Raw genomic sequence first — 82,888 nt, forward strand, 5'->3', positions numbered from 1 at the left:
AGTTTTTGGTTGGCCTGCTTGCCGCCGTTGGCCTCGTCATCACCGACGCTGCGGTGCACCGGATCGACTGGGCGGCGACCGGGACGTTGTGCTGGCTCGCTCTTTTCGGCTGGATCGGCATCAGCGGCGTCTTCAAACTCTACGCCGCCTCCCGGTATTTTAGCTCGCAATCGGCATCATAGCTTGCAGACACGGCTGGATTTCCAGGTGAGGTCCGGTGCATCGTGCCGGACCGATTGCCTTCGCCGGGAACGTCATGACCAGCACGACCTCGCCATCGTCCGAGAAGATCCGGCCACAGCTCCGACCCATCCGGTCAAGCGATGCGGAGGCGCTTTGCGCTATCTTCAACATGCCGGGTTTCCGCTGGGGCACGTTCAGGATGCCTTTCGAGAGGGTGGAGCAGGTGGAGCGGCGTATCGCCAAGTCCGGCCAGGAAACCACCTGGATCGTTGCGGAGGTGGACGGCAAGATCGTCGGCCATGGCAGCCTGATCGTACAGGGCTCGCCGCGCCGTTCGCATATCGGCGAGATCAACATCGGCCTTCACGACGCCTTTGTCGGCAAGGGGATCGGCTCCGCCATACTTGGCGCGCTGCTTGACGTGGCCGACAACTGGCGGGCCCTGAAGCGGGTCGAATTGACCGTCTATGCCGACAACGAACCGGCTATCCGTCTTTACACGAGCCACGGCTTCGAGATCGAAGGTCGGCATGTGAAGGCCGGTTTTACCGACGGGCGGTACCACGACCTCCTGAGCATGGCCCGGCTGCGGTTCTGAGATCCGCTGTTGGCCTTGGCCGTGCAGCCGATCTGACATTTTGTGCCGAGTCGGCGAACGGGTGATTGCTGATGGAGAACTCCGTGGGATACGGTCAATTTCGTCTTACACCATTTGATCGCGTTGCGTGGGCCGAGCGCGTCCAGCAAGTCTGGTTCCCTTGGCCTCTGCACCGCAAGCGGCTGACGGGAACCAATGACCGCCGTCTTTGACCCGACCCCTACGCCTCCGGTGGAAATTCTGGCTTTGCTGTCGCCACTCTGCCCGGAAGTCGTGCGTGACATCGAGCAGAACTGGAATGCACCGGTTTCCGACTACGCCCGCCATCTGTGGCGGCCGGTGGCAAGGCCCACATCCGGCCCCGCGATCGCTGCCCGCTCGATCCTGCGCGAAGTCCTGCATCAGCGCCTCGGTGTGATTATGCAGCCTGAGGAGATCGGCAAGGCCCTCGAAGAGTTCGAGCACAGACCGGTGATTCAGTCCGGCCTGCACTGCCTGCTTCTGATGGACCGGATCACCTTCGATGCCCTCCTGATTGCTTGGCTCGGCGCGGTCGAAAACGGGCTGTCGGCCTTCTTCGGCTTCATGGGAACGACGATGACCATGGAAACAATTAGCCGGGAGGGGCCGGGATGGCTCGATGTCGGCGACGACAAGATCAACCTGTTCGGCATGGGGCGCCACAAACTGTGCCGCAAAAGTGTCTGCGTGGCCGGTCCCGTCTCCCTCAACAAGCGCGCGCTCGAAGCGGTGGGCGATGAAACGGATGCCAGCCGCTGGCTGGGCACACTGCTTGCCAGTCAAGACAAGGTGTTTGGAACCGCTGCCGATGCGCTGACAGCCTTCAACCAGGATCTGGTCGCCAATTGGGATCGATCCGGCATGGCCCTGCCGGTTTTCATCGATGATCGGCTCGCCGCGGCTGCCATGGCTCGGCATCTGGAACATGACGACAGCCTTCTGTCCAGGCTGCTCGTTGAGCCCGCAAGGCGCCAGCGTCTCGAACGTGCCTTGCAAGAGGCCGCATCGAGCCCATTTGGCAGATTCCTGCCCAATACCACGGCCTATTTCTGGGGCATCCGCGAGGAGCGCGTGCGCAAGCTCGTCCTCGAGAACGGGCACCTGATCGAGCCCGACAGGCCGCATGGTCTTTCCGTCCCGTTCGAGCGGCCGTATCTCAAGCAGGCGCTGCTGGACGGCGTGCTGCTGCCGAACTTGTTCCTGATGTTCCTCGTTCTTGCCATATTGCCGCGCGTGCGGGTTGTGGGCGGATTGAGACAGATTGGCTATGTAGCGCTTTTCCACTCGATCCTGCTGGCTGCGCTAGACGAAAACGCGCCGGAAGAGCGCGATCTGGCTGCGGAGCTGCAGGTTCGGGAAAATGCCTGGGGAATGCGGGTCATCGATGAAAAGATCTCGGTCCGCGAGCAGCTTGCCGGCCTACCCGAGGGGGCGCTCTTCCCGGAACTGCTCCGGCAATATCGTTTGCGGACATTTGCCGAGACGACCGACGACCTGAAACTCGTTCGCGAAGACGCCCGGTGGCGCAAGGTCGGCCAGGCAGAGATCAAGGCGACCTGAGCCTCACTTCAGCCCTTATCTCAGGCTGTTTTTCTAGGGTGCAACCGCAAGCGACGGCGGTTTATCGGTGAGCCTCTGGCGTCTGATCCGGCCGCTTCCTTGAGGGTTAGCAGCAGTCAAACGGAAACAAAACGGTTACGGAGGCTCCATCGCGATCGGCTGCAGTTCAAGGCCAGACCTGACTTGGCCTCACCTGTCATTGCACGATACCGGCCTTGCGGAGCCCGTCCACGACGAGTTCGAAATCGGCAGGGTTCTTGTAGGGCAAGACTTTGCGTCGGTAGTCCAGCGAATAGTCCGGATTGACGCGCAGCACCTCCTGCCATGCCCCACGGGCCTCGTCGAAACGGCCCAGATGGCCGTAGCTGGCGGCCAGAAGCGCGCGCGAGACATCGGTGGCAGCGTTGCGAGCCAGCCGTTGCAGCAAGAGGTCAACGGCCTCTTCGTACCTTCCGAGTTGAAACGATGCCAAAGCCTGGAAATGCAGAAGCACATCCGGAAAGTATGGATTCAAGGTCTTGCCCCGGGCGAAACTCTCGAGCGCCTCTTCGGACCTGCCCGAATAGTGCAGCGCCTCGCCGAGGATCACGTGCCCTTCGGCGAAGTTCGGATTGAGGGCTATCGCGTGCTCGGCTTCGTTGATGGCCTTATCGTGCCGTCGTGTATACAGCTTGACGATAGCCAACGCCCAGTGCGCCCAGGGATCGCTCTCATCCAGCGTTACCGCTCGCGTCGCAGCCTCTTCCGCTTGCGCTATCGATTCCGGCGGCGACCCACTCCACCTGTTCAGGTAATCGAGCCCGTGCGTCAGGGCGAGGAAGGCGTGGGCAGCGGCAAACTTCGGGTCCTGCTCGATGGCGCCTTGCAAGAGGTCGCGGGCTGCGACGTTGGTCTCTTTCGTCAGCCGGTACCACAGCTCCCGGCCCCGCATGAAACGATCATACGCCTCCATGTCGCGCGGGTGCTCGGGCGCCAGCCGCTGACGGTCACCCTCGGTCAGATTGAGCGCCAGCGCACCGACGATCTGCTGCGTCACGTCGTCCTGCACGGCGAATATGTCGGTCAGGTCGCGATCGAACCGCTCCGCCCAAAGATGGCCGCCCGAGGTCGCATCGATGAGCTGCGCCGTGATGCGCACCCTGTTCCCCGACTTGCGTACGCTGCCCTCGAGTACATGCCGCACGCCGAGCTTCGCGCCCACCTCCTGCACATGGACATTCTGGCCCTTGAAGGTGAATGACGAATTGCGTGCGATGACGAAAAGCTGCGACAGCTTGGACAGCGCCGTGATGATGTCTTCAGAGATGCCGTCGGCGAAGTAGTCCTGTTCGGCGTCACCGCTCATGTTGGCGAACGGCAGGACGGCGATCGACAGTCTCGGCGGCGCTGTCGTCGCCGGCCGGCTCGTCGCGGCTTCCAAGGTCGCGGCCGCCTTGGTCCCGGCGCTGCCGACTTGCAGCGAATAGACCCGGATCGGCTCGGCGATGTTCTTGAGCTGCGTGCTGCCGAGATCGCTGACCGAGAGGTCGAGCCTGGCCTTGACCTGGCGATAGGCATCCTCGGACAGACAGATGGTGCCGGGCGCCGCGACACCCTCCAAACGCGAGGCGATGTTGACGCCGTCGCCCATCAGGTCGCCGTCGCTCTCTTCGACCACATCCCCCAGATGGATGCCGATCCTGAACTCGATGCGGCGGTCCTGCGGCACGCCGGCATTGCGCTCGACCATACCATTCTGAACCTCAACGGCGCAGCGCACGGCATCCACCACACTGCGGAACTCAACCAGCGCCCCATCCCCGGTGCGTTTGATCACCCGCCCGTGGTGCACTTCGATGGTCGGATCGATCAGGTCGCTGCGCAGCGCCCGCAACCTCGCCAAAGTACGATCTTCGTCCGCGCTCGCGAGCCGGCTGTATCCGACCACATCGGCAGCCAGGATTGCCGCTAGCTTACGATTCTCGCTCATGGGTCGTCTCCTCATCTCCAGGATAGCAGGAAGACGGAGGGTAAGAGGGAACTTTCGCAAGGGACGGCCAGGCAGCCGCCCGAATCGACAGCGCTCTGCCACAGAACCCACACTAATCGCTCGATGCCCATTTGCGTTGCCGCTTGCTGGTCGACGGCTATCGGTTCATCCTTGTGTGAATACCCGGCCGTGAAGTGCGTAGCTAGATCACGCCGTCACGGCCCCTGGGGAGGTCTTGTTCGATGGACTGCGCGGGCTGCGGTTTCGAGGTTGAGGACGGTTACGCTTTCTGTCCGAGGTGTGGCAGGCGCCAGCCCGTGCCATGCTCCAGTTGTGGCTACGTCTGCGCACCTGATTTCGAGTTCTGTCCGAAATGTGGGACAAGCGTCGGTGCGCCGGCAAAAGCCGTCGAACGGCCTGATCCGACACCAAGCCGGACCATTGTGCCGCCTTCTCGAACTCCGTCGCTGCTTGCAAACATCGAAAGCGAAGACGGGCTGCATCCCGTCTCTGACGCCGATCGCAGGACGGTAACGGTCTTGTTCGCCGACCTTTGCGGCTTCACCACACTCAGCGAGCAGCTCGACCCAGAGGTCATGCAAACGCTGCAGAACGAACTGTTCAAGGAATTGACAGCGGCAGTGCGAAACTTTGGCGGTTTCGTCGACAAGTTCATCGGCGATGCACTGCTTGCCTTGTTCGGTGCACCGGTCGCGCATGAGGACGATCCGGAACGTGCGCTTCGCGCCGCTCTCGACATGATGGCCCGGACGGCACGGCTCGGCGAAAGCACCTTCCACTCCGGCTCGCCTCTGTTGCTTCACATCGGCATAAACACTGGTCCGGTCGTTACTGGGGGATTGGGCATCGGTACCGCCAAATCCTATTCGGTGACCGGCGATACGGTGAACACGGCGCAACGCCTGCAATCAATGGCCGCACCGGGTGAGGTGCTGGTTGGCGAGCTCACTCACAGGCTGACCCGGCATGCCTTTGCTTACGAGTCGCTGGGTGATGTCGTGCTTCGCGGCAAGGCTGGCAGCGTGCTCGTCCACCGACTGGATGGACCGCTTGCGGCGCCGCGTGCAGCGCGCGGGCTCGAGGCGCTCGGCCTCAGCGCGCCGATAATAGGCCGCGGTGCGGAGCTCAATAGAATGCTGGCCAGCCTTGATCAGGCGTGCGGCGGCTCGGCCCAGCTTGTCCGCCTCGTCGGAGAAGCCGGTATCGGGAAATCGCGGCTGGTGAGGGAGTTCGTCGCCCGCGTCGGCGACGAGGATCGTTTTCGCAACGTCGCCGTGCGGCAGGCCACGTGCTCGCCGCTTGGCGAACAATCATTCGGCGCTTTGGGTGCAGTGGTGCGCAGCGCTGCCGGGATGATGCAAAACGACAATGGGGAGGAAATGCGGGGCAAGCTCGCAGACTTGCTTACCGATCTCGGCCTGCAGGGCGAGGAGGTGAAGCGGCTGATGCCTTTGCTCTACCATGTGCTTGGGCTTGGCGACCCCGACGCCACCTTGCAGTATGTCGAGCCCGAGCAACTGCGGCGGCAAATTCTCTACGCGATCCGCACGATCATCGAACGGCGGCTTGCGTTGTCGCCGCTGTTGATTGTCGTCGAAGACCTCCACTGGGCCGACGCCGTGTCGCTCGAGGCACTGCGTTTCGTGATGGACAGGTTGGAACGCACGCGGTTGATGTTGCTGGTCACGCATCGTCCGGCGCCGCACAACGACCAGCTCGACTCAAGTCGAGTCAGTCACACGGCGCTCAGGCTTTCGCCGCTCAACGGTGATGACGGTCGTAGCCTGCTGGCGGCGCTTTTCGGCGAGAGCTGGGTAAACACCGCAGGAGGGCTTCCCGACCAGATCCTCGAGCGCGCGGGCGGCAACCCGCTTTTCATAGAGGAGATTGTTCGTGGCCTTATCGATCGCGGTATTCTGGTGCGCGAGGGCCAGCGATGGCGGACTGTGGCAGGCGAAGTCGCAACCGGCATTCCCGCCACTATCCAGGCAATGTTGCTTGCCCGCGTCGACCGGCTGCCCCAAGAGGTGCGGCGGTTGGCCCAGGAAGCCGCGGTAATCGGCCCACGCTTCGATGCCACACTTCTAAAAGCCGTGACAGCCGACCCAGGCCGCCTGGAAGCCGGCTGCGAACTGCTTTGCGATGCGGAAATCATCGAGGAAGTTGCCGGATCAGGTTCGGTCTCATCGCAAAGCTACCGCTTTACGCAAACATTGCTGCAGGACGTGATCTATCAGAATCTGCTCCTGCAACGCCGGACCGACATCCACGGGCGGATCGGTGCCGCCTTGGAGCAACTGTGCGGCGACAAGCCGGAGCGGCTCGAGGATTTGACCGTGCTCGGCCATCATTTCGCACAGAGCGCCGAGCGGGAAAGGGGCGCGCAATACCTGCAGGCGGCGGGCGATCGCGCTCGCATGATATATGCCAACGACGACGCCCTTCGTTTCTACGAGCGAGCCATGACTGCGTTGGGCGCGGTCGGGCAAACACCGCTCAAACTGGCAATTGCAGAGCGCATTGCCGATTTGAGCGGTCCGCTAGGCCGCCGCGAGATCGCGCACCAGCACTACGAGACGGTCTTGCGGGCATATCGCGAGTCCGCCGATCGCGTCGCTTCGGCGCGAGTTTTGCGCAAGATCGGTCGGCTGTTCTGGGACGTCGGCAAGCGGGACCACGCAGAATCCCGTTATGCCGAAGCGGCAGCGCTTCTCGATGGCGCGGATGCCCCGGTCGAGCAGGCGCATCTCTGGCAAGAACGTGGCCGACAGGCGTTTCGTGGCGGAGATCACGCTCTTGCGGCAAAATGGGCAGACGCGGCGCTGGATTGCGTACGCACTCTGACAGCCGAGCATGTCTCAGAGATGGGGCGTGATGCCACTCTTGTGACCGCCGAGGCACTCAATACCAAGGCTGTTGCGCTGGCTCGCCTTGGGCGAGACCATGAAGCCGTGCGTCAGATTGAGCGCAGCATCGAATTGGCCGAAGCCGCCAGTCTGCTGGGCGCGGCCTGCCGCGGCTACACCAATCTCGGCGTGCTCTACACGACCATCGATCCGGCACAGGCCATAAAGGTCTGTCGCCGCGGTCTTGAAGTGGCGCGCCATATTGGTGATTTGGGCTTCCAGGCGCGCCTCCTCGCCAACCTGGCGGTTGCTTGTTGCACTTTCACGGATCGCTGCCCAACGGAGGGCGTGCCTGCTGCCGAGAAGGCCATCGAGATCGACCGGGCGCTCGACCAGCGCGAGCACCTGCCGGTGCCGTTGATCGTGCTTGGGCAGATCCACCAGTGCAACGGTCGTCCGGAACTGGCGGTTGGCTTGTTCCAAGAAGCACTGGACGTAGCGCGCGAAACGAGTGAGCCCCAACTGCTGTTTCCGTGCTATGATGGCCTTGCAACGCTTAACCTCGACCTCGACAATCTGGCCGAGGCTGAACGCTACTTTTCCCTGGCGCAGGGAATATGCGCCCAGCACGGGCTCGACCCGGAAGCGCTTGTGGTGCTGCCTTTTCTCGATTAGCCGGGTGGGAGGTTGAAAAATGTCCGCGCGTATTGACTTGGTACCGCTTCAACCGGGCGATCGTGCGCCGAACGTGGTGCTCGACGCCATCACCCAGGAAGGCAAGATCGCGCTTGACGACTTCCGCGGACAAAAACCGGTGCTGGTCGGCCTGTTTCGAGGTCTCCATTGTGCGTTCTGCCGGCGCCATATCGCAGCCCAGGCGCGGCTTGATCCGGAACTGCGCGAAAAGGGGGTGGAAAGCCTGACGGTGGTCAACACGCCGATTGAGCGGGCGCGTCTCTATTTCCGCTACCACCCGATGCCGAATCTGCTTGCGGCTTCCGACCCCGAACGCGCTTCACATCGTGCCTTTGGACTGCCCAACCTCGAATTCACCCAAGACGAAACGAACTGGCCGTACAAGGTCTCGATGACAGCGGCAAAGGATATGCGGGTCGACATACCAGGCGAGTTGCCCGCTCCCATGGATCCTTTTGCGGCCAGCGAATTCCTCGACAAGAAGGACCATTACGAAGTGACCGAGGCCGACGAGCAGATGATGGCAACGGGACACGGACAACTGATCGGTCAATTCCTGCTGGACCGGCAGGGGGTCGTCCGCTGGAGCTTCACGGAGGTGCCAGAGGGTGGGCGACATATGTTTGGGGCGCCGAACCCGCAGGAGCTGATGTCAGCCGTGTCCCAGGTCGCCCAATAGACTTGCGACCAAGGTAGTCGGCGGACACCGACAAAAAAGCAGAAGAGGTTTGTTCACCGTTCATTCGAGCACGGCCTCGACAGTGGCAACAAAGTCGTCGAGCGAGCGATCCCCGCGAACCTCGATGCGCGGAAGGTCGATGGGGTCGCAATCGAGGTCCGCCGGCCCGTGTTTGCCGCCGAAGCCGATCCGATAGCCGCACTCTTTGGCCAGCCGGCCAAGCCGTCGGTCGGTGACAGAGAAGGGTGCCGCGAACGTCGTGGTTGGACGACCGGTCCACCGTTCGATGAACATACGAGAACGCAGGAGCTCGGCGGCCAAGTCAAAACTCGACAGACCATCGATCGCGCGATGCGTCGCCAGATGGCTTCCGAAGAACGCACCTTCGCCGGCGAGGCGTCGCACCATCCCGGCGTCCATAAGCTGCGTCGGCGGACCACTGTGGGCGTCCCACTGGGCACTTTTGCCCACCAAGTCCGTCACCAGGAATACTTCCGCGGTCAGGTCGTTCTTGCGCAAGGTCGGCCAGGCATGGTCGGCAAAGTTCTGGAAGCCGTCATCGAAAGTGATGAGCACTGGGCGGCCAACGAAAGGGTGGCGGTTGGCAATGGACCATTCCAGCTGCTCGGACATAATCGCGTGAAAGCCATTGGAACGCAGCCATGCCATCTGGCCTTCGAATGCGGCGGGCGTGCACCGAAAACGGGCGAGCGCGGCCGGACCATCATCGGCGACGCTGTGATACATAAGGACAGGGATACGCTGCCGCCGCTCGCTACGTGCGACGTCGCGGCGCAAGGCCCGTGCCCCGCCCCAAACGATATTTCGCGCGACCCCAATACCGATGGGTGCGCGGATCGGCACATGATCAATCATCGGTTCCGTCGCCACGTCGTCTGGTGACAGGCGGTGGAAGCGGTCTATGCGATAGAGCTCGGTCTGGATCGATTGCTCGAGGACGAGGCCTTCAGTCGCTGCCAGCGTCTCTGAGATCGCTTGTGCGCCGAAAGTGTTCCAGTCGAAGCCCGTCCTTTCAACATTGTCACGGAGTACGAATGCGTGTGCGCTGATGAAACTGCCGCCAGGCGCCAACGCCTCAACAAATTTCTTGGCGATACGCCGCAACTCGGCGAGATCATCCAGGTAGTAGAGCACTTCCGAACAGACGATCAGATCCATCCCACCTGGCAGCGTGTCCGCCGAGAAATCCAGCACACCGAATTCAACATTCGGCTGATCGCTGCATCGCGCGCGCGCGCGCCCGATGGCTATGGCGGAGATGTCGGTTGCGGTCAAATGGCCCACTCGCGGCGCCAGCTGCCGCGTGAAGTGGCCCTCCGCGCAGGCCAGCTCAAGCGCCCGTCCGATAGGACCGGCAGGCAGAATTTCGAGCTGCCGCTCATATTTTTCCTGCTCATAGGGTGAACTGTAGTTCCAGGGGTCCTCCGTCGCGAAATAACGATTCCAGAAAGACGTGCGATCATTGTCGTGGTCATCCGCGGCCCGTGGACGGCGCGGCACTGCAAGAGGCTCTGTAATTTCGGCGCTCGACCGAACCAGCCCCTGCGCTTCAGCGACCAATCGGGCGAGTTCGCCGAAGTGGCTGTCCGGATCAGACGGATGCTCCGCCATGGGCAACGAAGCCTCGGCTGCAGACAGGTTTGAATCGTCGGCAACGCCGCTCTGCGAGGCCAGCTTAATCCAATGGCTCCTTGTCACTTTCCCGAGCGCGCCGAACTGCACGCGGGCCCCGATCCGGCCGTCCACCATCAGATAGGCATAAATTTGGTCGATTCCTTCCGGCAATTCTATCGAGATCGGATTTCGAGCGTCGGCGCGAATTCCCAGTGTCCGTGCCAGCCTGCGCGGCGCGGCGAGATCGTCGAAGTCGAGAAGCATTTGCTCAAGGTGATACTGGACGCGGCGACCCGCAGCGGGATCGTCCCAGATCTTGCCGAGTTCGATGATCAGCTCGGTGAGAGAGCCGCCGAACCTCTCCCATCTGGCAGCCAGTTGCGTTGGCACCGATAGGCTTCCTACCAAAAGGCCATCGAAGACCACCTTGGCGACCTCACGCGCCCACTTACGTCCTGCCGGGAGCGCGCGCAGGGACTGCGGGTTGATCGAGTGCGAGCCGCCGCCGCAATCCGACGCGGCGTTCCACAGTGCGAACCACGCGAGTGCCTGGGAAGCGGTGCGGCCGTTCGCCTCGATCGCTCCATTGGCGTGAGCCGATGCTGGGTGTTTGACCCTGGGATCAGGAGAAAAGCCGCGGGCGATCACGATTTCCGCATCTGCCAGCATCTGCGTCGAATTGCGGGAGAGCGAGTTGGGGCTGACGCTATAGAAAGCGAGCGGCTCGTCGACCATCACCCAATTTTTGCCTAGACGTGCGAGGCGCTGCCACAGATCCCAGTCCTCGCAGGTGCGCAGCGACACATCGAAACCGCCCAACTCGACAATTGTCTCCCGGTCGACCAGCAACGCGTGAGTGCGAATGGCACACCGGCGGGCGAAAGTTTCGAAGGGCTGGATCGCAACCTCAGTTGAGATGCTCGACGGGGTGAGTTCGCCATCGGGCATCACGCGCCGAGAACCGCAATAGGCGGCCACTGCATCGGGCGTGGTTTTCAATGCGGCCAGCATTTTCGCAAGGAAGCTGGCATCCACCCAATCGTCCGCGTCCAGAAACATGAGCCATTGGCCGCGCGCTGTCGAAATCCCGCTATTGCGCGCGCCGGCGGCGCTATACGCGCAAGACCTCAACGCCCGAAATCGGGCATCGTGCTCCACATAACCGGCAATGATAGCGAGGGTGCGGTCCGTGGAGGCGTCGTCGACGATGATCGCCTCCCAATCCACTATTTCCTGATCGAGAAGGCAATCGAGCGCGCGCGCCAGCGTTACCTCCGCGTTGTGCGCAGGAACCACGATTGAAACCAAGGGATTAGACGCCACGCCGTCCTACCCGCGCCTGGTTCGAAGGTGGAACAGGATGCGTTGGTCTTTCTCGGCGCAGGCCGTCACAATCGACGCCGATCCGTCCGTCGACCCGTCATCCATCACGACTATATCCAGTACCTGGTAGGTCTTCCGGCGGATGCCGGCAAGCGTTGCGCCGATGGTTTTCTTGGCATCGAACATCGGTATCACACCGCCTGCGGTAGCATTGTCCTGGATCATCGAGCTTTCGTTTTCTTCGGCAAGAGTCGGCGAATGTCAAAAACGTGCCCGGCGCAACGGTCTAGCTCGGAACGATGAAGTCTTGCACCACAACTTCGGCTTCTTCAAGGTAGGAGTAATGGCGGACATAGACGTCGTTGCCTGCCGATTTGAGGGAAGGTTAAACCACGATGCCACTCATGAATCGACGATTGGGAGCCGGGTATCTGGCGCGCCCGGTACGACATTTCGGAGATCTGACGGCACTGCTGGCGGTGATTGCCGGGCCGCTCGTCCTTGGGATCGCCCTCTTGTTGGCCGGTCCGGTACAGGCACAGGCGCCGGCGGCCGTCCCGCCTGAAAAGGTCAAACAGCTGTTCGAGCTTCTCGACGATCCGTCAGTGAAGGCCTGGGTGGCCGAACAGCGAAAGCAGGGCTCCGGGCCGACGGGAGCGCCTGCCGAGGCGGGAGCTTCGCCGGCCGACATATCGTCCGACCCCGCGGCCGCACCGGGCCAGATGAATACGATGGCATCCTCGACGCTCGATCGGATCAAGCATCATATCGAAAGAATTGCGCGAACCGTGCCCTTGCTGCCAGGTCAGTTCGCGCGCGTTCGCACGGAGACCATGGACGACATGTCAAGCAAGGGCTCTGCCGGCGTATTCATGCTGATTGCGATCTTCATCGCCGCCGGCGTGGCGCTCACCTGGGCAATGTACAGGCTCACCCGTCCGTTTCGTCTCTGGATCATCGCGCAGTCGAAGGATACGCCGATTGGGCGAGCCAAGAAGATTGGCGGCCGCACGCTTTATTCCAGCCTGCTGATCGTATCGTTCGCGCTGGGCAGCGCCGGCGCGTTCATGTTGTTCGACTGGCCAATGCTTATCCGCGAGATCGTGCTGACATTTCTGATGGCTGCGGTCGTTACGGCGGGTGTGCGCATGTACCTCGCAGCCATGCTCGTCCCTTCCTTCATGAAAGTCGAGAACGCCGTCGAGGTTCGTGCTTTGCCGATCACCAACGAAACGGCCGACCATTGGTTCTATTGGCTACCCCGGATCGTCGGCGTCTTAGCCTTCTTCGGCGCGGCGTTTATCCTCTTGCCGGGTCTCGGCATCGATCGGGACGGAATGCTGGTCCTGTCAACGGGCGCCGATTTCGTACTGCTGTTGCTCTTGCTGCTTGCGGTTTGGCGTCGACCAAGAACACAGCGAGACGGTGCGCACCAAAGCGGCCACACGGCAGCGACATGGCTATTGACTGCTTATTTCGTCGTTCTGTTCCTGCTGCGCATCGCCGGCCTCAATATATTATTCTGGTTTACCTTCGCCGCATTCTTCCTGCCTTTGGCGGTCGTGCTGACGCAGCGCGGGGTCAATTTCGTCCTGCGGCCGGGTTCGGAGGATGCTGGCCGGCCTACGATCCCGGCGGTGACGATCGCTGTCATCGACCGCGGAGTCCGGATGATCTTGATCCTGGCGGCGGCTTATTTTCTCGCGCGTGTCTGGGGCCTGGACATGCAGTCGATGCGGGACAGCGATACGACGACCACGGTCGTATTGCGCGGCCTGATCAATGTCGTGGTCATTGCCCTCGCAGCCGATTTCGGCTGGTCGATCATCAAAGCTTTGATCGAACGAAAGCTGGGCATCGAAACACCGCACCCTGTGATCGGCGACGAGGACGTCCCGATCCTCGATCCGCAGCAGGCGCGGCTGCACACGCTCTTGCCTATCCTCCAGAACATTCTGCTCGCATCGATCATAGTGATGGCGGTGCTTATGATGCTCGCCTCGCTGGGTATCCAGATTGGCCCGCTGATCGCTGGCGCTGGCGTCGTCGGCGTCGCGGTGGGCTTTGGGGCACAAACCATCGTCAAGGACATCATTTCGGGCGTGTTTTTTCTGCTCGATGATGCGTTTCGTGTCGGCGAATATATTTCCTCGGGCAATTACAAGGGTACTGTGGAAAGCTTTTCGCTGCGCTCGGTGAAGTTGCGCCACCATCGTGGTCCGCTGTTCACGATACCTTTCGGTGAACTCGGGGCAGTTCAGAACCAGAGCCGTGACTGGGTTATCGACAAATTCAATATCACCGTCGGCTATGACACCGATATCGACTTCGCCCGCAAGCTAATCAAGCGGATCGGGCTCGAACTGGCGGAAGATCCCGAGTTCAAACACTGGGTGCTCGAACCGATCAAAATGCAGGGCGTACAGGAGTTCGGCGAGTACGGCATCGTATTGAGGGTCAAGGCCACAACCAGACCGGGAGGCGCCTTCAACATGAAACGCAAATTCTATGTACGTCTCCGCCAGGTCTTCAAGGAGCAGGGCATCGAACTCCCATTCCCGACCGTCCACGTCGAGGGGCTCCAGAACCCACATGGGAACGCGCCGTTGGAGATCACACCCGAGTTGAAAGTGGCCGTCGCGCAGTCGCACACCAATCGGCGCAGAAAAAAAGCCAGCACAACGGAGTAGGAAAGCTGTGACACCTGCGAGTCACAGTACAGCTTTCCGCGTATCGCCCGTGGCAGGGATACTCTTTCTTTCCGTGTCCCTCGGACCGATCATTGCCGCATTCGGTGATGTTTCGAAAGAGGCTGGAGGAGAAATGAGCCCAGTTCAAGCAGGTCGACGGCAAGTTCGTCCTGCCGGCCGCTTCAGCACCTCATGCACCCAGTTCCGGATCGAGCGCCGAGGTTGGTTCGTCGTGGACGCGGTGGGTCATGTGGACCTTGGCGAGCATCTCCAGCGCCAGCTCCTTCGCTTCCCTGGCGGGAAGCCCGCGCACCTTGCGCACGGCGATCGCGACGTTCTCCGTCACCGAAAGATGCGGCCAGAGATTGGACAGCTGGAAGACCATTCGCATTTCGGCGCGTTGCGGGGCGAAGGGCGATCGTTCATCGGCCGGCCGCGGTTGACGCCGATCCGTTCGCCATCGAGATGGATTTCCCGGCGCTCGGCTCCTCAGGCAGCGCAGGCAGGTGGCCTTGCCCGAGCCCGAGGGGCCGATCAGCGCGATCTCTGGCCGGCGGCCATCTCGAAGTCGATGCCTTTCAACACTTCCATCTGCTCGTAGCTCTTGCGCAGGCCCGTCGCCAGATCGGGACGATCGACCGTATGTGTGAAGAAGAAGCGCAGCGCCGACACGATGCTGTTCATCCTCGGCACGGGAACACCGTCGTCCTGCTGCTCGATCTGGAACCGGCGCAGGTCGTCGGTGGTCGCTGTGTCTGGTGAACGCCCGAGGAACGTCGCCAGGCGTCCGATGTCGCCCAGATAGTTGCGCTGCGTCTCCCGTGAGAAACGCCGCATGTTCATGTCGTCGATCAGCCGCTGACGAAGTGGACTGATAGGTGCATCAAGAACAGGATAGGGCATGGTCAGGCTCCTTGTTGAAGAAGCCCGTGATGCTCTGCCGCTGCCGAACCACCCTCAATGCGAGCGCGACGTCCGGCTCGTGATCTCTACCTCACCCCACGCGCCCATCCCGCGCAGCGGGTTCGTTCTTCGGGCTTCAATTCGATCATCTCGAACATTCATTGGGAGGGCAGTCCCTTGAGGCTAGCGGACGACGATTGGTGAAGCTCGGAATGCGGCGATAACGCGGTAAGCACTCGTTTTGGTCTGCCGAAATGACAAACAAGGAAGCGGTGACTTCTTCCGAATATCTGCGCCATTTCAGACTTCACAGCCACGATCAAAACCTGACGACCAGCGAATGTCGGTTTCAGTGGCTGGCCGTCCCCGCAAACACTTTCATCATAAATCAATAACCGTCCCGGACTAACCGGGGCGGCCTTATTGTTTGATCGATACGCGATCGAGCAAGTTAGGACGCCCAGGCGCGATGTATCGCGCCTTAGGCAGCGGCAAAATCGGATTCCTGTGTCGGATGGCTCCTGCGCCAAGCCCCGGGTGAGTAGCCAGTGATCGTTCTGAAGGCACGCGTAAAATGGCTCTGATCGGCAAATCCGTTGGCAAGTGCCACTTGAGCCAGCGCGTCGCTTGTTTGAAGCAGCGCTTTTTGTGCTTCTCGTATCTTCGCGGCAAGATACCAGCGATGCGGCGACATTCCTGTAGAAGCCTTGAAAGCACGAGCAAAATAGCCCTCGGAAAGTCCGATCATATCGGCCAAGTCCTTTAAAGGGATGGCTCTGGGTAGACTCTGCTCCATGAGCACGGTCACTCGGCGGAGCCGTGCGGGGGCAAGTCCACCCCGTTTTTCCTCCTGCCCTCTCAAGCCGAACAGATTGTACGATATCGCCAGGGCGAGGCTATCTCCATAGAGGCGATCATCTGGGTGGGTGTGAATGCAGGCATCGGCCAGCAATTCAACCAGAGCCAGGAGGCGGTTGTCGTGGAACATTACACGCGGCGTAAGGCGGGATGTAAACTCGAAGGCTTCACCGAAGTGTACCGCCAGTTCAGGAAGATCGAAATCGACGACCAGCCGGCGGATGTAGTGGCACTGTCGGGTAAACTGCCAGAGAGGTACCCCGGCTGGCACGAAGGTGAGATGTCTGACAGCCCCTCCCGCGGAGGGAGGCATGGACTGGGTCGGGCAGAAGGGCGTCAGAAGCATTTCCGCGCGGCCGCCGATCTGCTCCAGGATCGCGGTCAGTCGCGGCCGGTTTGACCCTAGGTCCTCCAGATGCCTACCGGGACCATGCAGGTGGGCGACTTCGACACTAACGCCGGTCAAGCATAGCATCTGTCTGTGCGCAACCCTTTTCTCGGCGGCTGCCATGAAGCCCGTCGTCGTTTCGCCTAAACGATCGGTCGTTTGACTGTTCACCGGTTGTCCCTCGCGGCAGCACAACGTCTCTGCAATGCCGATAGGATGCACTTCGCGGAGGTCTCGCGAAATTGGTGAAGCGGTGGAATTTCCGATACTTCCAATGGCCCGGCGTCGACTCATACTTTCGAACGAAGCCCGCAAGCGCAGCCGGGACGCCGACAGAAGCGCGAGAAGACCTTGAGCCTGTGATCTGCTAAAGCTGAACCAGACCCCGCCGGCTGGCGACGGAGATCGCTTCGGTCCGGCTTAGAACATTGAGCTTGTTGAAGATGCTGCGTAAATGCGACTTCACAGTCGTTTCGCTGATGTGCAGATTTAGGCCGATCTCCTTGTTCCCCTTGCCTTGCGCCAGCAGCGTCAGCACGTGCATCTCGCGGCCGCTGAGTTCTTCGCTGCTGACGGCAGCTGCAAGCTTTGCGACCAGCAGCGACGGGATACAGATTTCGCCTGCATGAACCTTGCGAATGCAGTCGAGTAGATCTTCCCGCTGAGCGTCCTTCAACAGGTAGCCACGGGCACCGGCTTTGATGGCGCGGGAAATCTCATGGTCCGTGTCGAAGGTCGTCAAAACGACAACGCGCGCGGAAGGATCCTGCTGCCGGATTTCGCCCATAGCCGCGACACCGTCGAGAACCGGCATACGCAGGTCGAGCAGCACGACGTCAGGATGCTGCTGCCGCCAGAAATCGACGGCATCACGGCCGGTTGCGGCTTCCGCGACGACCAGCATGTCCGGCTGACGGCCGATGATTGCGGCCAAGCCTTCGCGCACCGTTACGTGGTCGTCGGCAATTAGAACCCTGATCTTGGCCTTTGGCATTTTTTCGGGCGCAACGCTCATGACGTTCAAGCCTCGTGCGAGGGCAAGGTGATCCGCACGGCCGTGCCCTTTGCTGGCGAGCTTTGAACAACGAGCCGACCGCCTATTCTTTCGACCCGCTCCCTGATTCCAAGCAAACCGTATCCATCATTCTTGCTCGAAGGATCAAAGCCACGTCCGTCATCGGTCAGATCAAGGCAGACTTCTCCCGGTAGAAAGATCAGCTTGGCGACAACCAGTTTCGCCCGTGCATGACGCAAGGCGTTCGTAAGGATCTCCTGGCCGATACGAAACAGATTCTCTTCCGAATCGGGAGGCAGTGATCGTGGTGCGCCAAGCACCGCGAAATCCAGTTTCAGGCTCGTTCCTGCCGTCATCTTCGTGAATAACTCCGCCAGCGCTCCGCTGAGATTGCTGTCGGCCAATGCCTGCGGACGCAACGCGTGTACTGAACGCCGGGCTTCGTTAAGACTTTCGCGAGCCAGGCGGCGGGCGCGGTCCAGATGCTCTCCAGCTTCCGCAGAAAGCCCCCGCAGGTTTGCGTCCTCGGCGGCTTCCAACTGCACGATCACGCCCGTCAGCCCTTGGGCAAGAGTGTCGTGTATGTCGCGAGCGATGCGATTGCGTTCCGCGATCACGGCCGTTTCGCGGGTCTGAGTGGAAAGGCGCGCGAACTGGATCATCAGCATCACTTGGTTGGCCAAAGCCTGAGCAAGGTCCATCTCCTCCGTGCCAAACACCCGTTTCTCGACAAAGCGAAGACCGATCGCCCCTTCAAGATGGCCAGCGACGAACATTGGCACCAGCAACACAGTGATAATGCCCATCGGCAGCAGACGATCGCGCAGAGAAAATGCCGGGACCGTGCGGATGTCTTCAATGAGGCTGGGCTTACCCGTACGAAAGACCTCCGGCCAAGGCCAGCGCTCTTCCATCGGCAGCCACTTGTCCATTCCGGCGAACCGCGGATCGGCGCTGGTTACCACCCGGCCCTCTTCGAAGGCCATCTCGATGCCTATCATTCCAGTCGCGGGATCCCGTCGCCAGACGCTGATGCTATGAGCTCCGAATTGCTCGGTGATGATGCGCAGCACGTGTTCCACCAACTTGTCGGCGACGGGTTCCATCGCCAGTGCATCGAGCGTGCTCTTGAGTGCCTCGGCCTGGCCACGCGATACATTTTCTGAAGCACTGAGCGCCTGCTCTACGCGTTTACGCTCTTCGATGTCCGTATTCGTGCCGTACCATCGAATCACGGCGCCCGACTCGTCGAGTAGCGGCGCGCAGCGCAATAAAAACCATCGATACGCGCCGTCGAACCGGCGCATCCGCGCTTCATGCTCGTCTGGACGTGCCGACTTGATGATCTCGCCCCAATGTTCGATCAGGCCGGGGAGATCCTCCGGATGGATGACGCTTACCCAGTTCCAGCCCAACCCCTCCTCCATGCTGAGCCCGGTGTAGGCACACCATTGGCTGTTCAGAAATTCGACCGAACCGTCCGCTCGGCCGAACCAGATCAATCCGGGTGTCGTATCAGTCGCCAGCCGGAAGCCCGCCTCCCACTGCCGCCGGTCCGCATGGATACGAAGTGCCTCCTTCTCTTCGGTGAGCTGAGCTGAAATCTTCCGGCTGGCATCGAGCTCGCTCCTCGCATGGGCAAGTTCTTGCTCGAGCAGTTTCAGCTTCGCGCCAGCATCGTCAACCATTCCCCCACTTCTGTCCATGACGCGCCCTCGACCGTGGGACAACAGCCTATCACCCTTGGTTTCGCTCGGAACGAAAAAATCGTCCGCGCGCAAGGGCGGCGCGAGAAAAGGGCTGCTTCCTTCAATCCAGGTCAGATTCGAGCAATCCAATAGGAGCACGGAAACCTATTGTTCCCGAGGCCAGGTCGTCAGCCGGGCCGACACAGCTCGATTCACATGCTCAAAGCTTCGGGAGAACAACATGCTCAAGATAGTGATAGCGGCGTTAGGCGTGATGCTTCTTACGTTGCCGGCGTCGGCTCGGATTGTCCCCTTTCCGTCTGAATTTAAGGCGCAGTCGATCGACACCAACGGCACCAGCCTTTACGTCCGAGTTGGCGGCAAGGGGCCTGCGGTGCTCTTGCTGCACGGCTTTGGCGACAGCGGCGACATGTGGGCGCCGCTCGCCGCCAGGCTGATGAAGGACCATACCGTAATCGTGCCGGACCTGCGCGGCATGGGGCTCTCGGCCCATCCAGATACCGGCTACACCAAGAAAAACCAGGCGCTCGACATTGCCGGCATCCTGGATCATCTGAAGATCGACAAGGTGGATCTCGTCACCCACGACATCGGCAACATGGTCGGCTATGCCTTCGTCGCCCAGTATCGCGACCGCGTCACACGCTGGGCCGTCATCGATGCGCCGCTGCCAGGCATCGGCGATTGGGAAAACATCATCCGCTTGCCGCTCTTGTGGCACTTCAACTTCCGCGGCCCCGACATGGAGCGATTGGTTGCGGGCAGAGAGCGCATCTATCTCGATCGCTTCTGGAATGAGCTGTCGGCGAACCCCAAGGCCATCGATGAAGCGACCCGTAAGCATTATTCGAAGCTCTACGCCCGACCGCGTGCCATGCACGATGCCTTCGAGCAGTTCGCCGCGTTCAACCAGGATGCGGCCGACAACAAGGAATTCGTCGAAAAGGGCGGCAAGGTTGCCATGCCGGTGCTGGCGCTGGGTGCCGAAAAATCCTTCGGCGCGGGTCAGGCGGATGTTCTGCGCTTTGTCGCAACCGATGTGACCGCCGGGATCATACCCGGCTCCGGACATTGGATCATGGAGGAGAATCCCGACGCCACGATAAAGCTGGTCACGGATTTTCTCGCCAGATAGCTGCCCGGCAACATGGCCAAGTACAGCACCTGAAGGCACAGACCCATGGCAAGCCGACCCACGCGCAATCAAGTCGAGGACCACCTCTTAACACCCAGCAACTGCGCCGTCGTGATCATCGACTATCAACCGGTCCAGGTAACCTCCGTAGCGTCAATGGACCGGCGGACCCTTGTCAGCAACATTGTAGCGCTGGCGAAGACGGCGAAACTCTATGATGTACCTGTCGTGTTGACGACAGTGAACGTCAATACCGGTCGCAACCAGCCTCTCATTCACCAACTGCGCGACATCTTCCCGGCCGTTGAAGCGATCGACCGCACCGCGATTAATGCATGGGAAGACAAGGACTTTGCCGACGCTGTCAGGGCAACCGGCCGAAAGAAGCTCGTTATGGCCGCTCTCTGGACCGAGGTCTGCCTGGCCTTTCCCGCGCTCGATGCATTGCGCGACGGTTTCGAGGTTTATGCAGTGGTCGATGCCGTCGGGGGCACCTCCATGGAGGCACACCGGGCCGGGCTCGAACGCATTCTGCAAGCAGGGGCGGTGCCCGTCAGCTGGGTTCAGTTCGCCTGCGAACTGCAGCGCGACTGGCTCCGCGAAAAGACGGTTCCGGCCTTCGCGGAAATCGTCTTCGCGGTCGAAGGACATTGAGCCGATATCTCCGAAAGCCTCAGCTTCGCGCTCGACGGGAGAAGAAAATGAACCAGGAAGTCCTCAACCCCGTCGATGATCGCTTCGAGAGCCGCGGCGGTTTGAAGATAGCTTTTCGGTCGTGGCGCCCATTCGCCAATCCGAACGGCGTCGTCGTTATCGTCCCCGGGTTCAATTCGCACAGCGGCTACTATGGTTGGGTGGCCGAGCAGTTCATAGGCGACGGGCTGGCCGTCTATGCCGTTGACCTGCGCGGACGCGGCAGGTCGGATGGCGAGCGCTTCTATGTCGACAGTTTCGACGACTATGTGAGCGACGTCGCGGGTGTCGTGGAGATCGCCAAGTCGCGGGAGCCCGGTCTGCCGGTGTTTCTGCTCGGACACAGTGCAGGCGGTGTGGTCGCCTGCCTCTACGCGCTGGAAAACCAAGCTGGGCTGGCGGGGCTGATCTGCGAGAGCTTCGCGTTCCAGGTGCCGGCGCCCGACTTCGCCCTTGCGGTGCTCAAGGGGCTTAGCCACATCGCGCCACACGCGCATGTCTTGCACCTCAAGACCGAGGATTTTTCTCGCGATCCGGCCGTCGTCGAGGCTATGAATGCCGATCCACTCATCGCCCATGAAACCCAGCCGACCAAAACAATTGCCGAGATGGTTCGCGCCGATGAGAAGCTCAAGGAGCAGTTCCCACTGATTAAGCTGCCCTTGCTCATCCTCCACGGCACGGCCGACAAGGCGACGAAACCGAGCGGCAGCCAACTCTTCTATGACACCGCCGGCGCCGTCGACAGGACGCTGAAGCTGTATGACGGCCATTTCCATGACCTCCTCAATGACAAGGATAAAGAGGTGGTCATGGCCGACATCAAAGGTTGGGTCGACGAACGTCTTTGAAATCGATGATCAACCTCAGGCGCCGGCGATCAGCGCCCGACTGTCCGGACATGGAGATTCGTCCCTCACTCCCAAACAGCTCGGCCTGCGACAGCAGAAGTTCGAAAACCGTCACTCCCTTCCGGTCGCCGCTAACAAGGAGATCATGCGAGCGTGACAGAGCCATGATCCGCTCACGAACCTGCCGCTCGAAAGCTGTGGGATTGTGCGCCGCTTGTTGGTTTCCCTGATCATCGAGGAATGACGCAATATTGGTTTTTTGACCCGGTGGTTGACTTCGCGCATCAACATTCGAATGCGATGCTCGTGCTCCTTCGTTGCCGTGATATCCCGGGCGACTTTCGATGCGCCGATAATCTGCCCGGCATTTTGCGCACGGGCGATAAAGGATCGAGGCCGCCTGCTCTTCCGAATATCGCCCATTCCAAATCGAAAATCCGCCACTCGACCCGCGGCTGGCTCAATGTCACGCGGCTTGCTGGGATTTCACAAATGTGAATTGGATGGGAACCGGGCACTCGCAACTAACGTTGGGTTTTGACGTGGGATTAGGCGAATACATTTTAGGTGAAGCTAAAGGATGACTTGTGTTACAGGCTAAAATAGCATGACTTCTTCGGAATGCGGTCTAGATGCTGGTCCTCCTTCCGCCGATGCTGATCTGGAATCCGTACTTTCGAGGGCCGACGGCTTGGCGATAGCGACCAGGCGGGGAACAGCCGCGTATTCACTCTCGCCGCCAGGACCATACACCTTTCCGGCCAGTCACCATGTCGTATATGTTGGCCTCGACTCCGCGCCGGGCACCTGCGCGAGACTGGGTGACGGCAAGACCGAGCGCTATGACGCGCCGGCAGGAGCCATCATCGTGAAGCCGGCACATCTTAAAGCTCGCCTGCATTTGTCGGAGGCGCGCGAAAGTTCGATCATCGTCTACCCTGACAACAGCCTGAAGGAACTTGCGAGACAACAGTTCGGCATTGAACAGGTCGAGTTGAAGCCTCCGCCCCTCGGCACGCTCGATCACACCGCCCTGCGCATTGGGCAGTTGCTCAAAGCCGAACTTACCAAAAAGCAGGGCGCGGCCGAGTTTTACGTCGAGCGCCTCATAGATATCCTCGGAGTTCATATCCTTCATGCCTACACATCGCGGGACAGGGAACCCCAGCAGCTCAAAGGCGGGCTGACGCGAAAAGCGGCGCGCAATCTGGAGCACTTCCTGAGGGCTAACCTTGCCCGGAAAATCTCTGTGGGCGAGTTGGCGACGCTTGCCAATCTTTCGCCAAATCATTTCATCCAGGCCTTCAGCCGGACCTTTGGGAAGTCGCCGCATCGCTATCTTTTGGATCTGCGGCTGGATCACGCAACGCGGCTGCTTTCTGAGGGAGACGCGACCATTACTGATGTCGCCTATCTCAGCGGGTTCTCCAGTCAGAGCCATTTGACGGCTGCGATGAAGAAATATCGGGGGACAACCCCGACGCGCTTCCGCTCCTCGATCTGAAATCGTCGAACCGAGGGTCGTTCATTAAAGCTATATTAGCCTTACGGAATAACAACTTGTGCTATTCGAGTAACACTTTTGTCTAAGTTGCGCTTCACGCACCGATCGTCCGGAAGTTTTTACAAAACACCGGGCTTTTCTGAAATACGCAACGTACAGTTCATGCATTCCTCTTGCGTTGCACCCTGATTCCGTCAGGTAATATTACGGTTTGCTAATGCAAGGGGGGATATATGGCTGGGTTGGCCTGCGGCGAGACGATCCCCGACTATGTGGAATCCGGCGATAGCGCCGGGGACCGAAGGTTGAAAGCTGACACCCCGCATCCCGGACGCGCATCCTCCCAGGCGCGGTCGGGCCGCGCGGGGCAGCCCAAGGCGAAAGACGCCATTCTCTCGCGGTTGCTGCGCGGCGGCCGCATGACCAAATGGAAAGGCGAGGCGGCGAGCTATGCGCCAAGCCTTACCAATCTGGCTTCGAAGGCAGCTCCGATCTTGCGTGGTGCGCTTGTATCCGGCGCGCTCTTGACCGGACTTGGCGCCGTCCCGGCAGGGGCGGCCGATCTCTATTGGGACGTCAACGGCACGGCTGTGGGACTCGGAGGTACCGGAGCCTGGAACACCTCGTCGCTGTTTTGGAATCCGAGCAGTGACGGCGTCACCGGGCCGATGGCCATCTGGAACAATGCCGCCGTGGGCGGCGACAATGCTATCTTCAACGGCACCGCCGGAACGGTGACGCTCGCGGGGCCGATGACGGCCCACAATCTGACCTTCGGTGTCGCGGGCTATACAATCGCCGGCAGCACGCTGACGCTCACCGGCACGACGCCGACGATTTCCACTGCCGGAAACACCACAATCAGTTCGGTGATCGCCGGATCGGGCTTCACCAAAGTCGGCGCGGGCGGGCTGACGCTCACGGGTGCGAATACTTTCACGGGTGACATCACCGTCTCGGCCGGAGGACTCGGGCTCGCCAGCGATGCGTCGCTCGGCGCTGCCGGCAATGGCATATCGCTTGCGAATGGAACCTCGATCAGCTCGACCAGCGCACTTGCCGCCAACCGGGTTATTACGATTGTTAGTGGGCGTGCGTTCGCAGCTAGCGGAGCGCTCACAGCGCACTTCACCGGGGCTGGCGGGCTACAGGTTTCAGGCACAATCAGCAATGACGCCAATGACTATACGGGGGCAACGGTTTTTGGCCAGAGCACCAATGGCTTCACTTCGGTAGCAGACCTTGGCGTGGCAAGCTCGCTCGGCGCGCCAACGGATGCGGCATCGGGTACCATCACTGTAAGCGCCGGCGGCGGATTGAGCGGCAATCTGGTCTATTTCGGTGACGGCGACAGCTCCAACCGCAACTGGCGTTTCAACAACACATCCAGCGGCGGAAACACCTTCCAGAACGCCGGAACAGGCAAGCTGACGCTGACCGGCGACATTCTGGCCGGCGGTGGGTTCGGGCTCACCATGAATTTCTCCGCGGCGGCCGCCGACATGGACCTGCTGGGTGTCATCAGTTCCTCGGTCGCTCGTAACATTCAGTTCAGCGGCAACGCGGGCCATACCATCACGCTTGGCGACGCGAACACCTATACTGGACCGACCTTCATCACCACCATCACGGTCAAAGCCGCGACACTGGCGAACAGCGGCACCAGCGGCTCGTTCGGCACCGGCAATACCATTAATTTTCAAAGCGGCACGCTGAGCTATACCGGAGCAGGCTCGGCGACCGACCGCACGCTGACGATCTCAGGTCCCAGCACCATCAGCAATGACGGCACCGGCGCGCTCACATTCAGCGGCCCAGCGAGCTTCGTCGCCGGCGGCGTCGCCGACACGCTGACGCTCGGCGGCAGCTTCGCGGGGACGAGCACATTGTCAGGCGTGATCTCCGGCGCCGGCAACCTCACCATGAACGGCGCCGGCACCTGGGTGGTGAGCGGCAGCAACACCTTCACCGGCACCACCACGGTCCAGAGCGGAACGCTCACCGCCGGAAGTTCTGCTGCATTCGGGCCTTCCAATCCGCTTGTCGTCAATGGCGGCACACTGAACCTGGGCGGTTTCGACATGACCGCTCGCTCGTTGGCGGGCACCGGCGGGACTATGGATCTCGGCAGCAATAACCTGACGCTGAACGGCACATCAGGTAGCACCGCCTATGCCGGCGTCATCACCGGAGCCGGCGGCCTCACCAAGCTCGGCGCCAGCACGCAGACGCTGACCGGCGCCAACACCTATTCCGGCGCAACTACCATCGGCGGCGGCACGCTGGCGCTCGATTTCACAGCGCCCGGCGCGCCCACGAACAACATCATTTCCGCATCGTCTGCGCTGAATATGAACGGCGGCACGCTCACCGTGAAAGGAGGCACGGGGGCGAACAGCCAAAGTTTCAGCGGCCTGAACGTCACGGCGGGCAACAACAGGATCATCGGGACTGCGGGCGCGGGCGGCGCGCTGACGGTCAATCTGGGCGCCGTCAGCCGTACCGGCGGACTTGTCGATTTCGGCATCGGCGCGGGAACGTCCATGGCCACCAGCAACGCCGACGGCGCGCTCGGCGGCTGGGCAACCGTCAACGGCACCGACTATGCGCAAGTCTCTGGCGGCTTTATCACCGCATTCACCGCCTATGTTAATCAGGACAATGCGGCCCTGTGGGCGAACGGCAACATTCTAAGCGATGAAGGCGGCAGCGCCAATACGCCTTATTTCGGCACGGTGAACGGCAATGTGGCGCTCGGTGGCCTCAAATACACGGCCGCCGCCACTTCCACCGTCACCGTTGGCGCCGGCAATACGCTCGGCGTGGACGGCACTATCATCGTCTCTCCCTTAGTCGGCACCGCTAACCAGACCATCCAGGGCGGCTCCTTGACCGGAGGCGCCGGTGGCAGCGCGCTCGGTGTGCAGCAGAATAGTGGCGGCACCTTCACGGTCGCCTCCAACATTGTCGACAACGGTGGCCCGACGTCCTTCACCGTGGGCGGCACGGGAGGCTCGACCGGCACTGGTGTCGTCGCGCTGACGGGCAGCAACAGTTATACCGGTGCCACGACGGTGAGCGGTGCCACGCTCGCCGTCAACAGCATCGCCAATGGCGGCGTGGCGAGTGGTATCGGAGCCTCGTCCAACGCGTCCTCGAACCTGGTGATCGAAAACGGCACGTTGCGCTACACCGGCGCAACGGCCTCGACTGATCGCGGCTTCACTCTCGTCAACGGTGGTCCATCGCGCACCTTCGAGGTCACCAATGCCGCCACCAACCTAACCTTCTCCGGCCAAGTGACCAGCCCGGACGATGCCGGCTTCACCAAGACCGGCGCCGGCACGCTGACGCTTACCAACGCGAGCAACGATTACGTCGGCGCCACCACCATCGCCGGCGGCACTCTGGCCGTAAGCGCGCTCGCCAATGGCGGGCAGGCAAGCGGGATCGGCGCTGCGACCAACGCTTCATCCAACCTTGTGCTGCAAAACGGTGGGACGCTCAGCTATATCGGCGGAACCACCAGCAGCGATCGCGGCTTCACGCTCGGCACTGGCGGCGGCGCTATCGATGTAGTCGCCGGCACCACGCTGACGATGAGCGGCGTAGGCACCGGGACAGGCGGTCTCACCAAGGGCGGCGCCGGTACCTTGGTGCTGTCAGGGACCAACAATTACACCGGTGCTACCACGGTGAGTGCCGGAATCTTGCGGGCGGGCTCGACGCGCGCCTTCGGCGGCACGGACGCGAACGGAACGGGCGCGGGGCAGATGAACGTGCTCGCCGGCGCAACGCTCGATCTCGCCGGTAACAACAATACCGTCGGCGGTCTCATCGGCGCGGGCAATGTGACGCTGGGCTCCGCCACACTCAGGATCAATAACAGCGGCAACGCCTTTTCAGGCACGATCAGCGGCACGGGCGGCGTCACGCTCGCTGCCGGTGCGCAGACTTTCAGCGGCTGCACAAACAGCTATACGGGTGCAACCACCATCAGCGGCGTGCTGAGCGTCGGTTGCCTACGCAACGGCGGCCAGGCGAGCGACATCGGCGCATCGATCAACGCATCGGCAAATCTGCAGCTCACAGGCGGCACACTGATTTACACCGGTGGTAGTGTTGCCACGGATCGGGGTTTCACGCTTAACGCAGGCACCATCAATGTAGCCAATGCCGGGACCACGCTCGAGTTCAGTGGTGTGGCGACCGGGACGCAGCTTCAAAAGACCGGTCCGGGCACCTTGGTGCTCTCCGGCGCCAACACGTATAATGGCGCCACCCTCGTCAATGGCGGCATCCTGCGCGCGGGATCGACCAGTGCCTTTGGCTCGAGCGGCCTGCGGATGGACACAACCGGCGCAACGCTGGACCTCAACAATCTTAACAACACAGTTCTTTATATCAGTCAGGCCAATCTGGGGATTACCGGCGGCAACATCACGCTCGGAAGCGCCAACCTGACGATCAGCGACGGGTCCAACGGCAATTACAACGGCGCCATCAGCGGCACTGGCGGGCTGGTGAAGAACGGCGCCGGTGCGCAGTCGTTGTCCGGCAGCGCCAGCAGCTACACCGGCGCGACTGTCATCAATGGCGGTATCCTCGCCGTGGCCAGCCTTGCCAATGGGGGCACCAACAGCTCGATCGGAGCATCGAGTTCCGTGCCGAGCAATCTCATCATCAATGGCGGCGTGCTGCGTTACAACGGTACCGGTGACAGCACCGACCGGCAGTTCACGCTCGGCCCCAATGGCGGCGGTCTCGACGCGTACGCCTCCGGCCCCGGCCCGCTCAATTTTACCAACACGGCGCCTATCACCATGTCAGGCAGTGGGAACCGAACGCTGCAGCTCGCTGGCCTGAGCACGGCCAACAACTCGCTATCGGCGCGTATCGACAACCCGACGGGTGGTATCACAGCTCTCACCAAGAGCGGGACAGGCACTTGGGTGCTAAAGAACGCGACAAGCAATTATACAGGCATAACGACGATCACCGGCGGCGGCGTGCTGGCCGTCGATAAGCTTGCCAATGGCAGCCAAGCGAGCAGCATCGGCGCCTCGACCAATGCCGCAACCAATCTCGTGATCGGCAGCGGTTCGACGCTTCGCTATACGGGCACCGGCGATGCCACGGACCGACTGTTTACTTTGCAGACAGGCGTCAGCTACATCGAATCGTCGGGTACAGGGGCAATCCAGTTCACCAATACGGGCTCCGCGCTATATAGCGGCGCCGGACCGCGCACGCTGGCGCTGGGCGGCACGAACACCGGCCTCAACACGATGGGCGGTACGATCGTTGACCAGAATGCAACGACAGGGAAAACAACGCTGGCCAAGAACGATGCCGGCACCTGGGTGCTGACCGGAAACAACAGCTACTCAGGCAACACCGTCATCAATGACGGCAACCTGATCATCGGCAACGGCGGCACGTCGGGCAATGCCGGGACCGGCAACGTCGTTGTCGTCAACTCGACATCGACGCTGTCGTTCAATCGCTCTGACAGCTTCAGCTTCGCGGGCACGCTGAGCGGTCTCGGCAACATCGCCCAGATCGGCACCGGCACGACAATCCTCACCTCGGCAACCAACGCGATCGGAGGCAACACGCGCATCGACGCCGGCACGCTGCAGGTGAATGGCGGCCTGACGAGCGGCGGGGGGATCACGATCAACGCTGGCACGCTGCAGAGCAACGGAGGCGGCGCCTCCATAGCCACCCCGACGATCACGATGAACGCCGGCTCGAAGCTCAACGTCGGCGGCGGCACGGTCCAGGCAGCCGGTGGCACGCAGACGCTGTTCACGGGCGGGACCGGCGGCGCCACGATCAACTTCACTGGCGGCACGTTGCTCGGCAACGGCACGCTGGGCGGAGGCGGCAACATTGTCAATCTCGCCGCCGGTTCGCTCAATACCGGCGCAGCCGCATTGAATCTCGGCAGCGGCAACGACACTTTCCTGTTGAGCGGTCTTGCGACGATCGCCGGAGTCGGGGTGGACGGCGGCGGCGGCTCCGACACGCTGCAGGTGACCACAACCTTCAGCCGTACGCTCAATGGCGCTCAGATTACCGGTTTCGAAAGCTTGAACAAGCAAGGCGCCGCCACCCTCACGCTGACGGGCGATCACAGCTACACGTCCGGTACGACGATTTCGGCCGGCACGCTGCAGATCGGCAATGGCGGGGTGGCCGGCGCGCTGGCGACGCCGAATGTGACCAACAACGGCACGCTCGCCTTCAATCTGAATAACAATTATACATTCGACAGCGCCATCTCCGGCAGTGGCGTGGTCAACAAGCTCGGCACCGGCACCACCACGCTAACCGGAACCAACACCTATATCGGCGCGACGAACGTCAATGCCGGGACATTGCTGATCAACGGCAACCAGTCGGGTGCTATCGGCCAGACTACTGTCGCGAGCGGGGCGACGCTCGGCGGCACCGGCACGATCGGCGGCAGCGTCACCGTGGCCGACGGCGGCACGCTCGCTCCCGGCGGCGCGGGCAATGCGCCCGGCACGCTCACCATCGGCGGCAACCTGACGCTCAACAACACGTCGGCCGTCAACGTCAATTTCGGCCAGGCGAACGTGCCGGGCGGACCGCTCAACGATATCATCAATGTCGGCGGCAACCTGACGCTCGACGGCACGCTCAACATCACGCAGACGCCGGGCGGCACCTTCGGGCCAGGCGTCTATCGCGTCCTCAACTATGGCGGTTCGCTGACGAATAACGGACTGAACGTCACGTCGCCCGACTATTTCGTGCAGACCGCGGTCGCCAACCAGGTCAACCTCGTCAATTCCGCGGGGCTGACGCTCAGCTTTTGGGACGGCAATGCCGGCCCCCACTCCAATGATGCGGTGGATGGCGGCAGCGGCACTTGGCGGGCGGCCGGCGACCAGAACTGGACCGATGCCAGCGGCACCTTCGCCGCGCCCTTCGCCAACGCCAGCTTCGCCGTCTTCCAGGGTGCCGCCGGGACCGTCACGGTCGACAACACCAATGGGCAGGTGCAGGCGGCGGGCATGCAGTTTGCCACCGGCGGCTATCTCATCCAGGGCGGCGACGTGGCTTTGGTCGGGCCGCAATCGACCATCCGCGTCGGCGACGGCACTGCAGCCGGTGCGGCCTATGTGGCGACGATCACCTCGAACCTCACCGGAAGCAGCCAGCTGCTGAAGACGGAGCTCGGCACGCTGGTGCTGTCCGGCACCAACAGCTACAGCGGCGGCACCGCGATCAATGGCGGCACGGTCCAGGTCGAGTCGGACACCAATCTCGGCGATGCGTCCGGCGGGCTTTCGCTGAACGGAGGCACGCTGCACACGACGGCCGATATTACTTCTGCCCGCGCCGTGACCCTCAATGCCGGCGGCGGCACCTTCGATACCGACAGCGCGACCAAGCTGACGCTGACCAACACCGTGAGCGGCGCCGGAACCTTGACCAAGGAGGGTGGCGGCACGCTGGTTCTCAGCGGCGCCAACAGCTACCAGGGCGGCACCGTCATCAATGGCGGCACGGTCCAGATCACCGCCGATGCCAATCTCGGCGACGCAGCCGGCAAGGTCACCTTCGACGGCGGCACGCTCTACCAGCAGGGCCCGGCCAGCATCGTCACAGGCCACACTGCGACGCTTCAGGCGGGCGGCGGAACGTTCCAGATCGACAGCACAGTGCAGTGGGAAGGCGCTATCGACGGCGCGGGGGCGCTCACCAAGACCGGCGCTGGCGCGCTGATCCTCGGCGCCGACAACAGCTATGCCGGTGGCACGACCATTGCGAGCGGCATCCTGATGCTGGGCACCGGCGGCACGACCGGGTCGATCCTCGGCGATGTGGTCGACAACGGCACGCTCAGCTTCAACCGCTCCGACCTCTATACCTTCGGCGGCACGATCTCCGGCAGCGGCGGCGTCACCCAGGACGGCACGGGCAACACCGTGCTCACGGCCGACAACAGCTACGCCGGCACCACGCTGATTGTCGGCGGCGGCGGGCTCTACATCAACGGCAACCAGAGCGCAGCGACCGGGCTGACCAACGTCAACAACGGCACACTGGGCGGCAATGGTATCATCGGCGGCGATGTGTTCGTCGATGTCGCGGGGACATTGGCTCCTGGTGCGCTTAGCCCGACGCCCGGCACGCTCACCATCAACGGCAACCTCGAACTGGCCGACGGCTCGAACCTTGATTACTCGTTCGGCCAAGCCGGCGTGGTCGGCGGCGCCTACAACGACCTCACGGTCGTCCACGGCAATCTGGCGCTCGACGGCACGATCAACGTGACGGAAGCGCCCGGCGGCAATTTCGGACCGGGCATCTATCGCGTCATCAGCTATGACGGCGCTCTGACTGACAACGGGCTTGATACCACGTCGAGCGATCACGTGGTGCAGACCTCGGTCGCAGGCCAGGTGAACCTGGTCGACATCAGCGCGATGACCCTCAACTTCTGGGACGGCGATGCCGGGCCGAAGGCCAATGATGGCGTTGACGGCGGCAACGGCACCTGGCGGGCGGCCGGCGACGACAACTGGACCGGCTCCGACGGCGACATAAACGCCGCCTTCTCGAACGGCAGCTTCGCAATCTTCGCAGGTGCCGCTGGCACGGTGACGGTCGACAACACCAACGGCCAGGTGCAGGCCGCGGGCATGCAGTTCGCTACCGACGGCTACTTGGTCCAGGGACAGGACATCGAGCTGGTTGGATCGCAGGCGACGATCCGCGTCGGCGACGGCACCCTGCCGGGTGCAGACTACACGGCAACTATCAATTCGAACCTCACCGGTGTGAGCCAACTGGTGAAAACTGATCTCGGCACGCTGGTGCTTGGCGGCACCAACAGCTACAGCGGCGGCACCGCCATCCATAGCGGCACGTTGCAGGTTTCGGCTGACGCCAATCTCGGCGATGCGGCGGGCGTATTGTCATTCGACAATGGCGCGACCCTGCGAAACACCGCCGCGTTCGGCTCGGCGCGTAACGTCACGCTCAATGCCGGCGGCGGCACGTTCCAGACCGATGCCGATCTCACGCTTTCCGGCGTGGTCGGCGGCACGGGCGGCTTCACCAAGCGGGGCGGGGCGGCGCTGACGCTGACCGGCGCCAGCGCCTATGCCGGGCCGACCACGGTGACGGCAGGCGGGATCTATATCGACGGCGACAACAGCCTGGCCACAGGGATTACTTCGGTTGAGTTCGGCGCCACGCTGGGCGGCAAGGGCACCATCGGCGGCAATGTGATGGTCGCCAATGGCGCGACGCTCTCGCCAGGGTCGGCCGATGGCACGCCGGGAACGCTGGCGATCGCCGGCGATCTGACGCTCTCCGGCGGCTCGATCCTCAACTACAGCTTCGGCCAGGCGAATGTCGCCGGCGGGGCTCTCAACGATCTGACCACCGTCGGCGGCAATCTCGTGCTCGACGGCACGCTCAATGTCACTGTCTCGCCGGGTGGAACCTTCGGCCCCGGTATCTACCGCGTGTTCGATTACAGCGGGACCTTGACCAATAACGGGCTGTCCGTCGGCTCCATCCCGTCCTCGAACTACTTCGTGCAGACGTCCGTCGATCATCAGGTGAACCTGGTCAACGCAAACGGACTGAACCTGAACTATTGGGACGGCGATGCCGGTCCGAAGTTCGACGGCACGATCAATGGCGGCAACGGCACCTGGCAGAGCTCTTCGGGCAACGACAACTGGACCGAAGACACCGGGTCGATCAACGCAGCCTATTCGGACAGCGCCTTCGCCATCTTCGCCGGCCAGGCCGGCACGGTGACGGTGGACAACGGGCTCGGCCAGGTAACGGCCGCCGGCATGCAGTTCTCGACCGACGGTTATGTCATCCAGGGCGGCGATATCGGCCTTCTCGGGCCGCAGTCGACGATCCGGGTCGGCGACGGCACCAACGCGGGTGCGGGCTATACGGCAACGATCGCCTCGGCGTTCACCGGCAGTGCCCAGCTGGTGAAGACGGATGCCGGAACGCTGGTGCTGACCGGCACCAATAGCTACACCGGCGGCACGGCGATCAATGGCGGCACGCTGCGGATCTCGGCCGATGCCAACCTCGGCGATGCGGCGGGCGGGCTCTCCTTCAATGGCGGCACGCTCAACTCCACCGCCAGCTTCGCCAGCGACCGCGCCATCGACGTTCTCGGCCAAGGCACTATCTCGACCGACGCCGGTACTACCTTGACCCTGAACGGGGCATTGACGGGGTCGGGTGCCTTCAACAAAGCGGGAGATGGAACGCTTGTCCTGACGTCCGCTGGCTCGACCTTCTCGGGATCCACCTCCGTCCAGCAGGGCACGCTTGCGGCGGGCGCTGCGGACGTGCTGAGCCCCTTGTCCGCCTTCACCGTCGACTCCAGTGGCACGCTTGACCTTGCCAGCTTCGACCAGACGGTGGCCTCGCTCAACAACAGCGGCGCGGTGCGGCTTGGCGCTGCGGCACCCGGAACAGTGCTCACGGTGAGCGGCGACTATGTCGGCAATGGCGGCAAAATCCTCATCAATGCCGCGCTGGACGGCGATGGCTCGACCACCGACAGGCTGGTGGTACATGGCAACACCGCCGGCGCCGGCATCCTTGCGGTCACCAATGTCGGCGGCGCGGGCGCGCAGACCAGCGAAGGCATCAAGATCGTCGACATCGACGGCAGCTCGGCCGGCACCTTCATGCTCGCCGGCGACTATGTCTTCGAGGGCGACCAGGCCGTGGTCGGCGGCGCCTATGCCTATCGGCTCTACAAGAACGGCGTCAGCACGCCGGCCGACGGCGACTGGTATCTGCGCTCCACGCTGATCAACCAGACCGGTCCGCTCTATGCGCCTAGCACGCCGCTCTATGAGGCCTATGAAGGCGTGCTGCGGAGCTTCAATGAACCGGGCACGCTGCAGCAGCGCATCGGCAACCGGGCCTGGGGCGAGGGCGCGACGCCGCAGGGCGCGGACGTGCCCGGCCAGGGTCCGGTCGACGGCAACGCCATCTGGGCGCGTATCGATGCCGCGCATGGCAAGTTCGAGCCAAAGACCTCGACCACCGGCACCGACTACGACGTGACGACCTGGAAGCTCAATGCCGGCGTCGACGGCCTGCTGCATGAGAGCGAGGCCGGCATCCTGCTGGGCGGCATCACCGTCCATTACGGCACCGTCTCGTCGGACGTGTCATCGTCCTTCGGCACCGGTTCGATCTCGGCCACCGGCTACGGTGTTGGCGGCACGCTGACCTGGCTCGGCAACAGCGGCTTCTATGTCGATAGCCAGGCCCAGGCGACCTGGTATGACAGCGACATCAACTCGGCCGTGCTGGGCAAGCTTGCCGACGGCAACAAGGGGTTCGGCTATGCGCTTAGCATCGAGAGCGGCCAGAAGATCGCGCTGCGCTCCAACTGGTCGCTGACCCCGCAGGCGCAGCTTTCCTACTCGGCCGTCGACTTCGACAAGTTCACCGATCCGTTCGGCACGATCGTGTCGCCCGGCAGCGGCGACAGCCTGATCGGCCGCCTCGGCATCTCGGCCGACTACGAGGACCAGTGGGCCGACAGCGCCGGGCAGGTGCGCCGGGCGCATGTCTACGGCATCGCCAACCTCTACTACGACTTCCTCGACGGAACCGATATCGATGTCTCGGGCGTGAAGCTTTCCAGCCAGAACCAGAAGGTCTGGGGCGGCGTCGGCCTCGGCGGCTCGCTCGACTTCGGCGACGGCAAGTACTCGGTCTATGGCGAGGCGCTGGCCAAGACCAGCCTGGCGAGCTTCGGCGACAGCAATGTCGTCAGCGGCAAGCTCGGCTTCAGCGTGCACTGGTAGCGGCGTCAACGAGGCTGGACAATCGGAATGCGGGCAGATGTGCGCACTCTCTCCGTTCGCCTCTTTGGGCGTGATGAATTTCTTGAAGATGGAAACGAGATGGAAACGAGATGAAACGAATTGGATATGCCACGCTGATCGCCGCAAGCCTGCTCTCCCTTGCGGCCGCATTCGCGCAAGACACGGCAGCTCTCCCTGGCGGTGCGACTTCGCTCAGGGAAGGGCATGGCGACTGGACCGTCTCCTGCAATCTCGCCAGCGAGAACGGCGCCGCCGTCAAGGTCTGCACGCTGTCGCAGGAGCAGACCGACAGCCAGTCGCGCCAGCGCGTGCTGGCGATGGAACTGCGCCCGACCGGAGAGACAGTTCAGGGAACGCTGGTCCTGCCGTTCGGCCTGGCGCTGGATCAGGGGGTGACGCTGCAGATCGATGACGGTCTGGTGCTACCGCCGCTGCGCTTCCGCACCTGCCTTCCCGGCGGCTGCATCGTCGATCTGAACTTCGACGCCCAAACACTCACAAATTTGCGCGAGGGCAAAAGCCTGAAAGTCAAGGTGGTTGCCGACGGCGGCAAGGAGACCAACCTGGCGCTTTCGCTGAACGGCTTTCCCAGCGCCGTCGACAGGACGGTGGCGCTGTTGAAGTGACCCGGTTGCGCGACCGACGTTCCTTGCAACTGGGCAGAATGTCCGTTCTGAGACGCAATGCAAAGCTTGGCTTTGGCCGGTCGCTCCGGAAGCGGTTAGACTGCTTGTTGGCCTAAACCGTCATTAGTCGCGCCAACGATGGTAGCCAACGATCTTTAAATCAGCTGCGAGATCGTGCGGGACCATACGGGAAGATTTCTGATTTTGGCCCACGAAAAATCCAATTGAATCAATATTCTGGATACGTCCTCCGGGGGCGTAGGCTCGACGAACGTCGTTGTTCTCAATGTGGGCCAGTTGGCGCTCTATCGCATCCGGATGCCATTTTCCGCATTCGTTAGCAGAGTTGATGCTGTTGCTCGAAAACCATGCGCGGCGCTTCCTCCTTGCCGTAGCCCATGCGGCGAAGGGCGGCGTTAAGCGTGTTGTCGGAAATCGGACGCGAAACCGATCGAACGCCAGGAAAGAGCAGCGATCCACCACCAGAGATTTCTTTAAGCGAAGTCAAGACGCTTATGGCCTGCCTTGAAAGGGGTACGCGGTGCGGCCGGCGCATTTTCATGCGTGCTTCAGGAATGATCCACATCGAGCTTTCGAAATCGAACTCTTCCCATTCTGCCGCGCGAAGTTCGCCGGGGCGGGGAAACATCAATGCCATGAGCTTCAGGGCAGCTCGGGTTGTAGGCTGTCCGTCAAACGCATCGACCGCCCTCACCAAGCCGCCGAAGGCCTTAGGATCGATGATCGCGGCACGCGGCGTGACCGTTGGAGTGATGAGTGCGCCCCTTAACGCGATCGTCGGATCAGCCTCGGCGCGTGCGGTCGCAATTGCATATCGAAACACGGTGCCGATGGTGGAGCGCAGTCGCCTCGCCGACTCATATCGACCACGAACTTCCACGCGGCGAAGGGCAGTAAGGACGGTGGCCGGATCGATCTCCCGAATGCACTTGTCACCAATTGTCGGATAGGCAAAGTCGAGCAGCCATTTGACCTTGCTAATCGTCCGGTCGGCACGTCCCTCCTTTTTCAGCTTGTCAACATATTCGTCCGCGATTGAACGGAAGGTGTCTTTTTGCGAAGTGGCCTTATGGAATCTTCGCTCCTGAGCTGGGTCGGCACCAGCCTTAAGGAGACGTTTGGCTTCATCGCGTGCTTCGCGGGCATCGGCGAGAGAGATGACCGGGTAGGTGCCGAGAGACAGCAGCTTCTGCTTTCCGTCAAATCGATAGGCTAGGCGCCATAGCCTGGTTCCCGACGGCTGAATCCATAGCTGCAGCCCGCCGCCATCGGACAGTTTCTGGAGCTTGGACGCGGGCCGGGCGTTGCGGCATTTCACGTCGGAGAGAGCCATTGTGGGACCTCCTGTTTTGGCGCTTCGATACCAACAGGGTCTCAGATACCAACAAAAATACCAACACCTCGCCCCGTTGGACGAAATCTGCCGAACTGCGATGAAATTCGTTCAAGCACACTCATCGTGCCGAAAAGAGGAGCAAATTCAGTGCCTTGCGGAGACTTGAGCGTTGAAGCTTTGGCGAGAGGGAATGTCGGGAGAAGAGGGAATGGTGCCCAGAGGCGGATTCGAACCACCGACACGCGGATTTTCAGTCCGCTGCTCTACCAACTGAGCTATCTGGGCCTGTGCCGGCTAACGGGATGCGCCCGCCGGGTTTCACGAAGGCGCCAGGCGGCGCCCCTTGAAAGCGCGTGGGTTATAGCACGGGAATCTTGCCTGTCCAGCGCCTAGGTGTTGATTTCGTCAGGAAAGAAAAATCGCTGGAAAACAACCGGTCGCCGGCTGCGCTTACGGCTCGTCCTTGGGCGTCGGGCTGTCGTCTTCTTCCTCTTCGCCGTCGCGGCCGGGAATGACATAGGCGCCCTTCAGCCAGCGGTTGAGGTCGATGTCCTTGCAGCGCGCCGAGCAGAACGGATAATGCTCGCGCACCGACGGTTTACCGCATTCGGGGCAGGGCCGTTTCGGCCTCAGCGGCGTTACCTTGTCGCCCGAGCTCATGTGTGGACTATGCTCATGAGCGCGCGGCGTGCCAGTGCTGGTGCGCCTTGAAGCCTTCGCCGGAAAGCAGCGCCACGCTCTCGTAGAGCGGCAGGCCGACCACGTTGGTGTAGGAGCCGACCAGCTTGACGACGAAGGAGCCGGCCAGGCCCTGCACGGCGTAGCCGCCGGCCTTGCCCCGCCACTCGCCCGACGCGACATAGGCGTCGATCTCCTCGCGCGGCAGCCGCTTGAAGCGCACCCTTGTCTCAACCAGCCGCTGGCGCAGCTTGCCGCCGGGCGTGATCAGGCAGATGCCGGAATAGACCCGGTGCGAGCGGCCGGAAAGCAGGCCGAGGCAATTGACGGCGTCGTCGATCGTCTCGGCCTTGGGCAGGATGCGCCGTCCGACCGCCACCACCGTGTCGGCGGCGAGGATGAAGGCTGGCGCATAGTCCTCCTCGCTCTTCAGCGAGGCCAGCGCCTTCTCGGCCTTGTCCTTGCAAAGGCGCTTGGCTAGCGAGCGCGGATGCTCGGCGCGCAGCGGCGTCTCGTCAACATCGGCGGGCAGCACCCGGTCGGGCTCGATGCCGGCCTGCTGCAAGAGTTCGATGCGGCGCGGCGAACCAGAGGCAAGCACCAGCTTCTGCAGAATGCTCATGGGGGCATGATGCCGAAAAGTGTGAAGCGGTTTTCGGACGACATCATGCTCCACTCCCTGATTTGGAGCCGGATGATTTCGGGTCGAACAGACCTGAAATCATCCGGCTCTGGGTCCGCGCTAGATGATTACTTGAAGCGATAGGTGATGCGGCCCTTGGTCAGGTCGTAGGGCGTCATCTCGACCAGGACCTTGTCGCCGGTCAGCACGCGAATGCGGTTCTTGCGCATGCGGCCGGCCGTGTGGGCGATGATTTCGTGTTCGTTTTCGAGCTTCACCCGGAACATCGCATTGGGCAGCAGTTCGGTGACCACACCTGGAAACTCGAGGACTTCTTCCTTCGGCATTCGATACCTTTGCTTGGATGGCGGTTCCGGCGCCTAGAGCATGATGCCGAAAAGTGTCAAGCGGTTTTCGGGCAACATCGTGCTCTAGTTCTTTGATCCGGAGTCGGGTGATTTCCGGCCGAACCGACCGGAAATCATCCGACTCCGGCCGGAATTTGCGGCGGAACCTATATGATAATCGCCCGCTTGTGAACATGCTTAATCGGCCGCGTTTTTTGCCTCGGGAAGCAGAAAACGTCGGCTTATGCGCGCTTTCAGCCGCTCGCGCACATCGCGATAGGCGGCCATGATGTGCTCTCGCGTGCCGCCTGTGTCGGTGGGGTCGGGCATCGGCCAGTATTCGACCTCGACGGCCAGCGAGCGCGTCAGCTCGAGCGCCGCATGATGCGCCTCCGGCGCCAGCGTCACGATCAGGTCGAAATAATCGTCCTCCATATCCGCCAGCGTCCTGGGTTGGCGCTCGCCAAGCGACAGGCCTTCTTCGGCGAGCACCGCATCGACGAACGGGTCGCGCTCGCCGGCGCGCACACCGGCCGAAGCGACGAAGGTGGTGGCGGGAAGCATGCGGCGCGCCATTTGTTCCGCGATCGGCGAGCGCACGGCATTCATGCCGCATAGGAACAGGATCGAATGGGGCAGGGCGACCAGGATCTAGCCTCGCCAGTGCAGCACGCAGACCAGCGTGAACAGCCGGCGCGCCGTGTCGAAGTCGATCTCGATCTTGCCGGCAAGCCGGTCCATCAGCGTCTGCGAGCCTTCATTGTGCAGGCCGCGCCGGCCCATGTCGATCGCCTCGATATGGCTCGGCGTCGAGGACCGGATGGCTTCGTAGTAGCTTTCGCAGATCAGGTAGTAGTCCTTGACGATGCGCCTCAGCGGCGTCAGCGACAGAATGTGGGTGACCACCTCGGCGCCGTTCTCGCGGCTGACGCCGAAAACCAGGCGGGACTCGGCCAGTGAAAGCTTAAGCTTGTAAGGACCCGCGCCGTCATCATTGACCGGCCGAAAACGGTTCTCCTCGATGAGGTCGAAGATCGCCACGGCCCGCTCGTGCTCGACGTCGGGCGTCGAACGTCCGATCGATTCGTCGAGCTCGACGTCGATCAGCCTGTCGCGGGTCTGGTCGCGGCCGGACATCGTTACATGTTCAACCTGATCGCGACGGAGCGGGCATGGGCATCGAGCCCTTCGGCCTTGGCGAGCGCGATCGCGGCGGGCGCCAGCGCGTTGAGCTGCTCCGGGCCGAGCTTCAGGATCGAGCTGCGCTTGACGAAATCGAGCACGGACAGACCCGACGAGAAACGCGCCGACCGCGCCGTCGGCAAGACGTGGTTGGAGCCGCCGACATAATCGCCGATGACTTCCGGCGTATGGCGGCCGATAAACACGGCGCCCGCGTTGCGCATCCTGGAAAGGAATGCCTCGGCGTCGTCGAAGGCGAGCTCGACATGCTCGGCCGCGATCCTGTCGACCAGCGGCAGAGAGGCCTCGAGCGTCGGCACCAGGATCACCGCGCCGAAATCGCGCCAGCTGGCCCCGGCCGTCTCGCCGCGCGGCAGCAGCTTGAGCTGGCGCTCGACCGCCTGCTCGACCGCCTTGCCGAATTCCGGCTCGTCGGTGATCAGGATCGACTGCGCCGAAACGTCATGCTCGGCTTGCGCCAAAAGGTCGGCCGCGATCCAGTCCGGATCGTTGTCGGCATCGGCCACCACCAGCACTTCCGACGGCCCGGCGATCATGTCGATGCCGACCGTGCCGAACACCTGGCGCTTGGCCGCCGCGACATAGGCGTTGCCCGGACCGACGATCTTGGCGACCGGCCTGATCGTCTCGGTGCCATAGGCAAGCGCTGCAACGGCCTGCGCGCCGCCGACGCGGTAGATCTCCGAAACGCCGGCAAGGTCCGCTGCCACCAGCACCAGCGGATTGATGACGCCGCCCGAGGCCGGCACGACGATGACGATGCGCTCGACGCCGGCGACCCTGGCCGGCACCGCGTTCATCAGCACCGAGCTTGGATAGCTCGCCGTGCCGCCCGGCACGTAAAGGCCGACGGCTTCGATCGCCGTCCAGCGCGAGCCGAGCTCGACGCCCGCGGCATCCGTATAGCGATCGTCCCTCGGCTTCTGTCGCTCGTGATGCGAGCGGATGCGGTCGCGCGCGAATTTGAGCGCCTCGACGGTCGCCGGATCGGCCGCTTCATAGGCCTTGGCGATGTCGTCCTTCGACACCGCGATGCCGAGCGTGTTGAGATCGGCTTTGTCGAACTTCAGCGTGTAATCGACGAGCGCCTTGTCGCCTTCGGCGCGCACACGGGCGATGATGTCGCGCACCACGGCCTCGACATCGGCCGACACCTCGCGCTTGGTGGTGAGGAAGGCCGAAAAACGCTGTTCGAAATCGGCGTCCTGCTGTCGGAGCGTTATCGCCATCGCGCTTCAGCCTCTGTGCAGGGGGCGCGAGGTGGCTTCCCAGGAGCCGCCGATATCGGCAAGCCTGGCCTCGATGCATTCGACGTCAAGCATAATGGTGCCGCCGCCCGAAAAGATCAGCTCGATGATGCCGGCCGGCTTGCTGATGGCGATGAAGCTGACCGCCAGCAGCGACAGCACCTCGGCCGGCTTGTCGCGCGCAATGCCGTTGGTCTTGGCGCCGAGCACGCGATCGAAATGCAAGACACTCTGGCGCCGTTCATTGTGCTGGCGGAACAAGCCGGATTTCGCTTCCCAGACGAAGCGGTTCATGGTCAGCACGAAGCGCTTGGCCGCCGGCAGATATTCGAGGTCGGAGACCTTCATCACGGCGTCCTGGACATGCGCCGAGACGATGCTCAGATCCTGGTCGTCGAGCGCGATGAGCTTGAGAGCTGCCATGCGGAATGCGCACCCTGAACGTTGACAATTCAACGTTCTGTTATGCGGTCTTTCCGCTCGGCGCAACCGCTGGGAAAGAATGCTGCGAAGCGTCAGCCCGAAATGCGCTCGATCACCGCGCCGCAACCGGAGAGCTTCTCTTCCAGCCTCTCGAAGCCGCGATCAAGGTGATAAACGCGGTTGACCGTGGTCTCGCCTTCGGCCGCAAGGCCGGCGATGACCAGCGACACCGAGGCGCGCAGGTCGGTCGCCATGACGGGAGCGCCCTTGAGTCTGGCGACGCCGTCGACGATCGCCGTCTGGCCGGAAAGGGTGATGTGGGCGCCGAGGCGCGCGAGCTCCTGCACATGCATGAAGCGGTTTTCGAAGATCGTCTCGGTGATGCGCGATTTGCCCTTGGCCATGGTCATTAGGCCCATGAACTGCGCCTGCAGGTCGGTCGGGAAGGCGGGGAAGGGGGCGGTGGTCACGTCGACCGGCGCAATGCCGGTGCCGTTGCGCTTGACGCGGATGCCCTCATTGGTCGGCGTGATCTCGGCCCCGGTCTCGACAAGCACGTCAAGCGCGGTCTGCAACAGGTCTGGACGGGCGCCAGCGAGCATCACGTCGCCGCCGGTCATGGCGACGGCCATGGCATAGGTGCCGGTCTCGATGCGGTCGGGGATGACGCGCACGCGCGCCCCCGACAGCGCCTCGACGCCGTGGATGGTGACGGTCGAGGTGCCGGCGCCGTGGATCTTGGCGCCCATGGCGATCAGGCATTCGGCGAGATTGACGATTTCCGGCTCGCAGGCGGCGTTCTCCAGCACCGTCTCGCCCTTGGCGAGCGAGGCCGCCATCATCAGCACATGGGTGGCGCCGACCGAGACCTTCGGGAACACGTAGCGATTGCCGATGAGGCGGCCATTCCGGGTCTTGGCGATGACATAGCCATTGTCGACGTCGAGTTCCGCGCCGAGAACCTGCAGGCCCTCGAGGAACAGGTCGACCGGGCGCGTGCCGATGGCGCAGCCGCCGGGCAGCGACACCTTGGCCTCGCCCATGCGGGCAAGCAACGGCCCGATTACCCAGAAGGAAGCGCGCATCTTCGAAACCAGCTCGTAGGGAGCGGTGGTGTCGACGATGTTGCGGGCGGAAAAATTGATGGTGCGCGAATAACCTTCCTGCTGCTTTTCGCGCCGGCCGTTGACGGAATAATCGACGCCGTGATTGCCGAGGATGCGGATCAGTTGTTCGACATCGGCCAGATGCGGCACGTTTTCCAGCGTCAGCGTGTCGTCGGTGAGCAGTGAGGCGATCATCAGCGGCAATGCCGCGTTCTTGGCGCCCGAGATCGGAATGGTGCCGGCAAGCTCGTTGCCGCCGACAATTCTGATGCGATCCATGAGAAAACGTCCCCTCGGCCCGAACAGGCCGCTTCAATCGGTTTGAGTGTGCCCGGCTTAGACTATTGGCCGGCTTGGTTCAAGAAATAGGATTTTCCTAAAACCGGACCGACTGTGGCCGGCCAGTATGGCTGATTTGGTCAGTCCTTGTGCATTTTTCCTGCAGCCGGCAACTCTTCCGGCCGATCGTCGGGATCGCCAGCGCGCTGTTCGTCAGCGTCGCCGGCGCGTTGCTTGTGAACGTCGCCAGTGCGCTGCTTGTCACGGTCGCGGGCGCGCTGCTTGTTAGCGTCGCCAACCCGTCGCGAACGTGCCTGCATCTTGCGCTTCTGCAAATTGGCGCGCAGCGCCTCGGCCAGCCGGTCCTTGCGCTCGCCGCCGCCTTTTTTCGGTGGATTTGCCTTGTCGTCCATCGTCCATTCCTGACCGGCGGTCAGCCGGCCGCGATTCCGCAATGGCTAGCATTTTCGCGCGGCCATGTCATGAAAGCGGGCCGAAAGTCGGGTTCATCCTGTGGATCAGCCGCCCATGCCGCCCCAAACCGCATAATTGCCGGCGGGAATCACATGCGACGCTTTGGGTTTTTCTTGGCCTTGCGCTTACCGGTTCGATATGGCAGAAGCGCCGCCATCGCAGGCTGCGGTAGCTCAGTGGTAGAGCACTCCCTTGGTAAGGGAGAGGTCGAGAGTTCAATCCTCTCTCGCAGCACCAGCCTATCCCGTTGAATTTGCTGAAGCTCTTGAGAGCCAAAAGTCTGCGTCCGTCTTTCGCTCCGATTTCAAGACATGGCTATCGTCAAAGTCCACGAGCACGGGGTAAGCGATAGTCCCGCCCGTCGGGACGCTCATCTGCCGGACGCCGAAACGGTTCGTTCAGCCACATAGTCGAGCGAGAAAATGCCGGCGCCGCGCGTCAGCACGAGGAGCAGCAACGAGGCCCACAACAGGTGCTCGGCCCAGTTCTCCGGATAGACGAAGATCTGGATAACGGAGACGACGCCGAGCAGCATCAGGGCCGTCAGGCGCGAGAACAGTCCAAAAAAGATCAACACCGAGCCTGTGATTTCGGCCGTTGTCGCCAATGGCGCCGCTATCGAGGGATCGATGAACGGCAGGTTGTATTCGTTTGCGAACAACTGCAGCGTCACTGGCCACGAGGCGAGCTTGCTCTGGGCCGATTGCCAGAAGACATGCGCCACCGCCACGCGCGCAGCGAGTTGGACCAGCGAAAATGGAATATGTTCGGGCAGCTTGATGGCGCGCCTGTAGAGGCCGACAAGGCCGGCCGGCATGGATGAGGAATGTTCTGATGCTGCGCTCATGACTGTCTCCATGTGTTTGAGAGGAAATTCGCGGCGACGCGCACATTGGTGACGAGACCGTCGCCGAACAGACGCATAAGGGCGGAAACCAGATCGAAGGCAGGGTCGAGGGCCAACGCACGGCCGGTGGCATGCTCAAGGCCGAGACCATGCTTCAGCGAATGCCAGAAGGCGAGGCTCGCACGGTCGAGCAGAGCAAGTCGCACGTTATCCCCCGACCGCCACAACGCCACGCGTTCGGGGCGCCTTGTCCAGGCGCTGTTCTGGTCGACGGGTCCTTCCTGCTGATGCGCAGTCCATATCGAAAGGATCGACCAGTGCGAAATGATCAGCCGCAACGAAGGCTGCAACACGATATCTGGCGACGGGCCGAACTCGGTGTTGTCGTATTCGGCGAGGCTGCGGGGCTGCGACGAAGGTGCATCGAGCGCCTCGGCGATGGCCCATTCGAGCCGCGCCGTTTCGGCAACGATCGGCATGTCGGACAGCGTGTCGGTTGATTTGAGGAAGCGCGGGAAGCCGGCGCCATAGCGCGCCAGCCGCGATTCCGTTGGCGGATGGCGTCGAATGAACTCGCTCGCCGCGTAGCGGAAGAAACGTTCGTCGACCAGGCGAACCGTGACTGGAAAAACCGCCATCAGCACAGCTGTCAGCGAGCTGCGGGTGTTGTTCTGGTAGATGCGCAGGCGGGCTAGCGGATCGGCCTTTCCCGCGGTCAGCAATCTCGCCGCGATCGTTGGACCCTTGGCCAGCACCGAGCGCGCCATCGTGGTCTGCAGGTGCTCAAGCGGCAGCATGGTATTCCTCCTCGAGCGGAGGCAGCGCCAGGGAGACGGATGGTCTCGCGGTTCTGGCAGCCGCGAACGCCGCAAGGACGGGCATGCTGGTTGTCGTTTCGGCTTCGATCGGCAGGCGGATCGGCGTCGCTCGGACTTCTGCCGTTTGCTCGCGCCGCACCGCCTGCTTGCGGCTGAACATGATCGATGCGGTCAGCATGTCGGCCCACATCGCTTCGCCCAGCAGCACGTCGAGAACGGGAACGTCGGTGTCCCACTCGATCAATGTCGGGCGCGGCCCAAGCCGATCCACGGCATGCTGGTAGAGCGCCCAGACGACCGGCGGCACGCGCGAGCCATGATCGTCGATCAGCACGGTGTCGGTTCCGACCTTGTTGGTCGCATGGCCGGCGAGATGGATCTCGCCGATAGCCTCTTCAGGCAGCGCGTCGATGAATGCCTTGGCGTCATATTGCAGGTTGTGCGCGGAGACCTGGACATTGTTGACGTCGAGCAGCAGGCCGCAGCCGGTTCGCGCTACGAGCGCCGCCAGGAACTCGGCCTCGTTCATCGAGGAGTCCGCGAATGCCAGGTAGGCCGACAGGTTCTCGATCAGCACGCGTCGCTTCAGCGTGTCCTGAACTGTCTCGACGTTGCGGGCAACGATCGCCAGCGCCTCTTCGTCATAGCGCAACGGCAGAAGATCGTTGAGATAGGCCCCGTCGGCGACGCTCCAGGCAAGGTGCTCGGAAACCAGATCGGGCTGAAAGCGCTCGCAGACCTTGCGCAGCCTTTCGAGATGGTCGCGATCCAGGCCTTGCGCGCTGCCCAGCGATAGACCGACGCCATGCACGGACAGCGGGTAGGTCTGGCGCAGTCTTTCCAGCGCCTGGACGCCCGCGCCGTCGCCCATGTAGTTCTCGGCGTGGACCTCGAGCCAGCCTGCGGACGGGCGCCGCGTCAGCATCTCCGCGATGTGGGGCGAGCGAAGACCGATGCCCGCCGATGCGGGGATAGCGAGTGGCGAAAACATATTGGACATCGGTCTCCTCCTTCTGGTCTGATTGCTCGAGGTGGAAAGTCGGCTAGTCCTTGGGCTTGTCGCTGCCCCCGGAAATCTTCGCGCAGCTGCCGGCCGGCACGTAGAGCCAGGAGTCGGGCTGGTTGTCGGCGGTGGAAGTGCCGGCGCATGAATGCGTCGCGGTCTGGCAGTCGTTCTGGCCTGCCTTGACGACGCCGTAGCACTTCTCGAAGGCGAAGCCGGGCTTGGCGGCGGGGCCGCTATATGCCGCCGTGGCGGCGAGCGAGGTGGCGGCCGCGAGGGCCGAGCCGATAAGGGTCTTGGTGTTGATCACAGGCTTGTCTCCTGGTTGGCGTTTCGACGGAAAGACCGGCCCTGAGGCCCGTCTGCAGATCAGTTTCCACGATCGCCATGCCGAGCTGAAATGCTGTCTCGGCATGGAATTGATAAGCGGGCCACGATGTGCCGAGGGCGGCGCGAAAAGGCCCTCCGGCCGGGAACCGGAGGGCCTGGCGCCTGCATACGGGAGTATGCGAAGCAGGCGCGGCTAGGCGGGAGGAAAGCGCCTAGATGTATTGGGTTCTGCAGTCGCTGGCCGGGCGCTCGTCGGTGCTGGAAAGATCAGCCGCAAGCCAGTCTTCGGCACATTGCCGTCCCCTGTCGCGAATGTCGGTCAGCTCGCCCCAATCGATCCAGGGCCTCACAAGCAGCGGAGCTCCAGCTCGATAGTGGCTGTCGAAGATGCTGTGAACCGGGGCGCATCCGGTCGCGCATTGGGCGGCGCCGGGGCTGCGATCCGGACAGCGCGCCATGAATATCGACGGCTTGCCGCTGACCACCACACGATGGCAGGCTCCGATTGATGCCGCAGGCGGCAATTGCGAGATGTCGCCGTCGCCCCAATAGAGATCGCCATCGATCTCAATGGCCGGCGAAAGGAACGGAACAGCCGCTGCCGCCACGATCGCGTTTATCGACAACTGTTCGTCCGAGAATATCTTCACCGCATCTGTGCGGGCGTTGACGGCCACGACGCGCAGCTTCACCGGGCAGTCTTCGTCGCGGATAGGCTGAAGCTCGATCGACTGTTCCAGCATCGATCTAAGCAGGCTCGTTCTGTCGATGGCGAACATCGAGGCATGGCTGACGCGCCGCCAGAAATTGGCGAGCGCCGTCCGCGCGCCGCGCCTTCCGCCGATGGTCAGCCCATAAGCAAAGACCGCCGCCTGCATCGCTGCAAAGCCCGACGCGGTAACGCCGCTCACGCTGCAGTTCGGCTCGTCCAGCAGCCGATCGAGCACACCCCAGACGAAAGCGGCATGCGCGTCGTTTGCCAGCACGATGTCGATCGTCCGGCCCTCGACATTAGGATCCGTCACTGACGTGATAAGATCCGTCGCTGACGTGATCGATTGGACTGTGCTCGCTGCGCACTGGGCAAGCATGGCCAGGTCTCCATCCCAAGGTCGCCAGCAAGGGCGATTGGAGAGAGACTGCCGCATCTTCTTGTTCAGCCGAAATGCCAAGGTGGCATGAAGTCCATAGGCAGATTGCATTGGCTGCTGGCCCCGCGCGCGACAATCTTCATCCCGATCAGGCTGGCGCCGTTGCCGGAGCCGCGCCTGGAAGGGAGATGAATGATGAGAAGACAACTTGCCTGTGTGGCTGTGCTTGCAGTTTGTCTTGGCGTGAGCCCGGCGTCCGCCGACCCGTTCAGCGACCTCGCTGCATTCCCGACCTTCTATGCAGACTCCACAATGAAGACGATGAAACCGATGGCCGGGTTCAAGAAGGCCTGGTTCGCTCTGTCAAAGCATGACCGAGTCAAGATGACGAAGGCGTGCAACGCAAACCCCACGCACAATACTGCGCCAACGTGCTTGTTTTGGGCGGAGCCAATTAGCGGCGCACGCCCGGAATGCAGAACCGGCATAAACCCCATTCGCAGATGGCATTGGCGAATTGAGCGCCGGATGAAGCAAGGTCCACCTCGGCAAGCGGGAACAATAGAGTTCCAAAATGCTGCCGGTCATCAACGCAGTCGTCAAAGGGGCGATTGCACAACTCCGGAGAAGGATCCCACCATGAATATCAAAGCCATCTGCATCGGCGCATTTGCACTTTCCATGCTCGGCGGCGCTGCGTTCGCCGGCGCGCTCGACGAGCCGTCCAACATGCAGCCCTTCTTCACCGACGCCAGCATGAAGACGATGAAGCCCAAGGCTGAATTCAAGGCCGCCTGGGACGCGATGTCGAAGGACAAGCAGGGCGCGATGATGAAGGAGTGCCAGGATGCGGCGATGAGCAAGCCGCACGCCGAATTCTGCGCCAACCTCCAGGCGCTCGGCGGCGCCAACTGAGCGCTCGACAACCGTTTCGGGCAACATCGGACGGCGGCACGATGGCGAGCAGCTTGCTCGCCATCATCCTTTTGAGAAAGCGAGGGCATTCGCCGGAAGCTCATCATGACCGATTGCTATCGACTTTATACCCCCCGTGCATTGGCGTGATGGAATGCATTGCGGCAGGGTTCGAGCCTGCAGATGCAGTTGAGGGACGACCCGCATGGACATACATCACATTCGCTATTTCCTGGCCGTCTGCGAGACCCGGAATTTCACGCGCGCAGGCGAGAAGTGCAACGTTACCCAGCCGGCGCTCTCGCGCGCCATCCAGCAGCTCGAGGATGAGGTCGGCGGACTGTTGTTTCGCCGCGAGCGGAATCTGACGCACCTCACCGATTTGGGCGCTTTGCTCCGCCCCAGATTTCAGCAGATCCTCGATGAGGTGACCGGCGTTCGCCAGGAGGCGTCGAGATTCCTTTGCCTGGAGAATGCAAATCTCAAGGTTGGGGTGATGTGCACGATCGGTCCGCGGCGATTCACCGGGCTGCTGACGGACTTCAACCGACGCCAACAGGGCATCCAGCTGCAGCTTGTCGAGGGGGTGCCGGCGTCCCTGTCGCAGCTGCTGGAAGCGGGTGAGATCGATGTCGCCATCATGGCGTCGAGCAACAGTTTTCCGGAAAGGTTCGATGTCACGCCCCTCTATCGCGAGCGGTTCGTGCTCGCGTTTCCCAACGGGCACCGGCTGGCCCGAAACGACAATGTCGCCATCTCGGAGCTCGACGGCGAGAACTATCTCAGGCGCCTGAACTGCGAGTATCGCGACTATCTTGCGGGCCTTTGCAATGAACGTGGCGTCAAGCTCAGGATCTCCTACGCCAGCGAGCGCGAAGACTGGATTCAAAACATGGTCTCCGGCGGGCTGGGCATCTGCTTCATCCCGGAGTTCAGCGCCGTCATCCCGGGATTGCAGGTCAGGCCCGTCATAGATCCGGAGGTTTGGCGAGAGGTATCGCTTGTCGTCGTGGCCGGGCGCCGGTTCTCGCCGGCCACATCAACCTTCGTCAACAGCGTCAAGGCGCATAGCTGGCCGGAAAGCGGCATCGATCTGGTTAGGAAAACGGCTGCATAGCAAGTCGAAGAAAAGAACCGACGCCATGGTCTGTCGTGGCGCGGATTGCTGCGCCGGTATGATGAACCACGATAGTTTTCAGGTATCGATTTAAGAGCCAGTCAGCATTTCTCTTTCGAGGAGGCTCCGGTCACTCTCCTCGTCATGCCCCGCCTCCCGCGATTGGGCACCGACAAAGGAGAAATACGACATGGCTACCAAGAAACTCAACCTTGCGTTCGCGCTGGGCATGCTGTCCGCGACCGTTGCACTTTCCCCGGCCCCGGCTTTCGCCGGCGACTGCCCTGCCGGCCAGGCCGCCACCACCGATGTCCAGGAACATCCAAGCAAGCCGGTCGGCGTGACCGACACGGTGCTTTCCGCAATCGATCTGAGCAGCAAGGGCGAGGCCTGGAAAGGCAACATGCTGCGCCTTCGCAAGCTCGTCGTTCAGCCCGGCGGTGTCGTGCCGTGGCATGAGCACAATGTCCGCCCTGCCAACATTATAGTCGTCGAAGGCTCGATCACTGAATACGCCAGCACCTGCAAGGTCGGCATCGAGCATCCGGCCGGCGACGCGACCGCCGAGTTCGGCCAGCTCGCCCACTGGTGGAAGAACAACGGCAAGGTCCCGGCCGTCCTCTATTCCGCCGACGTCCTGCCGCCGGCGATGCACAACGATCACATGATGTAAGCCGCTCGTCGCGGTGAAGATATCCATCAGAAACCAACAGCCCGTCCTCGGGCGATTGCCTGAGGACGTGGCAACGGAGCCCGTCATGACGACCAGTGAGCATTCCGAACCGACGCGGCTTCGCATGGCGGCCGCGGATAGCTGGCGCTTCGGCCTGATCGCGCTGATTGCGTTCCTGACGCTCGTCGATCTGTTCGCCACCCAAGCCATCCTGCCGTCGCTGGTGGTGAAATTCGGCGTCAGCCGCGCCACCATGGGCTTTGCCGTCAACGCCAGCACCTTCGGCATGGCGGTGGCCGGGATTGCCGTCGCTCTCTTTGGGCGCGGCATCGACCGCCGCAACGGCATCTGGATCAGCCTGGCCATCCTGGCGATCCCGACGGCGCTGCTGTCGCAGACGGACAATATTGTGGTCTTCGCGCTGCTGCGCGTGGTGCAAGGCCTTTGCATGTCGACTGCGTTCACGCTCACCATGGCCTACCTGGCGGAGCATTTTTCGGCGCGGCAGACGACGAGCGCGCTTGCGGCCTATGTGACGGGGAATGTTGCCAGCAACTTTTTCGGCCGGTTGATGTCGGCGGCCGTCGCCGACACGTTCGGCATCTCCACCAACTTTCTGACCTTCGCCGCGCTTAATCTGCTCGGCGCCGCCCTTGTCTGGTTCACGTTGCAAAAGACCTCATCCATGATGCGCGCGGACGCGGGAGAGGGGCTCGCCCGCGCCGCCTGGAAAGCCCCGTTGCGGAACGCCGAGCTGCGTGCCTGCTTTGCGATCGGCTTTTTGATCCTGTTCGTCTTTATCGGCACGTTCACCTATGTGAATTTTCAGCTTGTCGCGGTGCCGCTTTCGCTGACCCCCATGGCGCTTGGCGCAGTCTATTTCGTCTTTTTGCCATCAATGCTGACCACTCCGCTCGCCGGGCGCGTAGCCTTAGGCCTTGGCCCGAGAATGGGGGTGGGCGCGACGCTTGGGCTGGCGATCATTGGTTTGCTTCTGCTGCTCGCACCCAGCCTTCCGGTCGTCCTCGCCGGGATGGCGCTGGTTGCCGTCGGCACCTTCCTGGCTCAAGCGATAGCCACGGGACATGTCAGCCGGACCGCCTCGCGCGATCGCGCCGCCGCGAGCGGCATCTATCTCGCGTCCTACTACGCGGGCGGGCTCGCCGGCAGCTTCCTCATCGGACAGATCTACGACCGTGTCGGCTGGACCGCATGCGTGATCGTGCTGGCCGCGGTTCTCGCCAGTGCGATCGCGATCGCGCGCGTGCTGCAAACGCCGAAGGCCTGAGACCTAAAATCGAAACTTAGTTGTCCAACCAAGGAGACCGACATGACCAACCATCTCAAAGCTCTGTTTGCAGGCGCCGCCATGCTGATGTCTGCTGCCCTCCCGGCTGCGGCTTCGGACGGCGTCGTCACCGTCAAGAGCGACTATTCCGTCGCTGAAACCGTCGCCCGCATCAAGAAGGACGTGCTCAAGAAAGGCATCAAGTTCTTCGGCGTCATCGACCAGGCACAGCTTGGCAAGAATGCGGGCAACGACGTCAGGCCGTCGCGGCTCGTCATGTTCGGTAATCCGGCGCTCGGCACCACCTTCATCACCTCCAATCCCGAAGCCGGGCTCGACTGGCCTGTGAGAGTGTTGGTTTACCAGAGCGCCGACGGCTCGGTTTACGCCGCCTACAGCGATTTCGACTGGATCGCCAAGCGGCACGGCATCACCGACCGCACCGCGCAGTTCAAGATGGCGACGGAAGTCATCCAGTCGGTGACCTCAACCGTCAAGAAGAACTGAATGCGCAAAAGCATTGCCCGGACACGCAAGGCACGCTGCCTTGCCCGGCGACCCTATTCGGCGGCGGACAACGCTTTAGCCCGCTCGCCGAACCATTTCTTCTGCGTGGCCTCTCGCACCAATGCGCCGACCGCGGGCGAATGCCTGCGGCCGCGCACCGTGACGAGATTGACCTCCCGCCAGAATTCCGGCTCCGTGATCGGCAGAGGCACCACGCCAGGATGCTTGGCGGTATGCTCGGGCATGAAGCCGAAGCCGAGCCCGGCGGCGATCATCGCCAATGTCCAGTCGTCACGATCGCTCCAGTATACCGGGCTGACCGTGACGCCTTGTTCGGCAAGGATGGCATCCGCGTAGCCGGCGAACTCGCAATTGTTGCGATGGATGTAGCTTTCGTTGCTCATATCCTTCACCCGCACCGCGCGCTGATTGGCAAGCGATGGGTCAGGTGAACAGCCATCACCATCTGCTCCTGGAAAAGCGGCAGGGCGTGCACTTCTTCGTCGGGGCGTCTGAAGGCAACGCATAGATGGCAGCCTCGAGCTCACCCTCGATCAGCCTTCTCCTGAGGCTTGCCGCGTCCGCATCGCAAAGATGCAGCTCGACGCCCGGGTGGTGCGCGCGCACGGCCGCGATGAGCTCGATGATCTCGTCCGGAGCGATGGTGCTCATGATGCCGACCTTGAGCGGCATCTTCTTCAGGCTCACATATTGCTCGGCAATCTGCTTTGCCTGGCGAGAGTTCTCGAAGACTCCCTCGAGAAGGTCTCAACCATGCGGCCGAGCTCGGTGAGGTGAGTGAAACGGCGCTCGCGGTGGAAAAGCGGCTCGCCGAATTCATCTTCCAGGAGTTTGATGGCGCGCGACAGCGCCGGCTGCGTGACATTGCACTGCTCGGCCGCCCGCGTGAAATTCAGTTCCTTGGCAACGGCCAAGAAGTATCGGACCTGGCTGATCTCCACTGCACGCTCCCTCACTGGACGTGCATACGGCACGGCCCGGGTGCCATGCAATCTTACTAGCTGCCCTGACGTCAAACAACCCGAGCGGTCGATCGACCTCCACAGCCGACGATCTGACCGTCAGCTATCGAATCCATGTCTCAACGGCATTTCCGCAGCTTGCGGCGGTTCACCATACTCATCGTCAGATCCAGAGCCGGCCCGCACCCCGTCGCTCGTAGCGCAATCGGAAGGACAAGACGATGCTCAAAGGCAAGACAGCGCTCATCACCGGTTCGACCAGCGGCATCGGGCAAGGCATTGCCGAAGCCTTCGCGGCCAAGGGCTGCAACATCGTTCTGAACGGCTTTGGCGACGCCGCCGAGATCGAACGCCTGCGGGCCAAGCTTGCGGCCGATCATCAGGCCGCCGTTCGATACGACAATGCCGACATGAGCAAAGGCGACGCCATCACGGCGATGATGGACAAAGCCATCGCCGAGTTCGGCGCCGTCGACATACTGGTTAACAACGCCGGCATTCAGCATGTCGCGCCGATCGACGACTTCCCGATCGAGAAATGGGAAGCGGTGGTGGCGATCGATCTCATGTCTTCATTCTATACGATCCGGCGCGCCTTGCAGGCGATGAAGGCGCGCAAATGGGGCCGCATCATCAACGTGGCCTCGGCGCACGCGCTCGTCGCATCACCCTATAAATCCGCCTATGTCGCTGCCAAGCACGGTGTCGCCGGCCTGACCAAGGCAGTCGCGCTGGAGGTTGCCGAACAGGGCATCACAGTCAACGCCGTTTGCCCCGGCTACGTGCTCACGCCGCTGGTCGAGAAGCAGATACCGGATACCGCCAAGGCGCGCGGCATCACCGAGCAGCAGGTGATCAAGGATGTTCTGTTGGCAGCGCAGCCGACCAAGCAGTTCGTCACGGTCGAGCAGGTTGCCGCGCTTTGCCTGTTCCTGGCTTCGGACGACGCGGCTTCGATCACCGGCGCCGTGATGCCGATCGAAGGCGGTTGGACTGCTCACTAGACCCGCACGAGGAGCGAAGGCGATGAACAAGATCACGCAAAACCTGTCCGCCCCGCAAGCAGGACCGGCGATCGGCCACCAGGGCGAAGTCAAGCGTCAGACCGTTCTTGTCCTTCAAGGCGGAGGCGCGCTCGGCGCCTACCAGGCCGGCGTCTACCAGGCGCTGGTCGAGGGTGGCATCGAACCGGACTGGGTCATCGGCACGTCCATCGGCGCCATCAACGCCGCGCTGATTGCTGGAAACGAGCCCCGCGTGCGTCTCGCCAGGCTCCAGGAATTCTGGGACGGCGTCAGCCGCAGCAGTCCGTTCGACGAGTTTTTCCGGATGATGGTTCCAAGCAACATCTTTGCCAATATGGGCACGGTGATGCGCGGCATCCCGGGTTTCTTCGAGCCGAACCCAAGCGCCATGTTCGGAGTCAACCGCGAGGTCGGTGTCGAGAACGCATCCTATTACACCACGGATCCGCTCAAGAGGACGCTGAGCAATCTGATCGACTTCGACTATCTCAACGGGCGCCACACGCGGCTGACGGTCGGCGCGGTCAACGTCAACACCAGCGAGCTCAAATATTTCGACACGCGCGAGATGATCCTGTCGGCGGCGCATGTCATGGCGTCGGGTGCCTTGCCGCCGGCGTTTCCGGCAGTCTGCATCGACGGCGAGCCCTATTGGGACGGCGGCATCTATTCGAACACGCCCATCGAGGTCGTGCTGGACGAGCGCCCTCGGCGCGACGCGCTGATCTTTGCCGTCAACATGTGGCAGCCCCGCGCCAACGAGCCGAAATCGATCTGGCAGGTCATGGGGCGACAGAAGGACCTTCAATACGCCAGCCGCGGCCGGAGCCACGTTGCACGGCAGGAGCAACTGCATCGGTTGCGGCATGTCGTGCGCGAACTGGGAAGGCTCGTGCCGGAGGAGCGTCGCGAGGATCCGATGTTCAAGGAGCTCGCCTCCTATGGCTGCCCGTCGGTCATGCATCTCGTTCGCCTGCTTTCGCCGCGACTGGACGGCGAGGACCACACCAAGGACATCGACTTCACCCGCTCGGGCATACGCACGCGCTGGCAGGCAGGATACGAGCATGGGCAGCGCGTCCTCGCTGACAAGCCCTGGGAATGCGAGGTCGACATGCTGCAAGGCATCGTGATCCACGAATCCCAAGAGTGATGTGCCGCGCCGAGCAAGATACGGAGACCACCGATGCAGATTGTCACCCCCGGCATGCGGTTGATCCCGGAAGCCGTGCTCGCCAACAATGCTGCGCTGTTCCGCACGATCCCGGAGACTCCCTCGCACGCGGACAAGTCATTGCACCGCGTGATCATTGTAGGCGGTGGCGCGGGCGGCCTGGAACTGGCGACGCGCCTCGGCCGCAAGTTCGGCAACCGGCGGCTTTCCGTCACGCTTGTCGACCGAAACCGCACCCATATCTGGAAGCCGCTGTTGCATGAGGTGGCATCCGGCGCCTTGAGCGCATCACACGATGCGGTCGAATACATCGCCCATGCCAGCCGCCACGGCTACCGATACCGCATTGGCGAGGTCGTCGGCATCGATCGTGCCAAACGCCAGGTTTTCGTTGCGCCCAGCTTCGACGATGACGGTCGCCAGGTCATCCCGCCGCGCGTTCTGGGCTACGACACGCTGGTCATGGCCGTCGGCAGCGTGACCAATGACTTCGGCACACCAGGCGCCGCGCGCCATGCCATTTCGCTCGACACCGCGGAACAGGCCGCCCGCTTCAACAAGCGCATGATCGACGCCTGCCTGCGCGCCAATGCGCAGTATGAGCAGCTTTCACCCGGTCAGCTCCATTGCGTCATTGTCGGCGCCGGCGCCACCGGCGTCGAGCTGGCAGCGGAACTTCACAAGTCGATGCGCGAGATTGCGTCGCATAATCTCGACAACATCGATTTCGAAAGGCTGATCCGCATCACCATCGTCGAAGCCGGACCGAGGATCCTGCCTGCGCTGCCTGAGCAGATGGCGCGCGCCACGGCACGCTTGCTGATCAAGTTGGGCGTGCAGATACGCTGCGGGATCAAGGTCACTGAAGTGACCGAAGACGGTATACGGCTCGGCGACAAGCTCTTTGTGCCTGCCGAACTGGTCGTCTGGGCGGCCGGTATCAAGGCGCCGGATTTCCTGAAGGGTCTCGAAGGTCTCGAAACCGATCGCATCAACCGCCTGATCGTCGATGAAACCTTGCGCACGGTCGCAGACGAGAATGTGTTCGCGATTGGCGACTGCGCGAACTGCGTTCTCCCGGGCGAAGAAAACGCCTTGCCGCCGCGCGCCCAGACAGCCCATCAGCAGGCTCACCACATGGCCAAGGTGATTGCGGCGCGTCTCGCGGGGCGGGCCCCGCCGGCATATCGCTACCGCGACTATGGCTCCCTCGTCTCACTCGCCGACCACGGTGCGTTCGGCAGCCTGATCGGGGGACTGAAGATCGAAGGTCTCGTTGCAAGGCTCGTCTATCGCGCGCTGCACAAGCTGCATCTCACGGCGGTGCACGGCCTGGCGCAGACAACGCTGGCTTCGATCGGCGAGATGATCGTCAGGCGCGCCAGACCGCGCATCAAGCTTCATTAGAGCGGCGGAGGCGATGGCGATGGAAAAGTATGACGTCGTGATCCTGGGCGGCGGCAATGCCGGAATGGGCGTGACGGTTGCGACGCGCGCCGCCGGACTTTCCGTCGCCATGATAGAGGCTCGCGATCTTGGCGGCACCTGTCCCAATCGCGGCTGCACGCCGAAGAAGGTGCTGGTCGCGGCAGCCCACGCGCTCGACGAGATCGCAAGGGCCAGAGATCATGCAATAAGGATCGAACCGCCGCGGCTCGATTGGCGAGGCTTGATCGAGCGGGAAAAGGACATCATCAGAGACATCCCGTCCCGACTGTCCGGTTTGATGGCCAAGCGAGGCGTCGACGTCATCTACGGCGAGGCCGCATTTGTCGCCAGCAACGCCATCCGCGTCGGCGGTCGAGAATTCGAGGCCAGGAACATCGTCATCGCCACCGGCTCGAAGCCGCGCCCAATGCCGATTCCCGGCTCGGAATTCCTGACGACATCGGACGATGTGCTGAGCGATCCGGCGCTGCCTCGCGCCGTGGTGTTCATTGGCGGTGGCGTTATCGCTTTCGAGCTGGGTCACGTCTATGCGCGCGCCGGCGTCGAAGTCACCATCCTCGAGGCGCTGCCGCAGCTTCTGGGAAGCTTCGACGTGGATGCCGTTGCTCAGCTCCTTGGCGAGAGCGAGCGCCTGGGTATCAGCATTCATACCAAGGCCTGGGTCAAGAAGATCGAGGAGGTCGACGGGCGAATGCGGGTGAGCTTCGCGAAGGATGGCGCCGAATACCGGGTGGACGCAGATCGGGCCGTCAATTGCGCCGGGCGCGTTGCCAATGTCGAGGGCCTCGATCTCGGCGCCGGCGTCATCGTGCATCGCGAAGGCCGCATCGAGATCGACGATCATCTGAGGTCCCGTTCCAATCCGGACGTCTATGTCTGCGGGGACGCGGTCTGGAATTCTCCGCAGCTTTCGCCGATAGCGACCTACGAGGGCGGCATCGTCGGCCGCAATATCGTCGACGGCCCGAAACATCGGCCCGACTACAGTCACATACCTGCCTCGCTCTACAGCATTCCGGCCGTGGCAACCGTCGGTTTGACCGAGGCCAAGGCGAGGGAACGCGGCTTCATCATCAAAGTCCGCTCGAACGACATGCAAGGCTGGCTTTCGGCCAGGACTTACGCCGAGCCGGTAGCGTGGTCGAAGATCATCGTCGAGGAAACGACAGACAGGATCCTTGGGGCTCACCTGGTCGGCCATGCCGGCGAAGAGCTGATCCACACATTTGCGCTCGCGATGAAGCACGGCATCACGGCACGAGAGCTGTCTGAGATGGTCTGCGCTTTCCCGACCTTCACGGCGGATATCAGGAACATGATGTAACGCGTCGCCTCGGGTCAGCGAAGAAGACACAGATCTGGCATGTGTCGATGCAGGTGGGGCATCAAATCCATGCAGGAAAAACATGGCAACTGCCGAGGGGTTACGGTGATAGGCTGTGTGCGAGGTATGAAAGTGCAGACATGGCCGCCGACGACCAGGCAATGACATTCGAGCAGTCCGTGCAGGCAGCCATCGAGCTTGATGCGCCTCTCAATGAACGGCTGGCGGTGGTTGCCGCGGCGGTCCGCCGCCTAAACTCGGAGTTCGCGGACGCTGTAGATCGGCTGGTGGAACGCCTGGAGAAGCAGGGTGCCGGAGCGGCGGCGCCAAAGCCCGGCGATGTCATGCCGCCATTCCTGCTGCCTGACGACGAAGGCAGGCTGGTTGGCCTGGCCGACATCCTGCTCCAAGGGCCCGCTGTGATCACCTTCCAGCGCGGGCATTGGTGCCCTTACTGCCGTTTGAACGCGATCGGCATCGTCGAAGCGCAGCAGGAGATCGCGGCATTGGCCGGGCAAATCGTGGCGATCATGCCCGAGCGAGGCAAATTCGCCAGGGCCATGAAGGCCGCGGTTGGCGCAAGCTTCCCCTTCCTGACCGATATGGACAATGGCTACGCCCTGTCTCTTAACCTGGCAATATGGATCGGAACCGAGATGGAGCGGTTGATGGGCGTTGCCTATGACCTCCCAAGCTACCAGGGCAATTCCAGCTGGTTCCTGCCGATCCCGGCCACATTCGTCGTCGGAACCGACGGGATCATTACCGATCGCTTTGTCGATCCGGACTACCGCCGTCGCATGGACATCGACGACCTGATCGCGGCGCTCACGCGGGCTCGCTGACGCCGAAGGATGACCAGTCGGCCGCTCTCAAGAGATTGAGCAGCGTCGTCGCGACAGGCGCGCGCTGCCTGCCGGCGACCGCATAAACTGAAACGATCCGCGAGACGTCCAGATCGCGAAGTTTGAGCCGGCGGATGTTCGAGGATCGCGGTGCCGTAAGCGAGACAAAGCCAACTCCGGCATTGGCCTCAAGCAGCGCAAGGAGATCCTGATCGGTCTCGACTTCATGCGCGGTCCGGGGAGTATACCCTTTAGCGGAAAGACAACGCGCTAGTTCCTCGCTCGTCTCCCAATCGATCCGGCTGAGCACAGGTTCGGCGGCGAGCTGAGCCAGCGCGACATCAGCCTCATTTCGCCGGGCGAGCGGGTGATCTGAATTTACCGCGAGTTCGATCCCTTCCTGGAACAGAGGCCACACGTCCAGGCGGTCCCAAGCCTGTCCAAGGGGGCCCGCAATCGCCAGCTCTACTTCACCGCCCTTTAGCGCCTCGATCACAGCCGCCGGCGAGCCACGGTGGATTTTGAGATGCACACCGGGATAGGCCCGAAAGAGCTCGGTGAACGGCGAAACCAGCAGCGCAATGTTGATGCTGTTCGAAATGGTCACATTGAGCGGCGCAACGTCACTGCTTTGCACAGCCTTGGCCAATGACTTGGCGGAAGTGGCCGCGTCATAGCATTGTTGCAGCAAGGGCAGCATCCGCCGTCCAAGTTCCGTCAGGTGCGAGTGCTGACGCTCTCGCCGGAGGAGCTCGCCACCTAGTTCTTCTTCAAGCGTCTTGATCGCGCGCGTAAGCGCCGGCTGAGTGACGTTGCATTCCTCGGCCGCTCTGGTGAAGTTCAACGTGTTGGACAGGGCCAAGAAATAGCGGACCTGCTGCATCTCCATGAATTTTCGCCCCCTTCAGCGAAATTCGATTTCTTCAGGAACAGCTAATTCGCGGTCATGCTAGCGCAAATCCAAGCAAGGTCGAGGGGTGATTTGCTGGGGTTTGCCCGCAAGACAATTGTCCAGCAGGGTCACCTTGTCGGTCGTCACAATGCTAGAAAACATAGTGTAAACTATTGTTTTTATTGAATTAGCGGAAGTTCAATCCTCACGCAGCACCGGCTTTCCGAAACATCTGGTGGGCGTGTCGGGCGATCACGCCGGCTCAGTTGGTGACATGCGACAGCCGCAGGCCGGCTTCGTCCGGGATCTCGGCCATGCCTTCCTCCGCGAAGCGGAACATGTCCTCGAAATCCAGCTCCCGCTCGAAAATGACGCCGCCGACTTTGATCGCAAGCACGTCCTTGTCGCCTTTCGGCGCGAAGTAGATCTCGCCGACCGTGCCGCGAATGCGCTCGCCGATGTCCTTGGCGTCCTCTTCGCTCGCGCCCGGCAGGAAGACGCCGAACATCGAGGTTCCGATCCGGCCGATCAGATCGTCCTTGCGCACCGCGGATCGGATGGCCGATGCGATCAGCCGCAAGGCCTCGTCGCCCCATTCGAGACCGAAACGCAGGTTGATCGATGCCAGATGTTCCGGATGGATGACCAGAAAGGCGCCGGAGCGCGGACCGGCCGGTCTCTGCGCCCTCCGGTCGACCATCGAGGTGAACACCTTGCCGTTCAGGCAGCCGGTCAGCTGGTCGTAGGTGCCGGATCTGGTGAGTTCCTGCCGGTAGCGGCGGATCTCCACCTGTTGCCAGCCGAGCAAGGCAAACAACGGCAGACCGATGACGATCGGCACGATGATTGCCGTAACTGCCCCGCGGCCGAATGGCGTGAGGCTGTCGCTGAAAAGCAGCAGGTAGTTCAACCCGAGCGAAAGCCCGACGCAGACGGCGGTGCCAAGCGCGGCCAGCAAGATGAGGTGCTTCCACGTTTGAACCGGCGCGGTCGGTGTTTTCGCAGTCAAGGGCCAATCTCCTGTTCGACGCATGGCATACAGGAGGTCCGTTACGATTTCGGTGTCAGGGAAACGTACAATTTGATGCAAGTCGGCATGTTCTCCATGGCAAGCGCCGGATCCGGCACACCGGCGGCCGCGGTCGGCGGCTAACGACCTGCCAGGTCGTCGGCCCAGTCCAGGTTTTAGAAGTGCTGAACCGCCCTGACCATTCTGCTTTCACGCAAGTGCGCGAGGGGAGCGGCCACCGGCTTTCCCGCGGCAGCACTATTGCGGTGGGCCGAAAATGCCCATCCGGGCGGTTCTCGCCACCACCTCCGCCTTGCCGTAAATGCCGTTGCGAGCGGCCATCGCCCAGCCGTTGGAAACCAACCAGGCGCCGACATCCTGCGTGCCGAGCGCGCAGGGCGCGGCGATGGCGAAACGGTCGACGTCCGGCGACAGGAAGCATTTCAGCGCCCGCCCGCGCAGCCAGGCGTTGAAGGCGGCCCGCGCCCGCTGGCCACAAGGCCAGGCGGTGTCGTCGAACATGCAGGTCCTGTCGGGGCCTATGTCGACCGTCCCGCTGATGGCGACGGTGCGTCCCATGGCTTCGACGACCGCCGAGGAGGTCGCGACGGGACGGAAAAGCAGCGTCTCGCGCCAATCCTGCGGCATCGGCGTCTGCGGCCGCTGCGCAAGTCCGAGCTCGCTAAGCGGAGGACGCGGTTCGATGCGCTCGATCCCGGATGGGTCGAGCGGCGGCGGCGCAATGAGGTCCTCGGCGATCTTGCGCGCCGGCCGGCCTGGCCGCGCGTCATGGATCGGGCCATGGAAGGCCGGCTTCAGGTCGCCGGCGTCCTGAGCCGGTGCGATCGAAGCGGGCGGCAGCAGGCGGCCGCCCTCGACGATCAGCACCATGCCTGCGAGCAAACCGAGGCCGCCGAGCGCGGACGCTAGCAGCGGGCGGCCGGACGGGCTCACCTGGTTCACGCGTGGACCCTCGCGGGATCGTGCCGATAGCCGGCGGTGCGGCCCGAGCCCGACCCGTTAGCTCCTGTCGACATGGCGCCCCCCCGACCGCTGAACCGGACCATACATTAGATGTGAGCGACATTCCTTGAAAAGCAAGGCGTTGCGTTAAGTCTCGCGCAACCAATGCGGCCTAGAATCGGCCATCGGATGTCGAGGGGATGACATGATGCGCAAGCCGATACTGCTTTTTGCCTTTCCGGCCCTGGTGCTCATTCTGCTGGCGGCGGAGCGAGCGGCGGCGCTGCTTCTCGGCTTCTATCCGGCGAGCCCCGCTGCGTGGCACGCCTGGCTCGAGCTGCGGCCGTTCTCGACCATGTTCTGGCAGCAGGTGCACGTCTATCTCGGCGGATCGATGGCGCTCGATGCGGCCATCATTGTCTTCGCGGCGGGCGCCTGCTGGATGGCAAGCTGCTCAAAATGGTCCGGCGGTTTCTTCATCGCCAATCATGCTGCAATCATTTTCGCCGGGTCCATGATGGCGCTGAGCAGCCACGCGGAAACGGCGAGCACGATCGCCGCCTTCGTCACGCCCCATGGCCTTCAGTTCTCGGTGATGGTCGACCTAAGCTTGCAGAACTGCCTGGTGCTGTGCCTCGGTCTCGCGGCATGCGCCTACTGCCATGTCGCCTTCTTGCGCGAGGCAAAGCTGCGTGCCGAAGCCCGCGCTGTCCGCATGCTTGCGCTGCAGCGCGATCTGTAATCTGCCGGTCTAGGCGAAGACCGCCTGCTCAGTTGATCTTCTTGTAATAGACCTTGCCGTCGGGCTGCTGGATGCGCTGGTAGGACGGGTTGGGCCCCGGAGGCGCGACCTTGCGCTTGAACGCGGGCTGTCCGTCTCCGGCGCCAGCGTCTCCGTCGGCCGCGGACGCATCCGCCACCGTGGTGTTGTCGAGCAGGGCCGGCTCGGCCGCGCCGGGCGCCGGCTCGCTGGCGGCGACGGGCTGGCCTTGCTCAAGCTTGGCGATATTGCCGTTGATCCGGCCGAAATTCGCCTGCAACTGATGGTCCAGCGTCTCGAACCGGCTCTGGAAACCGTTGTTAACGGTGTCGATGCGCGCGCCGATCCGCTGCTCGAACTGGCCGAGCTGTTCCAGCCGCGCCTCCATCGTCTTGAGGTCGTTGACGCCGCGATAGAGATAGACCGCGGCCGTCACGTTGACGACGGTGACGAGCAACGCACCCACCGCCACGACGCCGATCAGCCTGGCCCGGCTGGGCTTTCCCGGAGCGGCTTCCCTGTGACCGAGTTCGATTGCCGGGACGTCCGGCTCGCTGATCATCGTCATTCAACCACCACCTTTGCGCCCACCGCGACGCGTTTGAAAAGATCGATCACATCGGTGTTCGTCAGCCGGAAGCATCCGGACGTGCCGTCGAAACCGACGCCCTTGGGATCGTTGGTGCCATGGATGCGATAGAGCGTGTCGCGCCCGTCGCGCGACAGATAAAGCGCCCTGGCGCCGAGCGGATTGTAGGGACCGGCCGGCACCATCGCCGGCAGTTCCGGCCGGCGCGCGCGCATTTCCCTGGGCGGGCGCCATTCCGGCCATTCGGTCTTGGAAGCGATTTTGACAGTTCCGGTCCAGCCGAAGCCGTCGCGGCCGACGCTGATCTGGTAGCGCAGCGCATGCCCCGCTGCGGTCACCAGATAGAGCGCCTTCTCGTTTTTGCGGATGACGATCGTGCCGGGCTGCTCACGGGTCTCGAAGGCGACCGCCTTGCGCAGGCTGGGGCCCATGGCCGGCAGCGGCGGCAGTCCTGATCCGGCCATCGCTACGTCGCAGGCCGACGCCAGCGCGATGCCGATCAGGCCGGCCGCGGCAAGACGCCCGGCAATGCGAAGGCTAGCGCTGGGCATTGTCCAGCCGCTCCTTGAACATGCGTTTCAAGTCCTTGTTGAAGCGCGCGCGTCCGTCGACCTCGGAAGGCAAGATGGCGCGGTTCAGCGCGTCGGCCAGAAGCGCGTTGTCCAGCGCCAGCGACTTGATGTGCGGCGCCTTGAAGATCTTCTCCAGCTCGCTGCGCGAGAAGTGGTTGCCGAACCATTTGCGCTTGTGCTTGTTGGCCACCAGCGTGATGCTGACCTTGTTGCCGCGCAATTCGCGGATCTTCTTGTAGAGCCGCTTGCCTTGCCTCAGCGAAGCGACGTTGAGCTCGAAGACGATGAAGATTTCGTCGCTCGTGCGCAGCACCGAATCGTGCCACGGCGTCTCGATGTTGGGCAGGTCAATGACGATGTCGTCGAAGCGGTAGGCGACGAGGTCGAGCAGCCGGAAGACGAAGTCGGAACCGCGCGGCTCGAACGGCAGTTGCGGCCGCTCGAAGGAATAGAGGGTCAGGCCGGAGGGCCGCGACAATTTGATGACGTCCATCAGCTCGACGTCGAGCCGGTCCGGCTGGCCGATGATGCCGGAGAGGTCGAACTGGTTGAACTGGTTGAGATAGGCGCCGCAATTGGCGCTCTGGAAATCGAGATCGACGAGGCAGGTCGAGGCCGCTCGCTCGGCCGATTTCGAGGCCAGATACTCGGCCGCCGAGATCGCCAGCGTGGTGGCGCCGGCGCCGCCGCTGGCGGCAATGAAGGTGACGATGCGGCTCTTGGTGCCTTGGCTGCCGGTGTCGTGGAAGGTGACGGCGTTGAGCAGCTCCTTGGCGTCGAGCGGCTTGTGCAGCCAGTCGGACGCGTTCATGCGCACCAGAACGCGCGTCTGCTCGGAGGTGAGCTCGTCGGAGATCGCGATCAGCGGCACCGACGCCCAGGCCGCGCGCGCCTCGACGATTGCCGGATTGCCGAGCAGCTCGCCATTGGCGAGATCGAGGATGATGATGCCGGGCCGGCTGTCGACAGGCGGCCCTTTGAGGAACTCCTCCGCATCCGAGACCTTGACGTCATAGATCGCCAGCGCGTCGAGCCGCGTGGTGACGTCGCGTTTGAAATTCGCATCGCCCGAAAACAGCGCCACCTGCTTGCGTTTGGTCGGGAGGACTCTCGTGTCGATGGCGTTCATGATGGCGCACTCGTTTTCAGATCTTCGCCCGTGACGGTGCTGAGCATGGAGGGCATGTTGATGTTGGCGAACCCCATCAGTCCGCCCAGGAAGAAGAATTGGAAGGTGCGGTTCTGAAGGCTGACGGTGATGGTTGGCACCGGGCCGCCCAATCGGGTCTGAAAGCCCAGGCCGGTGGCGGTATAGGTGATGACTACATTGTCCCGGCGAAGGCCAGGGAAGAAATGGCACATGCCGGGCCTCTGGGTCCCTGTGAGAGCCGGGCAGGCGTCATCGTCGGTGACGGCGGTGTCGCCGCGAAAGATTCGGCTGAAATTGGTGGCGTTGAATACGCCGCTGTTGGTGCAGGCGCCGGTGGTGCCGGTATAGCTGCAGGCGAACGGACCGTAGGCGCCCGCGACAACGGGTGCGCCGGGCGTCGTCGTCGGACCGGCGGTGGTGAGGTTTGTCGCGACAGGATCGGAGATCGAGGCCAGGCGCGCGCCGATCTGCACGGCCTTGGTTGCCGCGTTCCACTGGTAGAAGGCATAGCCGAAATCGACGAAGCCGAGCGTCAGCGCGAAAAGCAGCGTCGATACAATGGTCATCTCGACCATCGCCGCGCCGTCCTCGGATTTTGCGAAACGCCTGATCATCATCAGAACCGGATCAACCGCTCCTCGTGAAGACCGCTCAGGGTGATTGGGGCAACGCCGATGAGCGACAGCATCCCGACGCCGCTATAGGGATAGGTGCCGGCGGCCCTGACAATGCAGACTTGCGGGGTCACCGAGCGATATAGGGTCACGCCCGCGACGACCACGTCCTGGCAGTTTGTGCCGATGGTCACCGTCACATTCGCCGTCGACCAGCCGGCAACGCGCGCGCTGCCCGTTCCGGCCGGGTTGCCGAACACGGCGATGTTAGCCGCGATATTGGCGCAGTTGATCGCCGTCAGCCCGGCGTCGGTGTAGAGTTGGCTGTTGCAGCGCGCGGCAAAACGCGCGCCGTCGTCAAGACCGGCTTCCATCAGCAATTTGTCGTGGATCAGATTGCCGAACTCGAACACGCCAGCCGACAGGATCAGCATCAACGGCGCGACCAAGGTCATTTCGACGAGCACCGCCCCTCGCTGGTCGCGTCGAAATCTCCTGAGATGACGGGCGATCAGCCGAACCATTGTCGTCACCGATAAAGCTGCGCTTCGTCGCGCAGGAAATTGTCGAGGGTTCCACGGCCGCCTTTGCCCGTGATGTCCACGAGCTCGACATTGATGTTCTTGCCGTCCTTGATCGGCTCGGTGATGAAAAAGCTGCCGAAGGCATGGACGGGCACGTCGTCGGCGCGACCGTTGAAGCCGCCAATCGCATTGCAATCGATGATCGCGCCGTAGAGGATGCGTCGGTCCACGGTCGTGACGGGCGTCTGGCCGCAAGATGGAGTGCCGGTCTCGCCGCCGACCGAAGCATCGCCGACAATGCTGTCGTTGGTTGCAGGGTTGCCGTCCGGATCGATTTCGTAGCGATAAACCTCGTAACGTGTCGGCAGATTGACACCCGTGCCTGATAACGCAGACGGAACAGCCCGCCCAGGATGGTTGGCTGCCCAGTACCTGGCGAAGTTCCAGTCACCCGCTCCCATGCGGCCGCCCATCATGGTGCAGTTGCCTGCAGATATGCAGGAATCCTCCTCAAGGCCGATGCCCTTGGTGGGGTCGGTTTCGAATGTAGTGCTGTTGTTGCAATTGAAGCTTTTGAGGCCCATCCGGACGTTGGCTGCCGGGCCATTTGCCGTGCCGACGTAGTTTTTGCTGATGCCGAAACGTGCATTTAGCCCATCCTGCACCGGGCCGGCATTCTGTCCGGGTTCGGTATTGACGCCATCTTGGGCATAGCAGCCTGACGGTTTCACCCGGGCAAGTGCCAATTCCAGCGCTTGCGCGCCGTTGCCGTCTGGGGAAGCAAGGAACGCAAAATTGCCCGGCTGGTAGGAACCATCATTGCGCAGGGTGATCTGGCGACGACGGTATTCCCGCGTTGTGGCTGCCTGCTCCAGCGACACTCCGCCTGGAGATCCCTCATAGGGATTGCAGATGAAGACCGGCGTATAGTCGCACACCGACGTCCTGAAGCCTGCGACAGCTGAGGCGCCGACATTGAAGCTGTTGCTTGCCGTATTGCCGGTCAGGAATGATGCCGGAAAGATGGCGGCAAAGCCGGTTGGCGCGACCGTCACCTGGACAAAGCGGGTCTCCAGTTGTCCCACCGCAGGGTCGGTGTTGGCGTAGTTGGCTGTGGTGATCGCTGCAGTGTCGGCGGGAATGGTCTTCAGGAAACACCAGGAAATGTTCCCCGCACTGTTGCACCGCAGTGCGCCTCCCGGCTGCCCGGCGGTGACGGTGAACCTGCCATTCGTTCCGACCGTCGAGAAATAACTCTCATTACGAACCAGTGTCGCCATGGCGCGCTCGGCCCGTGCCCAGGCGCCGGTACTGCCGTCCAACTCGGCCGCGCCTGCAAGCGCAAAGGCATCTGCCGCCTTCTGCAGGTCGTTGTGCATGTTGTTGACCCGGCTCATGTCGATCGACAGCAGCGAGAAGCCGATGATCGCCGGCAACATGACGCTTACCAGAATGAGCGCAACGCCCCTCTGATCGCGCCAGAATCTGCGTATGGTCCCCAACATGACCTTACTCTCTTCCCTCTTGCGCAGGCCCTCCTCGCCTGGCGCTGTCGCATCATGCAATTTCTATTGACTTGCCGTGGCTGGCTCGCTCACACCTGAGGAACCGACATTGACTGTCATATTCGTGGCAGGCGCAGGCGGGGGCGGAACTTTGTATTTCTGGACGACCGCGACGGCACGCGCGCCGTCGCCTTCAATTTTTGTGTTGTTCGATGCCGGGTTGTACGGATCTACCGTCTGCAGAAGCTCGTTTGCTTTCTGCGCGTCACCCGACGCCAAGGTCATCGTGTCGTAATTGTGCAGATAATCGGCGGCGCAGCCCGCAAGCAGGCTGGAGCCGAGAAGGACGAGCAGGAGCTTATTTCTTGACATAGACCAGCTTGTCCTTCGATTTCACATCCAGCATGTGGCCATAGGGGCCGGTGACGCCTTCGCCATGCTCATACTTCCTGATCATGTCCTTGCTGACTTCGAGCTGGCCGAGCAGGAAAAGTTCCGGGTCGTTTGCGGGCTTCGTCTTGTCGAATGGCGTCGCCAGTTGCTCGCCCGGCTTCACCGGCCGCACGAGATGCGGCGTGACGATGACGACCAGCTCGGTCTCTTCCTTCTGCGTGCTCGAATTGTGAAACAGCGCGCCGACGATCGGCACCTGTCCGAGCCATGGCACCTGATCCTGCAGCCTGGTGTTCTTGCTGGACAGAAGCCCGCCGACCGCGAAGCTCTGACCGTCACGCAACTCCACCACTGTTTCGAGCTTGCGGTTGGTGAAAATTGGGTCGCCAGCCGTAGTGAAACCGGTCAAATCGCTGACTTCCGGCGCCAGCTTGATATGGATCTTGTCGTTGTCGAGCACGACAGGTGTGAAGTTCAAATTGACGCCGAACTGTTTGAAAACGATCGTGACCTGATCGTTATTGACGACTTGACGAATAGGCACCTCGCCACCGGCATTGAAACTGGCTGTCTCTCCTGAGAGCGTAGTCAGGTTCGGTTCCGCCAGCAACCGCACGACTCCTTTCGTCTCGAGCGCCTGGATGAGCAGGTCTACTTTGATGTTGCTGTCGATGACGCGGGTGATCAGCGCCCCAAACGGGCTTGCGCCAGACAGAAGGCCACTGATCAGATCGCCTGTTCCAAGCACCGTTCCGTCTTTGTCAACCGTGGCGTCGCCAGTCCCGAAAATGGTTTTGCCGTTGCGGCTTGCGCCCCTCCATGACACGCCGAGGTCGCGGCCTGCGTTACGCTTGGCTTCCAGGATGCGGACTGAAAGGTTGACTTGCTGGCTGTCATCGATGGTGACTGCGTTTATGATGGAATCGGGACCGTATTGCTGAGTAACTTCCACGATCGATGCCAATGTCGCGCCGTCCTTGACATGGCCCGAAAGCCTGATCTTCCCATTGATGGAGCCGATCTCGATGCGTGCCTTCGGCGCCACCTGGCGAATGGCTGCCGCCATGTCGCTGACGTCCTGGCCAACCTCGACCTGGATAGCGCCAAGCGAGCGTTTGTCATCCGAGAACAAGTTGACGGTGGTGGTGCCGACGCTCTTGCCGATGACATAGAGCGTCTTGTCGGTCATCGGTTGCGCGTCGGCGATCTTCTCGTCCCCAACGACGATGTCGCCGAGCGTGGAATTGACCTGGATCGTGACGGATTGCGAAACGGGCACAAACACGCGGTGCAGCGAAGGGCTCGAAACGTCGATGAAGCGGTCAGCCGCCCTGGCGGAATGGCTTGAGATCGTCGACAACGTCACCACGGATAGCGCGGCTGCCGCTATCTTTACCCAAAACCCTTGCATCCCCGTCTCCCCAATTGCTGCCGATGGCAGCCCCACCTTATTGTGCCTCGTTAGTCCTGTCGCGGCACATCGTAGGTTTCGAGCTTGACGCCTCGAAACACCCCTATTGTCGCCCGAGCCGGCGGCTCCGGCTGCACATATTTGACCACTTCCTTGACGACTTCCTGTACTTGTGGCGCGGAGGCCACAGCTGGAACCGGCTTCACCTTGCTCAACTGGTCGACCGCCTTGGCCAGCCCATCGATTCTGGCGTCGGCTCGCCTGCGCTCTTCCGCAGCCGCTGCATCCGCGGCGGCCTGCTTTTCAAGTGCCGCCTGCCGCTTGGCGAGGTTGTCAGGTGTGTCGCCGGTCAGATCCGTGAGCGTGATCCGCTCGGTGGTTTCTTCCTTGTTAGCTGCTGCCTGACGGAGCGCCAGCGACAGCTGGCCGGCGCCGGCGGCAAGCGTCAGCTTCTGCGCGTCCTTTGTGCTGACCTCGACTGTCACTGCCTTCACTACGGTGGGACTGTCCTTGCTTTCGTCGGCCACCTGGTCGACCGCAAGTACCTTGACGCTCTGCAACAGCACGTCGACGAAACTCTTGTCGGCGCCTTCGTCGCTGCGCGCCGTGCGCGTCAGCAGCACGTCGACTCGATCGCCCGGGAAGACGAAGCCGGCGACGCCGAGCACGTCATTTACGCGGATGGAAACAGCTTTCATCCCTTCGGCGAGCACAGCTGAAAGCGTGGCGCGCTGGCCTGGGCCGGTGATTTTGGTGGCAAGCACCGGTTCATTGACACCGATCGCCTGCAGCGCCTGTTTGCTTCCATCTCCGGCCAAAAGCTCTTTGGTCGTCTTGAATGCACCGGCCGGAACGGCACCCGCGGGCCACGCGATCTCGCGCAGTTTGTCGGCGCTCAGTGTGTCGCCGAATTTTAGAGTGGTCGCGGCCACGACAATAGTGTCGCGCGGAACCTCGCCTGCCTGAGCCATCGCGCTGCGTTGATTTGCCAGCCACATGTTGGCAAGCACCACCGCCAAGATGCCGAACACGCTGGCAAGCACGATCATGATTAAGGTATTTGCGCGCATGGATTTGCCCCACCCGAATGCGTTTGCGCAGCTAGCTGCGTTGCCCCAAGTCCATCGACGCCGAGGGTGTCCTCGGCGTCGATGATAGCGTCAAGAATATCACGGCAGCGCCGCGTTCAACGTCGTCCATTGAGTTCCGACCCATGCTCCGACCAGCACTACGGTGGCGATCACAGCCACCGTGATGATGCCGAGCAGGACCGTGTACTCAACCATTGCAGCGCCGCTTTCATCGTCGCGAAACTGCCGGAATATGGTATGGAGCTTTTTCATGGGTTTCCCTTTTCGAGCTTGAAACCGGACGAGGCGAGTCAAAGATCAACGTCGCCTCGTCACCCTCCCACCAAGCAGTCGTCTCCGACTTTGGCAGAGGGGACCCAACCAAACCTTTGATTGGGTCGATTTCAGTTCTTCAAATCATGGAAGCGCCGCGTTCAGCGCGGTCCACCTGCCGGCGACCCACGTACCAACCAGCACCACGGTAGCGATGACCGCCACCGTGATGATGCCGAGCAGCACCGTGTATTCGACCATGGCAGCACCGTTTTCGTCGTCGCGGAACTGCCGGGTCATCGTCATGAGCTTCTTCATGCCAATTTCTCCCTTTGGAGGTTCGAACCCGACGAGACAGAGCCAAGGAATGTACCCCATACCCAAGCATCCCCCGTCGAAATCAATCCTAGGTCGCACGAAAAAGCAGTGTCAAACGGATTAACAATCCCTTAACCTTCCAATACTCGGTTAAAAGCTCTTTCATTTCCGACAACAGCTTGATTCGCCTTGTTTTTCAAGTGATCTTAACCATTCGTTCACAATTTCACCCCGGCCGTGCCGCACCGTCACCATATTAGGGTTGCTACATAACTTAATATATCTAGGGGCTTAGAGACACTGGTCGGTCTATGAGGGCGACGAAAGTCGTAGGACCTTGGTCTGTGAATTTGGAGCAGGATAAAATAAAACGATTTTCCCGAGCCTCTATTTTTTAACTATGTTGCAAGTATACATCCCTTAGGGCTTGCGGACCGCTTGTGCCCTTCGTGGTTAACGCTTAGTTTTCAATCCTGGGGAAATCACGGGGGGCTATGCGGTATGCTGGGGCGCTTCATCAAAGGACCGAATGAGCAGCGGGCGCTGCAGCCGGCACCTGTGGCTGCGGCATCGAATGGGGCCGCTGCCGCGCCAGTCGCGGACGCTGAACCGCACGGCGATGATTTCCTGACGCTCAAGGTCGAATTGCATCGCCATCTTATTGACCGATTTAATCTAGCAGCCCTCGAAACTGCGTCCAAGGACGAGATCCTGGATGAGATCCGGCCGATCGTGCGCGAGTTCGTGCGCGGCCGAAACGTGCCTTTGAACGCTCGCGAGCTCGATCAGCTGACCAGCGACACCGCCGACGAGATGCTCGGACTTGGGCCGATCGAACCGCTGCTCAAGGATGATTCGATCGCAGATATCCTCATCAACACCCACAACCATGTATTCATCGAACGGCGCGGCGTGCTCGAAGAAACCTCGATCCGTTTTCGCGACGAGGCCCATCTCCTTCGCATTATCAACAAAATCGTCTCGAATATCGGCCGGCGTGTTGATGAATCGGCGCCGATGGTCGATGCGCGTCTTGACGACGGCTCGCGCGTTAACATCGCGGTGCGGCCGATCTCGGTCGACGGCCCATTGGTATCGATCCGCAAGTTCTCGAAGCACCCTTATTCGCTTGAACGCTTGGTTACTTTCAATTCCATACGCCCACCGATGGTAGATCTGCTGCGGATCGCCGTGCAGGCGCGCAAGTCGATCCTGGTTTCGGGCGGCACCGGCAGCGGCAAGACGACGCTGCTCAATGCCTTGTCGAGCTATATCCCGGCCAGGGAGCGTCTGGTTACCATCGAGGACGCGGCGGAACTGCAACTGCAGCAGCCGCATGTTGGCAGGCTGGAGACCCGCCCTCCCAATGTCGAGGGCAAGGGCGAGGTCCGCCAGCGTGAATTGCTGAAGAACGCCCTGCGCATGCGGCCTGACAGAATTATCGTCGGCGAAGTGCGCGGCGAGGAGGCCTTCGACATGCTGCAGGCTATGAACACCGGCCATGAGGGTTCGATGACCACTATTCACGCCAACACGCCGCGCGATGCGGTGTCGCGGCTCGAGCAGATGGTTGGCATGGCCGGCATGCCGATGACCAATGATTCCATTCGGTCACAGATTGCCTCGGCCATCGACATCATCGTGCAGACGCAGCGTCTTTCCGACGGCGGCAGGCGAGTCGTTTCCATTTCAGAGCTTACCGGCATGGAAGGCAATATCGTCCAGCTCCAGGAAATCTATCATTTCGTTCGCCGGGACGTCGGCCCTGACGGAACGATCGTAGGCGACTTTCGCGCTACCGGGGTGCGTCCGCGCTTTGCCCAGGAGGTCGCGACGCTTGGGCATCATTTCTCCAAGGATGCCTTCAATCCGCAGGTTCCGCTCTGATGTTGACCGGCCAGACTCTTCTCTATTTCATATACGTGCTGGCTGCGGCTTCCGTAATCCTCGCCGCGGAAGCATTTTACATGTCCTTTGCCGGACGCCGTGCCCGGGCCGGAATTATCAACCGGCGCCTGCAGCGACTAGGAGAAGAGGCGCCGGCCGAACAGAGCTTGCAGGGATTGCTGCAGGAGCGGGGCCTGACAGCGTCGGGCGACTTCGTTTTCGGCGCCATTGCCCTCAACCGGCTCTATACACAGTCAGGAATAACCGGCAACCCGATTGCATTCGCCGCGGTGTTCTTGCTAGCCGGCCTGGTGCTGGCTCTGGTGCTGCTTCTGCTGCTGCACGCCTCGGCAATTATCGTCGTAATCGTCTTTTTGTTTGTCGCCTTCGCCTTGCCGCTTCTCGTGCTGCGCCGGGCCCGCAACAAGCGAATTCAAAAGTTCGCCATCCAATTGCCAGACGCCCTCGACATGATTGTAAGGTCGTTGCGGGCTGGACACCCCACCACTGTGGCGATCGGCTTGGTCGCGCGCGAAATGCCCGATCCCCTGGGGACCGAGTTCGGCATTGTCTCCGATGAGATCAGCTTCGGTCTCAGCCTCGAACAGGCAGTGCGCAAGCTATCGGAAAGGGTTGGCTTCGAGGGCTTGCATCTGCTTTCAGTATCGCTTTCCATTCAGTCGAAGACCGGTGGCAACCTGACGGAGATACTGGCCAATCTCTCAGCGGTGCTGCGTGAACGACGTAAGCTGCGGCAGAAGATAAGGGCGCTTTCAGCCGAGGGCCGCATGTCCGCGTGGATAATCTCACTATTTCCGATTCTGATGTTGGCTGTGCTAACGATTGCCGCCCCGAGTTTTTACGGTGACGTCTGGGATAGTCCGATTATCATACCCGTGTTTGTTGTTTTCGGGCTTTGGGCGCTGCTGGGGGACTTCATTATGTACCGCATGGTCAACTTCGATTTTTAGGGGCGGGACAAGGCTTGTTGACCAGTATTTCAAACTCGGCCGTACTGCTGTCCCTGGCTGTTTTTCTCGCTGCGGCGGCATTCTTTTTGCTGGTCGCCCTGGTCTTGAGACCCGCCTTCCAAACCAAAAAATTGGTGGCTGAAACCCTCTTGGCAGAGGGGATAACCAATCGGCGCTCGCTTTTCGCGCAGCAGGAACTTAATCGGATTGCTGCCCAAAGACCGGTCGATGCTTATTTCCGTGCTTTGGAAAAAGAACGTGGCGAGCCGAATGCGCTTGAAGCGAAGCTATTTCGAGCAGGCTTCCACCAATCGAACGCGCCGCTGATTTATACGCTCGCGCGTCTTGCTGCGGTTTGTGTCGGTTTCTTGGTTATCTATGCAATCTTGTCGCGGGTGCTGCCGCCCCAGCTACCCGGTTTTGTGGCATTTGCTGCCGCAGCACTGGTTGGCCTCGGCTGCCTCGTTATACCCAGCATCGCGCTTGACCGTTTCGAGAGCAAACAAAAGCAAATCTACCGTCGCGGATTTCCCGATTTCATGGACATGATGATCACGTGCGCCGACGCCGGCATGAGCCTCGAGGCGGCAGTGGAGCGCGTTGGTGGGGAACTGGCCGGCACCCACAAATGGCTCGGCATCCAGCTCTCAATCATGAATTTGCAGCTGCGCGCCGGCAAACCGCTGCGCGAGGCACTGCGCGAGCTTGCCGACCGCATTGGCCTTGACGAGGCGAGGGCTCTGGCAGTGTTGTTCAGGCAATCGGAAGAGCTCGGCACCAGCCTGACGGATGCGCTTCGTATCTATAGTGATGAAATGCGTAGCCAGAGAATTCTGCGCGCCGAGGAGCAGGCAAATGCTTTGCCCGTTAAAATGATGATCCCGCTTGGGCTTTGCATCTTCCCGGTCGTGATGATGGTTGTGATGCTGCCGCTAATCATCCGCATGAAAGGCATTTTCTTCTAAGCCGCCATATGATTAGGTTCTAAAATAGAGTCGGGGACTCGTGGGACACAAAATGACAGCGCCAAAGCGCCTCGCAGTAGCGACCAGTCTGCTGCTTATCTTCCTGGCGGGCTGCCAGACGAACGAGAACACTGGCGGCGTCGTGCGCACCAATGAGCCCGCCCAAGGCGACTTCACCGCCTTTGGCGATGCCTTCAAAGGCCTGAAGACCATCAGCGATGTCGACTATTACGCCTCGGACCAGGCGGTCGCCGAAGCCAAGACCCAGTTCCGTTCTGAAAACTATGGCAATGCCGGCGCACTTTTCTACAAGGCCACACGGCTAGCGCCCAATGACGGCGTCGCCTGGCTGGGCCTTGCCGCGTCCTGCGACCGCATCAGGCGCTTCGACCTTGCCGACCTGGCCTACGGTCGGGCCTACAGGCTGCTCGGCGCAACGCCGGAATATTACAACAATGTCGGCTATTCCTATTTGCTGCGCGGCAAGCTGCAGGACGCGCGCAGCAATTTCTTGAAAGCCTACGAGCTGGCGCCCAACGATCCCACAGTGGCCAACAATCTGAAACTGCTTTCGTCCAGTGTGCAGAATATCGAGCGGTGACGTGGTTCTGGCTGCCTCGATAGTGCTAAAGCTATTGGCCGCGATCCTGCTCGCGCGCGTTGCGCTGCGGGATTTCACAAGCCAGAAGATAACCAACGGCGATGTTCTGCTGCTTCTGAGCCTCGGGCTCGGCTCGCTCCAACTCGCATCGGTTGTTGCGGGATCGTGGTGGGATACGGGGTTGAGTGCCATCGCGGCGCTTGTTCTTTTTCTGGCACTCTTCCCCTTCTGGGTATTGCGCAGGCTCGGCGCTGGCGATGTCAAGCTGATGTCGGTCATGCCGTTCGTGATCGGCGGCAGCGGTCTGGCGATGTTTTCAGTGCTGCTCCTGATTTTCGCGTTGGTCACCGCAGTGGCCGTCAAGAACCCATTCCTGTTGCCCGCAGGTGCGTTTCGCGTTTACGTCCAGCATCTCGATCGGAAGGGGGTGGTTCCGTTTGGCGTGCCAATTTCGGCAGCCGCGATTTGTACCATAGGAATCCAGGTCGCATATGGCCTGGGTGCCATCTCTTGAACGCGCTCGCAGATGCTGCGGTTAACCTTCTGGAAACCATTAGCTTGCGCTAAAATCAGCAAGATGCTTGGATCGTACCTTGTCGGCGGGGGCGCCGTATGGACCTATTAAATCTCAAAGTTCTTTTGATAACGGCGCTGATCTTTGTGCCGATTGAACGCCTGTTCGCTTTACGGCCCAGCCAGAAGATCTTCAGGAAGGCCTTCTTCAACGACCTTATCTATGCTCTTTTCAATGGAATTCCGATAACGATTGGCCTGGCGGCGACCATAACACTGGCGACGATCACGTTGGGACGGCTGGTGCCGAGTTCCACTAGCGCCGCCATATCATCTCAACCGATTTGGCTCCAGGTCTTGGAGATCACGCTGATAGCGGATATTGCGTTCTACTTTGCCCACCGGGTGTTTCACGCCGTCCCGTTCTTGTGGCGGTTCCATGCGGTACATCACAGTATTGAAGAACTTGATTGGCTGGCAGGCCACAGGATCCATCCTGTCGATCAGGTCCTGACGAAGAGCGCCTCGTTTGTGCCAGTTTTCTTGCTAGGCTTCACCGAGGAATCCATCGCTCTTTTTGCCTTTATTTTTCACGCACATGCTCTCTTGTTGCACGCCAATGTGAGACTGAACATCGGTCCGCTTAAATGGCTGATCGCCTCACCTCAGTTTCATCATTGGCATCATGCTAATGAGCGTGCGGCGTACGATAAGAACTTTGCCAGTCAGCTTTCGTTCATCGATGTGCTTTTCGGAACGATGCACCTGCCTGGCAAGGCGGTGCCGGCACGCTATGGCGTCGACGATCCGATACCGCCTACTTACGTCGAGCAACTCGCCTATCCATTGATGCCACGGGGTAAAACCAATGAAGCTCCCGCCCCCCGTGATGCGTGATTTCATCGGGCGCGCAATGATGACGCTTTACTTCACGGTCTGTGCGACCTTGAAGTCCGGGGCCATGATCGTGGCTTTGCGAGACCCAACTTGGAGTTGGGCGCGGGGGATCAGCGTCGCCGCGGACGTGGCGGCTCTCGGCTTCCTTGTCCTCATTGTCGCGACGACGGTGGCGCGTCTTCCGCCGGTGAAGACGGCGCAAGGGATCGAGCCTCGCCTTTCGGCCCTGATCGGATGCTTCGCCACCGTGACTTTGATCGCTGTCCCCGGTGTTCAGACCCTTCCGCAACTGGAATTGGTCGCTGACCTCATCACCATCGTTGGCTTTACGCTTTGCATCTGGTGCCTGTGGTGGCTCGGCAGATCGTTCAGCATCACCGCGCAGGCTAGACGTCTCGTCACGGCTGGCCCTTACCAGCTTGTGCGGCACCCGCTTTACGCGTGCGAAGCGGTTGTCCTGTTTGGCATAGTTCTTCGCAATCCGACGTGGGCAGTAGTCGCAATTGGAGCGATCGTGATCTGCTTCCAATGCCGGCGGATAATCAACGAAGAGAAAGTATTGCGGTCCGCTTTTCCCGAATATGACGCTTATGCGCGAGCCACTCCGATACTGATCCCGTCGATATCCACGTTAAGGGAACTGGTGTTTCCTGGGGCACGATGACGCTTAGCAGTCGTTACAAACGGCGGGTTTTAACGCGACTAGTTAAGTCCCAAGGCGGACGGTGCTGCTATTGCAACCGCCTTTTTACTGTTTTTGGAATTACTCGCCCCACTCTAGAGCATAGGAAAGCGAAGATGGACGGGGGGCGAGATAGCGTCAAAAACCTCGCTGCGGCTTGCTTCCATTGCAATCAGCACCGGGGTCGGCAGATGGTGCGGGACAGACTGACCGCGGCTAAACAACTTAGCAAGAAGCCAACCGAAGCAGCTTTACCCGAGGTTAACAACTGAGACGTTGAATCATAGCCGCCACGCTCAAAACCCCGCTGTCGACTTCTCCACCAGCTTCAGCTTACCCTTCTCCACCCTGAAGAACGGCATCGACCTTTGGCTCGAGCCGTCGCTGCGGAAGCGGAACAGGCCGGTCGAGCCGCGGAAGCCGCTGGCGTTTTCCAGCACCTGCTTGCTGAAGCCGTTGGGGCCGGCGGAGCTCGCTATGCCCGCGCTCAGCGCCACCACGTCGTAGGCATAGGCCACGTTGACGTCCGGCTGGTAGTTGTAGGTGGCCTTGAAGCGGTCGGCGATCGGGCCGGTCTCGCTCTGGTCGAGCGTTGCGATATAGGCGCCCTCGTAGAGCGGATCCATCGGGCGCTCGAGCCAGCGGTCGGTGCCGATCAGCGTCACCGCCTTGCCCGGAATGCCTTTGGCCTTCAGCGCCGCGAGCACCGCGACAGGGCTACCGTCGCCGCAGGCGACGACCACGGCATCGGGCGCCTCGACCAGCGAGCCCATGTCGGACACCACCTTGGCGCCGCCATCGCTCGCCGAATAGGGCAGGGTCACGGCAAGCGTGGCGCCATAGATGCTGAGCGCGTTGGCCACTCGGGATTCAATCGGGCTCGAGTCCGCGCCCGAAGGCACCAGCAGCACGAATTTCCTGGCGCCCTTGGCGGCGACCGCCGCCGCGCCGGCCGCAGCGCTATCGGCTTCGCCGAGCCGCACGGAATAGACGCCGGGGCCGCCCGCGAAATTGTCGGCCAGCGCCAGCACCGGCGGCCGCTTGGAGCCGGAGAGCTTGGCAAGGTGCTGAGCGGCCGCAAGCTCGGACGGCCCGATGACCGCCTTCGCCGTGCCCGAGGTGATCGCCTTCACCGCGAGGTCCTTGGCGTAGCCGCTGTCGCCGCGCGTGTCCTCGATCGTCAGCGTCAGAAGCTTGTCGCCGAGGTCGGCCATTGCGAGGCGCGCGCCGTCATACATTTTCCGGCCGGTCTCGCCGGTGCTTCCGGGCGCCGAAAGCGGCAGCAGCATGGCCACCTTGGTCGGCCCGGTGCCGAGCGTCAGCTGGGCCTTGGCGGCGGCGGCCGAGGCCGGGCCGGCCGAGGTCGCGCTGGCCAAGGCCGGACTGCCCAAGGCCTGGCCGCTTGCCTGCTGGGCGGGCGCCGCGGGCGCGCCCGCCTGGCCGGCGGGTGCCGTGATCGCCGACGGATCGAGCACGTCCGACGCGCCGCTCTTGGACTGGCATGCGCACAGCGTCGCGACGAGGCCGAGAGCGAGAGCCCCCAATGCATGTCGCCCAAAAGTGGTCCCGGTTTTGGGGAGACGACATGCATCTGACAAAGACCTGAAGCGCGCCGCAACGATTCGTTTCGGCGCGGCGCGCTTCAGGTCCGGATCGTGCCGCTCACATTTCATCTGATGCTTCCATCCCATCTGCCGCCAGTATTCGCCCCGGCCTGCCTTCACTTCTCTTAACGTTTGCCTGCCCGGCCGTCGCGTGATTCTTGCGTCATGGCTTCAGCCGTCGAACAGCCGCGCTCTCAGCGCCTGTATCGTCCTTGCTTGCGCCGGGCTGCGATAGTCGGCGCATTTCATGTAGCGCGGCCCCGGCACGAACGATCGTGGCACGCAGACGCGTTTCTCCTCGCCGGCGGCGGGCAAGCCGACAATCGAGATGTCGGAGAAGCCGATCGTCGAGACGTCGGAGAATCCGATCGTCGCCACCGGCAGCGGCCCGGTCGCGTCGAGGCCTTCCCGTGCCAGGATCGCGCGTGCGCGCCGGCAGTAGTCGACCGAGCGGACAGAGAAGCGGGTCTCGCCGTGCCCGGCGCGGTATTTCATCACGGTGGTGCAAAGATCGCCCGCGGCGAGCCTGTTTGCCTGCGCCAGATATCTGACGCCGAGCGCGATGTTGACGGCCGGCTCGCCAAGCTCGTCGAGCGAGCCGCGAAAACCGAGCATCCGCGCCGTTGCCGGCATGACCTGCATCAGCCCGACCTCGCCGTCGGCGCCGCGCACGCCGGGATCGAAGCCGCTCTCGATCTCCATCACCGCATGCGCCAGCACCGGCTCGAGGCCGTAGAGCGACGCCTGGCAGGTGGCGAATGCCTTGAATGTCGCGCGCGTCCGCTCGGGCGCCGCGTCGCAGCGCACGGGCTGCGCCCGCTGCGGCTGCGGTCGTTCCAGCCAGTTGGCGTGGACAGGTGTTTGCCCCAGGCCGAGCAAGGCGACCGCCAGGGCAATTCCAGGAACACTGCGCAGCAGTTTGCCGCTCGCAATCGCGTCAAGACAAAGAGATGGACCGTTTCGCCGTTTCCCTGAAACGGCGGACCGGTCCAGCGCGATCGCCTTCGCCGGTTCTCCGTCGGCCACCATCGCAGCCAGCCGGCGTCCGCTTGCCCGTCAGCTCAGTGCATGTACTCGACCATGCGGTCGTGGAAGCACTCGCATTTGTTGAGCGTGTCTTCGTCCTTGTAGTTCGTCTTGAGGTAGCCATAGGCCATGCCGCAGGCGACCTTGGCTTCCGAGGCCCAGACGAAGGCGGGACGCGACGAGTTGATCCATTCCGGGCTGTTGGCGACGGCGACCGATTCGTCCATCAGCTTCACCACATGGTCCTTGAGCTCGACCATGTTGTCGGTCAGCACCAGGTCCGACGTGCCGACGGCACGGCAATAATTCACCGCCGGCTCGCCGATGATATCGGCAGCGAACCCCGTCGACCCGGCCACCAACAGCGCCGCGGCCGAAGCCAGCAATCTTACGGAATGTTTCATGTAAACCCCTCTCCGAATTGCGAATTCATGCTTTGCTGATGTTTAGCATGGAAGCGTGGTAGCGCATAAGTGCTAAATGGTGGCCGTGTGCTGTGCGTGGTTCGTGTCGTCGTAAAGGATGTTGATCGTTCCGGCGGCAGGTCCGTTCGTCAGCTGGGCCACATCTACGAAGTTGGTGCCGCCGGCCGTGCCGTTGGTGTCGACACTCAGCGTCTTTGTGCCAGCGTCATAATGCACGTAGTCGGCGATGTTGCCTCCCGGTGCTGTCTCGAACAACGAAGACAAGTCGATCTTGTCGCCTTCGGCGCCACTGTAATCGGTGATGAGATCCTTGATGTCGAGGTGGTCGAGCCTGAACGTATCGGCGCCGGTGCCGCCTGTCAGCGTGTCCTGGCCAGCGCCGCCGACGAGGAGGTCGTTGCCGGATCCGCCATTGAGCGTATCGCTGCCGGCGCCGCCGACGAGCGTGTCATTGCCGCCCGCTCCACTCAAATTGTCGACTCCGGCTCCACCATACAGCATGTTCCCGACATCGTTGCCGGTGATGGTGTCGTCGAAAGCAGACCCGATGATATCGGGCGCCGCCGCCGTCGACGTGTAGATATGCGAAGCGCCGGCGGCGTCCGCCGAGTGATCCGCAATCGGGTTCCCGCTCAGCGTCACGCCGATCAGACTTGTCGCCAGGTCACCGTCCGCGTCCACGATCTGGATCGGCAGATTGAAGTTGACGGGGTTGGTGCTCTGAACGGCTGCGCCGAACCCGGTGATGGCGAAGTCGTCGCCGCTCGTGTTCAACAATTCCAGACTGTTGTAGCCGTCGGCCGTGAACGTTGAGACGGAAACATGGTCGTCCATTATACCTGTTATCTGAGCGGCATAATGAACTGCGGCGGTGGGATCCACATCGACGAAGTGAACCGTGTAGGTTCTGTCCGTCAGCCCACCCGGACTGCCAACCGTGTATGTCGTTGCGTTGGTGCCGATGGTCGCGAAATCGACGATCTGCGTCTGCCCGTCATACGCGATCGCGACCGACGTGACCGAATCGAGCGCACCATCCCCAACGACCTTGTTGTTGTCGGTACCCGTCGTGGCGTTGTCGTCCTTCGCCGTGATTTGAAGAACGGTGTTGGTGTTTCCGTCGCCAAAGGTGAAGGTGGCGCCGTTGGCGGTATAGTGGTTATCGAACACGTGGTCGCGGTTGGCGAGGACGCCATATCCGCCGGCTCCCATCGTGTTGCCGGTCAAATCCTGGACAAAGTCCACCCGGATGCCTTCGCCCGCACCGATGTTCTGCCCGCCGGCGCCGCCGCCGACGCCGAAGGAGTTCGCGTTCCCGTTGATGGTCGTGCCGGTGCCGAAAGGCGTGAAAAGCACGTCCTGCGAATTATCGTCGACCGGGGCACCGGAGTTCTTCTGACCATTGGGCACGAAGCCGGCCCAGGCGCCGTTACCGCCGTCGAAATCATACGTCCCGTTAGAGAACGTCACTTGCGTCAGGCTGTCGACCGTTCCATTCATGTCAACGGAATAGCTGGCACTCTGGGGGTCGAGGGTGACGGTGAACACCGCCAGGCCGTTAGCATTTCCGTACAGGGTATGACCGTCCGCAGATACATCGTAGATGATGTGGGCGCCGCCCGAAGTCAGGCCGCTGTCCGCGCCATCGAGAGACGCCGCGAAAATCGCCGTGCCGGCACCATCCGCTCCGTAGTTGTTGGACAGCGAGTGGTCTACATCCAGAGCAAACGTAACCGGAGCGCCCGCGCTATTCGACAGCACCGCGTAGTCCGGCGAGACTGCTGTCGGGCCGTCATCGAGGAAGGTGACCGCGCCGCCGATGTCGATGGCGCCGGTCGAGGCGCTGTCGCCGTCGGCATCCGTCACCGTCGCCGTCACGGCGATCTTGCCGGCCAGATTGAGCGCGTCGTTGTAGGCGGCGGCCGTCGAGCCGTCGACCAGATGTTCCAGCGCGACGTTCTGCACCACCGTCAGCTTGCCGTCCGAGGCGACCGACACCGTGAAGGCGGTGTGCGTGCCGCCGGCATCGCTGTACTGGCCCTGCACCGTGGCGCCGACCTGGACCAGCGTGATGGCATGGTCGCCCTGCGCCGTCGCCAGGCCGGAGGCCGCGTTCGTCACCGACAGCGCATAGGCCGTCGTGCCGGCGCCGTCGGCACCGTAGGCCGAGGTCAGCGTCACGATCGCCGCAGCGCTCGTCGCCGTCATGATCGCCGGGTTCAGCACGCCGTCCGTCGTCGGACCGTTATTGGTCTCGTCGAGCGTCACCGAGCTGCCGACCACCGCATTCGAGATCGTCGGGCCGTCATCGAGGAAGGTGACCGCGCCGCCGATGTCGATGGCGCCGGTCGAGGCGCTGTCGCCGTCGGCATC

At 62.0% G+C, this 82,888-nt stretch carries 76 protein-coding genes, 2 tRNA genes and 1 pseudogene (1 of these 79 cut by a window edge); 33 read left to right on the top strand and 46 right to left on the bottom strand.

Going from position 1 to position 82,888, the window contains the following annotated elements; genetic code table 11:
- The 3 genes from LB526_RS09830 to LB526_RS09840 form a co-directional block, all read left to right on the top strand.
- Window positions 1–182, top strand: partial view of a hypothetical protein gene (locus tag LB526_RS09830; RefSeq protein ID WP_224627443.1) — the final stretch only. Its footprint begins 643 nt before the window's first position; 182 of the gene's 825 nt are visible here — the last part of the coding sequence; its start codon lies beyond the left edge, outside the window; its stop codon occupies window positions 180–182.
- A 74-nt stretch (window positions 183–256) separates the two neighbouring features.
- Entirely contained in the window at window positions 257–781 is a 525-nt protein-coding gene (locus LB526_RS09835) for a GNAT family N-acetyltransferase (protein ID WP_140846263.1), read from the top strand.
- A gap of 195 nt (window positions 782–976) precedes the next feature.
- Window positions 977–2,362 carry a hypothetical protein gene (locus tag LB526_RS09840; RefSeq protein WP_224627444.1) on the top strand — a complete coding sequence of 462 codons (1,386 nt, stop codon included), beginning with the start codon at window positions 977–979 and terminating at the stop codon, window positions 2,360–2,362.
- 196 nt (window positions 2,363–2,558) lie between these two features.
- Here LB526_RS09840 and LB526_RS09845 read toward each other — a convergent pair whose 3' ends face one another.
- Window positions 2,559–4,331, bottom strand: a complete 1,773-nt coding sequence (locus tag LB526_RS09845; protein WP_224627445.1) for an adenylate/guanylate cyclase domain-containing protein — start codon at window positions 4,329–4,331, stop codon at window positions 2,559–2,561.
- Between the two features lie 242 nt (window positions 4,332–4,573).
- On the opposite strand from LB526_RS09845, the gene LB526_RS09850 reads away from it, so the two are divergent.
- Window positions 4,574–7,873, top strand: a complete 3,300-nt coding sequence (locus LB526_RS09850; protein WP_224627447.1) for an adenylate/guanylate cyclase domain-containing protein — start codon at window positions 4,574–4,576, stop codon at window positions 7,871–7,873.
- 19 nt (window positions 7,874–7,892) lie between these two features.
- Window positions 7,893–8,573, top strand: coding sequence for a redoxin domain-containing protein (locus LB526_RS09855; RefSeq protein WP_224627448.1), 681 nt, complete (start codon window positions 7,893–7,895; stop codon window positions 8,571–8,573).
- A gap of 60 nt (window positions 8,574–8,633) precedes the next feature.
- On the opposite strand, the gene LB526_RS09860 is transcribed toward LB526_RS09855, so the two are convergent.
- Together LB526_RS09860 and LB526_RS09865 are read right to left on the bottom strand one after the other, a co-directional pair.
- Window positions 8,634–11,531, bottom strand: a complete 2,898-nt coding sequence (locus tag LB526_RS09860; protein WP_411967360.1) for a glycosyltransferase — start codon at window positions 11,529–11,531, stop codon at window positions 8,634–8,636.
- Between the two features lie 6 nt (window positions 11,532–11,537).
- Complete coding sequence (locus LB526_RS09865) at window positions 11,538–11,756, bottom strand: glycosyltransferase family 2 protein (RefSeq protein WP_140846269.1); 219 nt, start codon at window positions 11,754–11,756, stop codon at window positions 11,538–11,540.
- Between the two features lie 179 nt (window positions 11,757–11,935).
- On the opposite strand from LB526_RS09865, the gene LB526_RS09870 reads away from it, so the two are divergent.
- A complete protein-coding gene (locus tag LB526_RS09870; RefSeq protein WP_224627452.1) occupies window positions 11,936–14,221 on the top strand; it encodes a mechanosensitive ion channel family protein in 2,286 nt (761 codons plus the stop codon).
- 190 nt (window positions 14,222–14,411) lie between these two features.
- Here LB526_RS09870 and LB526_RS09875 read toward each other — a convergent pair whose 3' ends face one another.
- From LB526_RS09875 to LB526_RS09895, 5 genes are all read right to left on the bottom strand, one after another.
- Entirely contained in the window at window positions 14,412–14,765 is a 354-nt protein-coding gene (locus tag LB526_RS09875) for an ATP-binding cassette domain-containing protein (RefSeq protein WP_224627511.1), read from the bottom strand.
- Window positions 14,756–15,124 carry a phage integrase N-terminal SAM-like domain-containing protein gene (locus LB526_RS09880; RefSeq protein WP_224523679.1) on the bottom strand — a complete coding sequence of 123 codons (369 nt, stop codon included), beginning with the start codon at window positions 15,122–15,124 and terminating at the stop codon, window positions 14,756–14,758. The genes LB526_RS09875 and LB526_RS09880 overlap by 10 nt, the downstream gene beginning before the upstream one ends.
- Before the next feature lie 481 nt (window positions 15,125–15,605).
- A complete protein-coding gene (locus LB526_RS29695) occupies window positions 15,606–16,541 on the bottom strand; it encodes a helix-turn-helix domain-containing protein (RefSeq protein ID WP_224627454.1) in 936 nt (311 codons plus the stop codon).
- 196 nt (window positions 16,542–16,737) lie between these two features.
- Window positions 16,738–17,385 (bottom strand): response regulator, encoded by a 648-nt coding sequence (locus tag LB526_RS09890; protein WP_224627455.1) that lies wholly within the window; start codon window positions 17,383–17,385, stop codon window positions 16,738–16,740.
- Between the two features lie 5 nt (window positions 17,386–17,390).
- Window positions 17,391–19,073: a histidine kinase gene (locus tag LB526_RS09895; RefSeq protein WP_224627456.1), complete on the bottom strand. Its 1,683-nt coding sequence runs from the start codon at window positions 19,071–19,073 to the stop codon at window positions 17,391–17,393.
- A 241-nt stretch (window positions 19,074–19,314) separates the two neighbouring features.
- Between LB526_RS09895 and LB526_RS09900 the strand changes: the two genes are divergently transcribed.
- The 3 genes from LB526_RS09900 to LB526_RS09910 are packed head-to-tail and all read left to right on the top strand — an operon-like array spanning window position 19,315 to window position 21,773.
- On the top strand, window positions 19,315–20,229 hold the full coding sequence (locus tag LB526_RS09900) for an alpha/beta fold hydrolase (RefSeq protein WP_224545075.1): 915 nt from the start codon (window positions 19,315–19,317) through the stop codon (window positions 20,227–20,229).
- A 45-nt stretch (window positions 20,230–20,274) separates the two neighbouring features.
- The gene (locus tag LB526_RS09905; protein ID WP_224627457.1) at window positions 20,275–20,883 is read left to right on the top strand and encodes a hydrolase; all 609 of its coding nucleotides are present in this window, start codon (window positions 20,275–20,277) and stop codon (window positions 20,881–20,883) included.
- A gap of 47 nt (window positions 20,884–20,930) precedes the next feature.
- A complete protein-coding gene (locus LB526_RS09910) occupies window positions 20,931–21,773 on the top strand; it encodes an alpha/beta hydrolase (RefSeq protein WP_224627458.1) in 843 nt (280 codons plus the stop codon).
- Here the strand turns inward: LB526_RS09910 and LB526_RS09915 are convergent.
- Window positions 21,745–21,939 (bottom strand): hypothetical protein, encoded by a 195-nt coding sequence (locus LB526_RS09915; protein ID WP_263483191.1) that lies wholly within the window; start codon window positions 21,937–21,939, stop codon window positions 21,745–21,747. The two genes, LB526_RS09910 and LB526_RS09915, sit on opposite strands and share 29 nt — an antisense overlap.
- Window positions 21,940–22,013: 74 nt before the next feature.
- Between LB526_RS09915 and LB526_RS09920 the strand changes: the two genes are divergently transcribed.
- The 4 genes from LB526_RS09920 (at window position 22,014) to LB526_RS09935 (ending at window position 35,776) form a co-directional block, all read left to right on the top strand.
- Entirely contained in the window at window positions 22,014–22,271 is a 258-nt protein-coding gene (locus LB526_RS09920) for a hypothetical protein (RefSeq protein WP_224627459.1), read from the top strand.
- 370 nt (window positions 22,272–22,641) lie between these two features.
- Window positions 22,642–23,277, top strand: a complete 636-nt coding sequence (locus LB526_RS09925; RefSeq protein WP_224627460.1) for a helix-turn-helix domain-containing protein — start codon at window positions 22,642–22,644, stop codon at window positions 23,275–23,277.
- Window positions 23,278–23,510: 233 nt separating this feature from the next.
- Window positions 23,511–35,129, top strand: coding sequence for an autotransporter-associated beta strand repeat-containing protein (locus LB526_RS09930; RefSeq protein ID WP_224627461.1), 11,619 nt, complete (start codon window positions 23,511–23,513; stop codon window positions 35,127–35,129).
- A gap of 110 nt (window positions 35,130–35,239) precedes the next feature.
- A complete protein-coding gene (locus LB526_RS09935; protein WP_224545080.1) occupies window positions 35,240–35,776 on the top strand; it encodes an invasion associated locus B family protein in 537 nt (178 codons plus the stop codon).
- Window positions 35,777–36,031: 255 nt separating this feature from the next.
- Here the strand turns inward: LB526_RS09935 and LB526_RS09940 are convergent.
- The 11 genes and pseudogenes from LB526_RS09940 to LB526_RS09990 form a co-directional block, all read right to left on the bottom strand.
- Window positions 36,032–37,130 (bottom strand): annotated as a pseudogene (locus tag LB526_RS09940) (tyrosine-type recombinase/integrase); the annotation flags it as partial.
- Window positions 37,131–37,342: 212 nt separating this feature from the next.
- Window positions 37,343–37,418, bottom strand: a tRNA-Phe gene (locus LB526_RS09945).
- A 165-nt stretch (window positions 37,419–37,583) separates the two neighbouring features.
- Window positions 37,584–37,793 carry a DNA gyrase inhibitor YacG gene (yacG, locus tag LB526_RS09950; RefSeq protein ID WP_140847161.1) on the bottom strand — a complete coding sequence of 70 codons (210 nt, stop codon included), beginning with the start codon at window positions 37,791–37,793 and terminating at the stop codon, window positions 37,584–37,586.
- Between the two features lie 13 nt (window positions 37,794–37,806).
- Window positions 37,807–38,433, bottom strand: coding sequence for a Maf-like protein (locus LB526_RS09955; RefSeq protein ID WP_095765708.1), 627 nt, complete (start codon window positions 38,431–38,433; stop codon window positions 37,807–37,809).
- 128 nt (window positions 38,434–38,561) lie between these two features.
- Complete coding sequence (gene infA, locus LB526_RS09960) at window positions 38,562–38,780, bottom strand: translation initiation factor IF-1 (RefSeq protein WP_006200926.1); 219 nt, start codon at window positions 38,778–38,780, stop codon at window positions 38,562–38,564.
- Window positions 38,781–38,978: 198 nt separating this feature from the next.
- Window positions 38,979–39,389, bottom strand: coding sequence for a low molecular weight phosphatase family protein (locus tag LB526_RS09965; protein WP_095765707.1), 411 nt, complete (start codon window positions 39,387–39,389; stop codon window positions 38,979–38,981).
- Between the two features lie 42 nt (window positions 39,390–39,431).
- Complete coding sequence (locus LB526_RS09970; RefSeq protein ID WP_095765706.1) at window positions 39,432–39,917, bottom strand: UPF0262 family protein; 486 nt, start codon at window positions 39,915–39,917, stop codon at window positions 39,432–39,434.
- 2 nt (window positions 39,918–39,919) lie between these two features.
- Window positions 39,920–41,212: a histidinol dehydrogenase gene (gene hisD, locus LB526_RS09975; RefSeq protein ID WP_224627462.1), complete on the bottom strand. Its 1,293-nt coding sequence runs from the start codon at window positions 41,210–41,212 to the stop codon at window positions 39,920–39,922.
- A gap of 6 nt (window positions 41,213–41,218) precedes the next feature.
- Entirely contained in the window at window positions 41,219–41,653 is a 435-nt protein-coding gene (locus LB526_RS09980; RefSeq protein WP_224523715.1) for a DUF2948 family protein, read from the bottom strand.
- Between the two features lie 92 nt (window positions 41,654–41,745).
- The gene (gene murA / locus LB526_RS09985; protein WP_224627464.1) at window positions 41,746–43,038 is read right to left on the bottom strand and encodes a UDP-N-acetylglucosamine 1-carboxyvinyltransferase; all 1,293 of its coding nucleotides are present in this window, start codon (window positions 43,036–43,038) and stop codon (window positions 41,746–41,748) included.
- 140 nt (window positions 43,039–43,178) lie between these two features.
- Window positions 43,179–43,451 (bottom strand): hypothetical protein, encoded by a 273-nt coding sequence (locus LB526_RS09990; protein WP_141245297.1) that lies wholly within the window; start codon window positions 43,449–43,451, stop codon window positions 43,179–43,181.
- A 223-nt stretch (window positions 43,452–43,674) separates the two neighbouring features.
- On the opposite strand from LB526_RS09990, the gene LB526_RS09995 reads away from it, so the two are divergent.
- Window positions 43,675–43,749, top strand: a tRNA-Thr gene (locus LB526_RS09995).
- Window positions 43,750–43,882: 133 nt separating this feature from the next.
- Here LB526_RS09995 and LB526_RS10000 read toward each other — a convergent pair.
- From LB526_RS10000 to LB526_RS10020, 5 genes are all read right to left on the bottom strand, one after another.
- Window positions 43,883–44,359 (bottom strand): DoxX family protein, encoded by a 477-nt coding sequence (locus LB526_RS10000; protein ID WP_411967366.1) that lies wholly within the window; start codon window positions 44,357–44,359, stop codon window positions 43,883–43,885.
- Window positions 44,356–45,156, bottom strand: coding sequence for a DNA-binding domain-containing protein (locus tag LB526_RS10005; RefSeq protein ID WP_224627465.1), 801 nt, complete (start codon window positions 45,154–45,156; stop codon window positions 44,356–44,358). Before LB526_RS10005 ends, LB526_RS10000 begins: the two co-directional genes overlap by 4 nt.
- Window positions 45,143–46,177 carry a DUF692 domain-containing protein gene (locus LB526_RS10010; protein WP_224627466.1) on the bottom strand — a complete coding sequence of 345 codons (1,035 nt, stop codon included), beginning with the start codon at window positions 46,175–46,177 and terminating at the stop codon, window positions 45,143–45,145. The genes LB526_RS10005 and LB526_RS10010 overlap by 14 nt, the downstream gene beginning before the upstream one ends.
- 43 nt (window positions 46,178–46,220) lie before the next feature.
- Window positions 46,221–46,490: a DUF2282 domain-containing protein gene (locus LB526_RS10015; protein WP_224627467.1), complete on the bottom strand. Its 270-nt coding sequence runs from the start codon at window positions 46,488–46,490 to the stop codon at window positions 46,221–46,223.
- 232 nt (window positions 46,491–46,722) lie between these two features.
- Complete coding sequence (locus tag LB526_RS10020) at window positions 46,723–47,808, bottom strand: patatin-like phospholipase family protein (protein ID WP_224627468.1); 1,086 nt, start codon at window positions 47,806–47,808, stop codon at window positions 46,723–46,725.
- A 432-nt stretch (window positions 47,809–48,240) separates the two neighbouring features.
- Between LB526_RS10020 and LB526_RS10025 the strand changes: the two genes are divergently transcribed.
- From LB526_RS10025 to LB526_RS10045, 5 genes are all read left to right on the top strand, one after another.
- A complete protein-coding gene (locus LB526_RS10025) occupies window positions 48,241–48,516 on the top strand; it encodes a hypothetical protein (RefSeq protein ID WP_224523767.1) in 276 nt (91 codons plus the stop codon).
- Window positions 48,517–48,721: 205 nt separating this feature from the next.
- The gene (locus LB526_RS10030; RefSeq protein ID WP_140847189.1) at window positions 48,722–49,633 is read left to right on the top strand and encodes a LysR family transcriptional regulator; all 912 of its coding nucleotides are present in this window, start codon (window positions 48,722–48,724) and stop codon (window positions 49,631–49,633) included.
- 190 nt (window positions 49,634–49,823) lie between these two features.
- Window positions 49,824–50,306: a cupin domain-containing protein gene (locus LB526_RS10035; RefSeq protein ID WP_224627469.1), complete on the top strand. Its 483-nt coding sequence runs from the start codon at window positions 49,824–49,826 to the stop codon at window positions 50,304–50,306.
- Between the two features lie 85 nt (window positions 50,307–50,391).
- On the top strand, window positions 50,392–51,594 hold the full coding sequence (locus tag LB526_RS10040) for an MFS transporter (protein ID WP_224627470.1): 1,203 nt from the start codon (window positions 50,392–50,394) through the stop codon (window positions 51,592–51,594).
- Between the two features lie 42 nt (window positions 51,595–51,636).
- The gene (locus LB526_RS10045; RefSeq protein WP_411967370.1) at window positions 51,637–52,101 is read left to right on the top strand and encodes a DUF302 domain-containing protein; all 465 of its coding nucleotides are present in this window, start codon (window positions 51,637–51,639) and stop codon (window positions 52,099–52,101) included.
- 53 nt (window positions 52,102–52,154) lie between these two features.
- Here LB526_RS10045 and LB526_RS10050 read toward each other — a convergent pair whose 3' ends face one another.
- The 3 genes from LB526_RS10050 to LB526_RS10060 are packed head-to-tail and all read right to left on the bottom strand — an operon-like array spanning window position 52,155 to window position 53,063.
- Window positions 52,155–52,628 carry a LysR family transcriptional regulator substrate-binding protein gene (locus tag LB526_RS10050; RefSeq protein WP_263482389.1) on the bottom strand — a complete coding sequence of 158 codons (474 nt, stop codon included), beginning with the start codon at window positions 52,626–52,628 and terminating at the stop codon, window positions 52,155–52,157.
- Window positions 52,561–52,809 (bottom strand): LysR family transcriptional regulator substrate-binding protein, encoded by a 249-nt coding sequence (locus LB526_RS10055; protein ID WP_318011885.1) that lies wholly within the window; start codon window positions 52,807–52,809, stop codon window positions 52,561–52,563. The genes LB526_RS10050 and LB526_RS10055 overlap by 68 nt, the downstream gene beginning before the upstream one ends.
- Entirely contained in the window at window positions 52,806–53,063 is a 258-nt protein-coding gene (locus tag LB526_RS10060) for a LysR family transcriptional regulator (protein ID WP_224627471.1), read from the bottom strand. Before LB526_RS10060 ends, LB526_RS10055 begins: the two co-directional genes overlap by 4 nt.
- Before the next feature lie 242 nt (window positions 53,064–53,305).
- Between LB526_RS10060 and LB526_RS10065 the strand changes: the two genes are divergently transcribed.
- The 5 genes from LB526_RS10065 to LB526_RS10085 all read left to right on the top strand — a co-directional run bounded on the left by LB526_RS10065 (window position 53,306) and on the right by LB526_RS10085 (window position 58,901).
- A complete protein-coding gene (locus LB526_RS10065; protein ID WP_224523808.1) occupies window positions 53,306–54,088 on the top strand; it encodes a 3-hydroxybutyrate dehydrogenase in 783 nt (260 codons plus the stop codon).
- A 22-nt stretch (window positions 54,089–54,110) separates the two neighbouring features.
- Window positions 54,111–55,262 (top strand): patatin-like phospholipase family protein, encoded by a 1,152-nt coding sequence (locus LB526_RS10070; protein ID WP_224523810.1) that lies wholly within the window; start codon window positions 54,111–54,113, stop codon window positions 55,260–55,262.
- Between the two features lie 33 nt (window positions 55,263–55,295).
- A complete protein-coding gene (locus LB526_RS10075; RefSeq protein WP_224523812.1) occupies window positions 55,296–56,690 on the top strand; it encodes an NAD(P)/FAD-dependent oxidoreductase in 1,395 nt (464 codons plus the stop codon).
- Window positions 56,691–56,709: 19 nt separating this feature from the next.
- Window positions 56,710–58,056, top strand: a complete 1,347-nt coding sequence (locus LB526_RS10080; protein ID WP_224627472.1) for a dihydrolipoyl dehydrogenase family protein — start codon at window positions 56,710–56,712, stop codon at window positions 58,054–58,056.
- 140 nt (window positions 58,057–58,196) lie between these two features.
- Window positions 58,197–58,901 carry a peroxiredoxin-like family protein gene (locus LB526_RS10085; RefSeq protein WP_224523816.1) on the top strand — a complete coding sequence of 235 codons (705 nt, stop codon included), beginning with the start codon at window positions 58,197–58,199 and terminating at the stop codon, window positions 58,899–58,901.
- Here the strand turns inward: LB526_RS10085 and LB526_RS10090 are convergent.
- The 3 genes from LB526_RS10090 to LB526_RS10100 all read right to left on the bottom strand — a co-directional run bounded on the left by LB526_RS10090 (window position 58,885) and on the right by LB526_RS10100 (window position 61,765).
- On the bottom strand, window positions 58,885–59,790 hold the full coding sequence (locus LB526_RS10090) for a LysR family transcriptional regulator (protein WP_140847209.1): 906 nt from the start codon (window positions 59,788–59,790) through the stop codon (window positions 58,885–58,887). The genes LB526_RS10085 and LB526_RS10090 overlap by 17 nt on opposite strands.
- Before the next feature lie 265 nt (window positions 59,791–60,055).
- The gene (locus LB526_RS10095) at window positions 60,056–60,802 is read right to left on the bottom strand and encodes a GGDEF domain-containing protein (protein ID WP_224523818.1); all 747 of its coding nucleotides are present in this window, start codon (window positions 60,800–60,802) and stop codon (window positions 60,056–60,058) included.
- Window positions 60,803–61,060: 258 nt separating this feature from the next.
- Window positions 61,061–61,765, bottom strand: a complete 705-nt coding sequence (locus LB526_RS10100) for a thermonuclease family protein (protein ID WP_224523820.1) — start codon at window positions 61,763–61,765, stop codon at window positions 61,061–61,063.
- Between the two features lie 205 nt (window positions 61,766–61,970).
- On the opposite strand from LB526_RS10100, the gene LB526_RS10105 reads away from it, so the two are divergent.
- Window positions 61,971–62,507: a hypothetical protein gene (locus LB526_RS10105; protein ID WP_224523822.1), complete on the top strand. Its 537-nt coding sequence runs from the start codon at window positions 61,971–61,973 to the stop codon at window positions 62,505–62,507.
- Window positions 62,508–62,535: 28 nt separating this feature from the next.
- Here LB526_RS10105 and LB526_RS10110 read toward each other — a convergent pair whose 3' ends face one another.
- From LB526_RS10110 to LB526_RS10160, 11 genes are all read right to left on the bottom strand, one after another.
- Entirely contained in the window at window positions 62,536–63,093 is a 558-nt protein-coding gene (locus tag LB526_RS10110; RefSeq protein WP_140636269.1) for a hypothetical protein, read from the bottom strand.
- Complete coding sequence (locus LB526_RS10115; protein ID WP_224549189.1) at window positions 63,090–63,665, bottom strand: L,D-transpeptidase; 576 nt, start codon at window positions 63,663–63,665, stop codon at window positions 63,090–63,092. The genes LB526_RS10110 and LB526_RS10115 overlap by 4 nt, the downstream gene beginning before the upstream one ends.
- Window positions 63,652–64,815 carry a CpaE family protein gene (locus LB526_RS10120; RefSeq protein WP_224627474.1) on the bottom strand — a complete coding sequence of 388 codons (1,164 nt, stop codon included), beginning with the start codon at window positions 64,813–64,815 and terminating at the stop codon, window positions 63,652–63,654. The genes LB526_RS10115 and LB526_RS10120 overlap by 14 nt, the downstream gene beginning before the upstream one ends.
- On the bottom strand, window positions 64,812–65,453 hold the full coding sequence (locus LB526_RS10125; RefSeq protein WP_224627475.1) for a TadE/TadG family type IV pilus assembly protein: 642 nt from the start codon (window positions 65,451–65,453) through the stop codon (window positions 64,812–64,814). The genes LB526_RS10120 and LB526_RS10125 overlap by 4 nt, the downstream gene beginning before the upstream one ends.
- The gene (locus LB526_RS10130) at window positions 65,453–65,974 is read right to left on the bottom strand and encodes a TadE/TadG family type IV pilus assembly protein (protein WP_224627476.1); all 522 of its coding nucleotides are present in this window, start codon (window positions 65,972–65,974) and stop codon (window positions 65,453–65,455) included. The genes LB526_RS10125 and LB526_RS10130 overlap by 1 nt, the downstream gene beginning before the upstream one ends.
- A gap of 5 nt (window positions 65,975–65,979) precedes the next feature.
- Window positions 65,980–67,479: a TadE/TadG family type IV pilus assembly protein gene (locus LB526_RS10135; RefSeq protein WP_224627477.1), complete on the bottom strand. Its 1,500-nt coding sequence runs from the start codon at window positions 67,477–67,479 to the stop codon at window positions 65,980–65,982.
- Between the two features lie 63 nt (window positions 67,480–67,542).
- Window positions 67,543–67,851: a hypothetical protein gene (locus tag LB526_RS10140; RefSeq protein WP_224627478.1), complete on the bottom strand. Its 309-nt coding sequence runs from the start codon at window positions 67,849–67,851 to the stop codon at window positions 67,543–67,545.
- Window positions 67,838–69,283, bottom strand: a complete 1,446-nt coding sequence (locus LB526_RS10145) for a type II and III secretion system protein family protein (protein ID WP_224627479.1) — start codon at window positions 69,281–69,283, stop codon at window positions 67,838–67,840. The genes LB526_RS10140 and LB526_RS10145 overlap by 14 nt, the downstream gene beginning before the upstream one ends.
- A 50-nt stretch (window positions 69,284–69,333) precedes the next feature.
- A complete protein-coding gene (gene cpaB / locus LB526_RS10150; protein WP_224627480.1) occupies window positions 69,334–70,353 on the bottom strand; it encodes a Flp pilus assembly protein CpaB in 1,020 nt (339 codons plus the stop codon).
- Window positions 70,354–70,452: 99 nt separating this feature from the next.
- Window positions 70,453–70,626, bottom strand: coding sequence for a Flp family type IVb pilin (locus LB526_RS10155; protein WP_224627481.1), 174 nt, complete (start codon window positions 70,624–70,626; stop codon window positions 70,453–70,455).
- Window positions 70,627–70,770: 144 nt separating this feature from the next.
- Window positions 70,771–70,944 (bottom strand): Flp family type IVb pilin, encoded by a 174-nt coding sequence (locus tag LB526_RS10160; RefSeq protein WP_224627482.1) that lies wholly within the window; start codon window positions 70,942–70,944, stop codon window positions 70,771–70,773.
- Window positions 70,945–71,445: 501 nt separating this feature from the next.
- Here LB526_RS10160 and LB526_RS10165 point away from each other — a divergent pair.
- The 8 genes from LB526_RS10165 (at window position 71,446) to LB526_RS10200 (ending at window position 77,732) form a co-directional block, all read left to right on the top strand.
- A complete protein-coding gene (locus tag LB526_RS10165; protein ID WP_224627483.1) occupies window positions 71,446–72,831 on the top strand; it encodes a CpaF family protein in 1,386 nt (461 codons plus the stop codon).
- Window positions 72,831–73,802 carry a type II secretion system F family protein gene (locus LB526_RS10170; RefSeq protein WP_224627484.1) on the top strand — a complete coding sequence of 324 codons (972 nt, stop codon included), beginning with the start codon at window positions 72,831–72,833 and terminating at the stop codon, window positions 73,800–73,802. The genes LB526_RS10165 and LB526_RS10170 overlap by 1 nt, the downstream gene beginning before the upstream one ends.
- 17 nt (window positions 73,803–73,819) lie before the next feature.
- Entirely contained in the window at window positions 73,820–74,767 is a 948-nt protein-coding gene (locus tag LB526_RS10175; RefSeq protein WP_411967377.1) for a type II secretion system F family protein, read from the top strand.
- Between the two features lie 52 nt (window positions 74,768–74,819).
- Window positions 74,820–75,368 carry a tetratricopeptide repeat protein gene (locus LB526_RS10180; RefSeq protein ID WP_224627488.1) on the top strand — a complete coding sequence of 183 codons (549 nt, stop codon included), beginning with the start codon at window positions 74,820–74,822 and terminating at the stop codon, window positions 75,366–75,368.
- Between the two features lies 1 nt (window position 75,369).
- A complete protein-coding gene (locus tag LB526_RS10185) occupies window positions 75,370–75,882 on the top strand; it encodes a prepilin peptidase (protein ID WP_224627491.1) in 513 nt (170 codons plus the stop codon).
- Window positions 75,883–75,980: 98 nt separating this feature from the next.
- The gene (locus LB526_RS10190; protein WP_224627492.1) at window positions 75,981–76,778 is read left to right on the top strand and encodes a sterol desaturase family protein; all 798 of its coding nucleotides are present in this window, start codon (window positions 75,981–75,983) and stop codon (window positions 76,776–76,778) included.
- Window positions 76,771–77,442, top strand: coding sequence for a methyltransferase family protein (locus tag LB526_RS10195; RefSeq protein ID WP_224627493.1), 672 nt, complete (start codon window positions 76,771–76,773; stop codon window positions 77,440–77,442). The genes LB526_RS10190 and LB526_RS10195 overlap by 8 nt, the downstream gene beginning before the upstream one ends.
- Window positions 77,439–77,732 carry an HNH endonuclease gene (locus LB526_RS10200; protein ID WP_224627494.1) on the top strand — a complete coding sequence of 98 codons (294 nt, stop codon included), beginning with the start codon at window positions 77,439–77,441 and terminating at the stop codon, window positions 77,730–77,732. Before LB526_RS10195 ends, LB526_RS10200 begins: the two co-directional genes overlap by 4 nt.
- A gap of 24 nt (window positions 77,733–77,756) precedes the next feature.
- On the opposite strand, the gene LB526_RS10205 is transcribed toward LB526_RS10200, so the two are convergent.
- The 4 genes from LB526_RS10205 to LB526_RS10220 all read right to left on the bottom strand — a co-directional run.
- Entirely contained in the window at window positions 77,757–79,004 is a 1,248-nt protein-coding gene (locus LB526_RS10205) for an ABC transporter substrate-binding protein (protein ID WP_224627495.1), read from the bottom strand.
- Window positions 79,005–79,235: 231 nt separating this feature from the next.
- Window positions 79,236–79,871: a lytic transglycosylase domain-containing protein gene (locus LB526_RS10210; RefSeq protein ID WP_318013256.1), complete on the bottom strand. Its 636-nt coding sequence runs from the start codon at window positions 79,869–79,871 to the stop codon at window positions 79,236–79,238.
- A 254-nt stretch (window positions 79,872–80,125) separates the two neighbouring features.
- Window positions 80,126–80,494: a hypothetical protein gene (locus tag LB526_RS10215; RefSeq protein WP_224627496.1), complete on the bottom strand. Its 369-nt coding sequence runs from the start codon at window positions 80,492–80,494 to the stop codon at window positions 80,126–80,128.
- 72 nt (window positions 80,495–80,566) lie between these two features.
- Window positions 80,567–82,888: DUF5801 repeats-in-toxin domain-containing protein (locus tag LB526_RS10220; protein WP_224627497.1), on the bottom strand; the 2,322-nt coding region annotated here is incomplete at its 5' end.

Origin of the sequence: Mesorhizobium sp. CA6 (genome assembly GCF_020165035.1) — a bacterium.
Lineage (GTDB): Bacteria > Pseudomonadota > Alphaproteobacteria > Rhizobiales > Rhizobiaceae > Mesorhizobium.

Bases quoted from the DNA above. Each gene is read 5' to 3' on its own strand.
- LB526_RS09970 (WP_095765706.1), bottom strand. From the start codon at position 39,917: ATGTCCGGCCGCGACCAGACCCGCGACAGGCTGATCGACGTCGAGCTC.
- LB526_RS10125 (WP_224627475.1), bottom strand. From the start codon at position 65,453: ATGATGATCAGGCGTTTCGCAAAATCCGAGGACGGCGCGGCGATGGTC.
- LB526_RS10090 (WP_140847209.1), bottom strand. From the start codon at position 59,790: ATGGAGATGCAGCAGGTCCGCTATTTCTTGGCCCTGTCCAACACGTTG.
- LB526_RS10160 (WP_224627482.1), bottom strand. From the start codon at position 70,944: ATGAAGAAGCTCATGACGATGACCCGGCAGTTCCGCGACGACGAAAAC.
- LB526_RS10115 (WP_224549189.1), bottom strand. From the start codon at position 63,665: ATGCCCAGCGCTAGCCTTCGCATTGCCGGGCGTCTTGCCGCGGCCGGC.
- LB526_RS09900 (WP_224545075.1), top strand. From the start codon at position 19,315: ATGCTCAAGATAGTGATAGCGGCGTTAGGCGTGATGCTTCTTACGTTG.
- LB526_RS10155 (WP_224627481.1), bottom strand. From the start codon at position 70,626: ATGAAAAAGCTCCATACCATATTCCGGCAGTTTCGCGACGATGAAAGC.
- LB526_RS09835 (WP_140846263.1), top strand. From the start codon at position 257: ATGACCAGCACGACCTCGCCATCGTCCGAGAAGATCCGGCCACAGCTC.
- LB526_RS09920 (WP_224627459.1), top strand. From the start codon at position 22,014: ATGACGCAATATTGGTTTTTTGACCCGGTGGTTGACTTCGCGCATCAA.
- LB526_RS10080 (WP_224627472.1), top strand. From the start codon at position 56,710: ATGGAAAAGTATGACGTCGTGATCCTGGGCGGCGGCAATGCCGGAATG.
- LB526_RS10000 (WP_411967366.1), bottom strand. From the start codon at position 44,359: ATGAGCGCAGCATCAGAACATTCCTCATCCATGCCGGCCGGCCTTGTC.
- LB526_RS10040 (WP_224627470.1), top strand. From the start codon at position 50,392: ATGACGACCAGTGAGCATTCCGAACCGACGCGGCTTCGCATGGCGGCC.
- LB526_RS10135 (WP_224627477.1), bottom strand. From the start codon at position 67,479: ATGTTGGGGACCATACGCAGATTCTGGCGCGATCAGAGGGGCGTTGCG.
- LB526_RS10170 (WP_224627484.1), top strand. From the start codon at position 72,831: ATGTTGACCGGCCAGACTCTTCTCTATTTCATATACGTGCTGGCTGCG.
- LB526_RS10145 (WP_224627479.1), bottom strand. From the start codon at position 69,283: ATGCAAGGGTTTTGGGTAAAGATAGCGGCAGCCGCGCTATCCGTGGTG.
- LB526_RS10050 (WP_263482389.1), bottom strand. From the start codon at position 52,628: ATGCGTTGCCTTCAGACGCCCCGACGAAGAAGTGCACGCCCTGCCGCT.
- LB526_RS10105 (WP_224523822.1), top strand. From the start codon at position 61,971: ATGATGCGCAAGCCGATACTGCTTTTTGCCTTTCCGGCCCTGGTGCTC.
- LB526_RS09915 (WP_263483191.1), bottom strand. From the start codon at position 21,939: ATGGCTCTGTCACGCTCGCATGATCTCCTTGTTAGCGGCGACCGGAAG.
- LB526_RS09980 (WP_224523715.1), bottom strand. From the start codon at position 41,653: ATGGCAGCTCTCAAGCTCATCGCGCTCGACGACCAGGATCTGAGCATC.
- LB526_RS09850 (WP_224627447.1), top strand. From the start codon at position 4,574: ATGGACTGCGCGGGCTGCGGTTTCGAGGTTGAGGACGGTTACGCTTTC.
- LB526_RS09845 (WP_224627445.1), bottom strand. From the start codon at position 4,331: ATGAGCGAGAATCGTAAGCTAGCGGCAATCCTGGCTGCCGATGTGGTC.
- LB526_RS10190 (WP_224627492.1), top strand. From the start codon at position 75,981: ATGGACCTATTAAATCTCAAAGTTCTTTTGATAACGGCGCTGATCTTT.
- LB526_RS09870 (WP_224627452.1), top strand. From the start codon at position 11,936: ATGAATCGACGATTGGGAGCCGGGTATCTGGCGCGCCCGGTACGACAT.
- LB526_RS09880 (WP_224523679.1), bottom strand. From the start codon at position 15,124: ATGCCCTATCCTGTTCTTGATGCACCTATCAGTCCACTTCGTCAGCGG.
- LB526_RS10195 (WP_224627493.1), top strand. From the start codon at position 76,771: ATGCGTGATTTCATCGGGCGCGCAATGATGACGCTTTACTTCACGGTC.
- yacG (WP_140847161.1), bottom strand. From the start codon at position 37,793: ATGAGCTCGGGCGACAAGGTAACGCCGCTGAGGCCGAAACGGCCCTGC.
- LB526_RS10030 (WP_140847189.1), top strand. From the start codon at position 48,722: ATGGACATACATCACATTCGCTATTTCCTGGCCGTCTGCGAGACCCGG.
- LB526_RS10165 (WP_224627483.1), top strand. From the start codon at position 71,446: ATGCTGGGGCGCTTCATCAAAGGACCGAATGAGCAGCGGGCGCTGCAG.
- murA (WP_224627464.1), bottom strand. From the start codon at position 43,038: ATGGATCGCATCAGAATTGTCGGCGGCAACGAGCTTGCCGGCACCATT.
- LB526_RS10215 (WP_224627496.1), bottom strand. From the start codon at position 80,494: ATGAAACATTCCGTAAGATTGCTGGCTTCGGCCGCGGCGCTGTTGGTG.
- LB526_RS10200 (WP_224627494.1), top strand. From the start codon at position 77,439: ATGACGCTTAGCAGTCGTTACAAACGGCGGGTTTTAACGCGACTAGTT.
- LB526_RS09895 (WP_224627456.1), bottom strand. From the start codon at position 19,073: ATGGTTGACGATGCTGGCGCGAAGCTGAAACTGCTCGAGCAAGAACTT.
- LB526_RS10120 (WP_224627474.1), bottom strand. From the start codon at position 64,815: ATGAACGCCATCGACACGAGAGTCCTCCCGACCAAACGCAAGCAGGTG.
- LB526_RS10005 (WP_224627465.1), bottom strand. From the start codon at position 45,156: ATGCTGCCGCTTGAGCACCTGCAGACCACGATGGCGCGCTCGGTGCTG.
- LB526_RS10180 (WP_224627488.1), top strand. From the start codon at position 74,820: ATGACAGCGCCAAAGCGCCTCGCAGTAGCGACCAGTCTGCTGCTTATC.
- LB526_RS09990 (WP_141245297.1), bottom strand. From the start codon at position 43,451: ATGGACGACAAGGCAAATCCACCGAAAAAAGGCGGCGGCGAGCGCAAG.
- LB526_RS10110 (WP_140636269.1), bottom strand. From the start codon at position 63,093: ATGACGATGATCAGCGAGCCGGACGTCCCGGCAATCGAACTCGGTCAC.
- LB526_RS10045 (WP_411967370.1), top strand. From the start codon at position 51,637: ATGACCAACCATCTCAAAGCTCTGTTTGCAGGCGCCGCCATGCTGATG.
- LB526_RS10035 (WP_224627469.1), top strand. From the start codon at position 49,824: ATGGCTACCAAGAAACTCAACCTTGCGTTCGCGCTGGGCATGCTGTCC.
- LB526_RS10070 (WP_224523810.1), top strand. From the start codon at position 54,111: ATGAACAAGATCACGCAAAACCTGTCCGCCCCGCAAGCAGGACCGGCG.
- LB526_RS09855 (WP_224627448.1), top strand. From the start codon at position 7,893: ATGTCCGCGCGTATTGACTTGGTACCGCTTCAACCGGGCGATCGTGCG.
- LB526_RS09890 (WP_224627455.1), bottom strand. From the start codon at position 17,385: ATGAGCGTTGCGCCCGAAAAAATGCCAAAGGCCAAGATCAGGGTTCTA.
- LB526_RS10085 (WP_224523816.1), top strand. From the start codon at position 58,197: ATGGCCGCCGACGACCAGGCAATGACATTCGAGCAGTCCGTGCAGGCA.
- LB526_RS10025 (WP_224523767.1), top strand. From the start codon at position 48,241: ATGAATATCAAAGCCATCTGCATCGGCGCATTTGCACTTTCCATGCTC.
- LB526_RS09905 (WP_224627457.1), top strand. From the start codon at position 20,275: ATGGCAAGCCGACCCACGCGCAATCAAGTCGAGGACCACCTCTTAACA.
- LB526_RS09840 (WP_224627444.1), top strand. From the start codon at position 977: ATGACCGCCGTCTTTGACCCGACCCCTACGCCTCCGGTGGAAATTCTG.
- LB526_RS10010 (WP_224627466.1), bottom strand. From the start codon at position 46,177: ATGTCCAATATGTTTTCGCCACTCGCTATCCCCGCATCGGCGGGCATC.
- LB526_RS10075 (WP_224523812.1), top strand. From the start codon at position 55,296: ATGCAGATTGTCACCCCCGGCATGCGGTTGATCCCGGAAGCCGTGCTC.
- LB526_RS09965 (WP_095765707.1), bottom strand. From the start codon at position 39,389: ATGAATGCCGTGCGCTCGCCGATCGCGGAACAAATGGCGCGCCGCATG.
- infA (WP_006200926.1), bottom strand. From the start codon at position 38,780: ATGCCGAAGGAAGAAGTCCTCGAGTTTCCAGGTGTGGTCACCGAACTG.
- LB526_RS09935 (WP_224545080.1), top strand. From the start codon at position 35,240: ATGAAACGAATTGGATATGCCACGCTGATCGCCGCAAGCCTGCTCTCC.
- LB526_RS10140 (WP_224627478.1), bottom strand. From the start codon at position 67,851: ATGTCAAGAAATAAGCTCCTGCTCGTCCTTCTCGGCTCCAGCCTGCTT.
- hisD (WP_224627462.1), bottom strand. From the start codon at position 41,212: ATGGCGATAACGCTCCGACAGCAGGACGCCGATTTCGAACAGCGTTTT.
- LB526_RS09910 (WP_224627458.1), top strand. From the start codon at position 20,931: ATGAACCAGGAAGTCCTCAACCCCGTCGATGATCGCTTCGAGAGCCGC.
- LB526_RS10065 (WP_224523808.1), top strand. From the start codon at position 53,306: ATGCTCAAAGGCAAGACAGCGCTCATCACCGGTTCGACCAGCGGCATC.
- LB526_RS09930 (WP_224627461.1), top strand. From the start codon at position 23,511: ATGGCTGGGTTGGCCTGCGGCGAGACGATCCCCGACTATGTGGAATCC.
- cpaB (WP_224627480.1), bottom strand. From the start codon at position 70,353: ATGCGCGCAAATACCTTAATCATGATCGTGCTTGCCAGCGTGTTCGGC.
- LB526_RS09865 (WP_140846269.1), bottom strand. From the start codon at position 11,756: ATGATCCAGGACAATGCTACCGCAGGCGGTGTGATACCGATGTTCGAT.
- LB526_RS10130 (WP_224627476.1), bottom strand. From the start codon at position 65,974: ATGGTTCGGCTGATCGCCCGTCATCTCAGGAGATTTCGACGCGACCAG.
- LB526_RS09955 (WP_095765708.1), bottom strand. From the start codon at position 38,433: ATGAGCATTCTGCAGAAGCTGGTGCTTGCCTCTGGTTCGCCGCGCCGC.